This window comes from Pseudomonas sp. 8 R 14 (genome assembly GCF_900005955.1).
Lineage (GTDB): Bacteria > Pseudomonadota > Gammaproteobacteria > Pseudomonadales > Pseudomonadaceae > Aquipseudomonas > Aquipseudomonas marginalis.
In genome coordinates this window covers 339,062-431,451 of the sequence record NZ_CVTH01000077.1, presented here as the reverse complement: position 1 = coordinate 431,451, position 92,390 = coordinate 339,062, and the positions used below count along the sequence as shown (strand labels likewise).

The following is a 92,390-nucleotide window of genomic DNA, read 5'->3' as shown; positions in this document are numbered from 1 at the left end:
TTATTCTGCATAACTCTTTGTTTACCAAGGAGTTTTGCGTTTCGACTGCGCCGGAAGTGGGGCGAATTATAGACTTCCAGGATCTGCCGTCAACACTTAATTTAGTTTTCCTATCAATTTGCCGAAGTTGATTAAAAAACCACCAAAACGCCCTCTATATAGAAGAGCGCCCCTAGATAACTCCCGCTTCTTTCAAAGCCTTCACATTCGCCGAGCCCAACCCCAACACATCCTGCAGCACCTGAGCCGTATGCTGCCCCAACAAAGGAGGCGCAGTACGGTACTCCACAGGCGTCTTGGATAACCGAATCGGACTGGCCACCAGCGGCACCATCCCCGCCAACGCATGCGGCAGCTGTATCGCCAGCCCTCGTGCCTTTACCTGAGGATCGGCAAACACCTGGGCTAGGTCATTGATCGGCCCACAAGGCACACCAACCCGCTCCAGTTGTGACACCCACTCAGCCGTAGTCTTGAAGACCGTAACCTGGCGAATCAATGGAATCAGCTCAGCGCGGTTGGCTACCCGCACCTTATTAGTAGAGAACCGCGGATCATCCGCCCACTGCGGCTGCCCAGCCACTTCGGCGAACTTGCGAAATTGCCCGTCATTACCCACGGTCAGTATGAAATCGCCATCGGCCGTAGGAAAATCCTGATAAGGCACGATATTCGGATGAGCATTACCCAGTCGTTTTGGCGCCGCTCCCGTGGCCAGGTAGTTCATCGCCTGGTTAGCCAGACAAGCCACCTGCACATCAAGCAACGCCATATCGATATGCTGCCCACCACCGTCATGATCCCGATGCGCCAGCGCAGCAAGGATCGCCACCGTCGAGTAGAGCCCAGTGAGAATGTCAGTCAACGCCACCCCCACCTTCACCGGCCCGGCCCCCTCATCGCCTTCCGGCCGACCGGTAAGACTCATCAGCCCACCCAACCCCTGGATCATGAAGTCATACCCCGCGCGAGCGGCATACGGCCCCGTCTGACCGAAGCCAGTGATCGAGCAGTAGATCAACTCCGGATTCACCTTCTTGAGCGAATCGTAGTCCAGCCCATACGCCGCCAGGCCACCCACCTTGAAGTTCTCGATCAAGATGTCGGACTTGGCAGCCAGATCTCGCACCAGCCGCTGTCCCTCCGGCCGCGTGAAGTCGATCGTCACCGACTCTTTGTTGCGATTAGCCGACAAGTAGTACGCCGCCTCACTCGTGTTCTCGCCATCAGCGTCTTTAAGGAAGGGCGGCCCCCAGGCGCGCGTATCGTCACCGCTACCAGGTCGCTCGACCTTGATCACCTCAGCCCCAAGGTCCGCAAGGATCTGCCCGGACCAGGGGCCTGCCAACACTCGCGATAAATCCAATACCCGCAGATGCGAAAGCGCGCCCATGCCGTTCTCCTATTAATAGAACGCCTGAATACCGGTTTGCGCGCGCCCCAGAATCAGGGCGTGCACGTCATGGGTACCCTCATAGGTGTTAACCACCTCAAGATTCACCAGATGACGCGCCACCCCGAACTCGTCGGAGATACCGTTGCCACCCAACATGTCCCGCGCCATACGTGCGATGTCCAGGGACTTGCCGCATGAGTTGCGCTTCATGATCGATGTGATTTCAACCGCAGCCGTTCCCTCTTCCTTCATACGCCCCAGGCGCAGGCAGCCTTGCAGCGCCAGGGTGATTTCGGTCTGCATATCGGCCAGCTTCTTCTGAATCAATTGAGTTGCTGCCAATGGACGGCCGAACTGATGGCGATCCAGGGTGTACTGGCGTGCGGTGTGCCAACAGAACTCGGCAGCACCCAAAGCCCCCCAGGAGATGCCATAACGCGCCGAGTTGAGGCAGGTAAAAGGGCCCTTCAAGCCGCGCACATCCGGGAAAATGTTCTCTTCCGGCACAAACACGTTATCCATCACGATCTCACCGGTGATGGAGGCGCGCAGGCCGACCTTGCCGTGAATCGCCGGCGCACTCAGGCCTTTCCAGCCTTTCTCCAGAACAAACCCACGAATATCGTCAGCGTCGTCCTTGGCCCACACCACAAACACGTCCGCAATCGGGCTATTGGTGATCCACATTTTTGCGCCGGTAAGGCTGTAGCCGCCATCCACTTTGCGCGCACGAGTGATCATCGCGCCAGGATCGGAGCCGTGGTCAGGCTCGGTCAAACCAAAACAACCAATCCATTCGCCAGAGGCCAATTTCGGCAAGTACTTCTGCTTTTGCGCTTCGGTGCCGAACTCATTGATAGGCACCATCACCAGTGACGACTGCACACTCATCATCGAGCGATAACCGGAGTCGACGCGCTCAACCTCACGCGCAATCAGGCCGTAGCTGACGTAACTCAAACCACTGCCCCCGTACTGCTCAGGAATCATCGCCCCCAGCAAACCGGTCTCACCCATTTCACGGAAAATCGCCGGGTCGGTCTTTTCATGGCGAAAGGCTTCGAGCACACGCGGCGCCAGCTTGTCCTGGGCGAATTGCTCAGCACTGTCGCGCACCATGCGCTCCTCTTCGGTGAGCTGTTGATCCAGCAGCAGTGGATCGATCCAGTTGAAGCTTGCCTTGCCAGCCATGAATAAGTCCTCGCAAAGAAAAATCAGAAGTCGTGCATGGAGCCTAGGCCGGGCAGGCAGGGAGAGCAAACGAGGTTTTAGCATAGGCTTGTGATAATTTATCACTCCGTAACGCCTACAAGCGGCGCAGCTGCACTTTTTATGTGAGGACAAGGTATATGCGCAGAAAAATTCCCAGCACCACCGCCCTTGTCAGTTTTGAAGCGGCAGCCCGCCACGAGAGCTTTACCAAGGCGGCGCATGAGCTTTCCATCACCCAAGGCGCCATTTGCCGACAGATCGCCAGCCTGGAAGAGTTTTTAAGTGTCGAGCTGTTTCGGCGCTCACGGCGCGGGGTAAAGCTGACGGAGGCGGGACTTTCATACAGCCGTCGCGTGGCCACCCAGCTGGACGCCGTGGAGCGCGATACCCTGTCCGTCATGGGGCAGCAAGGCGCAAACACCATTGAGCTGGCCGTAGTACCCACGTTTGGTACGCAATGGTTGATCCCTCGCCTCAAGGACTTTCAACGAGAGCATCCAGAAGTGACGGTAAACCTGACTAACCGCACGCGTCCTTTTCTATTTGCGGATACGGAATTCGACGCAGCAATTTACTTCGGCGACGCAGATTGGTCCGGTACCGAATCCCACAGGCTCATGGGAGAAAATCCTGTCCCCGTGTGCAGCCCGCGACTATTGGGCGAACTTGAGCGATTCACCCCCCAGGAGATTGCAGAACTGCCATTGCTGCAGCAGACCACCCGCCCTTACGCCTGGCGCCAATGGTTCAACGCCCAGCAACTGAACGTGCCCCGCGACATGACAGGCCCACGTTACGAGCTATTCTCGATGTTGTCTCAAGCCGCCATGCATGACATGGGTATTGCACTGATCCCGCCATTCCTTATCCAGCGAGAACTGGATGAGCATCGACTGGTGATCGCAAGCCCGCAGGCGCTGACCAGTTCGAAGGCTTATTACCTGATGATTCCTGACAGAAAAGTCGAATCCGCCTCACTGCATGCGTTCAGAGACTGGTTGATAGACCAATCGCAGCGCTACAGCCCCAGCATTTAAAGGACAAGCCTCACATACTGACTTTGTAGTCAGCTAAATCACAAGCCTACAGATGTACGTATATGTCGCATTTAAGCAGACTGTACCTGTCAGCCTGAAACAAGGCTTAAAGCCATGATTTTCGTGGCTTGTAGCGACTCCTATCAGCCAATGCCCGACTATTCACATCAACGATGGAAAAAAACACACGAATCAGCTGAAGCCCTTTAAACACCTGTATTTAAAGAGGTTATTTCAGACCGTTGCGACAATCAGTCACAGGGTGACTTGTAGTTAATTTTTCGTCACCCGTCATAATCCCTTGAAGGCCGTAAAGTTCGCCTGCAAAATGCCGCGCCCCGCTGTCATTTCAGCGGGATCGTGCTGATCGGCCGCCCCAGCTGCGCCACTCGCGGTGCACTGGCCTTTTTACAAAAAGATCAAAAGCAAAAAGATCATGCAGGAGATTTGACGTGCACATTGGTGTTCCTCTCGAAACCCAGACCGGTGAAACGCGGGTGGCTGCCACCCCGGAAACCATCAAGAAGCTGATCGGCCAGGGCCATAAGGTCACTGTTCAAAGCGGCGCAGGCCTCAAGGCCAGCATCGTCGACAGTGCCTATGAAGCGGCAGGCGCGACCATTGGCAGTGCCGGCGATGCGTTTGGCGCCGAGCTGATTCTCAAGGTGGTCGCCCCCAGCGACAGCGAACTGGCGCTGATCAAAAGCGGCACCGCGTTGGTGGGCATGCTCAATCCGTTCAGCAACGAAACCATTGCCAAGCTGGCCGAGCAAGGCATCACTGCCTTTGCGCTGGAAGCTGCGCCACGTACCTCGCGGGCCCAGAGCCTCGACGTGCTGTCTTCCCAGGCCAACATCGCCGGCTATAAAGCCGTGTTGCTGGCCGCCCATCATTACCCGCGCTTCATGCCGATGCTCATGACCGCCGCCGGTACGGTCAAAGCCGCGCGCGTGCTGATCCTCGGCGCCGGTGTTGCAGGCCTTCAAGCCATCGCCACGGCGAAACGCCTGGGCGCGGTGATCGAAGCATCCGACGTGCGTCCTGCGGTAAAAGAGCAGATCGAATCCCTTGGCGCCAAGTTCGTCGACGTCCCCTACGAAACCGACGAAGAACGTGAATGCGCCGTCGGTGTCGGCGGCTACGCGCGCCCGATGCCCAGCAGCTGGATGCAACGCCAGGCCCTGGCCGTGCACGAACGCGCCAAGCAGGCCGACATCGTCATCACCACCGCCCTGATCCCCGGCCGCAAGGCGCCGACGCTGCTCAGCGCCGACACCGTCGCGCAGATGAAGCCCGGCTCGGTGGTCATCGACCTCGCTGCCGCCCAGGGCGGCAATTGCCCGCTGACCGTCGCCGACCAGGTGGTGGTGGAGAACGGCGTAATCATCTGCGGCCCGACCAACCTCGCCGGCGCCGTCGCCGCCGATGCGTCGGCCTTGTATGCGCGCAACCTGCTGGACTTCCTGAAACTGGTCTTCAACAAGGAAGGGCAGTTTGAAATCAACCTCGAAGACGACATCGTCGCCGCGTGCCTCATGTGCCGCGACGGCCAAGTCATCCGCAAAAACGCCTAAGCAGGGATTCAGACGATGGAAGAGCTTATCTCCCCCGGTATCTACAACCTGATCATCTTTGTGCTGGCGATTTATGTCGGTTACCACGTGGTCTGGAACGTAACGCCCGCACTGCACACACCGTTGATGGCAGTGACGAACGCCATTTCAGCGATTGTGATTGTCGGCGCCATGCTCGCTGCAGCGCTGACCGTTACGCCACTGGGCAAGACCATGGGCACCCTGGCTGTGGCCCTCGCGGCCGTGAACGTGTTCGGCGGTTTCCTGGTAACTCGCAGGATGCTGGAGATGTTCAAGAAGAAAGCCCCGAAAGTAAAAGAAGAGGCGCCGAAGTAATGAGCATGAATCTGGTGACGACGCTGTACCTGATCGCGTCGATCTGCTTTATCCAGGCCCTCAAAGGCCTGTCGCATCCCACTACGTCGCGACGCGGCAATCTGTTCGGCATGCTCGGCATGGCGCTGGCGGTACTCACGACCGTAGGCCTCATCTATAAGCTCGGCGCTGAGCTGGCCACCGCCGGTATCGGCTACGTGATCGTCGGCCTGCTGGTCGGCGGCACCGCCGGCTCGATCATGGCCAAGCGCGTAGAAATGACCAAGATGCCCGAACTGGTCGCCTTCATGCACAGCATGATCGGCCTGGCCGCGGTGTTTATCGCGATTGCCGCCGTGGTCGAGCCGCAGTCCCTGGGCATCGTCAAACACCTGGGCGATGCGATCCCGGCGGGCAACCGCCTGGAGCTGTTCCTCGGCGCGGCCATCGGGGCGATTACCTTCTCCGGTTCGGTGATCGCGTTCGGCAAGCTGTCGGGCAAGTACAAGTTCCGCCTGTTCCAAGGCGCACCGGTACAGTTTGGCGGCCAGCACAAGATCAACCTGGTGCTCGGCCTTGCAACCCTGGGCCTGGGGCTGGCGTTCATGTTCACCGGCAACCTCACCGCCTTTGCGCTGATGCTGGCATTGGCGTTCGTGCTCGGCGTGCTGATCATCATCCCGATTGGCGGCGCCGATATGCCGGTTGTTGTGTCGATGCTCAACAGCTACTCCGGCTGGGCCGCGGCGGGCATCGGCTTCTCGCTGAACAACTCGATGCTGATCATTGCCGGTTCGCTGGTGGGTTCAAGCGGTGCGATCCTGTCGTACATCATGTGCAAGGCGATGAACCGCTCCTTCTTTAATGTACTGCTCGGCGGTTTCGGCAATGCGCCGGATGCCGGTGCTGCAGCGGGTTCTAAAGAAGCACGCCCGGTGAAGTCCGGTTCGGCCGACGACGCCACCTTCCTGCTGACCAACGCCGACACCGTGATCATCGTTCCAGGCTATGGCCTGGCAGTGGCACGGGCACAGCATGCCCTGAAGGAACTGACCGAAAAGCTGACGCACCGTGGCGTGACCGTGAAATACGCGATCCACCCGGTGGCCGGCCGTATGCCTGGGCATATGAACGTCCTGCTGGCCGAGGCGGAAGTGCCTTACGACCAGGTGTTCGAGATGGAGGATATCAACTCCGAATTCGGCCAGGCTGACGTGGTGCTGGTGCTGGGCGCGAACGACGTGGTCAACCCGGCCGCCAAGAACGACCCCAACTCGCCGATTGCCGGCATGCCGATCCTGGAGGCGTTCAAGGCCAAGACCATCATCGTCAACAAGCGTTCGATGGCCAGTGGTTATGCCGGGCTGGATAACGAACTGTTCTACCTGGACAAGACCATGATGGTCTTCGGTGATGCCAAGAAGGTCATCGAAGATATGGTCAAGGCCGTCGAGTAACACTGCGCCAGAGCAATACCCGAAACCCTGGCCTCCAGTAGGCTGGGGTTTTTTATTACCCCATGAAACCCGACCAAAGGCTCTAAATCGCTGCCCCGCATTCGACCATGGTAGCGGGCCGAAACTTTTTGAAATCACTACACTGCCCACCTTGCTTCCGTAGCCTGAGATAACAATTCATGTACCGTGATCGTATCCGCTTGCCTTCGTTGTTGAACAAGGTCATGAGCGCGGCAGACGCCGCCGCACTGATCGAGGACGGCATGACCGTCGGCATGAGCGGCTTCACCCGTGCCGGTGAAGCCAAGGCCGTCCCCCACGCCCTGGCCGAACGCGCCAAGACGTCCCCGCTGAAAATCACCCTGATGACCGGCGCCAGCCTGGGTAACGACTTGGACAAGCAATTGACCGAAGCCGGCGTGCTGTCCCGACGCATGCCGTTCCAGGTCGATAGCACGTTGCGCAAGGCGATCAACGCCGGCGAAGTGATGTTTATCGATCAGCACCTGTCGGAAACCGTCGAGCAACTGCGCAACAACCAGCTCAAGCTGCCGGACATTGCCGTCATCGAGGCCGTTGCGATCACCGAACAAGGCCATATCGTGCCCACCACGTCCGTGGGTAACTCCGCCAGCTTCGCGATTTTCGCCAAGCAAGTGATCGTCGAGATCAACCTGGCACACAACCCGAATCTGGAAGGGCTGCACGACATCTATATCCCGACCTACCGGCCAACCCGTACGCCGATCCCGCTGGTAAAGGTCGACGACCGCATCGGCAGCACCGCGATCCCGATCCCGCCGGAGAAGATCGTCGCCATCGTGATCACCAATCAGGCCGACTCAGCCTCCACCGTGACACCACCCGACAGCGACACCCAGGGCATCGCCAACCACCTGATCAACTTCCTCAAGCAGGAAGTGGACGCCGGGCGCATGACCAACAAGCTTGGCCCGCTGCAGGCCGGGATCGGCAACATTGCCAACGCAGTGATGTGCGGCCTGATCGATTCGCCGTTCGAAGACCTGACCATGTATTCGGAAGTGTTGCAGGACTCGACGTTCGACCTGATCGACGCCGGCAAACTGAGCTTTGCCTCGGGCAGCTCGATCACCCTGTCGGAGCGGCGCAATGCCGACGTGTTCGGCAACCTGGAGCACTACAAAGACAAGCTGGTGCTGCGCCCGCAGGAAATTTCCAATCACCCTGAAGTAGTGCGGCGCCTGGGCATTATCGGCATCAACACGGCGCTGGAGTTCGACATCTACGGCAACGTCAACTCCACCCACATCTGCGGTACGCGGATGATGAACGGCATCGGCGGTTCCGGCGACTTTGCGCGCAACGCGCACCTGGCGATCTTCGTCACCAAGTCGATTGCCAAGGGCGGCGCGATTTCCAGCGTGGTGCCGATGGTCAGCCATGTGGACCACACTGAGCATGACGTCGATATCCTGGTCACCGAAATAGGCCTCGCCGACTTGCGGGGCCTGGCGCCGCGGGAGCGGGCCCGGGTGATCATCGACAACTGTGTGCATCCGGCATACCGCGATGCGCTGAACAGTTACTTCAACACAGCCTGCGCCATCGGCGGACACACGCCACACATCCTGCGCGAAGCACTGAGTTGGCACATTAACCTGGAAGAAACCGGGCATATGCTCAAGGCTTGATTGATACAGATTCGAGCTGACGCAAACACAGTTTCGTCAGCTCGATGCCACAACCCTCGATTCTTGAAAAAACTGTACTGCTGTACCGGTCATTTCCTACCGAAAATTCCCACCCCCACATCATAAAATGCCTATTTCGCACTATTTCAGTGCGGACAGGTACAGTTGCCCCATTTCCGTACAGTACAGCGCCTATAAACAGTTAACTGGCCCCTCACAATACAGGTGAACTGTATCTAGAGAGTCTTGCGCCGGAAGAGGATCATTGGCATCAGTTAAACCACTACCTAATCCCGCCACAAGCGGAAGGATGTCATCATGGAACGTACACTCAGTTCCGAACTGTTCTTCGAAGAAAAAGCTGTAAACACCCAGGCTTCCCTGCCTTTGCGCGTTCTCGCCAACCTGATGTTGTGGCAGCGCCGCATCTCCAGCCGCCATCAACTGGCTCGTCTGGATTCGCGTCTGCTGGCTGATGCCGGTATCAGCGAAGCTCAACGCTACGAAGAGCTGAGCAAGCCGTTCTGGCGTTAATTGACGCCCGCTGGCCCTGACCCACCGGGTCCACAGCCAGCACTGATTTGTCAAAACAAAGCCCGCCCCGGGAGACCGGAGGCGGGCTTTGTTGTTTCGGGGCCAGCCTTGTTCCAGGCCAAACAGAAGCCATTCATCTCAACCAGTACAGTTCAAAAAATATAACAGTTAAGCAGTACAATTAAGCATTGGTGTATCTGTAACGGTCAAAGCAACTCGCCCACCATGGTGTTCCAGGACCTCACGGAAGGCGCTCACCATGGACACCCAACCCTCTCTCTATAAACGGCTGTTACACAGGACAGCTTCCACGCTGGCCAAATGGCTCCGCCACGCCTACGAACGCCGCCAACTGGCGCAACTCGATCTTCGAGAACTCTCCGATGTCGGCATCAGCCCGGGAGACCGAATGGCCGAGCTGTCCAAGCCGTTCTGGCGAGACTAGGCAGTCAAGAAGCTTTCCGAACGGATAAACAGCGGCTTAATATCCATGCACAACGTGGCGAACCGTTTAGAACAGGCGTCTGATCCCCAATGGCTGCCCTGCGCCACCTTATTCGTTCACCTACAGGAGTCACCCCATGTCCCGTATTCGCCTGCTGAGTGCTGCTGCCCTGCTGGCCCTGGCCACCAACGCCAGCGCATCCAGCTTCATCGTGACCACCGACTCCATCGTCGGCGCACTGAAGGCTACTTCCGACGCCACCTCCGATGCCACTTCGTCACTGCGGGATAACAAGGTCGTGCGCGCCGCCCGTGACGACGCAGCCAGCTTCGTCGCAAGCGAAGGCGCCATTCGTGGTGTGAAGCTGGAAAGCGCCCTGGCCCAGATCCGCCAACAAGCGCCGCAACTGAACACCGCGACTGACGCACAACTGGCCCAAGCCATCCTGGCTATTTGAGTGGGCTGACAACGGGAGCGCCCGTCGCTCCCCGATGCCGACGCACTGGCTCTCGCTCGGGCATTACGCTAGCCTTGGCGCTCGCTTTCAGTTGTCGAGTCCCATGGCTTTTTCATACCGCCTGCTAATAGTCCCTGTGTGTTTGTGTGCCAGCTGGTCGCCATTGGCTTCGGCCTTTGACCTGACCATCCAAGGTACCGTCGCGAGTGCGTACGCCACCAGCAAGGTGAGCTCCGCGCCTTTCGACCGGAAAGTAGTCGTGGCTGCCCAGGCTGATGCCGCTGCGTTTATCGCCACTGACGGCCAATGGCGGGGTGCACGGCTGGAATCCGCGCTGGATTACCTGCGCCGTACCCAACCAAAACTTAACGCCAGCGACCTTGAACTGGCGCAGGCAATTCTCGTCCAATAATCATCTTTGTATTTCGGAGTCATTCCATGCGTAGCCCGCTGATCGCCGCCACCCTTGGCCTGCTGTTGTTGGCCGACGTTGCCCAGGCACATACCCTGGTGGCCACCAGTAACATCATTGTTCGCGCCTCTGGCCGCACCATTGATTTCACTTCGGACACCACCACCTCCATCCGCGACTCCAAAGTCGTGCGCGAAGCCCACGATGACGCGGCCAGTTTCGTCGCCACCAACGGCGAGATCCGCGGCGCACAGTTGGAAGCCGCCTTCGACACCCTGCGCACCCGCCTGCCGGAAGCGCGCGATGCCAGCGACCAGACCCTCGCCGAAGCTATCCTCGCTCTGTGAGGCGCCTTGTCGCCTGGCTCCTGGCCGGGACTGTGCTGCTGTGTGCCAGCGCAGCCCAGGCCAGCCTGCAACTGCGGCTCAAGACAGATGGCTTGAGCCCGACCGAACAGCAGGCCAGCCAGGCATTGCTCGACGAGGCGATGCGCTCGCTGCCACCGCGCTTCGTCGAGCAGTTGGACCGGCGCATCGATGTCGGCTGGACCGACAAGATGCCCGAAAATGCCTACGGCCAGGCCTCTCTGGTGTCCGAGTTGGACCTCAACCGCAACCTGCTCGACAGCCTGACCGACGGCAGCGCCGCCACGCAAAAAACCAATCGCCCCCACGGCACCGTGCGCCGGGAAATGCTCGCCACCGTGCTGCATGAACTGACCCACATCTATGACCGTGCGCGCCTGTGGCCCAAGGACGAACGCGCGCTGATCCAGCGTTGCAGCCGCCAGAACAACATCACCGGCCTGATCGGCCTGCCCGATCAATGCCGTGGCCAGAATGACCGACGCTTCACCCTCAGCGATGACCCGCGCCTGCTGGACCTGGCGGGCTGGCCGCAATATGTCGGCCGTCGCGGTGAGCGCGAACAACACAACCGTCAGGTCGCGCGCAGCCCGGATATCTACGAAACCACCAGCCCGCTGGAATTCGTAGCGGTCAATATGGAGTACTTCCTCCTCGACCCAAGCTATGCCTGCCGGCGCCCCGCGCTGTTCCGCTATTACAAGGAACACTTCGGCTGGGCCCCACCGGAACAAGACACCTGCGCCAAGACCTACGCGTTCCTCAACGCCGGCAACGATTTCGCCAAGACACCCCTGGGCCACGTCGACCCGGAGCGGGTCTACGAAATCGACTACCTGCTGGCCGAAGCCAACCAGAACCTGGTCAGCCGCTGGGGCCACAGTATGTTGCGCCTGGTGATCTGCGCGCCGGGCCGCCCCCGTGGGCCGGACTGCCGGCTCGACCTGGACCAGCACCTGGTGCTGTCCTACCGCGCCTTCGTCGGCGATGTACAGCTGTCCAGCTGGGACGGCCTGGTGGGCAAGTACCCGTCACGGCTGTTCGTGTTGCCGCTGGCCCAGGTGATCGACGAATACACCAAGACCGAACTGCGCGGCCTGGCGTCCGTGCCGCTGAAACTGTCGCGCCAGGAGATCAACGACACCGTCGAGCACGCCGCTGAAATGCACTGGAGCTATGACGGCAACTATTACTTCCTGTCCAACAATTGCGCGGTCGAAAGCCTGAAACTGCTGCGCAGCGGCAGCGCCAACCCGCAGCTGACCGGCCTGGATAACATCACGCCTAATGGCCTGCTGGAAGTGCTGCAAGCCCGCGGCCTGGCGGATACCAGCGTACTCAACGACAAACGCGAGGCCATGCGCCTGGGGTATCACTTCGACTCCTTCCGAGAACGCTACCAGGCCATGTTCGACGTGCTGCGCAAACACCTGCCGATCAAACAGACCCAGGTTGAAGACTGGCTGTCCCTCAGCGCCGAAGAGCGCCGCCAGTGGTTCGACCAGGCCGACCTGCGCACCAGCGCCGCACTGCTGCTGCTGGAACAGGCGAGCTTTCGCAAACAGCTGATGCTGGCCCAGGACGAAGTCAAGCAACGCTACCTCGGTGCACGCGAGCTGAAAAACGGCGGCATGGAGAAAGCCAACGCCACACTGCAGCAGATCCTCGCCAACAGTGGCTTCCTCAGCCGTCCCGCAGAACTGCTGGGCAGCGGTGGCTATGGCCTGCCGCAACCATCGGAAGCCAAGCGCCTGGAATCGGAAAGCGCCGAGCGCCAGAAGCAGCTGCAATCGCTCACCGGCGAGCTGGATAAAGAGGTGAGGGCGCTGCTGGATCCGTCCCGCGCGGCCGAAATTGCTGCGTGTGAAGCCAACCTCAAGCAGGTGGGTGAACACCTGCGCAAACTGCACAAAGCAGCGGGCGGCCTCGAGCTGCCCTGAAGTACACGGGATAAACACATTCCAATGTGGGAGCAAGCCCCCTCCCACATTTGAAATGTGTACACCTGAAGACCGTACATCTTCCCACCACCAACTGTTTTGCCAACGAAAGCTGGCTGAAAGCTAACGCGTCTAGGATCGCCCCCAACTGCCGGCAACAGACCGGCTGTACACAACAACAATGGTGATCCCCGATGTCCGTCCGTACCCGCCTGTTCGCCCCAACTCCACCCGTACGCCTCGTGCCCTTCGTTCTGCGCTGACCCCACCCCGGTTCGCCATTCCCTAGCCGCGCTACGCCTGGAGTATTCCTATGCTGACTTTCCTTGGCTTTGCCATGGTCATCACGTTCATGTTCCTGATCATGACCAAGCGCCTGTCTGCGCTGATCGCCCTGATCATCGTGCCTATCCTGTTCGCGCTGTTCGGCGGTTTCGCACCGAAGATCGGCCCGATGATGCTCGAAGGCATTACCAAGCTCGCGCCCACCGGCGTGATGCTGATGTTCGCCATCCTCTATTTTGCCCTGATGATCGACTCCGGCCTGTTCGACCCGGCTGTGCGCAAGATCCTCAAGATGGTCAAGGGCGACCCGCTGAAGGTGTCGGTCGGCACCGCCGTGCTGGCCCTGGTGGTGTCCCTCGACGGTGACGGCGCCACCACCTACATGATTTGCGTGGCCGCCATGCTGCCGCTGTACCAGCGCATCGGCATGAGCCCGCGGATCATGGCCGGCCTGATCATCCTCGCCGGTGGCGTGATGAACATGACCCCCTGGGGCGGCCCGACCGCCCGCGCCGCCAGTGCGCTGCACGTGGACCCCTCGGATATTTTCGTACCGATGATCCCGGCGATGGCCGCCGGTGTGGTCGCGATCCTGGTGATTGCCTACATGTACGGCAAGCGCGAACGGGCGCGCCTGGGTGAACTGCACCTGCAAGGCGACGAGATCGACCACAGCGAGATCAGCGTGTCGCAATACCCGGACGCCCGTCGTCCGAAGCTGATCTGGTTCAACGGTGCCCTGACCCTGGCCCTGATGTGCACCCTGATCGCCGGCCTGTTGCCGCTGCCGGTGCTGTTCATGGTGGCATTCAGTATCGCGATGATCGTCAACTACCCGTGCCTGCAACAGCAGAAAGACCGCGTCGCCGCCCACGCCGGCAGCGTATTGGCGGTGGTCGGGTTGATCTTCGCCGCAGGGATCTTCACCGGCATCCTGTCGGGCACCGGCATGGTCGATGCCATGTCCAAGAGCCTGCTGGCCGTCATTCCGGAAGCCATGGGCCCTTACCTGGCGGTGATCACCGCACTGGTGAGCATGCCGTTCACCTTCTTCATGTCCAACGATGCGTTCTACTATGGCGTACTGCCAGTACTCGCCGAAGCCGCCAGCCATTACGGCATCACCGCAGTGGAAATGGCCCGCGCCTCGATTGTTGGCCAGCCCGTGCACTTGCTCAGCCCGCTGGTACCGTCGACCTACCTGTTGGTGGCCCTGGCCGGTATCGAATTTGGCGATCACCAGCGCTTCACCCTGAAGTGGGCAGTACTGGTATGCCTGTGCATAATGTTCGCCGCATTGCTGATGGGGATTTTTCCGCTGTTCAGCACTCTATAATCGTACCGACTCACTCACCGCGCGGCGCTGCAGCTTGCGCGGTTTAACACTTGCTCAAAGGAATACACATGGAATGGCTGACCAATCCGGAAATCTGGATTGCCTTCTTCACCCTGACGGCCCTCGAGATCGTCCTGGGCATCGATAACATCATCATGATTTCGATCCTGGTCAGCCGCATGCCCAAGCATATGCAGGCACGCACCCGGATCTTCGGCCTGGCATTGGCCATGGTCACGCGAATCCTGTTGCTGCTGTCGATCACCTGGGTCATGCGCCTGACCGACGACCTGTTCGTGGTCTTCGGCCAAGGCATTTCCGGCCGCGACCTGATCCTGTTCTTCGGTGGCCTGTTCCTGCTGTGGAAAAGCTCCCAGGAGATGTACCACGCCCTGGAAGGTGAAGACGAAACCCACGACGAACCCAAGGGCGCCGGTGGCAAGTTCATCTACACCATCATCCAGATCGCGATCATCGACATCGTCTTCTCCCTGGACTCGGTGATCACCGCCGTGGGCATGGTCTCCCATGTGCCGGTCATGGTTGCCGCGATCATTGTTGCCGTATTGGTGATGATGCTGGCCGCCGGCACCATCAGCGACTTCATCGACAAGCACCCGTCGCTGAAGATGCTGGCGCTGTCGTTCCTGCTGGTGGTGGGTACCGTACTGATCGCCGAATCCTTCGACGTGCACGTGCCAAAAGGCTACGTCTACTTCGCCATGGCATTCTCGCTGGCGGTGGAAGCGGTGAACATCAAGATGCGCACCGCCATCGCGAAAAAGAAGAAACAGCAGGACCCTGTGAAACTGCGCAAGGATATTCCGGGTCAATAAACCCGAGCCAGACAAAAAAGGGGCTTTTATAAGCCCCTTTTTTTCATGCATAAAAAGCTGATTTCATGACAGTTTTGTTTCAATCCCCACTTTAGCTATGCGATGCTGGCGCCGAGCCCATTCGCCAACTACAGCTTAACTACAAGACGTAGAACGGCACGCGGCAATTCTCATTTGCGCCAAATGGCGCACACCCACACGGGGGGCCGAGCATGCTGACCTTGCTCAATCTGCTTTCCGCCGTGACCCTGCTTATCTGGGGCACGCACATCGTCCGTACCGGCATTCTGCGGGTCTACGGTTCCAACCTGCGTCAAGTCATCGGGCAGAATATGTCCAAGCGCTGGCTGGCATTTGTCGCCGGCATCCTGGTGACTGCCATGGTGCAGAGCAGCAACGCCACGGCAATGCTGGTGACCTCCTTTGTCGGCCAGGGCCTGATGGGGCTGGTGCCCGCCCTGGCGACCATGCTCGGCGCCGACGTCGGTACCGCGCTGATGGCGCGGGTGCTGACCTTCGACCTGTCCTGGCTGTCGCCGCTGCTGATCTTTCTCGGGGTGATTTTCTTCCTGTCGCGCAAACAGACGCGGGCCGGGCAGTTGGGCCGGGTCGGGATCGGCCTCGGGCTGATCATCCTCGCGCTGCAGTTAATCGTCGAAGCCGCCGGGCCGATTACCCACGCCCAGGGCGTGAAAGTGCTGTTCGCCTCGCTGACCGGCGATATTTTGCTCGATGCCCTGGTCGGCGCCCTGTTCGCGATGATTTCCTACTCCAGCCTCGCCGCTGTCCTGCTGACCGCCACCCTGGCCGGCGCCGGGGTGATCGGCTTGCACGTGGCCATCGGCCTGGTAATCGGCGCCAACATCGGCAGCGGCGTGCTGGCCTTTCTCAGCACCAGCATGCAGAACGCCGCCGGTCGCCAGGTCGCCTTGGGCAGCCTGCTGTACAAACTGATCGGCCTGCTGCTGATTATCCCGGTGCTCGACCCGCTGGTGCTGTGGATGGACGGCCTGGACTACAGCGCCCAAGGCATGGTCATCACCTTCCACCTGCTCTACAACGTCAGCCGTTGCCTGATCCTGCTGCCCACCATCGGCCCCATGGCCAGGCTGTGCGCCTGGTTGCTGCCGGAGCGGGACGAGGTCAACGGCAAGGCCAAACCGCGCCACCTGGACCCCACGGCCCTGACCACACCGAGCCTGGCCCTGGCCAACGCCGCGCGCGAAACCCTGCGCCTGGGTGATCTGATCGACAACATGCTCACCGCCATGCAGGAAGTGCTGCGCGGCAAACAGACAGCCATTACCCAGGAAATACGCAGCCTCAGCGATGATGTCGAGGCACTCTACAGCGCGATCAAACTCTACCTGGCGCAAATGCCCCGCGAAGACCTCAGCGAGCAAGACAGTCGGCGCTGGGCCGAAATCATCGAGCTGTCGATCAACCTGAAACTGGCCGGCGACCTGATCGAACGCATGCTGCGTAAAGTCCAGCAGCAGAAAACCTCCCAACGCCGCCAGTTTTCCGAAGTGGGCCTGGAAGAACTCACCGGCCTGCACAGCCAATTGATCGCCAACCTGCGCCTGGGCTTGTCGGTGTTCCTCAGTGCCGACCCGGAAAGCGCCCGCCAACTGCTGCGCGAAAAGCGCCGCTTTCGCGCCCAGGAACGCCGCCTGGCCCACGCCCACGTCAGTCGCCTGCAACGCAAGATCGTGCAGAGCCTGGAGACCAGTTCCCTGCACCTGGAGCTGATTGCCGACATGAAACGCTTGAACTCGTTGTTTTGCAGCAGTGCTTATGTAGTCTTGGAAACGTCCGACACCGGCGCACTCTCCGCCGAAGATATTGCCGACATCACACATTCGCCCTGAACGTACGATGGCCCGTGAAGTCAGTTAAAGCTGACCTCACTCGCCAGGAAGCTTGTTATGCGTCGCCTGTTGTTCGCTTGCCTGCTCATGGGTTCTGCCCACGTCCTTGCCTTTGACCGCTTGCAGGTTGAGGGCTACACCTTGCCCAACGGCCTGCAATTGCTGCTTAAACCGGGCACCGAGCGCGGCCATGTGGCGATTCGCCTGGTGGTCGGCGTCGGCCTGGACGACTTCGGTTGCGAAGACAAGGAACTGCCGCACCTGCTCGAGCACTTGCTGTTCAGCGGTATCGACGGCGGCGGCGAAGGCGAGCTGGAAGACCGCATGCAAGCCCTGGGTGGCGAGTGGAACGCCTACACCAGCAACGCCGATACGACCTTTGTGATCGAGGCACCCGCGCAAAACCAGCGCAAGGTGCTCGACCTGCTGCTGGCGATCATCACCCGCACCCAGTTGACCGACGCCAATATCAACGCGGCCAAACAGGTCGTCGAGCGCGAAGACGGCGGTCATTACTCCCACCTGCAACGCCTGCTCGACCGCCAGGACCTGGGTCACACCGCCAGCAATCAACTGGCCATCGAGCTGGGGCTCAAATGCGCCGAGCGTGCCGAGGTCGATCACCTGACCCGTGACCAGCTGGAGACGCTGCGCAAAAATTGGTACGCCCCCAACAACATGACCCTGATCATCGTCGGCGACCTCGACAAACTGCTGCCGGCCTACCTGGAGCGCACCTACGGTCAACTCGACCCGATCGAACCCAGCGAGCACCCGGCGCTGCCGCAGATCCAGCACGCCGCCGCCAGCCACCGCGACCTGATCCACGGCTGGGTGGGTGACAGTGCCAAACTGCACTGGCTGTTCCCCGAGCCGGTGCTGGACGACCAGCATGATGAAACCTACGACCTGCTCAAGGATTACCTGGATTGGGCGCTGTACCGCCAACTGCGCCTCAAGCATGGGTTGTCCTACGGCCCCTGGAGCGAGCGCGAAGTGCTCGGCGGCGTTGGCTTCCTCAGCCTGAATGCCGACCTCGAGCGGGACAACCTCCCCGAAGCCGAGCAGGTGCTGCAAGACCTCAAGGCGCAACTGCTCAAGGACGGCCTTGACCCAACGGTATTCGCGCGCCTCAAACAGGCCGCCATCGCCCGCCAGGCCTGGGCCGTGCAGGGCAACAGCGCGCTGGCCGACTATTATTGGAGCGCCTCGGGCGATTACGACAACGGCCACTTCAGCGACCCGGTCAAACGCATCAAGGCCGTGAGCCTGGAGCAGACCAGCCAGGCCATGCGCGAGTTGCTCAAGCAACCGGGTTACTGGCGCATCGAGAAACCACTGCTGAGCTACGACATGCTCAACTGGATCGGCGCCGGCGTCCTCGGGCTGATCGCCATTGCGTTGATCGGCGTGCGCCGTTATCGCAAACGGATCGCGTAATGAGGCACCGAACCCTGGCCTAAGACGTTATTCTGTCTGGGATTTTTTCCTACAAAGACTGCGAACCGCCGAATGCAAAACCTGACCCGCTTAATCACCCGCGTCCTCGAACTGATGAAGCGCTACCCAGGGGTGATTGCACTCGGCGGTTTTATCTCGGGTGTATGCAGCTTCATCCTGGTGGATCGCCAGCAGGGCATGGCCAGTTGGATCGCGGTGATCATGCTGGTGAGCTGGCTGTGGCTGATGCTGGAAAACAGCTTTACCCAGCTGTTCACCAAAGTCTTCAAGCGCGAAATACCCGAACCCCTGCTGCGCTACGCGACCCAGATGATTCACCAGGAAAGTCTGTTCTTCGTGCTGCCGTTCTTTTTCGTCACCACCGCCTGGAACAGCGGCCAATCGGTGTTCACCGGCCTGCTCGGCGCGGCCGCGCTGGTGTCGATCGTCGACCCGCTGTACTACAAATGGCTGGCGCCCAAGCGTTCGTTGTTCCTCGCGTTGCACACCCTGACCCTGTTCGCCGCGCTGCTCACTGCGCTGCCGATCATCCTGCACCTGACCACCGCCGAAAGTTACAAACTCGCCCTCGGCGTCGCCATGGCCTTGTCGATTCCAAGCCTGGCGGTGAGCCTGCCGCTGCGCAGCCTCAAGGGCTGGGCGATGCTGCTGGGGGTAACGGCCGCCATTGGTTGCGCGGGCTGGTTCCTGCGCAGTTGGGTACCGCCGGCCACCTTGTGGATGACCGAAGTGGCGATCAGCACCCAACTGCAAGACCGCACGCCGGGTGACGACCTCAAGGAAGTCAGCGCCGCCCAACTGCGCAACGGCGGGCTCTATGCCTACACCGCAATCAACGCGCCGCGCGGGCTGGATGAGCGCATCTACCACGTGTGGAAATTCAACGGCAAAGAGGTCGACCGCATCGCCCTGGACATCCACGGCGGACGCAAGGAGGGCTACCGCGCCTGGACCCACAAGCAGAACTTCCCGCCCGAAGCGGTAGGGCGCTGGCAAGTCCAAGTGTTGACGGAGGACGGCCAGGTGATCGGCGTGCTGCGTTTTAAAGTGACGGACACAGCACAAACCGACAACCCAAAGTAGGCAGGATCGTGCTATTACGTAGGAATTGTGGATAGCCAGACAAGCTCGGAGCTTATGACCAGTAGTACTACGGCCGGCACAGCCCACCTCGATACGTCCACCGCTCCCCCGTTACTGCGGATTACAGGGGACTGGACGCTTGCCCACTACGCAAACCTGAAGATGCTGTCGGACAAGCTCGACGGCCAATACGATGCTGGTGCGCGCATCGATCTCAATGGCCTCGGCGCCCTGGATACCGCCGGCGCCTCGCTGCTGGTGGAGCTGCTGGGGCCCACCCGTATCGAACAATCCGCCGAGCAGACCGACTGCAGCCTGTCCGCAGCCGACCGCGCGCTGCTCAAGACCGTCTACCGCTCCCTCAACGATTTTTGCGTGCCGGACAAAGCGCCGGAAGAAGCCACTGGCATTCAGGTGCTGGCGCGTATCGGCGCGGCCGTGGACAAGGTCTGGCAAGACAGCAAGCAACTGCTGGGCTTTATCGGCCTGATCCTCGAAACCTTTGCCCGGGGCATTTTCCGGCCCAAGCGCTGGCGCCTGACGCCGATGGTCGCCCATCTTGAACAGGTCGGCCTCGACGCCGCGCCCATCGTCGCGTTGCTGACCTTTCTGGTCGGTGCCGTCGTGGCGTTCCTCGGCGCTACAGTGCTCAAGAGCTTTGGCGCAACGATCTTTACCGTGGACCTGGTGGCGTTCTCTTTCCTACGGGAATTCGGCGTATTGCTCACGGCCATCCTGATTGCCGGTCGCACCGCCAGCGCCTTTACCGCGCAAATCGGCTCGATGAAGGCCAATGAAGAAATCGACGCCATCCGCACCCTGGGCCTGGACCCGATGGAGTTGCTGGTATTGCCGCGCGTGCTGGCGTTGCTGGTGGCACTGCCGATGCTGACGTTCATGGCGATGCTGGCGGGGATCGTCGGCGGCGGCGTGGTCTGCGCCGTGGCCCTGGACATCTCGCCGGCGATGTTCCTCTCGCTGCTGCAATCGGACATTGGCGTGCAGCACTTCCTGGTGGGCATGGTAAAAGCCCCGTTCTTCGCCTTCCTGATCGCCGCCATCGGCTGCCTGGAAGGCTTCAAGGTCAGCGGCAGCGCCGAATCGGTCGGCGCCCACACCACCTCCAGCGTGGTGCAATCGATCTTTGTGGTGATCGTGCTGGATGCGGTGGCTGCGTTGTTCTTCATGGAGATGGGCTGGTGAGTCGTCTGCACCGTGCGCCCACCGAGGCGGTGATTGAAGTGCGTGGCCTGTGCAATCGCTTTGGCAGCCAACGCGTGCACGAGCATCTCGACCTGGATCTGTACAAGGGCGAAATCCTTGCGGTGGTCGGCGGATCCGGCAGCGGTAAATCAGTGCTGCTACGCAGCATCGTCGGCCTGCGCCGGCCCAGTGAAGGCGAAGTGCGGGTGTTCGGTAAGAACCTGCCGAGCCTGCCGGAACATGAACGCTCGCTGGTGGAACGGCGCTTTGGCGTACTGTTCCAGAAGGGCGCGCTGTTCTCCTCGCTGACGGTGACCGAGAACGTCGCGCTGCCGCTGATCGAACATGCCGGGCTCAGCCGCCGTGATGCCGAGCACCTGGCTGCGGTCAAGCTGGCCTTGGCCGGACTGCCGCTGTCGGCGGCCGACAAATACCCCGCTTCGCTGTCCGGCGGCATGATCAAGCGCGCGGCCCTGGCACGGGCACTGGCACTGGACCCGGACATCCTGTTCCTCGACGAACCCACCGCCGGCCTCGACCCGATTGGTGCGGCGCAATTCGACCAACTGATCCTGACCCTGCGTGATGCGCTGGGCCTGAGCGTGTTCCTGGTCACCCATGACCTGGACACGCTCTACACCATCACCGACCGTGTGGCGGTGCTGGCGCAGAAGAAGGTGCTGGTGGCCGATGCCATCGATAGCGTCTCGGAAACGGACGACGCCTGGATTCACGAATATTTCCACGGCCCCCGTGGCCGCGCGGCATTGGATGCCGCTCAACCGCTCAACGAGGTATGACATGGAAACCCGAGCCCATCATGTGATGATCGGTCTGTTCAGCGTGATCGTGGTGGTCGGCGCGATGCTGTTTGGCCTGTGGCTGGCCAAATCCAGCGTCGACAGCGCCTTCCAGGATTACGAAGTGATCTTCAACGAAGCGGTCAGCGGTCTGTCCCAGGGCAGCTCGGTGCAATACAGCGGGATCAAGGTGGGCGATGTCATCAGCCTGCGCCTGGATCCCAAGGACCCGCGCCGCGTACTCGCGCGCATTCGCCTGGCCGGCCAGACGCCGATCAAGGAAGACACCCAGGCCAAACTCGCGCTGACCGGCATCACCGGCACCTCGATCATCCAACTCAGCGGCGGCACGCCGCAAAGCCCGGAGCTCAAGGGCAAGGACGGCAACCTGCCGGAGATCATCGCCTCGCCATCGCCGATCGCGCGATTACTCAATAACAGCAACGACCTGATGACCAGCATCAACCTGCTGCTGCACAACGCCAACGACATGTTCTCCGCGCAGAATGTCGAGCGCCTCAGCAACACCCTGGACCATCTGGAACAAACCACCGGCGCGATTGCCGACCAGCGTGGGGATATCAAGGTGGTGATGCAGCAATTGATGCAGGTAAGCAAGCAGGCCGGGGCCGCCCTGGAGCAAACCACGGCGCTGATGCGCAACGCCAATGGCCTGCTCAGTGATCAAGGCAAGCAGGTCTTCGGCAGCGCCGAACAGGCGATGAAATCCCTTGAGCAAAGCACCGCCACCATCAATACCTTGCTGACCAACAACAAGGACTCGGTGAACAGCGGCATGCAGGGCCTCAACGAACTGGCGCCGGCCGTGCGCGAACTGCGCGAAACCCTCGGTTCACTGCGCGCCATCTCTCGCCGCCTGGAAGCCAACCCCAGCGGCTACCTGCTGGGCAGCGACAAGAACAAGGAGTTCACGCCATGAAGCGTGCTTACCAAATGATCGCCCCTGTGGCCTTGGCGCTGATCAGCGCGTGTTCGATCCTGCCCAAGGCGGATCCGTCGGACGTCTACCGACTGCCTACGGCCCAGGGCACGACCCAGGGCGCGCCAGTCAATTGGTCGCTGCGCCTGGCCAAGCCGCAGACCAGTGAGTTCCTCGACAGCCCACGCATCGCCGTGGTGCCCAATGGCGATTTGATCAGCAGCTATGCGAACTCACGCTGGAGCGACCCAGTGCCGGTGCTGCTGCGCAATCGCCTGATGGACGGGTTCCAGCGCGATGGACGCGTAACGCTGTTGAGCACCGACGACACCAACCTGCAGGCCGATTATGAATTGGGCGGGCAGTTGCAGGCGTTTCAGAGCGAGTACCGGGGCAGTGCGGTAGCGGTGGTGATCCGCCTCGACGCACGCCTGGTGCGTGGGAGTGATCAGCGGATTATTGCCAGCCGGCGGTTTGAAGTGCAGCAGGCGGTGACTGACACCAAAGTGCCGGCGGTGGTGACCGGGTTTGGGTTGGCGGGAGATCAGTTGAACAGGCAGGTGGTGGAGTGGGTTGTTCAGCAGGGCAATGGTGCGGTGAAACGCTGAGGGCCTCATCGGGGCCCCCTCCCACATTTGGATCTGTGAACACATTCAGAATGTGGGAGGGGGCTTGCTCCCGATAGCTATTTAAGCCTCAGCCAAAGAACCAGTAGCACACCGCGATCGCTGCGACCACACCAGCAAACTCAGCCAGCAACGCGCACCCTACGGCATGCCGTGCCCGCTGGATGCCCACCGAACCGAAGTACACCGCCAACACATAAAAGGTGGTCTCCGTACTGCCCTGAATCGTCGCCGCCACCAACGCCGGGAAGCTGTCCACCCCCTGGGTCTGCATGGTCTCGATCAACATCGCCCGGGCCGCGCTGCCGGAGAAGGGCTTGACCATTGCGGTCGGCAAGGCGTCGACAAAGCGCGTGTCCATGCCCGTCCAGGCCACCACATGGCGAATGCCTTCGAGGCCCAGGTCCAACGCGCCGGAGGCACGCAACACGCCCACCGCACACAGCATCGCCACCAGGTACGGCAGCAGGTTCTTGGCGACGTCGAAGCCTTCCTTGGCGCCTTCGACAAATGCTTCGTAGACCTTAACCTTGCGCAGCGCGCCGATCAGCAGGAACAGCATGATCAGGCCGAACAACGTGAGGTTGCCGAGGATTGACGACAACCCGGCCAATGCGGTGGCCGAGAGGGTCGCCAGCAGGGCCATGAACCCACCCAGTACCAATGCGCCTGGAACCAGGTAGGCCAGCACCACCGGGTCCCACAGCCGCAGGCGCTGCATCACCGCCACCGACAGCAGGCCCACCAATGTGGATGCGCTGGTGGCCAGCAGGATCGGCAGGAATACCAGGGTCGGATCGGGCGCACCTTGCTGGGCGCGATACATGAAGATCGTCACCGGCAACAGGGTCAGGGAGGATGCATTGAGCACCAGGAACAGGATTTGTGCGTTAGTCGCCGTGTTAGGGATGGGATTGAGCTCTTGCAGCGCCTTCATGGCCTTCAGGCCGATAGGTGTTGCTGCGTTATCCAGGCCCAAGCCGTTGGCGGCAAAGTTGAGGGTGATCAGGCCAATGGCCGGGTGACCGGCCGGCACTTCCGGCATCAGGCGCAGGAACAGCGGGCCCAGGGCCTTGGCCAGCCATTCGACAATCCCGGCTTTTTCGGCGATACGCAAGAAGCCCAGCCATAACGTCAGGGTGCCGAACAACAGCACCATCACTTCCACGGACAATTTGGCCATGGCGAAAATGCTTTCGACCATCGCCGCGAAAATCCCGGCGTTACCGCCCACCAGCCATTGCGCCAGTGCTGACACCATTGCCACGACAAAGAAGCCAAGCCACAGGCCATTGAGCATCAGTTGAATCCCCCGAAAGATGGGGCGAATGATAGCGGGGCTGACAGAAACGACAAACCCCGGATTTACCGGGGTTTGTCTTACAGCCGTCGGGCTATCAGCCGCGAGTGGCTTGGGCAGTCGGCAGGGCTTGCTTGGTGCGCCAGTGCGGCAGGGAGTTCCAGTAGCGCTCGCCCTTGGCGTCGTCGTACATGCCTTCCCAGCGCGAGATGACCAGCACGGCCAGGGCGTTGCCGATCACGTTCAGCGCGGTACGGGCCATGTCCATGATGCGGTCGACACCGGCGATGAAGGCCAGGCCTTCCAGCGGGATGCCCACGCTGCCCAGGGTGGCCAGCAGCACCACGAAGGACACGCCCGGCACACCAGCGATGCCTTTGGAGGTGACCATCAGGGTCAATACCAGCATCAGTTGCTGGCCGATCGATAGGTCGATGCCATACAGCTGGGCGATAAAGATCGCCGCGATGCTCTGGTACAGGGTCGAACCGTCGAGATTGAACGAGTAGCCGGTCGGCACCACGAAGCTGCAGATGGCCTTGGGCGCGCCGTAGGCTTCCATCTTCTCGATCACACGCGGCAGCACAGTTTCGGAACTGGCGGTGGAGTAGGCCAGCACCAACTCGTCCTTGAAGATGCGCATCAGCTTGAGGATCGAGAAGCCGAACAGGCGAGCGATCAGGCCCAGCACCGCAAAGGCGAAGAACAGGATGGCGACGTAAACCAGGATCACCAGCTTGGCCAGCGGCAGCAGCGAGGCAAAGCCGAAGTTGGCCACGGTCACCGCGATCAGCGCGAATACGCCGATGGGGGCGTACTTCATGATCATGTGGGTGACTTTGAACATGCTCTCGGACACGCCCTGGAACATGGTCACCAGCGGCTCGCGCAGCTCCGGCTTGAGGCTCGACAAGCCCAGGCCGAACAGCACGGAGAAGAAGATGATCGGCAGCATCTCGCCACGGGCTACAGCGGCGAAGATGTTAGACGGGATCAGGTTGAGGATGGTCTGGATGAACGCATGCTCATGCTGCACCTCGGCGGCGGTCGCCTGGTACTTGGAAATATCGACGGTACCCAGGGTACTCATGTCGATGCCTGCGCCCGGGTGGAAAAGGTTGGCCAGCAGCAGGCCGACCACGATGGCGATCGTGGTGACCACTTCGAAGTAAAGGATGGTTTTGACGCCGATGCGCCCGAGTTTTTTCGCGTCACCGACACCGGCAATGCCGACGATCAACGAGGAAATCACAATCGGGATCACGATCATCTTGATCAGGCGGATAAAGATATCGCCCGCTGGCTGCAACACATTGCTGATCCACCAGGCCTTTTCAGCACTGAAATGGTTGAGCACTGCGCCGATTGCGATCCCCAATACCAAACCGATGAGGATCTGCCAGGCGAGGCTTAGCTTTGCCTTCTTCATGTCATTACCCTTACTTCAAGTGGACTTAAGGCAAATGCGCCAGCTGCAACGCTCGAGAGCGAAAAAGTGTGCGCATCTGCCTCCATGGAAGGTCACCGCAGCATGGCCGAAATGGCTTACTGGCAGGCGAAAAAAGGCGCAACTATTCCCATGCAAGGGGACGACGTCTAATGCCGTAAACGCCTACCCCATGCCAAATCGGCATGACTTTTTTCCATAATAACTGTCCGAACGGTCAGTTCAAATGTGACATTTTGTCCGGTGAATATGCCGTGAACCTGCCAATTCAGGCTCGCGCAGAGATTTTGCAGGTCTTGGAGAGGTTGGCAGAAATGCCGGGGAACTCTGCCGTCGAGCGTCGGAAACGTCCTATGGCGCGAGCAAAACTTTCTCGATAGATGGTCGCCCCGACACACCCAGTAATGGTTGGTCGAAAGCAAAATCAGGATTTGTGGCTATGGGCGGCATAGGAGGCGGGAATAAGAGTCACAAGCCCGCCGCAAGTTCAGCAAGCCGTGGGCTTGTGAACCTGCGTCGCAGCTTTTCACCTGACCTGGCCCTTGCGCAGGCACTCCCTGTGCCCGTAGGTCACGCCGATCTCAATTGATCAGAACAACCCGGCCCCCTGGTCATGCATCCCCCTTGGCGGGGGATGCAGACAGAAAGAAGCGAGAGGCTTCTTTCTATGGACGCTGATCGCGCAGACGACAGACCCGTCAGACGCAACCTAGTACCAATTCGGATCTTTCTTCAGCTACTCCATCAGCAGCTTCTGCATGCCTTCGTCCGGCTTACCGATAAACCGGTAATCGGCATGCCGCGTCGGAGACTTGTCCGCCGGCAAACCGGCAGGGACTTCCACCAACATGGCGTAGGCATCTTCCTTGTCGAGGCTGAAGGCGACGATCAGGCGCTTGTTAAGGCACGTATCCGCAGTTTCGCAGAGCGGCCCCACCAAGTACTTATCGCCATCTTCTTCCACGGCATTCATCTGCTCGGCCGTGCCCGACAGGTTCAAGACCCATTCCGGCAGGCGCTCTTCTTTCTTCACCACGCCTTGCCAGGTCTCGCGGTACTGCGGATCCGCGCTGAGCAGTTCGTTGGCCCGCGACTGACCGTCATTGGCGGCCATCGCGAAGCCGCTGCCGCCCAAGAGCACAGCGGCAGCAATCGCTTTGAGGGACAAAGTGGTCATTTTCAGCCTCGGCCGCGACGACCAAAGAAGAACGAAGCAATGAACATCACCAGGAAGACCACAAACAGAATCTTGGCGATACCCGTGGCGGTGCCCGCGATACCACCGAAGCCCAGGACTGCGGCCACAATGGCGATGATCAGAAATGTGATTGCCCAACTCAACATGGTGATTCTCCTTACGCTTATAAAAGGTAACAGCGGTGATGCCGTTCAGGCGCTCAACACAAGCGTCCGACGTTTTTGCCTAGAACACCCAACGCTCTTGGGTTGGCAGCTCGCCCAGGGTGGAGTCCTGATCGGCCACTCTCAATTGCTTGGCGGTCACATCGGCAGAAACGCTCCCGACGGCACGGCTCTCAATGGAACTGAAATGGGTCTGGGTCATTACCGGACGTTCGAATTGCGGGGCTTGGGGCTGACTCTGCTGCCAATGTTGCATCTGCTGGCCTGCAATCAGCGTGACCATCAGGGCCAGGCTGGCAAACAGCCCCTGTTGCATACGCAGTGGCGATACACGCAGTTGGCTGAGGTGTTGGCGAGTCATGCTGCTTTTCTCCCGCATTCTGATTATTCGTTCATGACGCTCTTGAGAGAGGTATTGCAGAGCGCATGCCAGCTTTTTTACAAAATAAAAACCATTAAAATCAACATCTTATAAATTAAGGCTCAACTGGCGGCGCAGCATCCTGCACGATCCACCGCTACAGGCCGTGCGAAATGCACGATGGCCAGCGGTCGGGTCAAAGGATCGAATGCGCGGGTTGAGTTGCCGAAGTGGCAAGACGGAATGAAAACGCCATCAGACGGGGCTTTGTAGGAAGACTTGCAGATAGCTGCACGACGTTGCTTTTTATCGATCAGAATAAACCATGCAACTTGCCCGATTATTCCGGGACTAAACACCATCATTCATAGTTAAGGAGCGCGGGACAGATGGAATCAGCCAAGGAACTTCAAGGCCGCATTCTTTTAGTGGATGACGAGTCCGCGATCCTCCGCACCTTCCGTTATTGCCTGGAAGATGAAGGCTACACCGTCGCCACCGCCAACAGCGCCGCCCAGGCCGATGCCCTGATGCAACGCCAGGTGTTCGACCTGTGCTTCCTAGACCTGCGCCTGGGTGAAGACAATGGCCTGGATGTGTTGGCCCAGATGCGGATCCAGGCGCCGTGGATGCGTGTGGTGATCGTCACCGCCCATTCCGCCGTCGATACCGCCGTGGACGCGATCCAGGCGGGTGCCGCCGACTACCTGGTCAAGCCTTGCAGCCCCGACCAACTTCGCCTGGCCACCGCCAAACAGCTGGAGGTGCGCCAACTTTCCGCGCGCCTGGAAGCATTGGAAGGCGCCGTACGCCAGCAGAAAGACGGCCTCGACTCCCACAGCCCGTCAATGATGGTTGTGCTTGAAACCGCACGCCAGGTGGCGGGCACCGATGCCAACATCCTGATCCTCGGCGAGTCCGGCACGGGTAAAGGCGAACTGGCCCGGGCCATTCACGGCTGGAGCAAGCGCTCGAAGAAATCCTGCGTGACCATCAACTGTCCGTCGCTGACGGCAGAACTGATGGAAAGCGAGCTGTTCGGCCATAGCCGTGGTGCCTTTACCGGTGCCAGTGAGAGCACGTTGGGCCGGGTCAACCAGGCGGACGGCGGTACACTGTTTCTCGACGAAATCGGCGACTTTCCCCTCACTCTGCAACCCAAGTTGCTGCGATTTATCCAGGACAAGGAGTATGAGCGCGTGGGCGACCCGGTCACCCGTCGCGCCGATGTGCGTATCCTGGCCGCCACCAACCTGAACCTGGAAGACATGGTGCGCGACGGTCGCTTCCGTGAAGACTTGCTGTATCGCCTCAACGTCATCACCTTGCACCTGCCCCCGCTGCGCGAGCGCAGTGAAGACATCCTCACCCTGGCAGACCGCTTCCTGGCGCGCTTCGTCAAGGAATACGCCCGCCCGGCGCGGGGCTTCAGTGATCAAGCGCGCGAAGCCCTGCTCAACTATCGCTGGCCAGGCAATATCCGCGAACTCCGCAACGTGGTGGAACGCGCCAGCATCATCTGCCCACAGGAAAAGGTCGAAATCATCCACCTCGGCATGGCCGAACAACCGACCAATAACGCCCCGCGCATTGGCGCGGCGTTGAGCCTGGACGAGCTGGAGAAAGCCCATATCGGCGCCGTATTGGCCACCAGCGATACCCTGGACCAGGCCGCCCGCACCCTCGGCATCGACGCGTCGACCCTGTACCGCAAACGCAAACAGTACAACCTGTGAGCTGCACCCTATGAAGCTAGCGATGACACTGCGCACTCGATTGTTCCTGAGTATCTCAGCGCTGATCACCGTCGCCCTGCTGGGTCTGATCCTGGGTCTGGTCAGCGTCATGCAAATGGCCAAGACCCAGGAGTCCCTGATTCGCAGCAACTTCGTCACGCTGGACCTGGGGCTCAAACTGCGCCAAAGCCTGGGCGACCAATTGATCATGATGCTGGAACATCGCCCCGATCCGCAGGCATTGCAAAGCTCCAAGCAGCATTACTTCGACCTGCTGGACCAAGGCATCGCCCATGAGCAACGCGACGGCCATAACCACGGTTTCAGCCAGGCGCGAGCCCAATACCAGGACCTGCTGGACGCCTTCGAGCAATCCCAGCAGGCGTCGCCACCACCGGGCAGCAAGGAAAAACTCACCGAAACCTTCAATGTGCTGCGCAACGGGCTGATTGCCGAACATAAACAAGCCCTGGAAAACATCAGCGCCAGCGAGCATAAATCCCGCGGGCGCGCCTTGCTGATCGCCGGTTTGCTGGGGTTGGTGGGCCTTGCAGTGCTGATTATCGGATTTGTCACGGCCCATGGCATCGCCCGGCGATTTGGCGGCCCGATCGAAGCGCTGGCAAAAGCAGCCGACAAGATCGGCCAGGGCGATTTTGAAGTGACCCTACCGCTCTCTTCGGCAGCGGAAATGAACCTGTTGACCCGTCGCTTCGGCCTTATGGCCGAGGCGGTGCGCCAGCATCAGGCGACTAATGTTGACGAGTTGCTGGCCGGCCAGCAGCGCCTGCAAGCCGTGCTCGACAGCATCGACGACGGCCTGCTGATGATTGACCGCCAAGGCCGCCTGGAGCATCTCAACCCCGTTGCGCAACGCCAATTGGGCTGGGACGAGGAACGCCTGGGCCAAGGCCTTGGCGAAGCCCTGGTGCGCCCGGAGCTGGATGAACAACTGCAACTGGTGCTGCGCGGCGGCACTCTGGAGCGCGCGCCGGAGGACCTGGAAGTCGAAGTCGAAGGCGAACTGCGCCTGCTGACCTACAGCCTCACTCCCGTCAGCCATACCCAGGGACATATCCTTGGGGCGGTGATGGTGCTGCACGACGTCACCGAACAGCGCGCCTTCGAGCGGGTACGCAGCGAATTCGTCTTGCGCGCGTCCCATGAACTGCGCACGCCGGTGACCGGCATGCATATGGCGTTCGGCCTGTTCCGTGAACGCGCGAAGTTCCCGCCGGAATCCCGTGAAGCGGACCTGCTGGATACGGTCAATGAAGAAATGCAGCGCCTGATGCAGTTGATCAACGACCTGCTCAATTTCTCGCGCTACCAGAATGGCCTGCAGAAACTCACCTTGGGCCCCTGCGACGTGACCGATCTGCTCGAACACGCCCGCGCGCGCTTTGCGGAACCCGCCAATGCGCAACACATAGAACTGCTGGTAGAAGTGCAATCCGATCTGCCACGGCTGTATGCCGACCAGGCGCAATTGGAACGGGTGCTCGACAACCTGCTGGGCAATGCCCTGCGTCATACCGCCGACGGTGGGCAAATTCGCCTGCAGGCGCGACGTCATGGCGAGCGGGTGATTATCAGCGTCGAAGACAACGGCGAAGGTATCGCTTATGGCCAGCAAGGGCGCATCTTCGAACCCTTCGTCCAGGTTGGCCGCAAGAAAGGCGGCGCCGGCCTGGGGCTGGCGCTGTGCAAGGAGATCGTGCAATTGCACGGCGGCCGCATGGGGGTGTATTCGCGGCCGGGGCAGGGCACCCAGTTCTATATGGCGCTGCCCTTGTAGGCGCCAGCTTAGCGCCGGTTCAGGGCACGCAGGATGGCAGCACTTTCGGCATCCGGCACGCCATCGAACCGGGATGGCCGGAAGCGCATCTGGAACGCCGCGATCACATGGCGCGTGGCGACATCCAACTCACCCGTCTGGGGTGTCGGGTAACCGAGGAGCGCCAATTCTTCCTGGAACCAAGTGATGCTCGGCAATTCAGCGGCGTACTGCACCTGGAAACGGGCGACGGCCTGGGCATCCGGCCACACACTCAGGCCCTCATCGGCCAGGCGCTTCCAGGGGAACAGCGGCCCCGGATCGAGCTTGCGCAGGGGTGCGATATCGCTATGGCCGATGATGTTCCTGGGATCGATGCCATTGCGCTTGCTGATGTCCTTGAGCAACACCACCAGCGACTTCACTTGGGCCTCGGAGTACGGGTACCACAGGCGGCCTGTAGGGGTGTCCTTGTAGCCAGGGTTTACGATTTCGATACCGATGGAGCTGGAGTTGAGCCAGGTGCGCCCCATCCACTCGCTTTCCCCGGCATGCCAGGCCCGCTGGCTTTCATCCACCAGCTTGTAGATAGTGGCGCCGGCGTCGTCACCGATCAGGTAATGAGCGCTGACCTGGCCGTGGGTCAGCAGGGCGAGGGAACGCTCAAGATTGGTGGAGGTGTAGTGCACGACCACGAACTGCACGCGGTTGTCGTGGTTTAGCGAGGGGTGGCGGGTGTCCAGGCGCGGGCCAGTGGCGCAGCCGGCGAGCAGGAGAAATACACAGGCGAAGTACAAGGATTTCATGGCGGAAGACAGTACGCTGAAGACGATAATGCAACAGTGTAACGTACCGTTTGTGGCCCGGCGGTCAAATTACACAATGGAACATCTTTTACGCCGCCTGCACCTGGTTACGCCCAGCGGCCTTGGCCCGATACAACGCTTCGTCCGCTCGCTTGAGCGCCAGCTCACTGCGCTCACCGGGCAGGAACTGCGCCACGCCCATGGACACGGTAATCGTCACCGGCTCGCCCTTGAAGTGGAATGGGCAGGCGGCAATCGCAGCACGTAGCACCTCACCCACCGCCAACGCATCCGAGAGGGATGAGTGGGGCATCAGCAACACAAACTCCTCACCGCCAAACCGCGCGATAAAGTCGCTGGTGCGCAGGCGCTTGCGCAGGACGTTGGCGATGATTTTCAGCACCTTGTCACCCGCCAGATGCCCGTAGCCATCGTTGATGCGCTTGAAGTGATCCAGGTCCAGCATCGCGAGCGACAGGCTATTGCCACGCTGGTGCCAGGCATTGACCTCATGATCCAGGCGCTCGCTCCAGGCCGCGCGGTTAGGCAAGCCGGTGAGCGGATCGATCAAGGCCTTCTGGCGTTGCACCTCCAAGTGCTCACGGTAGCCTTGGGCTTCCTGCTCCATATTGGCGACCCGCTCGGCCAGGCCTTTCAAGCGCGCTGCCACTTCCTGCTCGCGCTGGTCACGCTGTTGCTGGTGCTCGTCCATGGTGCCGAGTAAACCTTCCAGATGGCTTTCGAGCACCTGCTTGAGGCTGTCCAGGTCCGCGGCTTCCTGGACACTGCTTTGCAGGCCGTCGACCTGTTCGCGAATCTGCGTGTCCAACTCCCGGGCCGCGGAGCGGCTGTCGGCATGGCCGTCGCTGGCCACTTGCAAATGGCCCTGAAAGGCTTCGAGGCGCTCGTTGAGCTGTTTGAGGTATGCCTCGAACTCGTGCTGCCCGCTGTCGGTGATCGCCAGCATCAGCACCGCCAAGTCATCGAGGATCGGCAGCAATTCGTACCAATTCAACCCGTGGGCCAAGCGCTCACGCATGGCTTCGGCCTGGGGCCGATGGCGCTCGGGCAAGGCCAACTCCTCCAACAGGCCGATCAGGGTGTCTTCGATGTGCTTGGCCACGGAGCTGTACGACGGCTCCGGTGAATCCGGCAAGGAGTAGAGGCCATCCGATTGAAGTTCGTCGGGGTCCGGCTCTTCGGCCTCAAGCACTGGAGGGAGCGAGAGGCTGCCGATCACCGTCTCCTGCGGTGCCTCGACCACAGCCTGTGGCGGTTCGATAAAGGCGGCGAGGGCGCTTTCGGTGCTGGTTTCTTCCACCTGTGGCTCAGGCTTGCCGGGCACGACAGGTGCTGGAGAAACGTCGACAGGCGCAGCCAAGGCGCCGCTTTGAGCAGGCGCCTCGTACACAAACTTTTCACTGCTGGCATCAACCGCCTTGGCCGGCGCTGCGGGCTCAGGCTGCGCGGCAACCGGTTCCTGAGGCTGCGGCGCAAAGGCCCGCAAGGCTTGCGCCAGTTCCTCGGACTGTTCGGGCGCCTGGGGCTCGGCGACGGGCTTGGCGGCAACCGGCGCCGGTGACGGGCTGGAGACGGGCTCACTGGCCGCTGCCTCGCTCGAAGCGTCCTTGGCCCCAAACAGGCGCTGCAATAAACCCGGCCCAGGGCGCACGGTTTCACCGTCCGGCTCCAGGTTATCCAGCGCCTGCCCTTGCAGGCTGCTCAATTCGCTGAGCAATAAGGGAATCTCGCGCGCCTGACTGACGCGGCCATCCAACTGCTTGGCAAAGGTTTTCAGCGGACGGGCGACCTCACGGGGCAGCGGCAACTTTTGCAACTGCGTGACCAGGGAGGTCAGTGCGGTGCTCATCTGGTCGATCCGGGTTTCGCGGCGCTGCTCCGAATCCAGTACCGCCTTCTCCAGGCGCGGCAGCAAGGCGGCGAGGGCAGCGTCCATGTCGTCGGTACGCACGACGTCGCGCATTTCCTTCATGCATTGGTCAACCGCGCGGTCGGTGCCTTCCGCCGCCAGCGTGCTGCGCACCAGCCCACGACGCAGCAGGTCGAGGCGGGCAGCCCAACGGCGTTCGAGCTTTTCTTGTTGCTCGATGCTTAACAGGTATTTTTCTTTCCAGCGCTGGGCGTCGTCGCTCATGCAAGGGGTCCGCGAGGGCCGGGGCTCAACGCGGGCAATGCATCAGCCGTGAGCGAACCCGGCAGACGAATCTCTACCGCGACTGGCAGGTGATCGGAGATGGGCTGCGCCAGTACCTGCACACTCTCAAGTGTGAGGGTCGGGCTGAGCAGGATATGGTCAAGACAGCGTTGCGGGCGCCAGCTGGGGAACGTGGCTTCGACTTGCGGCGCCAGTAGCCCGAGGTCACGCAACGGGGAATTCAGCAGGAGGTCGTTCGCATGGGTGTTCATGTCACCCATCAACACCTGATGCTTGTAGTTGCCAATCAGGTCGCGCACGTAGGCCAATTGCAGGTTGCGCGTACGCCCCCCGAGCGCCAGGTGCATCATCACCACCACCAAGGCCTCAGGCCCTTCGCCAAAACGCACGAGAATCGCCCCGCGCCCCTTGGGGCCCGGCAATGGGTGATCTTCGATGGAGGTGGGCTTCAAACGGCTGAGCACACCATTACTGTGCTGCGCCAGGCGCCCGAGGTTGCGATTGAGCTGCTGATACCAGTAGGGGAACGCCCCGAGGTGTGCCAGGTGTTCGACCTGATTGATATAGCCGGAACGCATGCTGCCGCCGTCGGCTTCCTGCAGGGCGACCAGGTCGAAATCATTCAACAGGTCGCCGATCTTCTGCAGGTTACCGGCCCGGCCGTTGTGGGGCAGCAAATGCTGCCAGCCACGGGTGAGGTAGTGCCGGTACTTCTCGGTGCTGTTGCCCACCTGGATATTGAAGCTGAGCAGGCGCAGGCGGTTGTCTGCCGGCAAACCTGTGGACTCCAGGTGATGTGCGTTGACCTGCGGTTCACGCAGGCCAACCACACGTTCAGTACCCCAGCGGCGCATGAGGAGCCCCTTACTTGGCTGCGCGTTCTTTGGCGATCAACTGGTCGGCAACGTTGAGGGTCGCTTCAGGACCACCGGTAGTGCCCAGGTCGAAACGATACTTGCCGTTGACAATCATGGTCGGTACGCCTTGCACGCCGTACTTCTGCGCCAGCTCCTTGGCCTGTTTGATCTGGCCCTGGATGGCGAAGGAGTTGAAGGTGGCCAGGAACTTGTCCTTGTCGACGCCTTGGGTGGCAATGAAGTCAGCCATTTCGTCCGGCTTGGTCAGGCGCTTGCCTTGTTTCTGGATGGCGTCGAATACCGCGTTGTGGACCTTGTGCTCCACCCCCATGGCTTCCAGGGTCAGGAACAGTTGGCCGTGGGCATCCCATGGGCCGCCGAACATGGCGGGGATGCGCTTGAAGTTCACGTCCTTGGGCAGCTTCTCGACCCAAGGGTTGATGACCGGCTCAAAAGCGTAGCAATGCGGGCAGCCGTACCAGAACAGCTCTACCACTTCGATCTTGCCCGGTACCGAAACCGGCACTGGGTTGGCCAATTCAACGTAGGTTTTACCGGCTTCAAGCGGCACGTCGGCAGCTTGTGCGGTCATGCCGAAGAGGCTGGCAGTGACGAGAGCGGCGCTGAGGATCAGATTACGCATGCTTTACTCCTGGACAAATAAAGTCGCCTCACGCGACCTTTGTTGTGACAGGTCTACGCGGGCATGAGTTCGTTAGTGTAACGGCAGCGGCCACAAAAAAGGGCGGCCTAAGCCACCCTTTTTATGCTTGCATCGATGGATTAATCGAGCGTTAACGTTGCGTGCACCTTAGTGCAGGCCCTGGATGTAGCTGGAGACCGCCGCAATGTCTTCATCACTCAGCTTGCGAGCGATGGTGCGCATGATTGCCGCGTCGCCATCATTGGCTCGCCCAGCCTCTTCCTTACGGAAATCGGTCAGCTGCTTGGCAATGTAGGTAGCGTGCTGGCCGCTCAGGTGCGGGAAGCCGGCGGCGGCTATGCCCGCGCCATTGGGCGAGTGGCAACCGGTGCAGGCAGGCAGGCCTTTATCCAGGTCACCGCCGCGGAACAGTTTCTCACCACGGGCCACCAGTTTCGGATCAGCAGCTCCCACACTGCCTTTCTGGCTGGCAAAATAAGCCGCGAGGTCTGCCAGGTCCTGGTCACTGAGGTTGGTCAGCAGGCCGGTCATTTCCAGGACCGTGCGCTTGCCATCCTTGATGTCGTGCATCTGCTTGGTCAGGTAACGCTCACCCTGGCCGGCCAATTTGGGGAAGTTCGGCGCCGGGCTGTTACCATCCGGCCCATGGCAGGCACCACATACGGCGGCTTTCGCTTGACCGGCAGTGGCATCACCTTTAAGGGGGCCCTCTGCGGCGACGGCAACACCGGTGATGCCCAAGGTCAACAGCAGACTCACGATCAGTTTGTTCATCAGCTAATCCAACTACGGCTAAGGGTTTAAGAGTTATCTACCGGGTTTACTCACCATCAACTCAATGATGGCCTGGTAATCCTCGGTACTGCAGTCCATGCACAAACCACGCGGCGGCATTGCCTTGAAACCCTGGGTCACGTGTTGCACCAGCGTGTCCATGCCCTGCGCCAGTCTTGGCGCCCAGGCTGCCTGGTCACCCCGTTTCGGGGCGTTCGGCAGTTGGCCGGCATGGCAAGCCACGCAAACTCGGTTGTACACCGCTTCCGGATCCTGTGTAGCCTGAGCGCCATACAGCGGAACCAGGGCACCGAAAGCGAGCAACCATCGGGTCATACATCGACCTTTTCAGGGTTTGAGAGCGTTTTGCGTTCTAATGCGCAATAAAGGTCTATCGCTCCCGTGAACTTCATCCTTCGCTGGGACAAAGCACACACAAAATCTGCGGCATTATATACTGGCGCTACTGAAACGGAAACGACACCGCTTGCCGCACCCTTTTTCGGCACCGCCCACATCGGAAATCTCATGCAACTCAAGAACCCCATCCTCGGCCTGTGCCAACAGTCCACCTTCATGCTCAGCGCCGCCAAAGTTGACCAATGCCCCGATGACGAAGGCTTTGAAGTCGCCTTTGCCGGTCGCTCCAACGCCGGTAAATCCAGCGCACTGAACACCCTGACCCACGCCAGCCTCGCACGCACCTCGAAAACCCCGGGCCGCACGCAGTTACTCAACTTCTTCAAGCTAGACGATGATCGGCGTCTGGTCGACCTGCCGGGCTATGGTTATGCAAAAGTACCTATCCCGCTGAAGCTGCACTGGCAGCGTCACCTGGAGGCTTACCTGGGTGGCCGGGAGAGCTTGAAGGGGTTGATCCTGATGATGGATATCCGTCATCCAATGACCGACTTCGACCTGCTGATGCTGGATTGGGCGGTCGCCAGCGGCATGCCGATGCATATCCTGCTGACCAAGGCCGACAAGCTCACCTACGGCGCCGCCAAGAACACCCTGCTCAAAGTGCAGTCCGAAATCCGCAAGGGTTGGGGTGACACAATCACCATCCAGCTGTTCTCGGCCCCCAAGCGCATGGGCCTGGAAGATGCCTATACCGTGCTGGCCGGCTGGATGGAATTGGCTGACAAAGGTGCGGAACTCGCCGAGTAACTTTTCTGCGGGCAAAAAAAACCCCGGACTTCGTATGGGGAGGGGAAGTTCGGGGTTCAAGTACCGGACCGCTAGGGCGGGGTCCGGATATCTGCCAACACTTAACACAACATAGGAGCATTGAAGGGCTTCACCACCCATTCAGTAACTCTGAGTAGCAGTTCACAGGTTAAGTTCCGGCAGGGTCAAAAAACTATTGGAAATAACTGCAGCGGATTTCCGATCTAAAGCATTCCGCCACCACGCTCGGTGGTGGCGGCGCCGCGAAATCAGTGCGCTTCGTCCCAGTTGTCGCCTACGCCAACGTCCACCACCAACGGCACATCCAACTGCGCGGCCGCGCTCATGTGCTCGCGAATCTTCTCGCTGACCTCGGCCACCAGATCCTCCCGCACTTCGAGCACCAGTTCATCGTGTACCTGCAGGATCACCTTGGCATCCAGGCCCGACGCGGTCAGCCAGTTATCCACCAGCACCATGGCCTTCTTGATGATATCCGCCGCCGTGCCCTGCATCGGCGCGTTGATCGCCGTGCGTTCTGCGGCCGCGCGCTCCTGGGGCTTGTTGGAGTTGATATCCGGCAAATACAGCCGACGTCCGAAGAAGGTTTCCACGTAGCCTTGATCGGCAGCCTGGGCGCGGGTGCGCTCCATGTACTCGCGAACGCCTGGGTAGCGGGCGAAGTACACATCGATGTAAGCCTTTGCGGTCTTGGTATCGACACCGATGTCCTTGCCGAGCTTCTGAGCCCCCATGCCGTAGATCAGGCCAAAGTTGATCGCCTTGGCACTGCGACGCTGATTGGAGGTGACCTCAGCCAATTCGACCTTGAACACCTCGGCCGCCGTGGCGGTATGCACATCCAGGTCGTTACGGAACGCATTCATCAGCCCCTCGTCCTTGGACAGGTGCGCCATGATCCGCAGTTCGATCTGCGAATAGTCCGCCGCCAGCAGTTTGTAGCCCTTGGGCGCGACAAACGCCTGGCGGATGCGCCGCCCTTCGGCGGTGCGCACCGGGATGTTCTGCAGGTTCGGGTCGCTGGAAGACAGCCGCCCGGTCGCCGCCACCGCCTGATGGTAAGAGGTGTGAACACGCCCGGTCCGCGGGTTGATCTGCTCCGGCAAGCGGTCGGTGTAAGTGCTTTTCAGCTTGCTCATGCTGCGGTACTGCATCAGTACCTTGGGCAGCGGATAGTCATCTTCGGCCAGCTTGGCCAGCACTTCCTCTGCCGTGGATGCCTGGCCCTTGCCCGTTTTTTTCAGCACCGGCAGGCCGAGTTTCTCGTAGAGAATCGCGCCGAGCTGCTTGGGCGACCCCAGGTTGAATGCTTCGCCGGCGATCTCGAACGCCTGGCGCTCCAGTTCGACCATCTTGTTGCCCAGCTCGATGCTCTGGACACCGAGCAGCTGCGCATCCACCAGCGCGCCCTGGCGTTCGATACGCGCAAGTACCGGCACCAGGGGTATTTCGATGTCCGTCAACACACTCGCCAGGCTCGGTATGGCGGTGAGCTGTGCGTGCAGTGCCTGATGCAGGCGCAGCGTCACGTCCGCATCCTCGGCGGCATAAGGGCCAGCCTGTTCGAGCGGGATCTGGTCGAACGTGAGCTGCTTGGCGCCTTTGCCGGCGATGTCCTGGAAACTGACGGTGTCGTAGTCCAGGTACTTCTTGGCCAGGCTGTCCATATCATGGCGGGTCGCAGTGGAATTCAACACGTAGGATTCAAGCATGGTGTCGAACGCGATACCGCGCACGCTGATGCCATTCGCCGGGTCGCCGCCGATGGCACAGTTGGCCAGGATATTCATATCGAACTTGGCGTGCTGGCCGACCTTGAGCTTGCTCGGGTCTTGCAATAATGGCTTCAAGGCCAGCAACACAGTGTCGCGATCCAGCTGCTGCGGCGCACCGATGTAGGAATGGGTCAGCGGGATGTAGGCGGCTTCATGGGGCTGCACGGCGAAGGAAACCCCCACCAGTTGCGCCTGCTGAGCGTCGATCCCGGTGGTTTCGGTGTCGAAAGCGAACAACTTCGCGTCGTTGAGCTTCTTCAGCCAGGCATCGAATGTGGCTTGGTCGAGGATCGTGGTGTAGGTCGTTTCTGCGGGTGCCGCGGGCGCGGCCTCAACAATGTCCTCGGCAACAGGCGCGGCCTTGAGCTCCACTCGCTTGGCATCGCGCTGAATCTCATCGAACCAGCTCTTGAACTCCAGCAGGGTGTAAAGCTCCAGCAACTTTTCGCGATCCGGTTCAATCAGGTGCAAATCGTCCAGACCCACGTCCAGCGGCACATCGATCTTGATCGTCGCCAACTGATAGGAGAGGAATGCCATCTCCTTATGCTCTTCCAGCTTCGCCGGCAGCGTCTTGGCACCGCGGATCGGCAGGGTCGGCACAATGTCCAACTGCTCATAAAGCTCTTTGAGGCCGCCGTTCACGCCCACCAGCAAGCCGGAAGCGGTCTTCGGACCAATGCCCGGAACGCCCGGGATGTTGTCGGACGAATCGCCCATCAACGCCAGATAGTCGATGATCTGCTCCGGAGCGACGCCAAATTTCTCCTTTACGCCTTCGATGTCCATCGAGCTACCGGTCATGGTGTTGACCAGGGTAATGTGCCCGTCGACCAACTGCGCCATGTCCTTATCGCCGGTGGAGATCACCACCGGACGGTCAGCGGCCGCACTGCTGCGGGCCAGGGTACCGATCACGTCATCGGCCTCGACGCCTTCGACGCACAGCAAAGGGAAGCCCAGGGCGATCACGCTCTGGTGCAGGGGCTCGATTTGCACGCGCATGTCATCGGGCATGCTTGGGCGGTTGGCCTTGTATTCGGCGTACATGTCATCGCGAAACGTCCCACCCTTGGCGTCGAACACTACCGCGAACGGGCTGTCCGGGTACTGCTTGCGCAGGCTTTTGAGCATGTTCAACACGCCCTTGACCGCACCGGTCGGCAGGCCTTTGGAAGTGGTCAGCGGTGGCAGCGCGTGGAACGCGCGGTACAGGTAAGACGAACCGTCCACCAGGACGAGGGGGGCTTGGCTCATGAGCAGGATCAACCTTTTCGGCGGGTCAGGCGCTAGAATAGCCGGACCAATGAAAACAAAGGGACAAGGTTATCATGCGTACATTCAATCGCCTGCTGTTGACCGGCCTGATTGCACTCGCTCCGATGGCTGCCATGGCGGCAGACAGCGCGCCTTCGGGTGATCCGGAAGTGACCATTCGCACGGAAGGCGACCGGACTATCCAGGAGTACCGTCAAAACGGTTTCCTGTATGCAATCAAGGTGACCGTAAAAGGCGCGCCTCCGTATTTCCTGGTACGCGCGGATGGAACCGACGCGAACTTCATCCGCTCTGACCAGCCGGATATGCTGATCCCGTCATGGAAGATCTTCGAATGGAAATGATTTCTTAACTTCAATTGGCGCCGCCCACTGCGGCGCCCGTACTGGCAGTTTTAACCATGTCTGTGTTCACCCCCCTGGCTCGGCCCGAGCTGGAAACCTTTCTCGCCCCCTACGGGCTCGGCCGCCTGCTTGACTTCCAGGGGATTGCCGCTGGTAGCGAAAACACCAATTTCTTTATCAGCCTGGAACAGGGCGAGTACGTCCTGACCCTGGTTGAGCGCGGGCCCGTGCAGGAAATGCCGTTCTTCATCGAACTGCTCGACGTGCTCCACGACGCCAACCTGCCGGTGCCCTATGCCCTGCGTACCACCGATGGCGTTGCATTGCGCGAACTGAAAGGCAAACCAGCCCTGCTGCAACCACGCCTGGCCGGCAAGCACATCAACGACGCCAACTCACAGCATTGCGCCCAGGTCGGCGACCTGCTCGGCCATCTGCACCTGGCGACGCAAGGCGAGAAGGTGCTGGAGCGCAGGACCGATCGCGGCCTGGACTGGATGCTCAGCGAGGGTGCGCAGCTGATTTCGCACCTGGACGATGCACAGCAAAGCCTGCTGCAAGCAGCATTGACTGAAATCGAGGCCCATAAGGCCGAGATCCTCGCCCTGCCACGCGCCAACGTGCACGCCGACCTGTTCCGCGACAACGCGATGTTCGAAGGCACACACCTGACCGGCCTGATCGACTTCTACAACGCCTGCTCGGGCCCGATGCTGTACGACGTGGCAATCGCCCTGAATGACTGGTGTTCGGACGCCGATGGCGTAATTGATGGCCCGCGCGCCCGAGCGTTGCTGGGTGCCTACGCAGGCCTGCGGCCGTTCACGGCCAAGGAGGCCGAGCTATGGCCGACCATGCTGCGGGTGGCGTGCGTGCGGTTCTGGCTGTCGCGCCTGATCGCCGCTGAGTCCTTTGCCGGGCAGGATGTTCTCATTCACGATCCCGCCGAGTTCGAGCATCGGCTGGCGCAACGCCAAGACGTCACTGTCCACCTGCCGTTCGCCCTTTAACGGTTCAGGCGGGCAAAAAAATGTGGGAGGGGGCTTGCTCCCGATAGCAGTCAACTTATGCACTGACCGGCACTCTGCTATCGGGAGCAAGCCCCTCCCACATTTGATCTGCGTTGCGGCTTATAACGACTCCAGGCACCCTGCCAAGTCGTTCCCCAACTTCTCCAGCACCTGTTCGTAACCCTGGGCTGTGGCCGGGGTGTAGCCGCCCAGCGCATCCAATTCCGCCAGCTTCACCGGCAAACCTGCCACCAGGGTTTCCGCCAAACGTGGACGCAGCGGCGGTTCACTGAACACACAGGTCTTGCCCACTTCCTGCAAACGCGTACGCATCGCCGCCACATGCTGGGCGCCAGGCTGCACTTCGGCGGCAACGCTGAACACGCCGGTGTGCTTGAGCCCGTAGGCGTCTTCAAAGTAATCAAAGGCTTCGTGGAACACGAAGTAAGGTTTGTCACCGATGCTCGCCAGGCGTTTTTTCAGGCGCGCATCCAGTGCATCCAGGCGCTCGTCGAAAGCCTTGGCATTGCTCTGATAACGCGCGGCGTTCACGGGGTCCGCTGCACTGAGGTCAGCGGCCATACGCGCTGCGATCACCCGAGCGTTCACCGTGGACAGCCACAGGTGCGCATCCAGGCTCCCCGGGCGGTGATCATGGTCATGTTCGTCGGCATCGTCGGCGTGGGAATGGCTATCTTCGGCGAACCGACGCAATTTCATCCCCGGCAGGTCTTGAACTGCTACGGTCAGCGCGGTACGCCCCTTGAGCACGCGAGGCAGGAAGCCCTCCATGTCCGGCCCGATCCAATACAGCAGATCGACCGACTGCACGCGCCGTACGTCGGATGGGCGCAAGGCGAAGTTATGGGGCGATGCACCCGGCGGCAGCAATACCTCCGGAACCGCCACACCGTCCTGCACGGCAGCGGCAATCAACTGCAATGGCTTGATGCTCGTGAGCACCTTGACCTCGGCCTGAGCGGCGCCAGCGAGGAACAAACTGGTGACAAATACGACAAAAACGGGAAAAAGTCGGGACACGATGACCACTCAATGACGTAGGAACGGGTAACATAATAACGTCTCTATCAAATATCTGTCGCCGCTCATGCCTAAAACACCGCTTGCCAGCCGTCCACACGACCACTCTCACTGCGTGCATACCGCGCTGTCGGAGGCCGACACCCTGTGCGCACAGAAAGGCTTGCGCCTGACCGCCCTGCGTCGCCGGGTGCTGGAACTCGTCTGGCAGAGCCACAAGCCCCTGGGTGCCTACGACATCCTGGGTGTGCTCAGCGAGCAGGACGGCCGCCGGGCCGCGCCGCCGACCGTGTACCGCGCGCTGGATTTCCTGCTGGAAAACGGCCTGGTGCACCGCATTGCCTCGCTCAACGCCTTTGTCGGCTGCAACCACCCGGAGCACGCGCATCAGGGCCAGTTCCTGATCTGCCGCGAGTGCCACGCCGCCATCGAACTTGAACAAAAAAGCATCAGCGACGCCATCATCAAGAGCTCCGCCGACGTAGGCTTCCGGGTCGAAGGGCAGACGGTCGAAGTGGTCGGCCTGTGCTCGGGCTGTCAGGGGGCTTGATGAGCAACGCGTTAATCCGCCTGGAGCAGGTCGGCGTCACGTTTGCCGGGCAGAACGTGCTGGATAACATCGCCTTGAGCGTCGAGCCGGGGCAGATCGTCACCCTGATCGGCCCCAATGGCGCCGGCAAGACCACCCTGGTGCGCGCCGTACTCGGCCTGCTCAAGCCCGACACCGGCAGCGTGTGGCGCAAGCCCAGGCTGCGCGTGGGCTACATGCCGCAAAAGCTGCATGTTGATCCGACCTTGCCCTTGTCTGTACTGCGGTTTTTGCGCCTGGTGCCCGGTGTGGACCGCGCCCGCGCGCAGGCCGCCCTCAAGGAAGTCGGTGCCGAGCAGGTCATCGACAGCCCGGTGCAAAGCATCTCCGGCGGCGAAATGCAGCGCGTGCTGCTGGCCCGTGCCCTGCTGCGCGAGCCCGAGTTGCTGGTGCTGGATGAACCCGTGCAGGGCGTCGACGTCGCCGGCCAGGCCGAGCTGTACAGCCTGATCACCCGCCTGCGCGACCGCCATGGCTGCGGCGTGCTGATGGTCTCCCATGATTTGCACCTGGTGATGAGCACCACCGACCAAGTGGTATGCCTCAACCGCCACGTGTGCTGCTCCGGCCACCCGGAACAAGTCAGCAGCGACCCGGCGTTCGTCGAACTGTTCGGCAAGAACGCCCAGAGCCTGGCGATCTATCACCACCATCACGATCACGCCCATGACCTGCATGGCGCTGTCGTTGACGATCCCGCGACGCCCCACACCCACGTTCATGGAGATAGCTGCAAGCATGGCTGATTTTCTGCTTTACGCCCTGCTGGCAGGCCTGGCTCTGGCGCTGGTGGCGGGCCCGCTGGGCTCGTTCGTGGTCTGGCGGCGCATGGCGTATTTTGGCGACACCTTGTCCCACGCTGCGCTGCTGGGCGTGGCCATGGGCTTCCTGCTGGATGTGAGCCCGACCATCGCCGTGACCGTGGGTTGCCTGCTGCTGGCGGTGCTGCTGGTGACCCTGCAACAGCGCCAGCCACTGGCCTCGGACACCCTGTTGGGCATCCTGGCGCCGAGCACGCTGTCCCTGGGCCTGGTGGTGCTGAGCTTTATGCATGAAGTGCGCATCGACCTGATGGCCTATCTGTTCGGCGACCTGCTGGCGATCAGCCCCACCGATCTTGCCTGGATTCTCGGCGGCAGCGCCGCAGTATTGGTGCTATTGGTCGCCCTGTGGCGCCCACTGCTGGCCATCACGGTGCATGAAGAACTGGCCAGGGTCGAAGGTTTGCCCGTACCAGCGTTGCGCATGGCCTTGATGCTGCTGATTGCCGTGGTGATCGCTGTCGCGATGAAGATTGTCGGCGTATTGTTGATCACATCGCTGTTGATCATTCCGGCCGCCGCCGCCCAGCGCCACGCCCGCTCGCCGGAGCAGATGGCAATCGGTGCCAGCCTGTTGGGGATGCTGGCAGTGTGCGGGGGCCTGGCGTTGTCATGGTTCAAGGACACACCGGCCGGACCGTCGATCGTAGTCACGGCGGCCGCCCTGTTTCTGCTGAGTTTTGTCCTGCCCCGTCGAGGGGTGTAGACTTGCTCGCTTTTTGCGCAAATAGAGAGTCGCAGGAATGAAGTTGTTCACCTCCCGTTATCTGCTCCTTGCCGCGTTTTCCCTGCTGCTGGGCGCCTGTCAAAGCACACCGCCCGCCGCCCCAGAGGCGCCGGATCCGCGTGCTGCGGCCATCGCGCAGCTGGAGCAAAACCTGGCCAGCAGTGAGCTGGCCACCGCCGAAGACCAACTGGCCGCGCTGCAGGCCCAGTCGCCCAATGACCCGACGCTGGAGCCCTACCAACGTCAATTGGCCGAGGCTTACCTGCAGCGCAGCCAGATTGTGCTGCAAAAAGGCGATGTAAACGCCGCCGCCACCGCCCTGAGCCGTGCCCGCGCGCTGATGCCCAAGGCGCCGGCGCTGACCGGTGGCGTCAACAGCGCCATCACCCACGCCCGTAAAGTCGAGCTGGATAAAGCCGAAGAGGCCCTCAAGGCCGCCGAAGCCAAGCCAGCTGCCAAGGTCATCGACCCGGCCGCGCCAAGCACCACCGTGGCGCTGAACCTTACTGATATTGAAGCGCTGCGCCATCAACTGGATGCGATTGCCACCGACGTGGTGAATTACCAGTGCGATGTGACGATCCAGGCGCCGCGCACCCAGGATTACCCGTGGCTGGCCACGTTGCTGACCAAACGGGTGAAGCGTATTGATTCAGGGTATGACCTGAAGATTCACCGGCAGATTCTGAAACATATTCCGGCGCAGGTTGTGCTGATCCCGCGCAAGGCGGAATAAAGCATCGGGGCGGTGCGACGATTCGACTTGCCCCCCCGATGGCGATCTAACAAACAACCAAAAAATCAGGCCGGAATCGCCTTAGCCTTCGGCTCACGATCCCAAACCCGATGCTGTGCAATCGCGGCAAAAAACGCCTTGAACGCTTTCGCATCCGAACCCACGATCAACCCCGCATCCGTCTCCAGCTTCAGCAGATCCAGCAGTGGCTTCACGTCACTGGCAACCGCAATCGCCTTCAGGTGTTTGTAGGCTTCCAGAACGTAATGCAACGCCACACCATCAACGCTCAGTGCTTTAACCGACTCTTTTCCGCCTGGAATAAATACGGCGTCAAACGCAATCGACGGCATGCCTTCCATCGACGCATCCACCGGAAGGCGCTTGCCATCCGCCGTCTTCACCGGCGCCGAGGTCGGCCCCAGCAACTTGGCATGGGCACCTTCTGTCTCCAGTGCTTGTTTCAGCGCATCGATTGCCGCTCCATCCACACCGTCAGCCGCGAGAATCGCGACTTTGCGCGTCTTGATATCGCCGGACAGCAGGTTCACCTGGCTCAATGCCGGCGACTCTTTCAGCGAAGACTCACGCGGCGCTACCGTGCCTTTGGTCGGCGCCGGCAGACCAAGGTTCTGCGCCACGCGCTTGGCCAGTTCCAAATCGATATTGGCCAGAATCTCGTTGACCTGACGCGCGCGGATAAACTCGCGCTCCACCTTGCCCAACTCGAAGCTGTAGGCCGCGATGATGTGCTCTTTCTCGTGGTGGCTCATGCTGTGGAAAAACAGCGCAGCCTGGGAAAAGTGGTCACCAAACGACTCACTGCGCTCACGCACCTTATTGGCATCGACGCGCTCGTAATAGGTTTCGAAACCGCCATCCTGGGCAGACGGTGGCGTTTCTTTCGGCCAGCCGCCATCGATCGAGTTCGGCTCGTAAGCAGCACGGCCCTTGTCGATCACGGTGCGGTGCTGGGCGTCGCGCTGGCCGTTGTGGAAAGGTACTACCGGCCGGTTGATCGGCAGCTCATGGAAGTTCGGACCGCCGAGACGGCTGATCTGCGTATCCGTGTAGGAAAACAGACGACCTTGCAGCAACGGGTCGTTGGTGAAGTCGATACCCGGCACGATGTGGCCCGGGCAAAACGCGACCTGCTCGACTTCGGCAAAGAAGTTATCCGGGTTACGGTTCAGCACCATCTTGCCCAGCGGCGTGATCGGCACCAGTTCCTCGGGGATGATCTTGGTCGGATCGAGCAGGTCAAAGTCGAACTTATGCTCGTCTTCTTCCGCAACGATCTGCACACCCAGCTCCCACTCAGGGTAATCGCCGCTTTCAATCGCTTCCCACAGGTCACGGCGGTGGTAATCGGTATCTTTACCGGCAAGCTTTTGCGCTTCGTCCCACACCAGGGAACAGGTGCCGACCTTCGGGTGCCAGTGGAACTTCACAAAGCTGGACTTACCTTCGGTATTGATCAAGCGGAAGGTGTGAATGCCAAACCCCTGCATGGCACGCAGGCTTTTTGGAATGGCGCGGTCAGACATCGCCCAGATCACCATGTGCGCCGACTCCGGCTGCAACGAAACAAAATCCCAGAACGTATCGTGGGCCGAGCCGCCGGTAGGAATTTCGTTGTGTGGCTCAGGTTTTACCGCATGCACGAAGTCGGGAAACTTGATCGCATCCTGAATGAAAAACACCGGCATGTTGTTGCCGACCAGGTCGAAGTTGCCCTCGTCGGTGAAGAACTTCACCGCGAAACCGCGCACGTCACGCACCGTATCGCCCGAGCCACGCGGGCCCTGCACGGTGGAGAAACGCACGAACACCGGGGTTTTATGCTCGGGGTTACGCAGGAAACCTGCCTTGCTCAGCGCGGAATGGTTTTCATAGGTCTGGAAATAGCCATGGGCGCCGGTGCCCCGGGCATGCACGATGCGCTCGGGGATACGCTCATGGTCAAAGTGCGTGATTTTTTCACGCATGATGAAGTCTTCCAGCAGCGAGGGGCCGCGGGCACCGACTTTCAAGGTGTTCTGGTTGTCGGAGATCTTCACGCCTTGGTTGGTACGCAGGGCCTGGCCGGTCGCATCGGAACGGAATTCCTCCAGGGCTTGCAGCTTGGCGTTGGTGTTGCCACGGTCCAGGGTGTCGGTGCCTGCAAGTTCACTCTTCGACGGGGTGGCTGGCTTCTTGGTACTCATCAGTCAAAACTCCTTATTCAAAGTGGCCAGAGCGGTCCCCGGCTCGTTTGAGCAAAACCCCAGGCACGGCACCTGGGAAATCGAGTTGCTTAAGTAGTGACTGACACGGTTTTCTGCCGTTCCTTTTTTATGACCTTTGATCGCGTTATTGCCAAATCACTGGTTGAATGCGAAATAAATGCTAAGAAACGCTATACGGACAGGCTAAAATGCGCGCCCGGCTAACCGCTGATCCCTTTTCAATGCGCCCCACAAGGTTCGCTACGTGATCGAGTTTCAAAACGTCCATAAAACCTACCGCGTCGCCGGTAAGGATATTCCCGCGCTGTACCCCACCAGCCTGCGCGTCGAAAACGGCCAGGTGTTTGGCCTGATCGGCCACTCGGGTGCAGGTAAAAGCACGCTGCTGCGCCTGATCAACCGCCTGGAAGAGCCCAGCGGCGGCCAGATCACGGTGGACGGCGAAGAAGTCACCGCCCTGGACGCCAACGGCCTGCGCCGTTTCCGCCAGCAGGTCGGGATGATCTTCCAGCACTTCAACCTGCTGGCGTCCAAGACCGTTGCCGACAATGTGGCCTTGCCACTGACCCTGGCCGGCGAATTGTCGCGCAAGGACATCGACCAACGTGTCGCCGAGCTACTTGCCCGCGTCGGCCTGTCGGACCACGCCAAGAAGTACCCGGCGCAGTTGTCCGGTGGCCAGAAGCAGCGCGTCGGCATTGCCCGCGCCCTGGCGACCAAGCCGAAAATCCTGCTATGCGACGAGGCCACCAGCGCCCTCGACCCGCAGACCACCGCCTCGGTCCTGCAATTGCTGGCCGAGATCAATCGCGAGTTGAAACTGACCATCGTGCTGATCACCCATGAAATGGATGTGATCCGCCGCGTGTGTGACCAGGTAGCCGTGATGGACGCCGGCGTGATCGTCGAGCAAGGCTCGGTGGCCGACGTGTTCCTGCACCCCAAGCACCCGACCACCAAGCGTTTTGTGCAGGAAGCCGAGCAGGTCGATGAAGGCGAGCAGCGTGATGACTTCGCCCATGTACCGGGTCGCATCGTACGGCTGACGTTCCAGGGTGAAGCGACCTACGCGCCATTGCTGGGTACCGTCGCCCGCGAAACGGGGGTGGACTACAGCATCCTCGCCGGCCGCATCGACCGCATCAAAGACATCCCCTACGGGCAACTGACCCTTGCGGTCACCGGCGGTGACATGGAAGCGGCCTTTGCCCGCTTTACCGCCGCAGACGTCCACATGGAGGTGCTGCGCTGATGGACGTTTTCTTGAGTTTCTTCGCCAATATCGACTGGTCCGAAATCTGGCTCGCCACCGGCGACACCATGATCATGCTGTTCGGTTCGCTGTTTTTCACCGTGGTATTGGGCCTGCCTTTAGGCGTGCTGCTGTTCCTGACCAGCCCACGCCAGCTGTTCGAGCAAAAAGGCCTGTACGCGCTGCTGTCGCTGGTCGTGAACATCCTGCGCTCGCTGCCGTTCATCATCCTGCTGATCGTGATGATCCCGTTCACCGTGCTGATCACCGGTACCTCCCTGGGCGTAGCGGGCGCGATCCCGCCGCTGGTCGTAGGGGCCACGCCATTCTTCGCGCGCCTGGTGGAAACCGCCTTGCGTGAAGTGGACCGCGGCATCATCGAGGCCACCCAGTCCATGGGGGCCAGCACCCGCCAGATCATCATCAACGCGCTGCTGCCCGAGGCACGCCCCGGCATCTTCGCGGCGATAACGGTGACGGCGATTACCCTGGTGTCCTACACGGCCATGGCCGGTGTCGTCGGTGCCGGAGGCCTGGGTGACCTGGCGATCCGTTTCGGTTACCAGCGCTTCCAGACCGATGTGATGGTGGTCACCGTGGTAATGCTGTTGATCCTGGTGCAAATTCTGCAAACCGTCGGCGACAAGCTGGTGGTGCACTTTTCTCGAAAATAACGGCCATTGCCGGTCAAAAGCCGGCACATGCCCGAACAAGGAGCTTGTTGGATGAAAAAACTACTGGTTGCTTTCGCCGCCGTTGCCGCGTTTTCCGCCCACGCCGCCGAGACCCTGAAAGTCGCTGCCTCACCGGTGCCCCACGCGGAAATCCTGGAATTCGTGAAACCTGCCCTCGCCAAAGAAGGCGTGGACCTGCAAGTCAAAGTCTTCACCGATTACGTACAGCCCAACGTCCAGGTAGCGGAAAAGCGCCTGGACGCGAACTTCTTCCAGCACCAGCCATACTTGGATGAATTCAACAAAGCCAAAGGCACTCACCTGGTGAGCGTCGGCGCTGTGCACCTGGAGCCCCTGGGCGCTTACTCCAGCAAGTACAAAAAACTGGAAGACCTGCCTGACGGCGCCAACGTGGTGATCCCGAACGACGCCACCAACGGTGGCCGCGCGCTGTTGCTGCTGGCCAAGCACAACCTGATCACCCTGAAGGACCCGACCAACATCCTGTCGACCATCAAGGACATCACCGAAAACCCGAAAAACCTGAAATTCCGCGAACTCGAAGCCGCCACCCTGCCGCGCGTGCTGACCCAGGTCGACCTGGCGCTGATCAACACCAACTATGCGCTGGAAGCCAAGCTGGACCCGTCCAAGGACGCCCTGGTGATCGAAGGCAATGACTCGCCTTACGTGAACATCCTCGTGAGCCGCGAAGACAACCAGGATTCGGACGCGATGAAGAAGCTGATTGCAGCCCTGCACACCCCTGAGGTGAAGCAATTCATCCAAGAGAAGTACAAAGGCGCGATCCTGCCGGCGTTCTGATCCGACTCGGTCTCCAACACGCTGGAGATCAAAAAATGTGGGAGGGGGCTTACCCCCTCCCACATGTGTTGTGTATTGCCTTGTTACTTGCGCTGCAACAGCCCTGGCAGTTGCGCCACCAGCTTCTGGTTGTTCAACGGCGCACGGATAAAGCCGCGCTGGGTACCATCCGGACCGATCAGCGCCAGGTTGCCGCTGTGGTCGACGGTGTAGTTGGGCTTGCTGGTGTCTGCCGGGATGAACGGGATGCTCACGGCATTCGAGACCTTCTGCACATCCTCCACGTTCGCGCCGGCGAGGCCTTCGAATTGCGGGTCGAAGTAGCCCAGGTACTGCTTGAGCTGGGTCGGGGTGTCGCGGTTCGGGTCGACGCTGACCAGGATTACCTGCAACTTATCCACAGCCTCCTTAGGCAACTCGCTCTTGATCTGGCGCAGTTGGGCGAGGGTGGTCGGGCAGATGTCGGGGCAGAAGGTGTAGCCGAAGAACAGCAGGCTCCACTTGCCTTTCAACTCGTTGACCCGCACCGGCTGGCCGTCCTGGTTGGTCATGCTGACCGGCGGCAGCTGGCGGCTTTGCGGCAGCAGGATGATGCCGGCGTCGATCAACGCGGTAGGGTCGCCCTGGCCCTTGCCCGAGAGCACTTTGTTAACGGTCAGGCCCATGATCAACGCGACGATGGCCACCAGGATAAAGACGGTTTTTTGAGTTCGAGTCATAGGTTCAACAGTAAGTAGTGGTCTACGAGCAGGGCGATAAACAGCAGGAACAGGTACCAGATAGAGTACTTGAAGGTGTTGATCGCCGCGTGCGGCTGAGCGCCACGGTACAGCACCCAGGCCCATTGCAGAAAGCGTCCGCCCAAAACCAGCGCACAGGCCAGGTAGAGCGGGCCGCTCATGTGGATCACATAGGGCATCAGGCTCACCGCCAACAGGGCGAAGGTATAGAGCAGGATATGCACCTTGGTGTAGTGCTCGCCGTGAGTGACGGGCAGCATCGGGATATCGGCCTTGGCGTATTCCTCCTTGCGGTGAATGGCCAGGGCCCAGAAGTGCGGCGGGGTCCAGGCGAAGATGATCAGCACCAGCAACAAGGGTTCGGCGCTGACATGGCCGGTGACGGCAACCCAGCCCAACAGCGGTGGCGCGGCACCGGCCAGGCCTCCGATGACAATATTTTGCGGCGTCGCACGCTTGAGAAAACCGGTGTAGACCACCGCGTAACCGAGCAGCGAAGCCAGCGTCAGCCATGCCGCCAGGGGATTGGTGAACGCCAGCAACAAGGCCAATCCTGCAACGGCTAGAAACAAAGCAAAGGCCAGCGCCGCCACCGGCGACACACGCCCCTCCGCCAACGGTCGCTTATGGGTGCGGGCCATCACCGCATCAATCCGCCGGTCCACCACATGGTTCACCGCCGCCGCGCCACCGGCACACAGGGCTATCCCCAGGTTGCCGAAAACCAGCACCGCCCACGGCACACCGGCGCGGGTGGCGAGGAACATGCCGACCAGGGAGGTGATGAGCATCAGCACCACCACTTTCGGCTTGGTCAGCTCCAGGTAGTCGCGCCAGATCGCCTGGCTGTGGCGCGCGCCGATCAAGGTCGCCATGGCATCTCTCCTTTAAGGGTGATGAGGCCCGATACGTGTTTGCGCGAGCTGAAGCGCCAGCCGAAGGGCAACTGGTGACGCACCCGGACCAGACTGGTGCGGGCGTGGTAATTGACCAGCACCAGGGTCAATAACAACGCTGCACCGCCGGCGTTATGTCCGACCGCAACCGGCAGCGGCAGGTGGAAATACACGTTGCTCAGGCCCAGGCTGATTTGTGCCGCCAGGGCAATCAACAGCAGGCCCGCGAGCCGCGTCATACCCACCGCACGCAGCTGCCAGGCCAGCCCCGCAAGCACCAGGGTGACCAGCACCGCACCGATGCGGTGGGTCAGGTGGATGGCGGTACGCGCGTCGCTGTCGAGTTGGCCGCCAAGGTAATTGGGGCCGATGTGCTGGGTCAGGTGAAAGCCGTTGGCGAAGTCCGCCGCAGGCCACCACTGGCCATGGCAGGTGGGCAAATCGATGCAGGCCACCGCTGCATAGTTGGAACTGACCCAGCCGCCCAAGGCGATCTGGCCGATCACCAGCACCAGACCCGCCGTGGCCCAATATTGCAGGCGCCTGGGCACGATCAACGCGGGCAACACCCCAGACAAGCGCAGGGTCAGCAGGAACAACAGGCTCAAGGTCGCAAAGCCGCCCAACAAGTGCCCCGTCACCACCTGGGGCCACAGCTTCAAGGTCACCGTCCACATGCCAAACGCCGCCTGGGCGAACACCACCATCAACAGAAACAACGGCAGTTTCACTGGCTGGCCCGGATCACGCCGATGGCTCCACGAACGCGCCGCCAACAGCACAATCAACAGGCCCAGGGTGCCGGCGAAGTAGCGATGGGTCATCTCCGCCCAGCCCTTGTCAGCCTCCACGGGCGTATCGGGAAAATGCAATTCGGCATGGGCCAGCTGGGCCTCGCTTTGCGGCACGCTGATAAAGCCGTAGCAGCCCGGCCAGTCCGGGCAACCGAGGCCGGCGTGGGTCAGGCGGGTGTAGGCGCCAAGCAGCACGACGATCAACGCCAGCAAAGTGGCAAACAACGCGAGGCGAAATCCAGGTTTGGCCATGACGATGCCCTTATCCGATGTTCGACAATTTCAACAGGTGGCGCAGGTCATTGAGCAAGTCCTTGCCCTTGACCTTGGCGTCGTAGCGCAGCACCAGGTTGCCGTGAGGGTCAACGATCCACAGTTGCGCAGCGCCCGGCGCGGCGGCGTTTTTGGTGAACGTCGAGAGATCCAGTGAGTAGCGCTGCAATTGCGGGTATTCGGCCTTCAGCTTGGTGTCATAGTCGGCAGCGACCGGTTGCGCACTGGCCAAGGCATGGCTGGCGCGTGAAGCGTCGCGCCCCAGGCCGATCTGCAACTGGCGCGCGAGGTACACCAGTTGCCGGCAATCGGCGGCGCAGGCGCCAGGCGCGGTGACCAGCAACTGCCAGCGCTGTTCATCGGCCTGCACGCCAATATCGGCGCGGGTCTGACCGTTACCGATCATTTCTCCGTGGTAGCTGCGACTGTCCGGCACCCAGAACTGCAGTTTGTACATGAAGGTGGCCAGCACCATCGGACCGATCACCATCAGCAGGATCAGCATCAGCTGCCAGCGGCCTTTGCGCCGATCAGGTACCTCAGACATGTTGAGTGGATTCGTGGCCGTTCCCATGGGGCTTCTCCTTTGTGGTGTGCCATCCGAGGTAGAGGTAAAGAGCCAGTAGCGCCAGGGACATAGCGAACCACTGCACCGCGTAGGCCAAGTGTTTTTCCGGCCCCATCGCAACGATGGGCCAGGTGGTTTCGTACGTGCCGGGGCCGGCTTCGGTGCGCAGCTCATAGGCAAAACCGTTGCGGCCCAGCTCAGCCCACAGCGCGGCGGGGTGCAACGCGGTCAACAGGCGCGGCCATTGCGCGGTCGTGGGGTCCGCATGCAGCTGGAAGGTTTCGCCGGGCGCGACATACACCCAGGCGTCGAGATTTAAAGGCTGATCCGGGGTGGTGAAGACGGGCGGGGTGCGCCGATCCGGCCACGGCAACCAGCCCCGATTGAGCAATAACCACAGGCCGCTGGCCTGGTCATGAAAGGGTTGCAGCAACTCGACACCTGCCTTGCCGTCGCGCATGCGGTTATCCAGCAATACGCTGTGCTCGGCATCGAATTGCCCGCGCAGATGCACGCGGCGAAAGGCCGGGTCCGCCATATCCCCGAGTTGCACACTGCTGATCGGCTCAGCGGCGCGGCGTTCGGCATAGCTGTCCACCAGCAACTGCTTCTCATGGCCGCGCGACAGCTGCCAGACGCCCAAGCCCACCATCAAAGGCAGCAGAATCATCACCACCACGGTCGGTGCGATACCTGGACGAAAGCGTTTCATGGCGCTGGCTATACTTGTTTTCATTGCCCGCCCATCCCCTTAATGCCCACCAACGCCAGGAACCAGACCATGCTCAAAGCAGCCATTGCCCTGATGCTGATCGCGACCGTCGTGAGCCTGTTCAGTGGCCTGTTCTTCCTGGTCAAGGACGAGGGCAACTCCAACCGCCTCGTGACGGCCTTGACCGTGCGTGTGGTACTGGCCGTGATCACCGTGGCATTGATCGCCTGGGGATTTTTCAGCGGCCAGCTGGTATCTCATGCGCCCTGGTAAGTCGCCTCAGAGCACATATACGAAGAAAAACAGCCCGATCCACACCACATCCACGAAGTGCCAATACCAACTGGCCGCCTCGAAACCGAACTGATGCTCGGCATTGAAATGCCCGCGCAGGATGCGCATCAGCATCACAAACAAAATGATGGTGCCGATGGTCACGTGAGCACCGTGGAAGCCCGTGAGCATAAAGAACGTCGCGCCGTACACCCCCGAACCCAAGGTCAGGCCCAGTTCTTTATAGGCATGGATGTATTCCTCGGCCTGGAACCCGAGGAATGCCAGGCCCAGCAAGACGGTGATCGCCAGCCAGATTTTCAGCGCGCCGCGATGCCCCTTGCGCAAGGCGTGGTGGGCAATGGTGATGGTCACGCTGGAACTCACCAGCAGGATGGTGTTCACCAACGGCAAGCCCCACGGGCTGATGGTGCCCTCCGGCGCGGGATAGAGCTTCGGGTCCGGGTTGTTGAGCAACGGCCAGGCAAACTCGAAGTTCGGCCACAGCATGTGCGCAATGCCTTTGGGGCCTTCGCCGGCCAATGCGGGACCGGACAAATGGCGCACGTAGAACAGCGCACCGAAAAACGCGATGAAGAACATCACCTCGGAAAAAATGAACCAGGTCATGCCCCAGCGAAACGAGCGGTCCATCTGGGCGCTGTACAAACCGGCGCGGCTTTCCTTGATCACTGCACCGAACCAGCCAAACAGCATGTAGGCCAGCAACAGCCCTCCGACGAAAAAGATCCACGGCCCGTGGGATTCCGGGCGTGCCGCCTTCAGGTCGTTGAACCACACGGCCAGGCCATACACGGTGACCAGCATGCCAATCGTGGCAATTATCGGCCATTTGCTTTGCGCTGGTACGTAGTACGTATCATGAGTCGACATGTATTCGCTCTCCTGATTGAGCGGGCAAACAGTAGCTAGCCGCCGGTACGGACAGCCACGGGCGGTTGGCGCGCAGTGATATCAAACAGCGTGTACGCCAGGGTCAAATGCTTCACATCCTTGGGCATGTCACGGTCGACAATAAAACGCACTGGCATCTCGATGCGTTGGCCTGGCTGCAGCACTTGCTGGGTGAAGCAAAAGCATTCGGTCTTGTGGAAATACATCGCCGCTTCGGCGGGGGAAATGCTCGGCACCGCCTGGGCGGTCATCGGCTTGTCAGTGGGGTTGTAGGCCACGAACAGCATCTCGGTGACGGCACCGGGGTTGACCACCACCTCGTCAGCCTTGGAATGAAACTCCCAGACCATGTCGATGGCATTGGTGGACAGGAACTGCACCCGTACCTGGCGCGTGAGGTCGACGACCTGCTCGCCTTCGTACTGCCCGGCCGTCTTGCCGTTGATGCCGAACGCCTTGCACATCACGTCGTAGATCGGCACCAGGGCAAAGCCGAAGGCGAACATCGCTACCACCAGGATCAGCAGGCGGGTAACCAGGCGCTTGAGGGGCACGGAGTCAGCCATGACCACCTCCGCTTACCCTGTTCATTTGACCTCCGGTGGCGTGGTGAAGGTGTGGTACGGCGCGGGCGAGGGCACGCTCCACTCCAGGCCTTCGGCGCCATCCCACGGCTTGGCCGGCGCGGGCGGGCCGCCACGGATGCACTTGATCACGATAAACAGGAAGAAGATCTGCGTGGCGCCAAACATGAACGCGCCAATCGACGAGACCATATTGAAGTCGGCGAACTGCAGGTTGTAGTCCGGCACCCGACGCGGCATACCGGCCAGTCCCACGAAGTGCATCGGGAAGAACGCCATGTTCATGCCCACGAAAGACAACCAGAAATGCAGCTTGCCCAGGGTTTCGTCGTACATGTGGCCGGTCCATTTCGGCAGCCAGTAGTAGGCCGAGGCGAAGATGCCGAAGATCGCACCAGGCACCAGTACGTAATGGAAGTGCGCCACCACGAAGTAGGTGTCGTGATACTGGAAGTCCGCCGGGGCAATCGCCAGCATCAATCCGGAGAAGCCGCCGATGGTGAACAGGATCACAAAGGCCACGGCAAACAGCATCGGCGTCTCGAAGGTCAGGGAGCCTTGCCACATGGTGCTGACCCAGTTGAACACCTTCACGCCGGTGGGCACCGCAATCAGCAACGTGGCGTACATGAAGAACAACTCGCCGACCAACGGAATGCCCACCACGAACATATGGTGCGCCCACACGATAAACGAGAGGAACGCGATGCTCGCCGTGGCGTAGACCATCGACGTATAGCCGAACAACGGCTTGCGCGAGAAGGTCGGGATAATCGAACTGACGGCGCCAAACGCCGGCAGGATCATGATGTACACCTCGGGGTGGCCGAAGAACCAGAACACATGCTGGAACAGCACCGGATCACCGCCACCGGCCGCGCTGAAGAAGCTGGTGCCGAAGTGGATGTCCATCAACATCATGGTCACGCAGCCGGCCAGCACCGGCATCACCGCGATCAGCAGGAATGCGGTGATCAGCCAGGTCCAGACGAACAGCGGCATTTTCATCAAGGTCATGCCGGGCGCACGCAGGTTGAGGATGGTGGCAACCACGTTGATCGCACCCATGATCGAGCTGATGCCCATCAAGTGGATGGCGAAGATGAAGAACGTCACGCTTTCCGGTGCGTAGGTGGTGGAGAGCGGGGCGTAGAACGTCCAGCCGAAATTCGGCCCGCCACCGGGCGTGAACAGGGTCGAGACCAGCAGCAGGAACGCCGCCGGCAGCAGCCAGAAGCTGAAGTTGTTCATGCGCGGCAAGGCCATGTCCGGCGCGCCGATCATCAGCGGAATCATCCAGTTGGCCAGGCCGACAAACGCCGGCATTACCGCCCCGAACACCATGATCAGGCCGTGCATGGTGGTCATCTGGTTGAAAAACGCCGGCTCGACGATCTGCAGGCCAGGCTGGAACAGCTCGGCACGGATCACCATGGCGAACGAGCCGCCGAGCAGGAACATGGTGAACGCGAACCACAGGTACATCGTGCCGATGTCCTTATGGTTGGTGGTCAGCACCCAGCGCATCAAGCCTTTGGCGGGGCCGTGGGCATGGTCACCGGCGTGGCCATGGTCATCGATCACAGCGCTCATGGCCGTTCTCCTGCAAGCGAGTGGGCGGGGCGGTTCGGGGCATACGCAATGAATGAAGTCATTTGCTTTCCGCCTGCTTGATGGCCAGCACGTCTTTAGGCGTGACCATGTCGCCTTTGTTGTTACCCCAGGCGTTGCGCTCGTAGGTCACCACGGCGGCGATATCCACTTCCGAGAGCTGCTTGCCGAATGCGGCCATCGCCGTACCGGGCTTGCCGTGGTAGACGAGGCTCAGGTGACCTTCCTTGGGCCCGGTGGCGATTTTCGAACCCTTGAGGGCCGGGAACATCGGTGGCAGGCCCTGGCCCTCGGCCTGGTGACAGGCCACGCAGGTGGTGTGGTAGACCTTGTCGCCGCGGGCCACCAGCTCTTCCAGCGTCCACTCCTTGGAGGTCAGCTCCTTGAGCTTGGCGGCCTCTGCCTTGCGCTCGCCGAGCCAGGTGTCGTAGTCGGCCTTGGACTTGACCTCTACCACGATGGGCATGAAACCGTGGTCCTTGCCACACAGTTCGGCGCATTGGCCACGGTAGATGCCAGGCTTCTCGACGCGGGTCCAGGCTTCGTTGACGAACCCCGGGATGGCGTCACGCTTGACCGCAAAGGCCGGCACCCACCAGGAGTGGATCACGTCGGCGGCGGTCACCAGGAAGCGCACCTTGGCGCCCACCGGCAGCACCAGCGGCTGGTCGACTTCCAGCAGGTAATGTTCGCCCTTGGTGGCCTGGTTATGGATCTGCTCGGCGGGCGTGGCCAGGTTGCTGAAGAACTCCACGTCCTGGCCCAGGTATTTGTAATGCCACTTCCACTGATAGCCGGTGACCTGGATATCGATATCCGACTCGGTACTGTCGTAGATATTGATCAAGGTCTTGGTCGCCGGAATGGCCATCGCGACCAGGATCAGCAAGGGCACCACGGTCCAGAGGATTTCCACGGTGGTGCTTTCGTGGAATTTGGCCGCGACCTGGCCCGTAGAGCGGCGATGAAGGATCATCGACCAGAACATCGCGCCAAAAACGACAATGCCGATCACTACACAGATCCAGAAAATGGTCATGTGCAGGTCGAACACAGCGTGACTGACTTCAGTTGCCCCTGGCGCCATATTCGTTGTCCAGGCGGCGTGCGCCTGGCCGAATACCGACCACAACAGGAGGCCCATCCAAACATGTGGATGTCGCGTCATTGCGGGTTCCCCTTATCGTTCTTGTTATCCCGCCGGTTTGCACCTGCGTCGAAGGGAGCGGCTTCCATACTGCTTACAACCGCTTAGCCTTACCTGCTTATGCAGTCTGGCGTCATCAGCTAATCGCGTACAAACCCGAGTATAGACACGCTCTGCAACCCCGCAATGTGTAGGGGCAAATGAGCAAAAATGAGTGGCCAGGCCTAATAAAACCGGCTGCGGAATCGTTTATCCGACCAACGATGGCAATTCGATATAACGCCTGTGCATAACCATGAAATAATTATGACAAATGCGTCTTAGGCGCTCGTATAAACGAGCTACCTTATGCTGTCCCTATTCCTACGCCTGCTTCACTGGAGCCTTCATGAACACCGCCGCATTGCGCGAGCAGATTTCCCGTGCCCATCAACACGAATCCAGCACTGGCCAGTTGGCCAAGCAGCTGGAAGAGCAATTGCCGCACCTGCATTCGGCCATTTCCCTGGCTGATGGCGATCGCAACATTGTCATGACCCGTTTCGTCACGGCCTACATCGATCTCGTGCCGGACCTGCTGGACGCCGCCAACGACGTGGCCCGCGAGGCCGGCATCGAAAGCCAGATCAAGCCAGTGCTGAAAATCGCCGAGCATTTCTTCCTGCAGCCCCCCGCGATCCTGGCCGGCCATGAAGGGCTCGACGGTCTGCTGGACGAGGCTTACCTGGCCCATCGCCTGGTGGAAGAGGTCAACGATTTGTATATCAAACACTTTGGCCGGCCACTGATTCCAGCAGATACCACCGTGGCCAACGTGATTGCCCATCAGTTGATCGGTGAAGCATTCGCCAACCAGCTGGATGAAGCCGTTCATCATGCGGTGGATGAAATGCTCAACGAAGACAGCTTTGCACTGGAGTCTGTCGAAGCGTATCGCGAACAGCTGAAAAGCCCGGCAACGGAAGCCGCGTGGAAGCGCTGGCCATGCCTGTCCCGCCAGCTGGGGGTTGAGTTGGCGTTGGACCAGCCGGCTTAAATCCTGAATTCGACACAGAACGAATGTGGGAGGGGACTACACCCCTCCCACATGTTGATCCGGTTCCGTCAGCCGACTGAGGGCGCCGAGCCGATCCCTGTCGTCATCCTGACCCGGCCTTCGAGCCTGCGCTTCAACCCACGCGACTCGATCACCAGCCTCGAGCCCTTGGCCGCATTCGCCCGGTCCCATTCCTCCAGCAACTCCAGGCAGGAATGGTCGATATAACTCAGGTTACTCAGCGGTACGTGCACAGTCGTGCCCGGAGGCACCGTCGCCAGCACCCGGGTCAACGCCGGCACTTTCAGGAAAGTCGCCGCACCGGTCAAACGCAGCTCCATTTCCCCCTCCGGGGGCAGGTCGATCAGACTGACTTTCAGGCGCGAGGCCTTGAGCGCCAGCTTGACCAGTGTGAGCCCGAAGCCCACCAGCACACCGGTCAGCAGGTCGGTGAAAATGATCGCCAACGCCGTGGCCGCGTAGGTAAACATCGGCATACGCCCATAACGACCGAGGGCCTTGAAGGCCTTGATGTCCACCAGCTTGATCCCGGTGTACACCAACACACCCGCCAGGCTTGCCACAGGAATGCTTTGCAGCACGCTCGACAGCAACAGTACGAACCCCAACAGCCATACGCCATGGAACATGGCTGACAACCGCGTGGTGGCACCGGCCTGCACGTTGGCCGAGCTGCGCACGATCACACCGGTCATCGGCAGAGCACCCACCAGGCCGCACAACATGTTGCCCACGCCTTGGGCGGACAATTCCTTATCGAAATCGGAACGCTGGCCGCTGTGCATGCGGTCGACCGCTGCCGCAGAGAGCAAGGTTTCGGCACTGGCGATAAACGCCACCGCAAACGCAGCGATCAACAACTGAGGGTCAGCCAGGTTCAACAGGTCGCTGGGACGCAGCCAATCGATGGCGTCGGCGAGGTTCTCCGGGACTTCCACACGCTTGACCTGCAGCGCCAGCACCAGGCTGGTCACCGTTGCCAGGCCCACACCCAACAGGGCTCCGGGCACGAAACGCAGGGTTTGCGGACGGAATTTATCCCACAGGTACATCACCAGCATCGTCGACAAACCGAGCAATCCGGCCTGCCAACCCAGTCCGCCGCCCAAGGTAGGAATCGCCTGCACCAGCGCGGCGGGGAAGCCCGCCAGGTTATCCAGCCCGGAGGGCTTGGGCGCACCGTCGAGCATCACATGGATCTGCGATAGCACAATCAATACGCCGATCCCCGCCAGCATACCGTACACCACCGCCGGCGCCGTGACGCGGAACCAGCAACCCAGGCGCAGGCGCCCGGCCACCAGTTGCAGGAAGCCGGCCAGCAGCAGGATCGGCCCGAGCATCAGCATCCCATGCTGGCGCACCAGCTCGAACACCAATACCGCCAGCCCCGCCGCCGGGCCGCTGACCTGCAGCGGCGAGCCCGCCAACCAGCCCACCACCAGGCCACCGATAATCCCGGTGATCAGGCCCTTGGCCGGCGGCATGCCGGACGCGATGGCGATCCCCATGCACAGGGGCAGGGCGACCAGAAACACAACCACGGAGGCGAGCAGCTCCCGTGGCAATACAGCTTTCAATTGAGCAGCACGCATGATGGCTCTCCCGAGGTATTCGCCGGGCGCGGCAAAGCCTGGCTGCATCCATGGCAGCCACCGCTTTACCCGGCAGGGAAGTGTTTAGAAGCGCGCTTTAGGCGTCGCGGAAGGAATCGGCCCTTCGCCGCTTAACGGTCGGAATGCCGACTGATCAGCATCGTAGGCTCGAATTTCACTGGTCTCGATGTTGTAGATCCAGCCGTGAATAAACAGCTGACCGTTGGCCATGCGCGACGCCACCGAAGGATGGGTGCGCAAATGCTGCAGTTGGGCGATGACGTTTTCTTCGGTGAGCACTTTCATGCTCTCGCCTTCGTTGGCGCAGTCGCAATTGTCCTCGACCATGGACTTGGCGACTTCGGCGTGCCGCAGCCAGGCCCTTACCGTTGGCATCTTCTCCAGGCTGGCGGGGTTGAGGACCGCGCGCATGGCGCCACAATCGGAGTGCCCGCACACGATGATGTGCTGCACGCCCAGGGCCAGTACTGCGTACTCGATGGCAGTGGAAACACCGCCGTTCATCTGCCCATAAGGCGGCACGACGTTACCGACGTTGCGGGTCACGAACAGGTCGCCGGGAGAGCTTTGGGTAATCAGCTCAGGCACGATGCGCGAGTCGGCGCAGGTAATGAACATCGCCCGCGGGCTCTGGGCCGTGGCGAGTTTCTTGAAGAGTTCTTCCTGCTGAGGGAAGACGTCGTGATGGAAATGCAAAAAGCCGTCAACGATGTGTTTTAGCGCTGCATCGGCAGACTCTGCCACCTGAGGGGCTGAAGCCGACGCAGCCAACGGCTGTTTATCCTTGTCACTCATGATTCATCCTCTTGATTAATGCAGGGGAGTTTTCAGGTCAGTTCGACGCCAGGCCAGTGAAATAGTTGTAAAAGCCACCAACCAGACTGCCGACTCATCAGTCACTCGCTGAACAAGGTAACCACCGAAACTTAACTCAAACTGAATGAACCGCTCTAGATCGCGGGTTTCAGTAATGTCAAAACGCGACTATTCCTACAGGAACGGTGCATTCTGCCTTTTCAGTCTACAACAATGCCATCTGTCTGCCCGGTGGACAGAACGCCGTGCAATCCAGATTGAAGCCTTCTCTGCGATCGAGCCCCAGGCGTTTGATCGCCTTGCTGAAGCGCTGGGCCAGCAGGTCGGCAAACGGCCCCTCGCCCCGCATGCGGACGCCGAACCGACTGTCGTAGACCTCACCACCGCGCACCTGGCGCACCAGGCTCATCACATGGGCCGCACGCTGCGGGTAATGCGCCGCCAGCCACTCTTCGAACAGCGGCGCCACCTCCAGCGGCAGGCGCAACATCATGTACGCCGCACTCTGCGCACCGGCGGCATGGGCTTCGGTAAGCAGGCTTTCCAACTCGCTGTCGTTGATCATCGGGATCATCGGCGAGCACAGCACGCCCACCGGGATGCCCGCCTCGCGCATCACCCGTATGGCCCGCAACCGTGCCTTGGGCGCGGCGGTGCGCGGCTCCAGGATGCGCTTGAGCTCATCATCCAGGCTGGTGAGACTGATCATCACCGCCACAAGGCGTTGCCTGGCCAGCTCCGCCAGCAGGTCCAGGTCACGCAGGATCAACGAGCCCTTGGTGATGATGGTGACCGGGTGCCGATAGCGCAGCAGCACTTCGAGGGTTTGCCGGGTGATCCTGTACTCACGCTCGATAGGCTGGTACGGGTCGGTGTTGGAACCCAGGTTGATCGGTGCACACACATAGCCCGGCTTCGACAACTGCTGTTCCAGCACGTCGGCCGCATTGCTCTTGGCGATCAGCCTGGTTTCGAAATCCAGCCCCGGTGACATGTCCCAATAGGCATGACTGGGCCGTGCATAACAGTAAATGCAGCCATGTTCGCAGCCACGATAGGGATTGATGGAGCGGTCGAACGGCAGGTCCGGAGAGTTGTTGCGGGTGATGATGGTCTTGGCCGTTTCGATGCGCACTTCGGTGCCCTGGGTCGGCGGCACTTCCTGGTACCAGCCGTCGTCCTCGGCCACGCTGACGGTGGGCGCAAAGCGGTTGTGCAGGTTGGTGGCCGTGCCCCGACCACGGGGCGGCAGCGGAGTAGACATGAAAGCGCCTCGATACTGTTTTTATATACAGTATCGAGGCGCGAGGTTCCTGACCAGTGCCGTCTGGCGGTCAGTGCTTTTGTGTGACCTGCCCCAGGTCATCGCCCGAGGTGGTGCGCATGTCGTTCTTGCGCAGGTCGGCCACGTCACTGGCTTTCACTGCGGCACCCTGGTTACCCCAACTGCCACGGATGAAACTGACCACATCCGCCACTTCCTGGTCCGACAGGCGCCAGGCGAACGCCGGCATGGTAAAGGTCGACGGCGCCGTGTGAGTGGCCGGCAACGTGCCGCCGTTCAACACGATGTTGATCAACGACGTGGCGTCCGCAGTCTGCACCACCGGGTTGCCCGCCAACGCCGGGAACACCCGCGTGTAACCATGGCCATCGGTACGGTGGCAGGCCGCGCAGTTGTCGATGTACACCGAGGCGCCGGGCTTGCTGTCATCGCCCTTCCACAGCGCCTCGGCCACCTGCTTGTCATACTGGTGCGGCTGGTCCTGCGGGTCCACCGCCGGCAGGCTCTTGAGGTAACGGGCGATAGCGGTCAGGTCGTCCTGGGACATGTACTGCATGCTATGCACGACCACGTCGCTCATACCGCCAAATACCGCGCTGCGATCACTGCGACCGGTCTTGAGGAATTGCACCAGCTGCGCCTCGCTCCAACTGCCGAGGCCGTCCTTGTGGTCACCGCGCAGGCTCTTGGCGATCCAGCCTTCCAGTGGCGCGCTGCCGGACAGGAAGGCCTTGCCGTCAGTCGCGCTCAGGGCTTTTTCCTGCATGGTCAGGGCGCGTGGTGTATGGCACGCGCCACAGTGGCCAAGGCCTTCCACCAGATAGGCGCCACGGCTGATCACCGGGTCTGCGTCGGCCACGACAGGCTTATCCACCACCTCAGGGGCAAACATCCAGCGCCACGCCGCCAGCGGCCAACGCATGCTCAACGGCCACGGAATGTCGCTGTCCTTGTTCACCTGGGCGACCGGTTCCACGCCCTTCATGAAGTACGCATACAACGCCTGCATATCGCTTTCGCTGACACGCGCATAGGACGGGTAGGGCATCGCCGGGTAAAGCGTACTACCACTCTTGGCGACACCGTGACGCACGGCCTTGTCGAAGTCCTCGAAGCTGTAGTCGCCCAGGCCGGTCTTGTCCGGGGTGATGTTGGTGGAATAGATCACACCGATGGGGGTTTCCATCGGCAGGCCACCGGCGAACGGTTTGCCGCCCTTGGCGGTGTGGCAGGCCACGCAGTCGCCGGCGCGGGCCAGGTATTCGCCCTGCTTGATCAGGTCGGTTTCGGCGGCACTGATCGAGCAGCTGCTGAGCAGGGCAAACGTCGCGATAACAAATGCTTTCATGGTCATCGCTCCTTATGCCTGAACCAGCGGGCCGGGGTTTTTCAGGTACTGCTCGCGAATCGCCCGGGCCGACCAGTAGGTCAATGCCGCCACCAGGCCTGTAGGGTTGTAGCCCAAGCCCTGTGGGAAAGCGGATGCGCCGGGAACAAACACATTGTGTACATCCCAGCACTGCAAGTAGCGGTTCAGCGCACTGGTCTTCGGGTCGGTCCCCATGATCGCGCCACCGTTGAGGTGGGTGGTCTGGTAGGACGCGGTGTTGAAGTGCTCACCGACTTTTTTGCCCAGCACGGCTATCGCCTTGGGGTTCATCGCTTCGGCGACCTTGCCCATTTTCTCGACCATGAAGCGGTTCATCTTGATGTCGTTTTCCTGCCAGTCGAACGTCATGCGCAGCAACGGCAGGCCGTAGGCATCACGGTAGACAGGGTCCAGATCCAGGTAGTTACCCCGGTAGGATTGATGGGCACCGTGAGCATCCATCGACACCTGGTGGGTGTAGTAATCGGCGGTGGCGCGCTTCCAGGCACTGCCCCAGGCCGGAGTGCCGGGCGGGTTGGACGTACCGGCAATCGGCCGGCTGCCGGCCTGGTTGACCCACATCGGCGAACCGCCCACAAAGCCATGGGGCCCGTGATCGAAGTTGTCGGCGTTGAAGTCATCGATGGCCACGCCATTGCCGCCGGCACCGATAAAGTTGTTGGTATGGGTGTCCTTGTCGAAGAACGCCTTGATGGTGGCCATGTTCTGGTAGGCAAAGTTCCTGCCCACCACACCCTCATTGGTCATCGGGTCGTAAGGCTTGCCGATGCCCGACAGCAGCATCAGCCGCACGTTGTGGAACTGGAACGCGCCGAGGATCACCAGGTCTGCCGGTTGTTCGCACTCTCGGCCCTGGGCGTCGATATAGGTCACGCCGGTGGCCTTGCTCTTGGTGCTGTCCAGATTGACCTTGAGCACGTGGGAGTTGGGCCTCAGCTCGAAATTCGGCACCTGGCGCAGCGCCGGCAGGATGTTCACGTTCGGCGAGGCCTTGGAGTACATGTAGCACACGTAGCCGCTGCAAAAACCGCAGAAGTTGCACGGGCCCATCTGCGCGCCGTAGGGGTTGGTGTAAGGTCCCGAGGTATTGGCTGACGGCAGGTTGTAGGGCTTGTACCCGACGCTGGCGGCGGCTTTCTGAAACAGCTGTGCGGAGACTGTGTTCTTTTGCGCTTCCAACGGAAACGGGTTGGAACGGTCCGGCGCATAGGGGTTGCCGCCACTACCTTCACCCACCACCTGGCCTTTCACGGTCCAGGCCTGGCCTGAGGTGCCGAAGACTTTTTCCGCATAGTCGAAAAACGGCTCCAGCTCTTCGTAGCTCACGCCGAAGTCCTGGATGGTCATGTCCTTGGGAATGAAATGCTTGCCGTAGCGTTCCTCGTAATGGCTGCGCATGCGCAGTTCAATCGGATCGACACGGAAATGCACGCCCGACCAGTGCAAGCCCGCACCGCCCACGCCGTTACCCGGCAAAAACGCGCCGAGCTGACGGTTAGGCAAGGCAACGTCATTCACGCTATGGCGAATCGTCACCGTCTCCTTGGAGATGTCCTGGAAGAGTTTTTTACGCACGCTGTAGGTCAGTTCGTCGATGACCTGGGGATAGTTGCCGTCCGGGTAAGTGTCCTGCATCGGGCCGCGCTCCAGCGCTACCACGTTCAGCCCGGCTTCCGTCAGCTCCTTGGCCATGATCGCGCCGGTCCAGCCGAAGCCGACAATCACCGCATCCACTTTCTTCATGATGGTCGCCACGTTTATGCCCTCTCGCCGCGGATGGATACTGCCGGGAAGGGGTACTGCTCATTGCGTTCCACCCAGTCCATGAAATCGGCGCGGGCGCCGGGGAAGCCAATCATGGTCCAGCCGACCATGCCTTTGTTGCCACCATGGATCGGGTCGCAGAAGAAGCCTTCCTTGGTGTTTTGCAGCAGCAGGTTGAAGAACATCTTCGGCGGCACCGCGTCAAAATGTGCCGTGACCTCACTGCCGCCCGCCTCCAGGCGCCGCAACATATCGTCTCGGGTAGCGCTGTCTTGCGCAGCAAAAACTTTGCCGTTGAACGCCTTCGACCAGGCATCCGTCGCGGCAATACCCAGGCGATAGATGTCCTTGGGCACCAACTTGCTCTGCCAGCCCATCTCCGGTGGCGCATCGGCATTAAACGGGCCTTGCATGAACCACAGGGCACCGCTGGCGTAAGGCGTGTTCATCTGCCGGTCGATGTACTCCGGCGCGCCAGCTTCCAGGGCGCCGGGGCCTTGGGCATCGGCCGGGATCAGACGCTCGACGGCAGCGTTGATAAACGCCCATTCCTCGGCAGTGAAATAGCTTGGCTCGTAGGCTTTTTCGCTGGCCGCAGGCTTGGCTGGCGCAGCCTCGACCGGCGCAGGCGTCGCCATCAGCATCGAACCGCCAAGGCCGGTGCTGGCAACCGTGACCACCGGGATCAAGGTCAAGGATTTGCGTAGAAAGTCACGCCGGGGGTTGTCTTGATCTTGATCAGACATGGTGGCACCTCATCATGTGGTCACGGGGTTATCAGCCGCTTCTAGGGAGTGGCTTGGCGTTGTCGGGCGGCGATCTGGATCCAGGTGATCCAGGGAGATAGAGCGCAGCGCGCAAACAATAGTTACAAATGATAGCAGCCTAAGCATCGAGAGAATCGCTTCAGCGACTAAAGATTGAGGATTCACGATTCTTTGACGCACACCTCACACCTCCTTGACCCGCCGTGACCGACTCTGGGCGCCATCAACCACTCCCTATAGGGTGACGTCGCCCATGTACAAGCATCATTGGTTGCCGGCCCTGGGCCTGGCGTTCATGGCACTGTTCACCACAGCTTTTGCGCGGGCCGATGACGCTACGTCCCTGCGTTCTCCAGAATGGGCGCAGCCAGTGGGCGACCGCTACAACCTGCATCAAATGACGCCCACGCTCTATCGCAGCGCATTGCCGGATAGCAATGCAGCGCCGTTGCTGGAACAGCTCAAGATCGGGACCGTGATCAACTTCCTGCCCGAGTCCGATAGCAACTGGCTGAAGGCGCCAGGCATCCGTCAGGTTCAGTTGAGTTATCGCACCAACCATGTGGATGACTCTGACGTGCTGGCGGCACTCAGGGCGATCAAGGAAGCGGAAGCTGACGGCCCGGTGCTGATGCATTGCAAGCACGGCTCTGACCGCACCGGCCTGATGGCGGCGATGTATCGCGTGGTGATCCAGGGATGGAGCAAGGAGGATGCGCTGAACGAGATGACCTTGGGCGGTTTCGGCACCAGTAACGGCTTCAAGGACGGCGTTCGCTACATGATGAGGGCCGATATCGACAAGTTGCGCACAGCCTTGGCGAATGGCGATTGCAGCACCAGCGCCTTTGCCCTGTGCTCAATGAACAGCTGGCTGAACCCGGCGAACAAGGATCACGAGCCCGCCGAGGAAAAAACCGCACTGCTGGTCACCCCCTGAGACGCACTCCCAGGGGGTAGACGAGTCAGTCTTTCTTCAGCTTCGGGTTAGGAAAGAACTGCACCGCCTGCACCTTCGGGTCCGGCGCTTTCAACGCCGATGTATTGACCCGCGTGCCCAATTCCTTGGGCACCGACAGACCTTGATCATTCAGCGTATCGGTGTACCCGCAGGCCACGCACTCACGATGCGGCACGCTGTCCTCGGTCCACATCTTCAACTTGTCCGGTTCGCTGCACGCCGGGCAGACCGCCCCGGCGATAAATTGCTTTTTGGTAATCACAGGCCCTTCACTCATGCTGCTGCGTCCTCACTCAGGCCGCTGTGGCGCAAGAGTGCGTCAATCGACGGGGCACGTCCGCGGAAGTCGACGAACAGCACCATCGGCGCCTGGGAACCGCCGCGCGCCAGGATCGCCTCACGGAATGCACGGCCGGTCTCTGCGTTGAGCACGCCGTCTTCTTCGAATTTGGAGAAGGCATCCGCCGACAGCACTTCGGCCCATTTGTAGCTGTAGTAGCCCGCGGCATAACCGCCAGCGAAGATGTGCGCAAAGCTGTTGGGGAAACGGTTGTAGGCCGGAGGACGCATCACCGACACCTCATCGCGCACGCCTTCGAGCACCTGGGCCACGCTGCGGCCATCGCCATGGGTGGCATGCAATTCGAAATCGAACAGCGAGAACTCCAACTGGCGCACCATCATCAGGCCGGACTGGAAGTTCTTCGCCGCGAGCATTTTTTCCAGCAGGTCCTGGGGCAGTGGCTCGCCGCTTTCATAATGACCGGAGATCAGCGCCAGGCCTTCCGGCTCCCAGCACCAGTTCTCCATGAACTGGCTTGGCAACTCCACCGCATCCCACGCCACGCCATTGATACCGGACACGCCGGCATGCTCGACGCGGGTCAGCAGGTGATGCAGGCCATGGCCGAATTCGTGGAACAGGGTGGTCACTTCATCGTGGGTCAGCAGGGCAGGCTTACCGCTGTCGGCAGGGGTGAAGTTGCACACCAGGTTCGCCACCGGGCTTTGCAGCACACCGTCGATGGTGCGACGACGGTCGCGCGCGCCGTCCATCCAGGCACCGCCACGCTTGTTGGCGCGGGCGTACAGGTCGAAGAAAAAACGCCCGACGTGCTGGCCGTTTTCCTTGATTTCAAACAGGCGAACATCCGGGTGCCAGGTGTCGAAGCCTTTTTGCTCGGCAATCTCGATGCCGTACAAACGCTGCACGATGGCGAACAGGCCGCCCAGCACCTTGTCGATCGGGAAGTAGGCGCGCAGGGCTTCCTGGGACACGCTGTAGCGTTGCTCACGCAGCTTTTCGCCGTAGAAACCGCTGTCCCAGCTTTGCAGGTCGGCGCAGCCTTGTTCGGCGGCGTAGGCCTTGAGCTGTTGCAGGTCCTGGGCAGCGAACGGCTTGCTGCGCTTGGCCAGGTCACGCAGGAAGCTCAACACCTGGTCGCTGGACTCGGCCATCTTGGTGGCCAGGCTCAGCTCGGAGAACGAGGCGTAACCCAGGAGCTTGGCCAGTTCCTGACGCAGATCGAGGATCTGTTCCATCACCGGGCCGTTATCGTTCTGACCGGCATTCGGACCTTGGTCTGACGCACGGGTGCAGTAGGCCGCGTAGATTTCTTCGCGCAGGGCGCGGTCCTGGGCGTAGGTCATGACCGCGTAGTAGCTCGGAAACTCCAGGGTGATCAGCCAACCGTCGAGGCCTTTGGCCTGCGCGGCAGCGGCCATCTGCGCCTTGGCCGAATCGGTCAGGCCGGCGAGGGTGGCTTCCTCGGTGACGTGCTTGGTCCACGCCTGGGTGGCGTCCAGCAGTTGGTTGGAGAATTTGCTGCCCAGCTCGGAAAGCTTGCTCTGCACTTCGGCATAACGTTTTTGCTGCTCAGGCGGCAAGTCGATACCCGAGAGGCGGAAGTCGCGCAGGGAGTGTTCAAGAATAGTTTTTTGCGCCACGTCGAAACCGGCGGCTTCCGGGCTGTTGGCCAGGGCTTCGAAGGCTTGGAACAGCGCGCGGTTCTGGCCCATCTCGGTGGAGTAGGCGCTCAATGCCGGCAGGCACGCCTCGTAGGCTTCGCGCAGCTCGGCGCTGTTGCACACGGCGTTGAGGTGGCTGACCGGGCTCCAGGCGGCGCCCAGGCGATCATTCAATTCGTCCATGGCCAGCACCAGGCCGGCCCATGTCGGATTTTTACCCTGGCTTTGCAGGATGCCTTCGATGGCAACACGGTTGTCGGCGAGGATCTGTTCGATGGCCGGTTGCACGTGCTCGGCACGGATCGCCGAGAACGGCGGCAGGTCGTAGGACTGCAGAAGAGGGTTGTTCGCGCTCACGGTTGGCACCTTGGCTGAAGAAACATGTAAGAACAAAGATGGGGCCATCTTAATTACAATCAACGCCCACCGCAGCTATCAGCACATAAGAGAGAGGCTATCGTGACCCTTCGCACCTATCAGAACCACACGCCAACCCTGGGCGCCGGGGCTTTTGTCGATATTTCGGCGGTGGTGATCGGCGATGTCGAAATCGGCACCGACAGCTCGGTCTGGCCGCTGACCGTGATTCGCGGCGACATGCACCGCATCCGTATCGGCGCGCGCACCAGCGTGCAGGACGGCTGCGTGCTGCACATTACCCATGCCGGACCGTTCAATCCTGGCGGTTTCCCGCTGCTGATCGGCGATGACGTGACCATCGCCCACAAGGTCATGCTGCATGGCTGCACGGTGGGCAACCGGATTTTGATCGGCATGGGCAGCATCGTGATGGACGGCGCCGTGGTGGAAGACGACGTCATCATCGGCGCCGGCAGCCTGGTGCCACCGGGCAAGAAACTCGACAGTGGTTTTTTGTATGTGGGCAGCCCGGTTAAACAAATCCGCCCGCTGACTGACAAGGAACGCGCCTTTTTCACCTACAGCGCCGCCAACTACGTGAAGCTCAAAGACCTGCACCTGGCTGAAGGATTCGACCAATGACCCTCCCTTACCAAACCGTCCTGTTCGACCTGGATGGCACCCTCACCGACCCACGCGAGGGCATCACCCGCTCGATCCAGTACGCCCTTGGCAAACTGGGCATCGACGAACCCGACCTGACCCAACTCGAACACTTCATCGGCCCGCCGTTGCTGCAAGCCTTCATGCAGTTCTACGACTTCGATGAGGCCAAGGCCTGGGAGGCGGTGAATTTCTACCGCGAGCGCTTCAAGGTCACCGGGCTGTATGAAAACCGCGTATTCGAGGGCGTGATGCCGCTGCTCGAAGACCTGGACAAACAGGGCCGCCAGTTGTACGTCGCCACATCCAAGCCCTGGGTGTTTGCCCGCGAGATCGCGCGGCATTTCGATTTTGCCAGGCACTTCAAGGTGATCTACGGCAGTGAACTGGACGGGACACGCACCAACAAGGTTGAGTTGATTGCGCATGTGCTCCGCGAAGAAGGCCTGGATCCGGCCACTACCTTGATGATCGGTGATCGTAAGCACGACCTGATCGGGGCGCGCAGCAATGGCGTGGATTCGGCGGCCGTCGGTTATGGGTTTGGCAGTTTCGAAGAGTTGAACGCCGAAGCGCCGACCTGGCATTTCGAGACGTTGGCGCAGATGCATCAGGCGTTTTTGATGCGGCCCTGAGGCCGCCATCGGGGGCAAGCCTCCTCCCACATTGGGAGCGGCTTGCCCGCCGATGAGGCTCTACCGATCAGTACCTTCCAACCGCCTCAACGCAGCCTTGCGCTGCCCCACCGGCAACTCGCCCATCTTCTCCACTGCGGCGTAAAACTTGCGCCAATCCCCGCCTTCCTGCCTGAACAACGCCGCAAACGCCGGCACCCACCGGTCATACAGCCCGAACGGCAACAACCGCGCATTGTTCATCGGCAGGTTCATCCAGACGTCATAACGCTTGTCCCCGCCCCATTGGCTATCGCGCATCTGCCGGTACTCACGGCGCAACGCCTCGAATTCGGCCGCCTTGGCCTGGCGCATCGCCTCGACGGACAGCGGTTGCACGTAGAGTTTTTCCAGGCGCTTACGTGTATCGAGGATCAGCTGGGTAAATTGGTCCCGCTGCTGCCGCGTCGAGCTGCCAAGCGGCGCCAGGCCCTGGGCCGCGCGCCACTGGCGGGTGCCTTCCTGCTCGACGAAGCTGGCAAACGACTCGTTGAATTCGGTGTCGTCCTGCACGTAGAACCGCTGGTGCGCCAGCTCATGGAAGATCAGCGTGGCCAGGCGTTCGTCGCCCCAGTTCATCATCGAATTCATGATCGGGTCGTTGAACCAACCCAGGGTGGAATAGGCTTCGACGCCACCTATCGATACGTCCATGCCTTGCTGGCGCAACAACGCCGCCTCACCCCGTGCCGCGCCCTGGCTGTAATAGCCGCGATAGGCCACGCAACCGGCAATGGGGAAGCAATGGGTTTGAGGCGCCAGGGAAAATTCCTGCGTGGCGAAGACATTCCAGACCACATAAGGTCGGCCGATATCGGCATACAGCCGGTAACTTTGGTTGTCAGGCAGATTCAGGTGTTCGCTGGCGAAGGTTCGAGCTTTCTGTGCTTGAGCCAGATGATCACGCAGCCCCTGCGGCCGCGACGGATCGGCGATGACCTCGGCAACCGGCTCCCGGGCTCGCAACAGCTGCCACTGACCACCTGCCAATTGGCTGTAGTAACTGACGCTGGAGCAGCCACTGAGCAGCACGACTATCAACCCTGGAAGAAAACGCCTGACCATGCCCCGACCGCTCCTGGGTGATGTGTTCGCCAGACTATCGCGCCTGAAGGGGATTTTTCCACGGCGTGGCGTGTTTATACTCAAAGCTCTCCTTGCGTTGAGTACCTGCCATGCGCCAGCTCCTGCTTCCCGTCGTCGCCCTGTTGCTCAGCGCCTGCGCTTCGACCCCCCTGCCGCCGGTCGATCCGCATCAGGCCTGGGTCGATTTCGCTACGCCAACGCCGGGAGCCAAGCTGGTGATGGCGCAGCGCCTGGATGGTAAGAACCTGCCGGACGGACGCTACTTCCAGGTTTCACCGGGCAGTCACGAGTTGATGGTGCGCTTTGATTTCGAGGTGCCGACCGGCGGCAGCCTCAATGGCTTTGGGCAAACGGCCGACCGCACCTGTTTCATCACTCTGCAGTACGACCATTTCGAGGCTGGCCAACGCTATCGCCTGGAAGGGCGCTCATTGGCCTTCACGCCGAATATCCGGCTGTATAACGCCGCTCGCCAATTGCTGGCGGAAGAACGCAGCGTCAACTGTCTCTGATCAATCGTTGTTCTTCTGATAGATGATGGCTTTGGTACCGTTCTCACAGCTGCCGACGACCATGGCGACGTCGTGCTTGTCAGCCTCTTCCTTGCTGACAATTTCCAAGGTGTAGGACGGAACTGCGTTCGCCTGGATCTTGACCTCAATCTCTTTCCTGAGCTCTTCGCAGTCTTTTGGTGCGGCCACAGCCGATGTGGCCAACACACCGCAAATGATCGCCAAAGCAAAACGTTTCATGTGTGAAGCTCCCTGAATGCATGCGCACGGGTGTGCGCCTAAGGCTGCATAGGCTATAGGACCACATTCGGGAAACACGAGTTCTGATTTAACGCAGAACAAAATGTGGGAGGGGGCTGGCCCCCTCCCACACTGGACCTGCAGTGTCAGTTGACCAGCGTGGCATCCAGGCTGATCTTCGCATTCAGCACCTTGGACACCGGGCACCCTTCCTTGGCCTTCTTGCTCAATTCATCGAACTGCGCCTGGCTGGCACCTGGAATCTTGGCCTTGAGCACCAAGTGCACGGCGGTGATCGCGAAGCCGCCATCGACCTGGTCCAAGGTCACTTCGGCCTGGGTGTCGATGCTGTCAGCCTTGAGCCCGGCGTCGCCGAGAATCATGGAAAAAGCCATGGAGAAACAGCCGGCGTGGGCCGCGCCAATCAGTTCTTCAGGATTGGTACCCTTGCCGCCTTCGAAACGGGCCTTAAAGCCGTAGGGCGCTTCGCGCAGCACGCCGGTTTCGGTGGAAATGGAGCCCAGGCCAGTCTTCAGATCACCTTCCCAATGCGCGGATGCCTTTTTAACGATACTCATAGCTTTCTCCTCGAACGGTGGTTTTGCGTCGGTAAGGTTCTGAGGATAGACGCGCCGGCAAAGTTCAGTTGTAAGAGAAACCTAGCAATTAAGTAGGAAATTTCATTGCTGCTATTGAATCTCGGGTATATGCCCTCATTGCATAGGGCATGCACATGAAGCGGCAGGTTTTGGTTCGTCTAAGAAGCCTGCGCCCCCATTGGAGAAGCAGGCTTATGAAATCGCTGTCCGACGTAAAGTTCTCGACCCTCGACCTGGTGCCGGTGCGCGCCAACGGCAGCCCGGCGCAGTCGTTGCGCAATTCCCTGGATTTGGCCCAGCATGTGGAAAAGTTCGGCTACAACCGTTTCTGGGTGGCGGAACACCACAATATGGATGGCATCGCCAGCTCGGCCACCTCGGTATTGCTGGGTTACCTGGCCGGCGGTACCTCGACGATTCGCGTCGGCTCCGGCGGCGTGATGCTGCCCAACCATGCACCGCTGGTGATCGCCGAGCAGTTCGGCACCCTGGAAAGCCTCTACCCCGGACGTATCGACCTGGGCCTGGGCCGCGCACCCGGCTCCGACCAGATGACCGCTCGCGCCCTGCGCCGTGAACGCTCCGGCAGCGCGGATGACTTCCCGGAAGACGTGGCCGAGCTGATGGCCTACCTCGGCCCACGCACACCGGACCAACGGGTGATTGCGGTGCCCGGCACCGGCACCAACGTACCGGTATGGCTGCTGGGTTCCAGCCTGTTCAGCGCGCAACTGGCGGGCGAACGCGGTTTGCCCTACGCCTTCGCCTCCCATTTCGCACCGCGTTTGATGCACGAGGCGATTCGCGTGTACCGCAACCACTTCAAGCCCTCGGCCGTGCTGGACAAGCCTTACGTGATGCTCGGCATTCCATTGGTTGCCGCCGACACCGATGAGCAGGCCGACTACCTGGCCACCTCGGTGTACCAGCGCATCCTTGCCTTGATGCGCGGGCAAAGCCTGGTGCAGCGCCCACCGGTGAAAACCATGGACGGCCTGTGGCTGCCCCATGAAAAAGACGCCGTCGGCAGTTTCCTCGGACTGGCAATGGTGGGCAGCCCGGCGAAGATCCGTGCCAAGCTGGAAGTACTGATCGAACAGACCGGCGCCGACGAATTGATCTTCACCTGCGACCTGTACGAGCACGCCGATCGGATTCATTCCTACGAGCTGCTGGCGCAGTTGATGAAGGGCTAAACCCCCAGGCGAAAAAAAACCGACGCACCTGTGCGTCGGTTTCAAGCCTGCCACACGGGATTAACCGCGCTTGTAGACGATTTCCTTGGTACCACCCTCACAGGTGCCAACCACTTTAGCGTCGGTCGAGGCGCCTTTATCCACGACTTCCAGCGAATAACCCGAAGCGCCCTTGGCGTCGATTTTCGCTGCAATTTCACTTTTCAGCTCTTCACAAGGCTTGCCCGCCGCCAGGGCTGTGCCCGCAATGCTCAACAAACCTACCGCTAACAGGAACTTCTTCATCCGTCACTTTCCTTGCGCTGATTGAAACGAGCGTGCCGACGCTGCAGGCATCGGCACCCATTGTTTGTAGCGCAGGTTATGGCAATCGGCCAGCCGGCAAGTTCAACCGACGCGATCAACTACTGGCAATTCGAAACCCCACCTTGAGCGTGACCTGATAGTGGGCGACCTTGCCGTCCTTGATATGACCACGGGTCTCCGTCACCTCAAACCACTCCAAGTGCTTGATGCTCTTGTTGGCTTCGGCCAGGGCATTGTTGATTGCGTCTTCGATGCTGGTGGTGGATGAACCTACCAATTCGACTTTCTTGTAGGTGTGATGATCAGACATGGTGTTTCTCCTGAGGGTCGTCAATAAAGCCTAGCAGTCATTGTTCATACTGCTTCTGGCGACCGTTCCTACCCGAAAGTTCAGATTTACTGCACTTTCTGAAAACGCTGGAGTCGGTATCTACACACGCCACTCAATCACTTCAGGAGAATTCACATGGCCAACACTTCTTTACGCAAAGCGTCGCTGGAAAGCATGGAAGCCGAGATTTCGAGCCTGCTCAAGTCCCTTGAGAGCCTCAAGGACGATGCGTCGGATGAGTCGCGCAAAACCCTGAAGGCCCTGAAAAGCAATGCCGAGAATGCCCTCAAGCATTCCCGTCACCTGATCAGCGATGCCTACGAAGAAAGCAAAGTCAAAATCCGCGAAACCGGTGTTGCCACCCGGGACTACGCACAAGAGCACCCATGGACCACCGCCGGCGTCGCCGTTGGCGCACTGGGCCTGCTGGCGGCTTACCTGCTGTGCAAACGCGGTGACTGATTGACCGGCTACACCGGCTGGCGCGCCAGCTCAGCCTTGAGCCAGTGCGCCAATTGACCCGCGCGCCCGTCTGCGGCGCGCTTGGGTAGCCACAACGCCAGGTGCGCCGGGGTTTCACTGAAACCCCACGGCGCCACCAGGCGACCCGCACGCAGGTCCTCTGCTACCAGCGGTTCTGGCGCAATCGCCACACCCAACCCTGCAACCGCCGCCTCCAGCAAATAATACAAATGCTCAAAACCCTGGCCGTGTTTCAACGCGCCGGGCTCGATGCCGTGCTGTTGCGCCCAACTGGGCCAGGCTTGCGGACGGGACGTGGTGTGCAATAAAGCTTCGCCACACAAGGCGTGCGGCGGCGCCTGGCGCAGGCGCTGGTAGCCGGCAAAACGCGGGCTCATCACCGGGCCGATACGCTCGCTCGCCAGTTCATATACCTGCATATCCGCCGGCCACGGCGGTTCGGCGAAGACCAGCAGGGCATCGAGACCGGGGCGTCGGGGGTCAAGGTCGCCGTCGCCCGCCGACAGGTGCAGGCGCAGGTCCGGCAGATCGGCATTCAAGCGTCCCAGGCGCGGGATCAACCAACGCGCCAGCAGACTGCCTGAGCAGCCGAGCACGAAAGGCGCGTCGGCGCTGGCCTGGGTGAGTTCGGCGCACACGTCCCGCAAGCGCTCGAACGCCTCCGCGCTGGCATCTCGCAACCGCACACCTGCATCTGTGAGTTTAAGGCCGCGCCCGTCCTTGATGAACAGGCTGACACCTAAATGCTCCTCCAGCACTTTCAACTGGCGGCTGACCGCACCGTGGGTCACGTGCAATTGCTCGGCAGCCTGGCTGACGCTGTTGAGGCGGGCAGTGGCTTCAAATGCGCGCAGGGCATTGAGGGGCGGGAGGTCGCGGCTCATCTGTGAGTTTTCCTGACAGGTTGCAGCGATCTTATCGGTTTTCAGCGCCGGATGTGAGGGGTAGAGTGGCCGTCATTGCTTCCCATACAGAATTTCTACCTGGAGCGTCCCATGACTCAGTCCCAGACCGATCTGCGCAACGGCCCTGATGCCAACGGCCTGTTTGGCGCGTTTGGCGGCCGCTACGTCGCCGAAACCCTGATGCCGTTGATCCTCGACCTGGCCCGCGAATACGAAGCGGCCAAGATCGATCCGGCGTTCAACGAAGAGTTGGCCTACTTCCAGCGCGACTACGTCGGCCGCCCCAGCCCGCTGTATTTCGCCGAGCGCCTGACCGAGTTCTGCGGCGGCGCCAAGATCTACCTCAAGCGCGAAGAGCTGAACCACACCGGCGCGCACAAGATCAACAACTGCATCGGCCAGATCCTGCTGGCGCGGCGCATGGGCAAGAAACGCATCATCGCCGAGACCGGCGCCGGTATGCACGGTGTGGCGACCGCCACCGTGGCCGCGCGTTTCGGCCTGCAATGCGTGATCTACATGGGCACCACCGACATCGAGCGCCAACAGGCCAACGTGTTCCGCATGAAGCTTTTGGGCGCTGAAGTGATCCCGGTGGTCGCCGGCACCGGCACCCTCAAGGACGCCATGAACGAAGCCCTGCGCGACTGGGTGACCAACGTCGACGACACCTTCTACCTGATCGGCACCGTGGCCGGCCCGCACCCGTACCCGGCGATGGTGCGCGACTTCCAGGCCGTGATCGGCAAGGAAACCCGCACCCAGCTGCAAGCCCAGGAAGGCCGCCTGCCGGACAGCCTGGTGGCATGCATCGGCGGTGGCTCCAACGCCATGGGCCTGTTCCACCCATTCCTGGACGACACCAGCGTCGAGATCATCGGCGTTGAAGCCGCCGGCCACGGCATCGAGACCGGCAAGCACGCCGCCAGCCTCAACGGTGGCGTACCGGGCGTGCTGCACGGCAACCGTACCTTCCTGCTGCAGGACGACGACGGCCAGATCATCGACGCCCACTCGATTTCCGCCGGCCTCGACTACCCCGGCATCGGCCCGGAACACGCCTGGTTGCACGATATCGGCCGCGTCCAGTACACCTCGGTGACCGACGATGAAGCCTTGGACGCGTTCCACAAATGCTGCCGCCTGGAAGGGATCATTCCTGCCCTGGAAAGCGCCCATGCCCTGGCCGAAGTGTTCAAGCGCGCACCGACCCTGCCGAAGGATCACCTGATGGTGGTCAACCTGTCCGGCCGTGGCGATAAAGACATGCAGACCGTGATGCACCACATGGAACAGTCTCAGCAGGAGAAACACTAAATGAGCCGCCTGCAAACCCGCTTTGCGCAACTAAAGGAACAAAACCGCGCCGCCCTGGTGACCTTCGTCACGGCCGGTGACCCGGGTTATGACACCTCGCTGGCGATCCTCAAGGGCTTGCCCGCTGCGGGCGCCGATGTGATCGAGTTGGGCATGCCCTTCACCGACCCGATGGCCGACGGCCCGGCCATCCAACTGGCCAACATCCGCGCACTGGAAGCCAAGCAGAACCTGCTGAAAACCCTGCAGATGGTGCGAGAGTTCCGCAAGGACAACAACGACACCCCGCTGGTGTTGATGGGCTACTTCAACCCGATCCACAAATACGGCGTGCCTAAGTTCATCGCTGACGCCAAAGAGGCCGGCGTCGACGGCCTGATCGTGGTCGACATGCCGCCCGAGCATAACGGCGAGCTGTGCGACCCGGCCCAGGCTGCGGGTATCGACTTTATTCGCCTGACCACGCCGACCACCGATGACGTGCGCCTGCCGACCGTGCTCAACGGCAGTTCCGGGTTCGTGTACTACGTATCCGTGGCCGGTGTGACAGGCGCCGGCGCCGCGACCCTGGAACACGTCGAGGAAGCCGTGACCCGCCTGCGTCGGCATACCGACCTGCCGATCAGCATCGGTTTTGGTATCCGCACACCGGAACAGGCGGCCGCCATCGCGCGCCTGGCCGATGGCGTGGTGGTGGGCTCGGCCCTGATCGATCACATCGCCAATGCCAGTAACGATCAACAAGCAATCGATGGCGTATTGAGCCTGTGCGCGGCGCTGTCGGAAGGTGTGCGCAACGCCCGTAAGTAAGCGCCATGTAGCGAGAGGTAAAGTTCCTGATACAGAGGAATCAACGCGCGCAATCACGGCCTAAACAGCAAGACCAAGGGATTTCGAACCGCGTTCGAGATCCCTTTTTTGTTTGTGTGCCCTGAGGAATACCCGATGAAAATGCCTAAATCCGTGATTGCAGGCCTTGGTGTGCTGGTGCTTGGCGCCAGCGCCCTGGTGCAAGCCGCGCCGCCTGACCAGCGGGGTGACGACCGTGGCGGCCCGCAGGGCCAGCACGAGCAGCGTGGCGACGACCATCGCGGCCCGCAGGACAACCGTCGCGGAGGCCCGCCCCAGGACTTCGGCCCGGTACGCCAGATCATTCACGATAACCACGGCCAGTTCTCCCGTGGCGCACCGCCGCCGCCGAATGTGCGCCTGGTGCGCGGCCAACCCCTGCCGCGCGGCTACTACGGCGAGCGCCTGGACAACCGTGCGCTGGCGCGCCTGCCGGTTTACCCGGGTTATGAGTGGCGCCGTTCGGGGCCGGATGTGGTGTTGATCGCGGTGGGTACCGGTATCGTCTATGAAATTCTGGACGGCGTGCTGAACTGATCCGGGCTTTTTCCATATAGGCTAGGCTTGAGGGGGAACACACCCCCTCAACACACTTCGTGCCTACTGCCGTCTAACCACCTCTGCAAGTCACGCCTTCTTGCGTTGCCGGTCGTTAAGTTAGCTGCATCAGAAGTCATTATCGTCTCCCAGGAGTCCATCATGGCATTTGATCTCATCACCCCCTCGGACCGTCGTCATTCCACGTTGCAAAAGGGTTTCAACCTGCGCTGGCCATTGGGCAACGTCCAGGGCGAGTCTTCACCCAACGGCGCCAGCCAGATCTACCTCTGCCACACCCCACAAGACATCATCGACGCAGCCGCCCAGGCCCTGGCTGTGCCCAATGGCCGTATCACGGTGCGCAGCGGCGGGCATTGCTATGAAGGATTTGTCTCTAACAAGATGCCGGATGTGCCAGGCGAGGTGTTGTCGATCCTGGACATCGGCCAGATCAACCAATTGGCCTACGACCCCAACGGCCTGATCAGCTCAGTGCTGGTACCCGCTTTGCCCCATCGCTATGCGTTCCGCCTGGAGCCCGGCTGCCAGAACTGGGACACCAGCGTCGCGCTGTACAAATTGGCAGGCAAGGCGCTGCCCAGTGGATCCTGCTATTCGGTGGGACTGGGCGGGCATATCTGCGGCGGCGGCTATGGGTTGTTGTCGCGTAAATACGGGCTGGTCTGCGACTGGCTGGACGGCGTCGACTTGCTGGTCGCCAATGGACCCGGCCCGGGTCTTGAACCTGTCCATGTGTCCCGCAACAGCCTCGACACCGATGAGCTGGACCTGTTCGCCGCCTGTTGCGGCGCCGGTGGCGGGCAGTTCGGCATCATCACCAGTTACTATTTCAAGACGCTGCCGCCAGCCCCGGAGGAAGTGCTTTGGCTGCCATTGGAATGGGACTGGTCAGACCTCACACGCGCCGCCCTCGAACGTTTGCTGCACGCCTATCAAAACTGGTTCGTGGACCATCAGGCCGACCCGGCAACCTGGGGCCTGGCCACCAAACTGGAAATGCGTCATCTGAACACTGGCAACGTGACCCTGGGCATCCACTACGTCGACAAGGACGGGAAGCTCGATGACCTGGCGCCTTTCGACGACTTTGTCAGCAGCATGCAGGCCGCGGTGGGTGTCGGTGCGACGGAGTCGCTCCTGCCGTTCCACGTCGTGCATCAGCCACGTGGCGGGCAAAAGGGCCGCTGGGTCGACTCCCTGCAGAGTGCCCATGAGGCCGCCAGGCGTTTGGACTGGTTGTACGCCACCCAATCGCTCAACGGTTCCGGTGACAATCAGCGCGGGCGGTATAAATCGGCGTATCAGAAAGGCGGGTTTACACAGCGCGTGCTGGACGCGATCTGGACGACGCTGACCTTGCCGGACCCCGAGCAATACCTGACCCAGAGCCTGATCCAGATCCAGTCGTTCGGCGGGCGCATCAACCAGATGGACGGCCCGATCCTGGCGCAGACGTCAGCCGCGCAACGCTCCTCGTACCTCAAATGGCAACCGCAGTGTTACTGGCACGCCGACGATGACGCCATCGACCGCGCCCATGCCGACTGGATCCGCAGCCTCTATTACGCTGCATTCACCAACGGTGTTCCCAATGACCCGGAGTTCGAGGGCTGCTACATCAACTACCCCGACCTGGACATGACCCACCTCGGTGGCAATCCCGCGAACCCCAGGAACCCTCTGTGGTATGGAATTTTCTTCCCCAACACGATCATCGAGAACCGTCTGCGCCGAACCAAGCAACGCTGGGATCCTTCGAATGTGTTCCGTAACGAAATGTCGGTGCCCTGAGCCCGGCCAACGGGCGGCCCGCAGGCCGCCCACTGCTTACAGCTCGATCCGCTCGACCTTGCCCACCAGCAGCACATAGGAGAGTGCGCCCAACAGCGCCAGCACGGCGATGTAGGTGATCGCCGGCGCAAACGAATCGCCACTGGCCAGGAAACCGATGACGATCGGCGTGGCAATCGCCGCCAAGTTGCCGATGAAGTTGAACACCCCGCCGGTCAGTCCCAGCAGACGTGCCGGGGCAAGCGTCGAGACCAGCGACCAGGTGATCGAGGCCAGGCCATTACCGAAGAACGCCAGGGCCAGGAAGGCGATGACCAACGGTGTCGATTCGACGAAGTTGGCGCCAATGATCGCCGTAGAGATCAACAGGCCGCTGATGATCGGCAACTTGCGGGCAAACCCCACCGAGGCGCCACGGCGGATCAGCCAGTCGGAAAACAACCCCGAACACAGCACGCCGACGAAAGCCGCGAGGAAGGGCAGTGACGCGAGCATGCCGGACTTGATGAAATCCATGCCGCGGTATTTCACCAGGTAGGTCGGGAACCATGTCAGGAAGAACCACAACGTAGAGTTCAGGCAGAACTGCCCCAGGTAGATACCCCACAACTTGCGCTTGCTCAGGACGATGCCCAGGTCGACCCAGCTGAAGGGCGCCTTGCTCTTGCTCGCTTGTGCGCTCAAGTCCACCAGCCCGCCACCTTCGCGGATCAATTCGATTTCAGCGGCGTTGACGCCTTTGAAATCACGGGGCTCGCGATACAGGGCATACCAGATTGCCGCCCACAGAATGCCCACGCCACCGGTCACGACAAATACCATGTGCCAGCCGTAATGGTGCTGCAACCAGGCCAGGACCGGCGTCAGGAACGCCAGCCCGACAAACTGCCCGGAGGTGTAGAAGCCAATGGCCGTGGCGCGCTCACGCTCGGGGAACCAGCTGGTGACCACGCGACTGTTGATGGGGTAAGCCGGTGCTTCCAGGGCACCCACCGCCATGCGCAGCACAAACAGCGCAATGAAGCTGGCGGCAAAACCGAGCATCACGGTGGCGATAGACCACAGCAACAGGGCGGCGGTGTAGAGGATACGCGGCGGCACCCGGTCCACCAGCCAGCCGCCGGGGATCTGCATGGCGGCGTACGTCCAGCCGAACGCGGAGAAAATCAGCCCGACATGTACCGGGTCGATACCCAGTTCGCTGGTCAGCGCCGGGGCGGCAATCGACAGGTTGCTGCGGTCGAGGTAGTTGATCACGACGGTGATAAACAGCAGCACCATGATGAAGTAGCGCTTTCGGGTAGGCGTGACTAAAGAAGCCTGCCCGCTCAAGGATTCAGGTTGCATGGTAGGTGCCTCTTCTTATATTTGTTGAGGAAGGGACTTCTGCAGAAACCGGATCAACATGTGGGAGGGGGCAAGCCCTCTCCCACATGTTTGACCGCGTTCTTTCAGGCAGACATCACCACTCGGCAAAGCTGCCGTCGGCGTGGCGCCAGATCGGGTTGCGCCAGCGATGGCCGATGGCTGCGCGTTCGATCACGTATTCCTCGTTGATCTCGATCCCCAGGCCCGGCCCGTTGGGGATTTTCACAAAGCCCTGGTCATAGTCGAACACGCCCGGGTCGCGCACGTAGTCGAGCAGGTCGTTGCTCTCGTTGTAGTGAATGCCCAGGCTTTGCTCCTGGATAAACGCGTTGTAGCAAACCGCATCCAGTTGCAGGCACGCCGCCAAGGCAATCGGGCCCAGCGGGCAGTGCAGGGCCAGGGCCACGTCGTAGGCTTCGGCCATGTTGGCGATCTTGCGGGTTTCGGTGATACCGCCCGCGTGGGAAGCGTCCGGCTGGATGATGTCGACGTAGCCTTCGCTGAGCACGCGCTTGAAGTCCCAGCGCGAGAACAGACGCTCACCCAGGGCAATCGGGGTGCTGGTCAGCGGCGCCAGTTCCTTGAGGGCTTCGTAGTTTTCGCTGAGCACCGGCTCTTCGATAAACATCAGTTTGTACGGGTCCAGTTCTTTCATCAGCACCTTGGCCATGGGCTTGTGCACACGGCCATGGAAGTCGACGCCGATGCCGACGTTAGGGCCGACCGCATCGCGCACGGCCGCGACGTTGGCCAGGGCCAGGTCGACTTTTTCGAAGCTGTCGACAAACTGCAACTCTTCGGTGCCGTTCATTTTCACCGCAGTAAAGCCACGGGCCACGGCCTCTTTGGCGGCGCGGGCGGTGTCGGCCGGGCGGTCGCCACCGATCCACGAGTACACGCGAATCTTGTCGCGTACCTGGCCACCCAACAGGTCGCTGACCGATACGCCCAGGGCCTTGCCCTTGATGTCCCAAAGCGCCTGGTCGATGCCGGCGAGGGCGCTCATGTGCACGGCGCCGCCACGGTAGAAGCCGCCGCGGTAGAGCACGGTCCAGATATCTTCGATATTGCGTGGGTCCTTGCCGATCAGGTAATCGGACAGTTCCTCGACCGCCGCAGCCACGGTGTGAGCGCGGCCTTCGACTACGGGCTCACCCCAGCCGGTCACGCCCTGGTCGGTCTCGACCTTGAGGAAGCACCAGCGCGGCGGGACGATAAAGGTCGTCAGTTTGGTGATTTTCATCTGTTATCTCTCTTATAGATGCAGCGCCAGGGGCGCGGAACTTGATCTCAGCTCAGGGCTTTCCAGGCGGCGACATAAGCCTGGGCGCGGCTCGCTACCTGATCCACTGTCATACCCGGTTTGAACAACCCGGAACCCAGCCCGAACCCCTTGGCGCCGGCGTCGATAAACACCTGCATGTTGTCCGGGGTAATGCCGCCCACCGGCAGCAGCAACGTGCCTGCCGGCAATACCGCCAGCCACGCCTTGATCACAGAAGGGCCCATTTGCTCGGCCGGGAACAGCTTCAAGACGTCGGCGCCTTCGTCCAGCGCGGCGAACGCTTCGGTGGGCGTGGCCACACCCGGCGACAGGTACAGGCCAGCGGCCTTGGCGGCGCGCAGGACCTTGGCATCGCTGTGGGGCATGACGATCACTTGGCCACCAGCGGCTTTCACCTGCTCGACCTGCGCAGGCGTCAACACCGTACCGGCGCCGATCAGGCAATCGGCGGGCAGGCTGTCGCGCAGGGTGCGGATGCTGGTGTAAGGGTCCGGCGAGTTGAGCGGGACTTCGATCACGCGAAAACCGGCGTCGTAAAGCACCTGGCCGACCGCCTGGGCTTCGTCCGGGCGCACACCGCGCAGGATCGCGATCAAACCGTTTTGTGCCAGTGCTTGCTTGAGCATGTCAGGCCTCCGTTGCAGGTTGAGTGAGCCCGGCGGCCACTGCCAGTTGCCACAGGCCGCGCTCGGTCGCTTCCTGCGCCAGGCTGACGTGGGCGAAACCGCAGAGGGCGAGGGCGCGTTGGTAGCGCACGCAAAGCGGGCCAGCGCCCACCAGGATGATGGGGATGTGCCGTGCACTGGCTGGCAAGCCGGCCAGTTCATGGCCGATCAGCAGGCCGGACAGGTAATCGGGCTGCTGCTCAGGGGTGAGTTCGGCGGTCAGGCCCAGGGTGCGCGCACTGAACAAGGTCGACAGCACGCCGCGCTGGCCATCGTTCGACAGCGCCACTTGAACGCCGCGGTCAAAAGCCTCGGCCTGGAACTGCGCGGATACCTTTTGCGTACGCCCCAGCAGGCTGTGCTTGCTCAGCACCGCGAACAGTTCACCGGTCATGAAGGTATCGAAGTGGGTGATGCAACCTTCCACCACCTCGACCCATTTGGAATGGCTGCCGGGCAGGCCGATCAACATTTCACCGTTGGCCGACAGGCTTTGCAGCACACCCAGCACCTGGGTTTCTTCACCGCGCATCACATTGGGCAAACCGACCTGCTCGATCACGCCGGGCACGATACGCACATCGACGCCGCGCAGGCTGCGCACCGTGTGCAACGCCTGGCCCAGGCTGGCGACGTCGACCGGCGTATTGCGATATGCCGCCTCGCTCCAGCCCTGGGCGCTGCCGACCATGCCGCAGGCGATCACTGGAAGATGGGGTTGGGCGTCGAGCCAGTCGCCGCATGCCGCATCGAACGCCAACTCGAAGCCATCGCTGCAGTGCACACCGCCGATGTCCCGGGGCTCACTGGGCAAATGCATGATGCCCGACGCCAGCGAGCGCTGTTCCAGCACGACGCCTGCGGGCCCGAGTTTATAAGCACGAAGGGAGCTGGTCCCCCAATCGAGCGCGATCAATTGCGCCTGCATCGCTTCACCTGAAATGAGTGGGTGCTGAAAAAAGCAGATGGGCGAATATAAACCTATGGCCGGCAATATCTCAATATATAAATAACAGTCCCATATATTGAGACAAGACAAGATAAATCCTACAACTTCCTCGCCTTTTACTGCGGGAAGGGGCGGTTTTTATCTGATAAGGGGAGGTTAAAAAACCGACAGGTCCAGCTCGCGCATCGCACCCATCCAGATCGCGTGATCGGTGTGATCCTTCAGCTCATCGCCGGTTTCGGGGTGCAGGAACACCACCAGCCCATTGCGATGCAGCGCCAGCCACGGCAGCACCACGCCAATGTATTCGGCATCGAACGCCAGCTGGCAGCTCCAGTCCGGGTGCGGGCCTACGGGCCGTTCATGCACACGGCCCATGCGCAGCGGGAACAGTTTCGCGCCGTCTTCACATAGGGTGCGCGCCTGGTCGATGGTGCTGGCGTCAAAGTAGATATGGGCATGGTAGCCCTTGATACGTTGCATGACGGACTCCGGATCCAATGTGCGGCAAATCCTAGACCGCAATCGATGGCAGGGCCAGTCCGGTCAGGGACTGCGCGCTGCTGGCCTGTTCTGCCTGCAACCAGTCGACGAAACGTTCGACCAACTGCCCACGCCGCTTGCGCTGGGGCTGCACCACGTAATAGCCAAAGCGCGAAATCACCGTGTTGCCGATCGGTCGGCACAACCAGTTCTGTTCCAGCAGGTTATCCACCAAATGGCGCCAGCCGATCGCCACCCCTTGGCCGGCAATCGCTGCCTGGATCAATAAGGTGTAGTTGTCGAATCGCAGCTGGCCGGGCGTGGGTGCGGCGCTGATACCCAGCTCGCGGAATACACCACTCCAGTCGAACCACTGGCTGTTGTTTTCCTGGCGCAGGTGCAGCAACGGGTAGTCGGGCAAGGTGTGCACAGTCAAAGGCCTGGCCTGCTCCTTGAGCCATTGCGGGCTGCACACCGGGAACACTTCCTCGTTGAACAGCCAAAGGCTGTCGCCCTGCTTGAAGCGGCCATCGCCAAACAGCACTGCCACATCGATGTCACTGCGCAGTGTCGCGTGGTTGCGCTCGCTGGTCACCAGGCTCACGTCCACCTGCGGGTTGGCGGCGTGGAAGCGATGCAGGCGCGGCATCAGCCAATAGGCGGCGAACGCAAAGTCTGTGGCCACTTGCAGCACTTCGTGCTGGTCCTGCTGGGTAATCACACTGAGGCCCTGGTTGATGTTCTGCAAACCGCCTTGCACATGCTCGAACAGCAGGGCGCCGGCGTCGGTCAGTTCGATGCCCCGATAGATGCGGTCAAACAGGCGGATCGTCAGTTGTTCTTCAAGGCGCTTGATCTGCTGGCTGATCGCCGGCTGAGTGGTACCCAGCTCCATCGCAGCGGCGGTAAAGCTGCGATGGCGCGCGGCCGCTTCAAACGCGCGCAGCAAATCGAGGGATACATCGCCAAGGGCTTCATACATAAGCTGCGCTTATCCTAGACATTGCTCGTCATGGGCTTTACCCCATTTTACATGGGCTGCATGCTCATTCGCATAAACACCGCCTATGGAATGCCGAAGACCCATGAAGCGCAAGAACATTCTTTTCATCATGGCCGATCAAATGGCCGCGCCGATGCTGCCGTTCTACGGACCTTCCCCCATCAAGCTGCCGAATTTGAGCCGCCTCGCCGCACAGGGCGTGGTGTTCGACGCGGCCTATTGCAACAGCCCACTGTGTGCCCCCTCACGCTTCACCCTGGTCAGCGGCCAATTGCCGAGCAAGATCGGCGCCTACGACAACGCGGCGGATTTCCCCGCCGATGTGCCGACCTATGCCCACTACCTGCGGCGCCTCGGTTATCGCACCGCGCTGTCGGGCAAGATGCACTTCTGCGGTCCCGACCAACTGCACGGCTATGAAGAACGCCTGACCAGCGACATCTACCCCGCCGACTATGGCTGGGCGGTGAATTGGGATGAGCCGGACGTACGCCCCACCTGGTACCACAACATGTCCTCGGTGCTGCAAGCCGGCCCGTGCGTGCGTACCAACCAGCTGGATTTCGACGAAGAGGTGGTGTTCAAGGCCCAGCAGTACCTGTTCGACCACATCCGCGAAGACGGTGACCAGCCGTTCTGCTTGACCGTGTCGATGACCCATCCCCACGACCCGTACACCATTCCCAAGCCGTTCTGGGACCTGTACGACGACAACGACATCCCTTTGCCTGCAACGCCGAACCAGGAAGATCTCGACCCGCATTCCCAGCGTCTGCTCAAGGTCTATGACCTGTGGGACAAGCCGCTGCCTGTGGATAAAATTCGCGACGCCCGCCGCGCCTACTTCGGCGCGTGCAGCTACATCGACAGCAATGTCGGCAAGCTGCTGCAGACCCTGGAAGACACCGGCCTGGCCGACGACACCATCATCATTTTCTCCGGCGACCACGGCGACATGCTCGGTGAACGCGGCCTCTGGTACAAAATGCACTGGTTTGAAATGGCCGCCCGCGTGCCGCTGCTGGTCAGTGCGCCGGGGCAATTTGCGCCGGGCCGCGTAACCCAGGCAGTGTCCACCGCCGACCTGCTGCCGACCCTGGTGGAACTGGCCGGCGGCGAGCTGGACCCGCGCCTGCCCCTGGACGGCCGCTCGCTGGTCCCGCACTTGCAGGGGCAGGGCGGGCATGACGAAGTCTTTGGCGAATACATGGCCGAAGGCACCATCAGCCCATTGATGATGATTCGCCGTGGCGCCTACAAATTCATCTACAGCGAAGACGACCCTTGTCTACTGTTCGATGTGCACAACGACCCGCACGAGCGGGAAGACCTCAGCCAGTCACCGGAACACCGGCCACTGTTCGAGGCGTTTTTGAATGAGGCGCGGGCCAAGTGGGACATCCCGGCGATCCACCAGCAGGTGCTCGCCAGCCAACGCCGTCGTCGCCTGGTGTTCGAGGCGCTGACCCAAGGCAAGCTGAAGAGCTGGGATCACCAGCCACTGGTGGACGCCAGTCAGCAATACATGCGCAACCATATCGACCTCGACGACCTGGAGCGCAAGGCACGTTATCCACAACCCTGCCAAAACCAATAAATACAGAGGGAAGGCCATGCAAAAGTTAACTGCAGTAGTGGGCATGTTGGTGCTAAGTAGTGCCAATGCGTATGCGGACACCCGCTGTGAGACCGTGAAGATGGCCGATCCAGGCTGGAGCGACATTGCCGCCACCAACGCCATTACCGGTTTCCTGCTGAACGGCATGGGCTACAAGGCCAAGGTCGACACCCTGGCGGTGCCGATCACCTTCGGCGGGCTCAAGGACGGCCAGGTGGATGTGTTCCTGGGTAACTGGATGCCGGCGCAGCAGGGCTTCTACGACAAGTTCGTGGCCAACGGCGATGTGGTGCAGTTGGCGAAGAACCTCGACGGCACCGAGTTCACTCTCGCCGTGCCGGATTATGTGTGGGATGCCGGGGTGCATGACTTTGCCGACTTGAACAAATTCGCCGACAAGTTCGACAAGAAGATCTACGGCATCGGCTCGGGCGCGCCGGCAAATATCTCGCTGCAGGAGATCATCAAGAAGAATGACTTCGACCTTGGCCAGTGGAAGCTGATCGAGTCCAGCGAGCAGGCAATGCTGGCGGAAGTGTCACGGGCGGTGAAGAAGCAGAAATTCGTCACCTTCCTCGGCTGGACACCGCACCCGATGAACGTGCAACTGAAAATGCACTATCTCAAAGGCGGCGAGAAATACTTCGGTGACACCGGCAGTGTGTATACCTTGACCCGCAAAGGGTATGCGCAGGCCTGCCCTAACGTTGGCAAACTGTTGACCAACCTGAGTTTCACCCAGGAGATGGAGAACAGCATCATGGCTGAGGTGGCCAACAACAAGGTCAGCAATGCCGACGCGGCGAAGGCGTGGATCAAGGCGAACCCGGCTGTATTGGACAAATGGCTCGACGGTGTGAAAACCGTGGATGGCAAGGACGCGTTGCCGGCAGTAAAGGCCAAACTCTAGGGCCTTGCGCTATTCCAATGTGGGAGGGGGCTTGCTCCGATAGCGGAGTGCCAGTCAGAGAGATTTAGACGGGTCCACCTATATCGGGAGCAAGCCCCCTCCCGCAAGGACCAGTGTGTACTGATACCCTGAGTCAAACCTTTTCAGCCGAGTTATAAATGCCCCGGCCCAACCGCCATACACTCTTCCCCTTCCTCCGCTGGCTCCCGCGTCAAACCCGCGCCAGCGTCGGCCGGGACGCGCTGGTCGGCCTCAGCGGTGCCGTGCTCGCGCTGCCCCAGTCGATTGCCTACGCGCTGATCGCCGGTCTCCCACCGGAGTACGGTCTGTATGCCGCCATCATCCCGGTGCTGATCGCGTGCCTGTGGGGTTCATCCTGGCACCTGATCTGTGGCCCCACGGCAGCGATTTCCATCGTGCTGTACGCCAGCGTCAGCCCGTTGGCCGTGCCGGGGTCTCAGGACTACATCACCCTGATCCTGTTGCTGACATTCCTCGCCGGGGTATTCCAGTGGCTGCTGGGCATGCTGCGCTTTGGCGCGCTGGTGAACTTCGTCTCGCATTCGGTGGTGCTGGGTTTCACCCTCGGTGCCGCCGTGGTGATCGCCCTCGGGCAGCTGCCCAATCTGCTTGGCCTGGATTTACCGAGCCAGGCCACAGCGATCAATAGCCTGCTGGCGCTGATCGACCACGCTGGCGAGTGGGACCACGCCTCCCTCGCCCTTGGACTCGGTACTTTGCTGGTGGGCGCGTTGCTCAAATACCTTGTGCCTCGCTGGCCAACGCTACTGATCGCACTGACCCTGGGTAGCCTGGCAACGTGGCTATGGCCGGCGATGTTCGGGCATGTGGCGCTCGTCAGTTCGTTTATCGGCAAGCTGCCACCGTTCAGCCCGCTGCCGCTGGATCCGGACATGATCCTGCGCCTGCTGCCCAGCGCCGTTGCGGTGGGCATGCTGGGGCTGGTGACCAGCCTGTCGATTGCCCGTTCGCTGTCGGCCCGTTCGCAACAATTGCTCGATGCCAACCAGGAAGTTCGCGCCCAGGGTTTATCCAATATCGTTGGCGGATTTTTCTCCGGGTATCTGTC

The 92,390-nt window shown here is 60.9% G+C and carries 92 protein-coding genes (1 of these 92 cut by a window edge); 47 read left to right on the top strand and 45 right to left on the bottom strand.

Going from position 1 to position 92,390, the window contains the following annotated elements; translation table 11 throughout:
• Positions 1-172 precede the first annotated feature (172 nt).
• Together BFQ01_RS22125 and BFQ01_RS22120 are read right to left on the bottom strand one after the other, a co-directional pair.
• Positions 173-1,393, bottom strand: a complete 1,221-nt coding sequence (locus tag BFQ01_RS22125; RefSeq protein WP_065926878.1) for a CaiB/BaiF CoA transferase family protein — start codon at positions 1,391-1,393, stop codon at positions 173-175.
• Positions 1,394-1,405: 12 nt separating this feature from the next.
• Entirely contained in the window at positions 1,406-2,587 is a 1,182-nt protein-coding gene (locus BFQ01_RS22120) for an acyl-CoA dehydrogenase (RefSeq protein ID WP_065926877.1), read from the bottom strand.
• A 158-nt stretch (positions 2,588-2,745) separates the two neighbouring features.
• On the opposite strand from BFQ01_RS22120, the gene BFQ01_RS22115 reads away from it, so the two are divergent.
• The 20 genes from BFQ01_RS22115 to BFQ01_RS22020 all read left to right on the top strand — a co-directional run bounded on the left by BFQ01_RS22115 (position 2,746) and on the right by BFQ01_RS22020 (position 23,240).
• Complete coding sequence (locus tag BFQ01_RS22115) at positions 2,746-3,645, top strand: LysR family transcriptional regulator (protein WP_065926876.1); 900 nt, start codon at positions 2,746-2,748, stop codon at positions 3,643-3,645.
• Between the two features lie 452 nt (positions 3,646-4,097).
• Positions 4,098-5,219, top strand: coding sequence for a Re/Si-specific NAD(P)(+) transhydrogenase subunit alpha (locus BFQ01_RS22110; RefSeq protein ID WP_065926875.1), 1,122 nt, complete (start codon positions 4,098-4,100; stop codon positions 5,217-5,219).
• A 15-nt stretch (positions 5,220-5,234) separates the two neighbouring features.
• Entirely contained in the window at positions 5,235-5,555 is a 321-nt protein-coding gene (locus BFQ01_RS22105; RefSeq protein ID WP_003187417.1) for an NAD(P) transhydrogenase subunit alpha, read from the top strand.
• Positions 5,555-6,991, top strand: coding sequence for an NAD(P)(+) transhydrogenase (Re/Si-specific) subunit beta (locus tag BFQ01_RS22100; protein WP_027608003.1), 1,437 nt, complete (start codon positions 5,555-5,557; stop codon positions 6,989-6,991). The genes BFQ01_RS22105 and BFQ01_RS22100 overlap by 1 nt, the downstream gene beginning before the upstream one ends.
• Before the next feature lie 179 nt (positions 6,992-7,170).
• Positions 7,171-8,664, top strand: coding sequence for an acetyl-CoA hydrolase/transferase family protein (locus BFQ01_RS22095; protein ID WP_065926874.1), 1,494 nt, complete (start codon positions 7,171-7,173; stop codon positions 8,662-8,664).
• 318 nt (positions 8,665-8,982) lie between these two features.
• Positions 8,983-9,198: a DUF1127 domain-containing protein gene (locus tag BFQ01_RS22090; protein ID WP_003187413.1), complete on the top strand. Its 216-nt coding sequence runs from the start codon at positions 8,983-8,985 to the stop codon at positions 9,196-9,198.
• 259 nt (positions 9,199-9,457) lie between these two features.
• The gene (locus tag BFQ01_RS22085; RefSeq protein ID WP_027608005.1) at positions 9,458-9,643 is read left to right on the top strand and encodes a DUF1127 domain-containing protein; all 186 of its coding nucleotides are present in this window, start codon (positions 9,458-9,460) and stop codon (positions 9,641-9,643) included.
• Between the two features lie 136 nt (positions 9,644-9,779).
• On the top strand, positions 9,780-10,100 hold the full coding sequence (locus BFQ01_RS22080) for a DUF2388 domain-containing protein (protein ID WP_027608006.1): 321 nt from the start codon (positions 9,780-9,782) through the stop codon (positions 10,098-10,100).
• A gap of 103 nt (positions 10,101-10,203) precedes the next feature.
• Positions 10,204-10,512: a DUF2388 domain-containing protein gene (locus BFQ01_RS22075; RefSeq protein WP_065926888.1), complete on the top strand. Its 309-nt coding sequence runs from the start codon at positions 10,204-10,206 to the stop codon at positions 10,510-10,512.
• Between the two features lie 26 nt (positions 10,513-10,538).
• The gene (locus BFQ01_RS22070) at positions 10,539-10,859 is read left to right on the top strand and encodes a DUF2388 domain-containing protein (protein ID WP_027608008.1); all 321 of its coding nucleotides are present in this window, start codon (positions 10,539-10,541) and stop codon (positions 10,857-10,859) included.
• Positions 10,856-12,817: a DUF7844 domain-containing protein gene (locus BFQ01_RS22065; protein ID WP_065926873.1), complete on the top strand. Its 1,962-nt coding sequence runs from the start codon at positions 10,856-10,858 to the stop codon at positions 12,815-12,817. The genes BFQ01_RS22070 and BFQ01_RS22065 overlap by 4 nt, the downstream gene beginning before the upstream one ends.
• 313 nt (positions 12,818-13,130) lie before the next feature.
• Positions 13,131-14,438 (top strand): CitMHS family transporter, encoded by a 1,308-nt coding sequence (locus BFQ01_RS22060; protein ID WP_003170826.1) that lies wholly within the window; start codon positions 13,131-13,133, stop codon positions 14,436-14,438.
• A 68-nt stretch (positions 14,439-14,506) separates the two neighbouring features.
• Positions 14,507-15,274, top strand: a complete 768-nt coding sequence (locus tag BFQ01_RS22055; RefSeq protein WP_027608010.1) for a TerC family protein — start codon at positions 14,507-14,509, stop codon at positions 15,272-15,274.
• Between the two features lie 212 nt (positions 15,275-15,486).
• On the top strand, positions 15,487-17,145 hold the full coding sequence (locus tag BFQ01_RS22050; protein WP_065926872.1) for a Na/Pi cotransporter family protein: 1,659 nt from the start codon (positions 15,487-15,489) through the stop codon (positions 17,143-17,145).
• 57 nt (positions 17,146-17,202) lie between these two features.
• Positions 17,203-18,585, top strand: coding sequence for a M16 family metallopeptidase (locus BFQ01_RS22045; RefSeq protein WP_065926871.1), 1,383 nt, complete (start codon positions 17,203-17,205; stop codon positions 18,583-18,585).
• A 72-nt stretch (positions 18,586-18,657) separates the two neighbouring features.
• Entirely contained in the window at positions 18,658-19,689 is a 1,032-nt protein-coding gene (locus tag BFQ01_RS22040) for a DUF5924 family protein (RefSeq protein WP_065926870.1), read from the top strand.
• A 54-nt stretch (positions 19,690-19,743) separates the two neighbouring features.
• Positions 19,744-20,892, top strand: a complete 1,149-nt coding sequence (locus BFQ01_RS22035; RefSeq protein WP_065926869.1) for an MlaE family ABC transporter permease — start codon at positions 19,744-19,746, stop codon at positions 20,890-20,892.
• Positions 20,889-21,692 carry an ABC transporter ATP-binding protein gene (locus BFQ01_RS22030; protein ID WP_065926868.1) on the top strand — a complete coding sequence of 268 codons (804 nt, stop codon included), beginning with the start codon at positions 20,889-20,891 and terminating at the stop codon, positions 21,690-21,692. Before BFQ01_RS22035 ends, BFQ01_RS22030 begins: the two co-directional genes overlap by 4 nt.
• A 1-nt stretch (position 21,693) precedes the next feature.
• On the top strand, positions 21,694-22,632 hold the full coding sequence (locus tag BFQ01_RS22025) for an MlaD family protein (protein WP_027608016.1): 939 nt from the start codon (positions 21,694-21,696) through the stop codon (positions 22,630-22,632).
• Positions 22,629-23,240, top strand: coding sequence for an ABC-type transport auxiliary lipoprotein family protein (locus tag BFQ01_RS22020; protein WP_065926867.1), 612 nt, complete (start codon positions 22,629-22,631; stop codon positions 23,238-23,240). The genes BFQ01_RS22025 and BFQ01_RS22020 overlap by 4 nt, the downstream gene beginning before the upstream one ends.
• Before the next feature lie 88 nt (positions 23,241-23,328).
• Here the strand turns inward: BFQ01_RS22020 and BFQ01_RS22015 are convergent, their stop codons facing one another.
• The 5 genes from BFQ01_RS22015 to BFQ01_RS21995 form a co-directional block, all read right to left on the bottom strand.
• Positions 23,329-24,558 carry a nucleoside recognition domain-containing protein gene (locus BFQ01_RS22015; RefSeq protein ID WP_027608018.1) on the bottom strand — a complete coding sequence of 410 codons (1,230 nt, stop codon included), beginning with the start codon at positions 24,556-24,558 and terminating at the stop codon, positions 23,329-23,331.
• A gap of 97 nt (positions 24,559-24,655) precedes the next feature.
• Positions 24,656-25,987 carry a glutamate/aspartate:proton symporter GltP gene (gene gltP, locus BFQ01_RS22010; RefSeq protein WP_065926866.1) on the bottom strand — a complete coding sequence of 444 codons (1,332 nt, stop codon included), beginning with the start codon at positions 25,985-25,987 and terminating at the stop codon, positions 24,656-24,658.
• A 754-nt stretch (positions 25,988-26,741) separates the two neighbouring features.
• Positions 26,742-27,182: an inhibitor of vertebrate lysozyme family protein gene (locus tag BFQ01_RS22005; RefSeq protein WP_065926865.1), complete on the bottom strand. Its 441-nt coding sequence runs from the start codon at positions 27,180-27,182 to the stop codon at positions 26,742-26,744.
• A gap of 2 nt (positions 27,183-27,184) precedes the next feature.
• A complete protein-coding gene (locus tag BFQ01_RS22000; protein WP_003170804.1) occupies positions 27,185-27,349 on the bottom strand; it encodes a DUF1328 domain-containing protein in 165 nt (54 codons plus the stop codon).
• 79 nt (positions 27,350-27,428) lie between these two features.
• Positions 27,429-27,728, bottom strand: a complete 300-nt coding sequence (locus BFQ01_RS21995; RefSeq protein ID WP_065926887.1) for a hypothetical protein — start codon at positions 27,726-27,728, stop codon at positions 27,429-27,431.
• Between the two features lie 389 nt (positions 27,729-28,117).
• On the opposite strand from BFQ01_RS21995, the gene algB reads away from it, so the two are divergent.
• Together algB and BFQ01_RS21985 are read left to right on the top strand one after the other, a co-directional pair.
• A complete protein-coding gene (gene algB, locus BFQ01_RS21990; RefSeq protein WP_065926864.1) occupies positions 28,118-29,464 on the top strand; it encodes a sigma-54-dependent response regulator transcription factor AlgB in 1,347 nt (448 codons plus the stop codon).
• Between the two features lie 10 nt (positions 29,465-29,474).
• Positions 29,475-31,262 (top strand): KinB sensor domain-containing domain, encoded by a 1,788-nt coding sequence (locus BFQ01_RS21985; protein WP_065926863.1) that lies wholly within the window; start codon positions 29,475-29,477, stop codon positions 31,260-31,262.
• 8 nt (positions 31,263-31,270) lie between these two features.
• Here BFQ01_RS21985 and BFQ01_RS21980 read toward each other — a convergent pair whose 3' ends face one another.
• The 6 genes from BFQ01_RS21980 to BFQ01_RS21955 form a co-directional block, all read right to left on the bottom strand.
• Positions 31,271-32,047, bottom strand: a complete 777-nt coding sequence (locus BFQ01_RS21980) for an N-acetylmuramoyl-L-alanine amidase (protein WP_065926862.1) — start codon at positions 32,045-32,047, stop codon at positions 31,271-31,273.
• 88 nt (positions 32,048-32,135) lie between these two features.
• The gene (locus BFQ01_RS21975; protein WP_065926861.1) at positions 32,136-34,202 is read right to left on the bottom strand and encodes a diguanylate cyclase; all 2,067 of its coding nucleotides are present in this window, start codon (positions 34,200-34,202) and stop codon (positions 32,136-32,138) included.
• Positions 34,199-35,077 carry an endonuclease/exonuclease/phosphatase family protein gene (locus BFQ01_RS21970; protein WP_065926860.1) on the bottom strand — a complete coding sequence of 293 codons (879 nt, stop codon included), beginning with the start codon at positions 35,075-35,077 and terminating at the stop codon, positions 34,199-34,201. The genes BFQ01_RS21975 and BFQ01_RS21970 overlap by 4 nt, the downstream gene beginning before the upstream one ends.
• Before the next feature lie 10 nt (positions 35,078-35,087).
• Positions 35,088-35,723 (bottom strand): thiol:disulfide interchange protein DsbA, encoded by a 636-nt coding sequence (gene dsbA, locus BFQ01_RS21965; protein WP_027608027.1) that lies wholly within the window; start codon positions 35,721-35,723, stop codon positions 35,088-35,090.
• Positions 35,724-35,891: 168 nt separating this feature from the next.
• Entirely contained in the window at positions 35,892-36,518 is a 627-nt protein-coding gene (locus BFQ01_RS21960) for a c-type cytochrome (RefSeq protein ID WP_065926859.1), read from the bottom strand.
• Positions 36,519-36,551: 33 nt separating this feature from the next.
• Positions 36,552-36,854, bottom strand: a complete 303-nt coding sequence (locus BFQ01_RS21955; protein ID WP_027608029.1) for a c-type cytochrome — start codon at positions 36,852-36,854, stop codon at positions 36,552-36,554.
• A gap of 192 nt (positions 36,855-37,046) precedes the next feature.
• On the opposite strand from BFQ01_RS21955, the gene yihA reads away from it, so the two are divergent.
• Positions 37,047-37,688 (top strand): ribosome biogenesis GTP-binding protein YihA/YsxC, encoded by a 642-nt coding sequence (gene yihA / locus BFQ01_RS21950; protein WP_027608030.1) that lies wholly within the window; start codon positions 37,047-37,049, stop codon positions 37,686-37,688.
• 269 nt (positions 37,689-37,957) lie between these two features.
• On the opposite strand, the gene polA is transcribed toward yihA, so the two are convergent.
• Positions 37,958-40,741: a DNA polymerase I gene (gene polA / locus BFQ01_RS21945; protein ID WP_065926858.1), complete on the bottom strand. Its 2,784-nt coding sequence runs from the start codon at positions 40,739-40,741 to the stop codon at positions 37,958-37,960.
• Between the two features lie 74 nt (positions 40,742-40,815).
• Between polA and BFQ01_RS21940 the strand changes: the two genes are divergently transcribed.
• Together BFQ01_RS21940 and BFQ01_RS21935 are read left to right on the top strand one after the other, a co-directional pair.
• Positions 40,816-41,106 (top strand): DUF2782 domain-containing protein, encoded by a 291-nt coding sequence (locus BFQ01_RS21940; RefSeq protein ID WP_060756492.1) that lies wholly within the window; start codon positions 40,816-40,818, stop codon positions 41,104-41,106.
• 56 nt (positions 41,107-41,162) lie between these two features.
• Positions 41,163-42,116: a homoserine kinase gene (locus BFQ01_RS21935; RefSeq protein ID WP_065926857.1), complete on the top strand. Its 954-nt coding sequence runs from the start codon at positions 41,163-41,165 to the stop codon at positions 42,114-42,116.
• A gap of 120 nt (positions 42,117-42,236) precedes the next feature.
• Here the strand turns inward: BFQ01_RS21935 and BFQ01_RS21930 are convergent, their stop codons facing one another.
• Complete coding sequence (locus BFQ01_RS21930; RefSeq protein WP_065926856.1) at positions 42,237-43,166, bottom strand: zinc ABC transporter substrate-binding protein; 930 nt, start codon at positions 43,164-43,166, stop codon at positions 42,237-42,239.
• Positions 43,167-43,224: 58 nt separating this feature from the next.
• Here BFQ01_RS21930 and zur point away from each other — a divergent pair, with 58 nt between their 5' ends.
• Genes zur through BFQ01_RS21910 form a run of 4 tightly spaced genes read left to right on the top strand, consistent with a single transcriptional unit; the run spans position 43,225 to position 46,030 of the window.
• Positions 43,225-43,707 (top strand): zinc uptake transcriptional repressor Zur, encoded by a 483-nt coding sequence (gene zur / locus BFQ01_RS21925; RefSeq protein ID WP_026136513.1) that lies wholly within the window; start codon positions 43,225-43,227, stop codon positions 43,705-43,707.
• Positions 43,707-44,492, top strand: coding sequence for a zinc ABC transporter ATP-binding protein ZnuC (znuC, locus tag BFQ01_RS21920; protein ID WP_065926855.1), 786 nt, complete (start codon positions 43,707-43,709; stop codon positions 44,490-44,492). Before zur ends, znuC begins: the two co-directional genes overlap by 1 nt.
• Positions 44,485-45,273 (top strand): zinc ABC transporter permease subunit ZnuB, encoded by a 789-nt coding sequence (znuB, locus tag BFQ01_RS21915; RefSeq protein WP_027608036.1) that lies wholly within the window; start codon positions 44,485-44,487, stop codon positions 45,271-45,273. Before znuC ends, znuB begins: the two co-directional genes overlap by 8 nt.
• A 37-nt stretch (positions 45,274-45,310) precedes the next feature.
• Positions 45,311-46,030 (top strand): PA5502 family lipoprotein, encoded by a 720-nt coding sequence (locus BFQ01_RS21910; RefSeq protein WP_065926854.1) that lies wholly within the window; start codon positions 45,311-45,313, stop codon positions 46,028-46,030.
• Positions 46,031-46,095: 65 nt separating this feature from the next.
• Here the strand turns inward: BFQ01_RS21910 and katE are convergent, their stop codons facing one another.
• Positions 46,096-48,237, bottom strand: a complete 2,142-nt coding sequence (katE, locus tag BFQ01_RS21905; RefSeq protein ID WP_065926853.1) for a catalase HPII — start codon at positions 48,235-48,237, stop codon at positions 46,096-46,098.
• Positions 48,238-48,502: 265 nt separating this feature from the next.
• Between katE and BFQ01_RS21900 the strand changes: the two genes are divergently transcribed.
• Genes BFQ01_RS21900 through BFQ01_RS21890 form a run of 3 tightly spaced genes read left to right on the top strand, consistent with a single transcriptional unit; the run spans position 48,503 to position 51,009 of the window.
• Positions 48,503-49,510, top strand: coding sequence for a methionine ABC transporter ATP-binding protein (locus tag BFQ01_RS21900; protein ID WP_065926852.1), 1,008 nt, complete (start codon positions 48,503-48,505; stop codon positions 49,508-49,510).
• Positions 49,510-50,184 (top strand): methionine ABC transporter permease, encoded by a 675-nt coding sequence (locus tag BFQ01_RS21895; RefSeq protein ID WP_065926851.1) that lies wholly within the window; start codon positions 49,510-49,512, stop codon positions 50,182-50,184. Before BFQ01_RS21900 ends, BFQ01_RS21895 begins: the two co-directional genes overlap by 1 nt.
• Positions 50,185-50,235: 51 nt before the next feature.
• On the top strand, positions 50,236-51,009 hold the full coding sequence (locus BFQ01_RS21890; protein ID WP_065926850.1) for a MetQ/NlpA family ABC transporter substrate-binding protein: 774 nt from the start codon (positions 50,236-50,238) through the stop codon (positions 51,007-51,009).
• A gap of 83 nt (positions 51,010-51,092) precedes the next feature.
• Here BFQ01_RS21890 and BFQ01_RS21885 read toward each other — a convergent pair whose 3' ends face one another.
• The 5 genes from BFQ01_RS21885 to BFQ01_RS21865 are packed head-to-tail and all read right to left on the bottom strand — an operon-like array spanning position 51,093 to position 55,016.
• Complete coding sequence (locus tag BFQ01_RS21885; RefSeq protein WP_065926849.1) at positions 51,093-51,728, bottom strand: SCO family protein; 636 nt, start codon at positions 51,726-51,728, stop codon at positions 51,093-51,095.
• Positions 51,725-52,624, bottom strand: coding sequence for a heme o synthase (gene cyoE / locus BFQ01_RS21880; protein WP_065926848.1), 900 nt, complete (start codon positions 52,622-52,624; stop codon positions 51,725-51,727). Before cyoE ends, BFQ01_RS21885 begins: the two co-directional genes overlap by 4 nt.
• Positions 52,612-53,691: a COX15/CtaA family protein gene (locus BFQ01_RS21875; RefSeq protein WP_065926847.1), complete on the bottom strand. Its 1,080-nt coding sequence runs from the start codon at positions 53,689-53,691 to the stop codon at positions 52,612-52,614. The genes cyoE and BFQ01_RS21875 overlap by 13 nt, the downstream gene beginning before the upstream one ends.
• 10 nt (positions 53,692-53,701) lie before the next feature.
• Positions 53,702-54,286 carry a hypothetical protein gene (locus tag BFQ01_RS21870; RefSeq protein ID WP_065926846.1) on the bottom strand — a complete coding sequence of 195 codons (585 nt, stop codon included), beginning with the start codon at positions 54,284-54,286 and terminating at the stop codon, positions 53,702-53,704.
• Positions 54,252-55,016: an SURF1 family protein gene (locus tag BFQ01_RS21865; RefSeq protein ID WP_065926845.1), complete on the bottom strand. Its 765-nt coding sequence runs from the start codon at positions 55,014-55,016 to the stop codon at positions 54,252-54,254. The genes BFQ01_RS21870 and BFQ01_RS21865 overlap by 35 nt, the downstream gene beginning before the upstream one ends.
• Before the next feature lie 45 nt (positions 55,017-55,061).
• On the opposite strand from BFQ01_RS21865, the gene BFQ01_RS21860 reads away from it, so the two are divergent.
• Positions 55,062-55,265: a twin transmembrane helix small protein gene (locus BFQ01_RS21860; protein WP_016978774.1), complete on the top strand. Its 204-nt coding sequence runs from the start codon at positions 55,062-55,064 to the stop codon at positions 55,263-55,265.
• A gap of 6 nt (positions 55,266-55,271) precedes the next feature.
• Here the strand turns inward: BFQ01_RS21860 and BFQ01_RS21855 are convergent, their stop codons facing one another.
• From BFQ01_RS21855 to coxB, 4 genes are read right to left on the bottom strand one after another with little or no spacing between them, the layout of a single operon-like run.
• Positions 55,272-56,159 (bottom strand): cytochrome c oxidase subunit 3, encoded by an 888-nt coding sequence (locus tag BFQ01_RS21855; RefSeq protein ID WP_027608047.1) that lies wholly within the window; start codon positions 56,157-56,159, stop codon positions 55,272-55,274.
• 35 nt (positions 56,160-56,194) lie between these two features.
• Entirely contained in the window at positions 56,195-56,746 is a 552-nt protein-coding gene (locus tag BFQ01_RS21850; protein WP_065926844.1) for a cytochrome c oxidase assembly protein, read from the bottom strand.
• A gap of 21 nt (positions 56,747-56,767) precedes the next feature.
• Positions 56,768-58,357 carry a cytochrome c oxidase subunit I gene (gene ctaD / locus BFQ01_RS21845; protein WP_024072609.1) on the bottom strand — a complete coding sequence of 530 codons (1,590 nt, stop codon included), beginning with the start codon at positions 58,355-58,357 and terminating at the stop codon, positions 56,768-56,770.
• Positions 58,358-58,415: 58 nt separating this feature from the next.
• Positions 58,416-59,543: a cytochrome c oxidase subunit II gene (coxB, locus tag BFQ01_RS21840; protein ID WP_065926843.1), complete on the bottom strand. Its 1,128-nt coding sequence runs from the start codon at positions 59,541-59,543 to the stop codon at positions 58,416-58,418.
• A gap of 367 nt (positions 59,544-59,910) precedes the next feature.
• On the opposite strand from coxB, the gene BFQ01_RS21835 reads away from it, so the two are divergent.
• Positions 59,911-60,558 carry a hypothetical protein gene (locus BFQ01_RS21835; RefSeq protein WP_065926842.1) on the top strand — a complete coding sequence of 216 codons (648 nt, stop codon included), beginning with the start codon at positions 59,911-59,913 and terminating at the stop codon, positions 60,556-60,558.
• A 68-nt stretch (positions 60,559-60,626) separates the two neighbouring features.
• On the opposite strand, the gene BFQ01_RS21830 is transcribed toward BFQ01_RS21835, so the two are convergent.
• The 6 genes from BFQ01_RS21830 to BFQ01_RS21805 form a co-directional block, all read right to left on the bottom strand.
• On the bottom strand, positions 60,627-62,174 hold the full coding sequence (locus BFQ01_RS21830; protein ID WP_065926841.1) for a SulP family inorganic anion transporter: 1,548 nt from the start codon (positions 62,172-62,174) through the stop codon (positions 60,627-60,629).
• A gap of 84 nt (positions 62,175-62,258) precedes the next feature.
• On the bottom strand, positions 62,259-62,990 hold the full coding sequence (locus tag BFQ01_RS21825) for a carbonic anhydrase (protein ID WP_027608119.1): 732 nt from the start codon (positions 62,988-62,990) through the stop codon (positions 62,259-62,261).
• Between the two features lie 226 nt (positions 62,991-63,216).
• The gene (locus BFQ01_RS21820; RefSeq protein ID WP_065926840.1) at positions 63,217-64,275 is read right to left on the bottom strand and encodes a PA0069 family radical SAM protein; all 1,059 of its coding nucleotides are present in this window, start codon (positions 64,273-64,275) and stop codon (positions 63,217-63,219) included.
• Between the two features lie 70 nt (positions 64,276-64,345).
• On the bottom strand, positions 64,346-65,644 hold the full coding sequence (locus tag BFQ01_RS21815) for a cytochrome c (RefSeq protein WP_027608121.1): 1,299 nt from the start codon (positions 65,642-65,644) through the stop codon (positions 64,346-64,348).
• 12 nt (positions 65,645-65,656) lie between these two features.
• Entirely contained in the window at positions 65,657-67,441 is a 1,785-nt protein-coding gene (locus BFQ01_RS21810) for a GMC family oxidoreductase (protein WP_065926839.1), read from the bottom strand.
• A gap of 2 nt (positions 67,442-67,443) precedes the next feature.
• A complete protein-coding gene (locus tag BFQ01_RS21805; protein WP_027608123.1) occupies positions 67,444-68,196 on the bottom strand; it encodes a gluconate 2-dehydrogenase subunit 3 family protein in 753 nt (250 codons plus the stop codon).
• Positions 68,197-68,470: 274 nt separating this feature from the next.
• Here BFQ01_RS21805 and BFQ01_RS21800 point away from each other — a divergent pair, with 274 nt between their 5' ends.
• Positions 68,471-69,157 (top strand): phosphatase domain-containing protein, encoded by a 687-nt coding sequence (locus tag BFQ01_RS21800; protein ID WP_065926838.1) that lies wholly within the window; start codon positions 68,471-68,473, stop codon positions 69,155-69,157.
• Between the two features lie 25 nt (positions 69,158-69,182).
• On the opposite strand, the gene BFQ01_RS21795 is transcribed toward BFQ01_RS21800, so the two are convergent.
• Both BFQ01_RS21795 and prlC read right to left on the bottom strand, forming a co-directional pair.
• The gene (locus tag BFQ01_RS21795) at positions 69,183-69,455 is read right to left on the bottom strand and encodes a YheV family putative zinc ribbon protein (RefSeq protein WP_027608125.1); all 273 of its coding nucleotides are present in this window, start codon (positions 69,453-69,455) and stop codon (positions 69,183-69,185) included.
• Positions 69,452-71,551 (bottom strand): oligopeptidase A, encoded by a 2,100-nt coding sequence (gene prlC / locus BFQ01_RS21790; RefSeq protein ID WP_174556988.1) that lies wholly within the window; start codon positions 71,549-71,551, stop codon positions 69,452-69,454. Before prlC ends, BFQ01_RS21795 begins: the two co-directional genes overlap by 4 nt.
• 54 nt (positions 71,552-71,605) lie before the next feature.
• Here prlC and BFQ01_RS21785 point away from each other — a divergent pair, with 54 nt between their 5' ends.
• Together BFQ01_RS21785 and BFQ01_RS21780 are read left to right on the top strand one after the other, a co-directional pair.
• Positions 71,606-72,148: a gamma carbonic anhydrase family protein gene (locus BFQ01_RS21785; RefSeq protein ID WP_065926836.1), complete on the top strand. Its 543-nt coding sequence runs from the start codon at positions 71,606-71,608 to the stop codon at positions 72,146-72,148.
• A complete protein-coding gene (locus BFQ01_RS21780) occupies positions 72,145-72,804 on the top strand; it encodes an HAD family hydrolase (RefSeq protein WP_065926835.1) in 660 nt (219 codons plus the stop codon). Before BFQ01_RS21785 ends, BFQ01_RS21780 begins: the two co-directional genes overlap by 4 nt.
• 60 nt (positions 72,805-72,864) lie before the next feature.
• Here BFQ01_RS21780 and BFQ01_RS21775 read toward each other — a convergent pair whose 3' ends face one another.
• Positions 72,865-73,908, bottom strand: a complete 1,044-nt coding sequence (locus tag BFQ01_RS21775; RefSeq protein ID WP_065926834.1) for an aminopeptidase — start codon at positions 73,906-73,908, stop codon at positions 72,865-72,867.
• A gap of 110 nt (positions 73,909-74,018) precedes the next feature.
• On the opposite strand from BFQ01_RS21775, the gene BFQ01_RS21770 reads away from it, so the two are divergent.
• Positions 74,019-74,441 carry a PA0061/PA0062 family lipoprotein gene (locus tag BFQ01_RS21770; protein ID WP_065926833.1) on the top strand — a complete coding sequence of 141 codons (423 nt, stop codon included), beginning with the start codon at positions 74,019-74,021 and terminating at the stop codon, positions 74,439-74,441.
• Here the strand turns inward: BFQ01_RS21770 and BFQ01_RS21765 are convergent, their stop codons facing one another.
• Together BFQ01_RS21765 and BFQ01_RS21760 are read right to left on the bottom strand one after the other, a co-directional pair.
• A complete protein-coding gene (locus BFQ01_RS21765; protein ID WP_017734725.1) occupies positions 74,442-74,681 on the bottom strand; it encodes a DUF1161 domain-containing protein in 240 nt (79 codons plus the stop codon). It lies immediately after the preceding gene.
• A gap of 146 nt (positions 74,682-74,827) precedes the next feature.
• The gene (locus BFQ01_RS21760) at positions 74,828-75,259 is read right to left on the bottom strand and encodes an OsmC family protein (RefSeq protein ID WP_065926832.1); all 432 of its coding nucleotides are present in this window, start codon (positions 75,257-75,259) and stop codon (positions 74,828-74,830) included.
• A 215-nt stretch (positions 75,260-75,474) separates the two neighbouring features.
• Between BFQ01_RS21760 and BFQ01_RS21755 the strand changes: the two genes are divergently transcribed.
• Positions 75,475-76,476, top strand: coding sequence for an LLM class flavin-dependent oxidoreductase (locus BFQ01_RS21755; protein WP_021491416.1), 1,002 nt, complete (start codon positions 75,475-75,477; stop codon positions 76,474-76,476).
• A gap of 60 nt (positions 76,477-76,536) precedes the next feature.
• On the opposite strand, the gene BFQ01_RS21750 is transcribed toward BFQ01_RS21755, so the two are convergent.
• Complete coding sequence (locus tag BFQ01_RS21750; RefSeq protein ID WP_005783407.1) at positions 76,537-76,761, bottom strand: DUF1161 domain-containing protein; 225 nt, start codon at positions 76,759-76,761, stop codon at positions 76,537-76,539.
• A 115-nt stretch (positions 76,762-76,876) separates the two neighbouring features.
• Positions 76,877-77,092, bottom strand: coding sequence for a dodecin (locus tag BFQ01_RS21745; RefSeq protein ID WP_027608132.1), 216 nt, complete (start codon positions 77,090-77,092; stop codon positions 76,877-76,879).
• Positions 77,093-77,248: 156 nt separating this feature from the next.
• Between BFQ01_RS21745 and BFQ01_RS21740 the strand changes: the two genes are divergently transcribed.
• Positions 77,249-77,575, top strand: coding sequence for a DUF883 family protein (locus BFQ01_RS21740; RefSeq protein ID WP_003170746.1), 327 nt, complete (start codon positions 77,249-77,251; stop codon positions 77,573-77,575).
• Between the two features lie 8 nt (positions 77,576-77,583).
• Here BFQ01_RS21740 and BFQ01_RS21735 read toward each other — a convergent pair whose 3' ends face one another.
• Positions 77,584-78,480, bottom strand: coding sequence for a LysR family transcriptional regulator (locus BFQ01_RS21735; RefSeq protein ID WP_065926831.1), 897 nt, complete (start codon positions 78,478-78,480; stop codon positions 77,584-77,586).
• Between the two features lie 111 nt (positions 78,481-78,591).
• On the opposite strand from BFQ01_RS21735, the gene trpB reads away from it, so the two are divergent.
• The 4 genes from trpB (at position 78,592) to BFQ01_RS21715 (ending at position 83,019) form a co-directional block, all read left to right on the top strand.
• The gene (trpB, locus tag BFQ01_RS21730; RefSeq protein ID WP_027608134.1) at positions 78,592-79,818 is read left to right on the top strand and encodes a tryptophan synthase subunit beta; all 1,227 of its coding nucleotides are present in this window, start codon (positions 78,592-78,594) and stop codon (positions 79,816-79,818) included.
• Complete coding sequence (gene trpA, locus BFQ01_RS21725) at positions 79,819-80,628, top strand: tryptophan synthase subunit alpha (protein ID WP_065926830.1); 810 nt, start codon at positions 79,819-79,821, stop codon at positions 80,626-80,628.
• 135 nt (positions 80,629-80,763) lie between these two features.
• Positions 80,764-81,204 (top strand): anti-virulence regulator CigR family protein, encoded by a 441-nt coding sequence (locus tag BFQ01_RS21720; protein WP_027608136.1) that lies wholly within the window; start codon positions 80,764-80,766, stop codon positions 81,202-81,204.
• Between the two features lie 162 nt (positions 81,205-81,366).
• A complete protein-coding gene (locus tag BFQ01_RS21715) occupies positions 81,367-83,019 on the top strand; it encodes an FAD-dependent oxidoreductase (protein ID WP_065926829.1) in 1,653 nt (550 codons plus the stop codon).
• Between the two features lie 36 nt (positions 83,020-83,055).
• On the opposite strand, the gene BFQ01_RS21710 is transcribed toward BFQ01_RS21715, so the two are convergent.
• The 6 genes from BFQ01_RS21710 to BFQ01_RS21685 all read right to left on the bottom strand — a co-directional run bounded on the left by BFQ01_RS21710 (position 83,056) and on the right by BFQ01_RS21685 (position 88,751).
• Complete coding sequence (locus BFQ01_RS21710) at positions 83,056-84,366, bottom strand: MFS transporter (protein ID WP_027608138.1); 1,311 nt, start codon at positions 84,364-84,366, stop codon at positions 83,056-83,058.
• A 115-nt stretch (positions 84,367-84,481) separates the two neighbouring features.
• Positions 84,482-85,630, bottom strand: a complete 1,149-nt coding sequence (gene dgoD / locus BFQ01_RS21705; protein WP_003170741.1) for a galactonate dehydratase — start codon at positions 85,628-85,630, stop codon at positions 84,482-84,484.
• Positions 85,631-85,677: 47 nt separating this feature from the next.
• Positions 85,678-86,298 (bottom strand): 2-dehydro-3-deoxy-6-phosphogalactonate aldolase, encoded by a 621-nt coding sequence (locus BFQ01_RS21700; protein WP_053127387.1) that lies wholly within the window; start codon positions 86,296-86,298, stop codon positions 85,678-85,680.
• 1 nt (position 86,299) lies between these two features.
• Positions 86,300-87,265 (bottom strand): 2-dehydro-3-deoxygalactonokinase, encoded by a 966-nt coding sequence (locus tag BFQ01_RS21695; protein WP_065926828.1) that lies wholly within the window; start codon positions 87,263-87,265, stop codon positions 86,300-86,302.
• A gap of 177 nt (positions 87,266-87,442) precedes the next feature.
• A complete protein-coding gene (locus BFQ01_RS21690) occupies positions 87,443-87,769 on the bottom strand; it encodes a DOPA 4,5-dioxygenase family protein (protein ID WP_027608141.1) in 327 nt (108 codons plus the stop codon).
• Between the two features lie 31 nt (positions 87,770-87,800).
• Positions 87,801-88,751, bottom strand: a complete 951-nt coding sequence (locus BFQ01_RS21685) for a choline sulfate utilization transcriptional regulator (RefSeq protein WP_065926827.1) — start codon at positions 88,749-88,751, stop codon at positions 87,801-87,803.
• Positions 88,752-88,854: 103 nt separating this feature from the next.
• Between BFQ01_RS21685 and betC the strand changes: the two genes are divergently transcribed.
• The 3 genes from betC to BFQ01_RS21670 all read left to right on the top strand — a co-directional run.
• Positions 88,855-90,369 carry a choline-sulfatase gene (betC, locus tag BFQ01_RS21680; protein WP_065926826.1) on the top strand — a complete coding sequence of 505 codons (1,515 nt, stop codon included), beginning with the start codon at positions 88,855-88,857 and terminating at the stop codon, positions 90,367-90,369.
• A gap of 16 nt (positions 90,370-90,385) precedes the next feature.
• Positions 90,386-91,300, top strand: a complete 915-nt coding sequence (gene choX, locus BFQ01_RS21675) for a choline ABC transporter substrate-binding protein (protein ID WP_065926825.1) — start codon at positions 90,386-90,388, stop codon at positions 91,298-91,300.
• 158 nt (positions 91,301-91,458) lie between these two features.
• A protein-coding gene (locus BFQ01_RS21670; RefSeq protein ID WP_065926824.1) for a SulP family inorganic anion transporter crosses the window boundary here: on the top strand, positions 91,459-92,390 show its 5' portion. 637 nt of this gene lie beyond the right edge of the window; the window shows 932 of its 1,569 coding nt (coding positions 1-932); its start codon is at positions 91,459-91,461; the stop codon falls past the right edge of the window.

Bases quoted from the DNA above. Each gene is read 5' to 3' on its own strand.
- prlC (WP_174556988.1), bottom strand. From the start codon at position 71,551: ATGGCCCCATCTTTGTTCTTACATGTTTCTTCAGCCAAGGTGCCAACC.
- BFQ01_RS21770 (WP_065926833.1), top strand. From the start codon at position 74,019: ATGCGCCAGCTCCTGCTTCCCGTCGTCGCCCTGTTGCTCAGCGCCTGC.
- BFQ01_RS21865 (WP_065926845.1), bottom strand. From the start codon at position 55,016: ATGAAAACAAGTATAGCCAGCGCCATGAAACGCTTTCGTCCAGGTATC.
- BFQ01_RS21765 (WP_017734725.1), bottom strand. From the start codon at position 74,681: ATGAAACGTTTTGCTTTGGCGATCATTTGCGGTGTGTTGGCCACATCG.
- cyoE (WP_065926848.1), bottom strand. From the start codon at position 52,624: ATGGCGACCTTGATCGGCGCGCGCCACAGCCAGGCGATCTGGCGCGAC.
- BFQ01_RS21815 (WP_027608121.1), bottom strand. From the start codon at position 65,644: ATGAAAGCATTTGTTATCGCGACGTTTGCCCTGCTCAGCAGCTGCTCG.
- BFQ01_RS21870 (WP_065926846.1), bottom strand. From the start codon at position 54,286: ATGGGAACGGCCACGAATCCACTCAACATGTCTGAGGTACCTGATCGG.
- BFQ01_RS22080 (WP_027608006.1), top strand. From the start codon at position 9,780: ATGTCCCGTATTCGCCTGCTGAGTGCTGCTGCCCTGCTGGCCCTGGCC.
- BFQ01_RS22005 (WP_065926865.1), bottom strand. From the start codon at position 27,182: ATGACCACTTTGTCCCTCAAAGCGATTGCTGCCGCTGTGCTCTTGGGC.
- BFQ01_RS21830 (WP_065926841.1), bottom strand. From the start codon at position 62,174: ATGCGTGCTGCTCAATTGAAAGCTGTATTGCCACGGGAGCTGCTCGCC.
- gltP (WP_065926866.1), bottom strand. From the start codon at position 25,987: ATGAAGAAGGCAAAGCTAAGCCTCGCCTGGCAGATCCTCATCGGTTTG.
- BFQ01_RS21850 (WP_065926844.1), bottom strand. From the start codon at position 56,746: ATGGCTGACTCCGTGCCCCTCAAGCGCCTGGTTACCCGCCTGCTGATC.
- BFQ01_RS21825 (WP_027608119.1), bottom strand. From the start codon at position 62,990: ATGAGTGACAAGGATAAACAGCCGTTGGCTGCGTCGGCTTCAGCCCCT.
- BFQ01_RS22125 (WP_065926878.1), bottom strand. From the start codon at position 1,393: ATGGGCGCGCTTTCGCATCTGCGGGTATTGGATTTATCGCGAGTGTTG.
- BFQ01_RS21750 (WP_005783407.1), bottom strand. From the start codon at position 76,761: ATGAAGAAGTTCCTGTTAGCGGTAGGTTTGTTGAGCATTGCGGGCACA.
- BFQ01_RS22025 (WP_027608016.1), top strand. From the start codon at position 21,694: ATGGAAACCCGAGCCCATCATGTGATGATCGGTCTGTTCAGCGTGATC.
- BFQ01_RS21895 (WP_065926851.1), top strand. From the start codon at position 49,510: ATGGACGTTTTCTTGAGTTTCTTCGCCAATATCGACTGGTCCGAAATC.
- BFQ01_RS21970 (WP_065926860.1), bottom strand. From the start codon at position 35,077: ATGCGCCGCTGGGGTACTGAACGTGTGGTTGGCCTGCGTGAACCGCAG.
- BFQ01_RS22075 (WP_065926888.1), top strand. From the start codon at position 10,204: ATGGCTTTTTCATACCGCCTGCTAATAGTCCCTGTGTGTTTGTGTGCC.
- BFQ01_RS21835 (WP_065926842.1), top strand. From the start codon at position 59,911: ATGAACACCGCCGCATTGCGCGAGCAGATTTCCCGTGCCCATCAACAC.
- trpA (WP_065926830.1), top strand. From the start codon at position 79,819: ATGAGCCGCCTGCAAACCCGCTTTGCGCAACTAAAGGAACAAAACCGC.
- choX (WP_065926825.1), top strand. From the start codon at position 90,386: ATGCAAAAGTTAACTGCAGTAGTGGGCATGTTGGTGCTAAGTAGTGCC.
- BFQ01_RS22060 (WP_003170826.1), top strand. From the start codon at position 13,131: ATGCTGACTTTCCTTGGCTTTGCCATGGTCATCACGTTCATGTTCCTG.
- BFQ01_RS21715 (WP_065926829.1), top strand. From the start codon at position 81,367: ATGGCATTTGATCTCATCACCCCCTCGGACCGTCGTCATTCCACGTTG.
- BFQ01_RS21805 (WP_027608123.1), bottom strand. From the start codon at position 68,196: ATGTCTGATCAAGATCAAGACAACCCCCGGCGTGACTTTCTACGCAAA.
- BFQ01_RS21935 (WP_065926857.1), top strand. From the start codon at position 41,163: ATGTCTGTGTTCACCCCCCTGGCTCGGCCCGAGCTGGAAACCTTTCTC.
- yihA (WP_027608030.1), top strand. From the start codon at position 37,047: ATGCAACTCAAGAACCCCATCCTCGGCCTGTGCCAACAGTCCACCTTC.
- BFQ01_RS22000 (WP_003170804.1), bottom strand. From the start codon at position 27,349: ATGTTGAGTTGGGCAATCACATTTCTGATCATCGCCATTGTGGCCGCA.
- BFQ01_RS21760 (WP_065926832.1), bottom strand. From the start codon at position 75,259: ATGAGTATCGTTAAAAAGGCATCCGCGCATTGGGAAGGTGATCTGAAG.
- coxB (WP_065926843.1), bottom strand. From the start codon at position 59,543: ATGACGCGACATCCACATGTTTGGATGGGCCTCCTGTTGTGGTCGGTA.
- katE (WP_065926853.1), bottom strand. From the start codon at position 48,237: ATGAGTACCAAGAAGCCAGCCACCCCGTCGAAGAGTGAACTTGCAGGC.
- BFQ01_RS21700 (WP_053127387.1), bottom strand. From the start codon at position 86,298: ATGCTCAAGCAAGCACTGGCACAAAACGGTTTGATCGCGATCCTGCGC.
- BFQ01_RS22050 (WP_065926872.1), top strand. From the start codon at position 15,487: ATGCTGACCTTGCTCAATCTGCTTTCCGCCGTGACCCTGCTTATCTGG.
- polA (WP_065926858.1), bottom strand. From the start codon at position 40,741: ATGAGCCAAGCCCCCCTCGTCCTGGTGGACGGTTCGTCTTACCTGTAC.
- BFQ01_RS22070 (WP_027608008.1), top strand. From the start codon at position 10,539: ATGCGTAGCCCGCTGATCGCCGCCACCCTTGGCCTGCTGTTGTTGGCC.
- BFQ01_RS21755 (WP_021491416.1), top strand. From the start codon at position 75,475: ATGAAATCGCTGTCCGACGTAAAGTTCTCGACCCTCGACCTGGTGCCG.
- BFQ01_RS22105 (WP_003187417.1), top strand. From the start codon at position 5,235: ATGGAAGAGCTTATCTCCCCCGGTATCTACAACCTGATCATCTTTGTG.
- BFQ01_RS21975 (WP_065926861.1), bottom strand. From the start codon at position 34,202: ATGAGCGACGACGCCCAGCGCTGGAAAGAAAAATACCTGTTAAGCATC.
- dgoD (WP_003170741.1), bottom strand. From the start codon at position 85,630: ATGAAAATCACCAAACTGACGACCTTTATCGTCCCGCCGCGCTGGTGC.
- BFQ01_RS22055 (WP_027608010.1), top strand. From the start codon at position 14,507: ATGGAATGGCTGACCAATCCGGAAATCTGGATTGCCTTCTTCACCCTG.
- BFQ01_RS21775 (WP_065926834.1), bottom strand. From the start codon at position 73,908: ATGGTCAGGCGTTTTCTTCCAGGGTTGATAGTCGTGCTGCTCAGTGGC.
- znuB (WP_027608036.1), top strand. From the start codon at position 44,485: ATGGCTGATTTTCTGCTTTACGCCCTGCTGGCAGGCCTGGCTCTGGCG.
- BFQ01_RS21740 (WP_003170746.1), top strand. From the start codon at position 77,249: ATGGCCAACACTTCTTTACGCAAAGCGTCGCTGGAAAGCATGGAAGCC.
- BFQ01_RS21875 (WP_065926847.1), bottom strand. From the start codon at position 53,691: ATGGCCAAACCTGGATTTCGCCTCGCGTTGTTTGCCACTTTGCTGGCG.
- BFQ01_RS22100 (WP_027608003.1), top strand. From the start codon at position 5,555: ATGAGCATGAATCTGGTGACGACGCTGTACCTGATCGCGTCGATCTGC.
- BFQ01_RS21910 (WP_065926854.1), top strand. From the start codon at position 45,311: ATGAAGTTGTTCACCTCCCGTTATCTGCTCCTTGCCGCGTTTTCCCTG.
- ctaD (WP_024072609.1), bottom strand. From the start codon at position 58,357: ATGAGCGCTGTGATCGATGACCATGGCCACGCCGGTGACCATGCCCAC.
- BFQ01_RS21860 (WP_016978774.1), top strand. From the start codon at position 55,062: ATGCTCAAAGCAGCCATTGCCCTGATGCTGATCGCGACCGTCGTGAGC.
- BFQ01_RS21980 (WP_065926862.1), bottom strand. From the start codon at position 32,047: ATGAAATCCTTGTACTTCGCCTGTGTATTTCTCCTGCTCGCCGGCTGC.
- BFQ01_RS22095 (WP_065926874.1), top strand. From the start codon at position 7,171: ATGTACCGTGATCGTATCCGCTTGCCTTCGTTGTTGAACAAGGTCATG.
- BFQ01_RS21960 (WP_065926859.1), bottom strand. From the start codon at position 36,518: ATGAACAAACTGATCGTGAGTCTGCTGTTGACCTTGGGCATCACCGGT.
- BFQ01_RS22085 (WP_027608005.1), top strand. From the start codon at position 9,458: ATGGACACCCAACCCTCTCTCTATAAACGGCTGTTACACAGGACAGCT.
- BFQ01_RS21820 (WP_065926840.1), bottom strand. From the start codon at position 64,275: ATGTCTACTCCGCTGCCGCCCCGTGGTCGGGGCACGGCCACCAACCTG.
- BFQ01_RS22015 (WP_027608018.1), bottom strand. From the start codon at position 24,558: ATGCTCAATGGCCTGTGGCTTGGCTTCTTTGTCGTGGCAATGGTGTCA.
- betC (WP_065926826.1), top strand. From the start codon at position 88,855: ATGAAGCGCAAGAACATTCTTTTCATCATGGCCGATCAAATGGCCGCG.
- znuC (WP_065926855.1), top strand. From the start codon at position 43,707: ATGAGCAACGCGTTAATCCGCCTGGAGCAGGTCGGCGTCACGTTTGCC.
- dsbA (WP_027608027.1), bottom strand. From the start codon at position 35,723: ATGCGTAATCTGATCCTCAGCGCCGCTCTCGTCACTGCCAGCCTCTTC.
- BFQ01_RS21745 (WP_027608132.1), bottom strand. From the start codon at position 77,092: ATGTCTGATCATCACACCTACAAGAAAGTCGAATTGGTAGGTTCATCC.
- BFQ01_RS22020 (WP_065926867.1), top strand. From the start codon at position 22,629: ATGAAGCGTGCTTACCAAATGATCGCCCCTGTGGCCTTGGCGCTGATC.
- BFQ01_RS21940 (WP_060756492.1), top strand. From the start codon at position 40,816: ATGCGTACATTCAATCGCCTGCTGTTGACCGGCCTGATTGCACTCGCT.
- BFQ01_RS21685 (WP_065926827.1), bottom strand. From the start codon at position 88,751: ATGTATGAAGCCCTTGGCGATGTATCCCTCGATTTGCTGCGCGCGTTT.
- BFQ01_RS21710 (WP_027608138.1), bottom strand. From the start codon at position 84,366: ATGCAACCTGAATCCTTGAGCGGGCAGGCTTCTTTAGTCACGCCTACC.
- BFQ01_RS21800 (WP_065926838.1), top strand. From the start codon at position 68,471: ATGTACAAGCATCATTGGTTGCCGGCCCTGGGCCTGGCGTTCATGGCA.
- BFQ01_RS21885 (WP_065926849.1), bottom strand. From the start codon at position 51,728: ATGACTCGAACTCAAAAAACCGTCTTTATCCTGGTGGCCATCGTCGCG.
- trpB (WP_027608134.1), top strand. From the start codon at position 78,592: ATGACTCAGTCCCAGACCGATCTGCGCAACGGCCCTGATGCCAACGGC.
- BFQ01_RS22040 (WP_065926870.1), top strand. From the start codon at position 18,658: ATGCAAAACCTGACCCGCTTAATCACCCGCGTCCTCGAACTGATGAAG.
- BFQ01_RS22090 (WP_003187413.1), top strand. From the start codon at position 8,983: ATGGAACGTACACTCAGTTCCGAACTGTTCTTCGAAGAAAAAGCTGTA.
- BFQ01_RS21780 (WP_065926835.1), top strand. From the start codon at position 72,145: ATGACCCTCCCTTACCAAACCGTCCTGTTCGACCTGGATGGCACCCTC.
- BFQ01_RS22045 (WP_065926871.1), top strand. From the start codon at position 17,203: ATGCGTCGCCTGTTGTTCGCTTGCCTGCTCATGGGTTCTGCCCACGTC.
- BFQ01_RS21955 (WP_027608029.1), bottom strand. From the start codon at position 36,854: ATGACCCGATGGTTGCTCGCTTTCGGTGCCCTGGTTCCGCTGTATGGC.
- BFQ01_RS21985 (WP_065926863.1), top strand. From the start codon at position 29,475: ATGAAGCTAGCGATGACACTGCGCACTCGATTGTTCCTGAGTATCTCA.
- zur (WP_026136513.1), top strand. From the start codon at position 43,225: ATGCCTAAAACACCGCTTGCCAGCCGTCCACACGACCACTCTCACTGC.
- BFQ01_RS21890 (WP_065926850.1), top strand. From the start codon at position 50,236: ATGAAAAAACTACTGGTTGCTTTCGCCGCCGTTGCCGCGTTTTCCGCC.
- BFQ01_RS21720 (WP_027608136.1), top strand. From the start codon at position 80,764: ATGAAAATGCCTAAATCCGTGATTGCAGGCCTTGGTGTGCTGGTGCTT.
- BFQ01_RS22035 (WP_065926869.1), top strand. From the start codon at position 19,744: ATGACCAGTAGTACTACGGCCGGCACAGCCCACCTCGATACGTCCACC.
- BFQ01_RS21735 (WP_065926831.1), bottom strand. From the start codon at position 78,480: ATGAGCCGCGACCTCCCGCCCCTCAATGCCCTGCGCGCATTTGAAGCC.
- BFQ01_RS21795 (WP_027608125.1), bottom strand. From the start codon at position 69,455: ATGAGTGAAGGGCCTGTGATTACCAAAAAGCAATTTATCGCCGGGGCG.
- BFQ01_RS21855 (WP_027608047.1), bottom strand. From the start codon at position 56,159: ATGTCGACTCATGATACGTACTACGTACCAGCGCAAAGCAAATGGCCG.
- BFQ01_RS21995 (WP_065926887.1), bottom strand. From the start codon at position 27,728: ATGACTCGCCAACACCTCAGCCAACTGCGTGTATCGCCACTGCGTATG.
- BFQ01_RS22115 (WP_065926876.1), top strand. From the start codon at position 2,746: ATGCGCAGAAAAATTCCCAGCACCACCGCCCTTGTCAGTTTTGAAGCG.
- algB (WP_065926864.1), top strand. From the start codon at position 28,118: ATGGAATCAGCCAAGGAACTTCAAGGCCGCATTCTTTTAGTGGATGAC.
- BFQ01_RS22120 (WP_065926877.1), bottom strand. From the start codon at position 2,587: ATGGCTGGCAAGGCAAGCTTCAACTGGATCGATCCACTGCTGCTGGAT.
- BFQ01_RS21690 (WP_027608141.1), bottom strand. From the start codon at position 87,769: ATGCAACGTATCAAGGGCTACCATGCCCATATCTACTTTGACGCCAGC.
- BFQ01_RS21695 (WP_065926828.1), bottom strand. From the start codon at position 87,265: ATGCAGGCGCAATTGATCGCGCTCGATTGGGGGACCAGCTCCCTTCGT.